The following is a 110049-nucleotide window of genomic DNA, read 5'->3' as shown; positions in this document are numbered from 1 at the left end:
ATGGACGCGTTGTAGAGCGTGAAGGGCGCGGGCTGCTCGGCTACCGGCACGCCGAAGGCCGACGGATCCACCTTTTGTCGCGTCACCGACAGGTTGCCGTCGACCTGGGGCAGCATGCGGCCGCCGGTTTCGGCGTTCAGGTCTTCACCGGCCTGACGCAAGCGCGCGCGCGCCTGCTCCAGAGTGGGGCTGGCTTGCAGCGCCTGCCGCACCAGCTGATCCAGCGCCTCGGAACGGAACAGCCGCCACCATTGCGCGGGGATGTCGGCGCCGGCCTGCAGGCGTTGCGCGTCCGCGGAAGGGGCGGACGCGCGCGGCGCGGCGTAGGCGTCGACCTGCGGCGGCGCAGGCCGCTCGAAGTCCGGTCCGACCGCGCAGCCCGCGAGCAGCGCGCACAGGACCGGCGCGGCCAGCCTGTGCGTGGCGGCGGACGGAAGGGGCAGGGGCGTGGGGCGGGACATGGCGGTTCAATCCAGGGTGCGGCGGTAAAACTTCACGGCGGCGGTCATCACGACCAAGGTAAACAGCAGCAGCGGCCAGATGCTGGGCCACAGGTCCCACCAGCCATTGCCCTTGAGCAGGATGCCGCGGATCAGCCGGTTGAAATGGGTCAGGGGCAGCAGGTTGCCCAGGTATTGCGCCCACAGCGGCATGCCCTGGAACGGGAACATGAAGCCGGACAGCAGCATATTGGGCAGGAAATAAAACATGGTCAGCTGCATGGCCTGCAACTGGTTCTGCGCCAGCGACGACAGCGTGATGCCCACCGTCAGGTTGGCGGCGACGAACACCAGCGCCGACAGGTACACGGCCAGCAGCGACCCCAGGAATGGCACGTGGAACACGAAGTGCGCGGCCAGCAGGATGATGCTGGACTGGATCAGGCCGATCGCGATGTAAGGCACGATCTTGCCCGTCATCACTTCGAGCGGCCGCACCGGCATGGCCAGCAGGTTTTCCATGGTGCCGCGTTCGCGCTCGCGCGTCATGGCCAGGCCGGTCATCATCACCAGCGTCATGGTCAGGATCACGCCCATCAGGCCGGGCACGGTGTTGTACTGCGAGATCTGCTCTTCGTTGTAGAGCTGGTGCACCAATACGTCGAAGGGCGGCTGGCCGCCCGCCAGGCTGGCCAGCGGGCCGGTCAGGTCCTTGGTCGCCACCGCCTGCGACAGCTGCGTGGCCGCGCCCAGGGCCAATCCGGTCGCCATGGGGTCGGTGGCGTCGGCCTCGATCAGCAGCGCCGGACGCTCGCCGCGCAGCAGCTTGCGGCTGAAGTCCGGCGGTATGGTCAGCACGAACAGCACGCGGCCCTGGGCCAGCGCCGTGCGTCCGGCCTCTTCGGTGTCCAGTTCCTCGATGATGTGGAAGTAGTCCGACGATTTCATCGCCGCGACGAAGCTGCGCGTGAAGGGGCTGTGGTCGGCGGTGATGACCGCCGTCGGCATCTGCTTGGGATTGGTGTTGATGGCGTAGCCGAACAGCGCCAGCTGCATGATGGGCAGGCCCACGATCATGCCGAAGGTGATGCGGTCGCGGCGCAGCTGCAGGAACTCCTTGAGCACCATGCTCCACCAGCGCGACCAGGAAAAGCCTTGCAGATGGCGCATCATGGCGGGCTCGCGAAATTGTCGGTGGAACGCTTCATCAGGTAGATGAAGACGTCCTCCAGGCTGGTGTCGATGCGTTCCAGGCTCAGGTCCTGGCCGGCAATGGCATCCCGCAGCGTGCGTTCCAGCAGCGCCGCGTCGCGGCCGCTGATGTGCAGGGCGGAGCCGAAGGCCACGGTCTGGTCCACGCCCGGCGCGCCGCGCAGCCGCTGCGCCAGCGGCACCAGGTTGTGGCCGTGGATGGCCCATGTGGTCAGGCCCTGTTCGGCGATGACGTCTTCGGCCGTGCCCTGCGTCAGCAGCTTGCCGTAAGAGATATAGGCCAGCTTGTGGCAGCGCTCGGCTTCGTCCATGTAGTGCGTGCTGACCAGCACCGATATGCCGCGCGCCGCCAGCTCATGCAACTGCTCCCAGAAGTCGCGGCGGGCGGTCGGGTCCACGCCGGCGGTGGGTTCGTCCAGCAGCAGCAGTTTCGGCCGATGCAGCAGGCAGGCCGCCAGCGCCAGGCGCTGCTTCCAGCCGCCGGACAAGGATCCGGTCAGCTGTTTGGCGCGGCTTTGCAGGCCCAGGTCTTCCAGCGCGCGGTCCACGGTGGCTTTGCGGTCCGGCATGCCATACATGCGCGCCACGAAATCCAGGTTCTCGCGTATGGTCAGATCGTCCCAATAGGAGAACTTCTGCGTCATGTAGCCGACGTGCCGCTTGATCTGCTCGCTGTCGCGCAGGATGTCGTAGCCCAGGCAAGTGCCGCTGCCCGAGTCCGGCGTCAGCAGGCCGCACATCAGGCGGATGCAGGTGGTCTTGCCGCTGCCGTTGGGACCCAGGAAGCCGAAGATCTCGCCCTCGCGCACCTGCAGCGACACGTCGTTGACGACGTGCTTGTCGCCGAAGCGCTTGTTCAGCCCGTGCACGTCGATGACGTATTGCCCGTTGGACGCTTGCGTGGCGGCCGGCGCGTTCATTGCTGCGTCACCTCCACTGGCTGACCTGGGTGCAGCCGCGCGGCGGCCTCGGGCGCGGGCCGGGCCTGCACCATGTACACCAGCTTGCTGCGGCTTTCGCGGCTGTAGATCACGGGCGGCGTGTACTCGGCCTGAGTCGAGATGTAGTCGATGCGCACGGGAATGGGATCGCCGCAGGCGTCGCAGCGCACGGTGGCCTGCTGGCCCATCTTGAGCGCGCCGAGAGCTTCCTCCGGCACGAAGAAGCGCACCTTGATATTGCCCGGCGGCAACAGGCTGACCACCGGACTGCCTGCGGGCACCCATTCGCCCACGCGATAGAGCGTGTCGAACACCAGTCCCGCGGCCGGCGCGGCCAGGCGCTTCTGCGCCAGCGTCCATTCGGCCTGGGCCAGGGCGGCCTTGGCCGCATCGACCTCGGCGGCCTGGGCGCGGCGCTGTTCGTCGCGGCCGGGCAGGCTGGCCACTTCCAGCTGGGCCTGCAGTTCGCGTACCCGCGCCGCGTCCGACTGCGCCTGCTCGCGGCTGTCGTCCAGCTGCGCGCGGGCGATGCCGCCGATGCGGAACTGGTCGGTGTCGCGCCGCAGTTGCGCCGCGGAGCGGCGGCTGGCGGCCTCGGCCTGCGCCAGCTGGGCGCGGCTGACGTCGACTTCCGCCGGGCGTTTGCCGGTGGCAATGTCTTCCTGCTGCGCCACGGCGGCGGCCAGTTGCGCGCTGGCCTGGTCGCGCGCCGCGGTTTCGCGCGTGGCCTCCAGCGCGAACAGCGGCGCGTCGGCCGCCACTTGCTGGCCGCGCCGCACCGGCAGTTCGGCCAGCCTGCCGGCCTCGGAGGATGCCACGTAGACGTATTCGCCTTCGGCGTAGCCCTGGAAGAAGGCGTGGTCTTCCTTGCCGCAGCCGCCCAGGGCAAGCAAGGCCAGCGCGCTGGCGGGCAGGGGGCGGCGCAAGACGGGATGGATGCGCATGGTCAGCGTCCTGGAGGAGCGGAAATCGAAACGGACGGCGAGAACAGGCCGCCCGTCAGCATGGCGATCGCGTGCGCCGCGATCGCGCGGGTGTCGATGGATTGCGCCTGCGCGTCGTCCTGCAGCACGCGCCGCCACAGGCTGGAGGTGGCAAGCGGCAGCAGGGTCAGGCCCAGGATGGAAAGAAACACCAGGCGCGGCTCCACGCCCGGCGTGATGGCGCCCTTGCGTTGGCTTTCGGCGATCAGGCCGATCAGAGTCTGCAGGCGTTCGGCAGGCAGATGGCGCAGCACGCGGTCACGCAATTGGCCGCCTTCATTGACGACCTCATGCAGCCACAAGGCGGGCAGCCAGGGGCGCTCGGCGGCGCTTTGCACCAGGCGGCCGACAACCTCGGTGATGAAGGCCCGCACGGCGGCCGCAGGGTCGGCAGCCGGGTCCTGCGCCTGCGGCACGGGCGACCAGACGAAGCCGATGACCGGCAGGATCCGCTCCTCCACCACCGCGTCTATCAGTTGGTCGCGGCTCTTGAAGTAGTAGTGCACCATTGCCGAGGTGACGCCGGCGCGCTGCGCGATATGCGTCAGCGTGGTGGCCGCGACGCCCTGGGCGGCGAACAGGCCGGTGGCGACGTCCAGCAGATTGGCGCGCGCGGCGGCGTTGTCGGGGCGCGGCGGACGGCCCGGCCGGCGAGCGGGCGCGGAGGAATCGGAGCGGGGTTCAGGACACATGCGGTGCATGTTAATTAAATTATTAATTAATTAAAAGAGGGGCAGCGGCCAGGGTTACATGTCGGCCGCGCGAGCATCGATGGTGTAATGGCCCGGTACCCATCCCGCCACCCGGGCTGTTCCCGCAAGGCCCGGGCGGCTTCCTTGCAGGAGGCTGGACCGTCATGCCGCAATCGTCTTCCATCAACCGTCGCATCGTGCTCGCCGCGCGCCCGCAGGGCGAGCCGGCCGACAGCGATTTCCGCCTGGAAACCGGCGAAGTTCCGCAACCGGGGCCAGGCCAGGTGCTGCTGCGCACCGTGTACCTGTCACTCGATCCCTATATGCGCGGCCGCATGAGCGACGCGCCGTCCTATGCCGAACCGGTGCAGGTCGGCGCGGTCATGGTCGGCGGCACCGTCACGCGGGTCGAGGCCTCCAACCACCCCGACTACCGCCCGGGCGAGTGGGTGCTGGCGCAATCCGGCTGGCAGGACTACGCCCTGTCCGACGGCGCCGGCCTGCTGCGCCTGGGGCCCGATCCCGAGCACCCGTCCTATTCGCTGGGCGTGCTGGGCATGCCGGGCTTCACCGGCTACATGGGCCTGCTGGACATCGGCCAGCCCAAGGCGGGCGAGACCGTGGTGGTGGCCGCGGCCAGCGGGGCGGTCGGCGCGGTGGTCGGCCAGATCGCCAAGATCCACGGCTGCAAAGTGGTCGGCATCGCCGGCGGCCCGGACAAGTGCCGCTACGTAGTCCAGGAACTGGGTTTTGACGACTGCCTGGACCACAAGGCGCCCGATCTGCCGGGCCGCCTGGCGCGCGCCGTGCCGCAGGGCATCGACGTGTATTTCGAAAACGTGGGCGGCGCGGTCTTCGACGCGGTGCTGCCGCTTTTGAATCCGCGCGCGCGGATACCGGTCTGCGGCCTGATCTCGGCCTACAACGCCACCAGCCAGCCGCAGGGGCCGGACCGCCTGGGCCTGCTGATGCGCACCATCCTCACCAAGCGCCTCAAGATGCAGGGCTTCATCATCTTCAACGAGTACGCGCACCGCTACGGCGAATTCCGCGAGGCGATGGAAGGCTTGATCAAGCAAGGCCGCATCAAATACCGCGAGGACGTGGTCGATGGGCTGGAAAACGCGCCGCGCGGCCTGATCGGGCTGCTCAAGGGTGAAAACGCCGGCAAGCGCATCGTGCGCGTCGGCCCGGATGAAAGGAGCGCCACATGAACATCCTGATCGTGCTGACTTCCCACGACACGCTGGGCAACACCGGCCGCAAGACCGGATTCTGGCTGGAGGAATTCGCCGCGCCGTATTACGCGTTCGTCGACGCGGGCGCCAAGGTCACGCTGGCGTCGCCCGCGGGCGGACAACCGCCGCTGGATCCCAAGAGCGACGATCCCGACGTCCAGACCGACGATACGCGGCGCTTTCGCCAGGACCAGGACGCGCAGCGCCAACTGGCCGCCACGCTGCGGCTTGCGCAGGTGCAGGCGGCCGATTACGACGCCGTGTTCTATCCCGGCGGCCACGGCCCTTTATGGGATCTGGCGGAAGATCCGAATTCGGTCGCGCTGATCGAAACCATGCTGGCGGCGGGCAAGCCGGTGGCGGCCGTGTGCCATGCGCCCGGCGTGCTGCGCCATGCCAAGACGGCCGACGCCAAGCCGCTGGTGCAGGGCAGGCAGGTCACCGGGTTTTCCAATGCGGAAGAGGCCGCAGTGCAGCTGAGCGACGTGGTCCCGTTCCTGATGGAGGATGAACTCAAGCAGTTGGGCGGGCTGTACACCAGCGGTCCCGATTGGCAGCCGCATGTGGTCGGCGATGGCCTGCTGGTCACGGGCCAGAATCCAGCGTCTTCCGTGGGCGTGGCGAAGGCGCTGCTGGACAGGTTGAAGGGCTGAGGCTGGGCGCAGCCGGGTCCGCTGCGCGGCAAGCCTGCGGACGGCCCGGCTCTGCTTTGCCCTGGGGCGCGGCATCTGATCGGCAAGGATTGCTGCGCAATGTGTCAGAATCGCGACCTTTTGATACGGCGCAACGCGGCACGATCCGCTTGCGCGCGATGACCGATGCCTCCAGACGTACCCGAATATCCTGCTGGTTCCTGCGTGGCGGCCTTGTTCGCCGCCATGCGGGCGCGCGACCCGGCCACAGGCCGCCATTCTGAAAGAGTTGTTGCGCTGAGCGTGGCGCTGGCCGGGGCCTGCGGCCTGCCCGAAGCGGAGCAGGAGGCGATCGCGGTTGCCGCCCGCCTGCACGACATCGGCAAGATCGGCACGCCGGACCGCGTGCTGTATTCCCCCAAGCGGCTGGACCCGGACGATTGGGAAATCATGAAGGCGCACGCCGCGGCGGGCGCCGACATCATCATGCACAGCGATATTCCGCAGCGCGAGTTGATCGCGCTGGCAGTGCGCCACCACCACGAGCATTTCGACGGTTCGGGCTATCCGGCCGGCCTGTCCGGCGAGGACATCCCGCTGCATTCGCGCATCATTTCGCTGGCCGATTCCTACGACGCCCTGGGTGACGCGCGGCCCTATCACCCCGCGCGCACGCACGCGGAAATCATGCGCATCCTGAACCAGGAGGCCGGCTCCAAGTGCGACCCGGCGCTGCTGCGCACGTTCGAGGCGATGATCCAGAAGAGCCGGCTAAGAGTCCCGTAGGCGATGGGTGCGGCGCGTGAGAGCGAGCGCAAGAAAGCCGCTCGCAAGCATGCGCGACCCATGGCCCACCGCGCTATTTGAGACGGTAATTCGCCGCGACCACTTCAAGGTCCTGCAAGGTGCGCTGCTGCCAGGCGGCATCGTGTCCCAGCTCTTCCGCCAGGATGCGCGCCACTTCCGGCGCGGCCAGCATCGCAGCCTCGGCGTCCAGGAACAGGGCGCGGTTGCGTCGCGCCAGCACGTCCTCGGCGCTGCGCGCCAGTTCGTAGCGCGCGGCGAAACGCACGTGCGCCTCCGACAGGCCGCTGCTCTTGACCAGCATGCGTTCGGCGCCAGGCAGCGCCTTCAAGGCGGGCAGGTCGCTGCCGTAGTAGCTGTCCGGCGTACCGGCATGTTCCTGCGAGGGCGCCAGGCCCGTCGCGCCGTGCAGCGGCAGCGATTCCGTGCGGCAGGTAGCCTGCGTCAGCAGCTGGTGCTGGATGGCCGTGTCCACCACGTCCTGCGCCATGCGGCGGTAGGTGGTCCATTTGCCGCCGGTGACGGTCACCAGCCCGGCCTTGGACACCAGGATGGTGTGCTCGCGCGACAGCGACTTTGTGGAGGCTTCGCCGGTGGCCTTGACCAACGGACGCAGCCCGGCCCAGACGCTGGTGACGTCATCGCGCGTGGGCTTGCGGCTGAGATAGCGCGCCGCCGTGCTCAGGATGAAATCCACGTCCTGGGCGCCGGCCTGCGGATCCAGCGGCAGGTCGTCGCGCGGCGTATCGGTGGTGCCGACGATGGTGTGGCCGTTCCATGGCACCACGAACAGCACGCGGCCGTCGTCGGTCTTGGGGATCAGGATGGCGCGCTTGCCCGGCAGGAAGTCCTGCGGCAAGGTCAGGTGCACGCCCTGGCTGGGCGCGACCATGGTCTGCGCATTCTTGTCTTCCATGCGGCGTACCGCGTCTACCCAGACGCCGGTGGCGTTGACCACGCAGCGCGCGCGCAGCGTGAAGCTGGCGCCGCCGATCGCGTCCTGCACCGTCACGCCGTCGACCTTGCCGCCCGTCATGGTCAGGCCGGTGGCGCGCATGTAGTTCACCGCCGTGCCGCCCAGGTCGAACAGCGTGCGCATCAGGCTCATCGCCAGGCGCGCGTCGTCGAACTGGCCGTCGTAATACAGCACGCCGCCCTTGAGGTTCTTGCCCTGCACGTTCTCGGCCAGGGTCGGCGCGTTGGCCAGCGTGTCGCGGCGCGACAGCCAGCGGCTGGGCGCCAGGTTCAGCTTGCCGGCCAGCATGTCGTACATCTTCAGGCCGACGCCGTAGAAGGGCTGGTCGAACAGGTTGTAGGCCGGCACCACGAAGCCCAGCGGCCACACCAGGTGCGGCGCATTGCGGTTGAGCAGGCCGCGTTCATGCAGCGCTTCGCGCACCAGGCTGACGTTGCCCTGCGCCAGATAGCGCACGCCGCCATGCACCAGCTTGGTGGCCTTGCTGGAAGTGCCCTTGGCGAAGTCCGCGCCTTCGATCAGCAGGGTGCGATAGCCGCGCGAAGCGGCGTCGACGGCCGTGCCCAGGCCGGTGGCTCCGCCGCCGATGACAATCACGTCCCAGGAGTGCGTGTTGTCCAGCGTGTTCAGGAGGCGGTTGCGGTCGGGCGGGGCGACGGAGGCTAGCGGTTGGTTCATGGGATTCAAGGTGTTTGCTTCAAGGTATTCGGGGCGGCCGCGACGTCGCAGCGCACGCCAGCGTCCAGCAGGACCTGGGCCAGCGGCTCTTGCGGATGCGCATCGGTGAAGAAGCGGTCGATTTGCGAGATGTGCGCCAGTTCCACCATGGCCTGGCGCTTGAATTTGCTGCTGTCGGCGGCCAGCCAGACTTCGCGCGATTGTTCGATGATGGTCCGCGCGACCCGCACTTCGCGGAAGTCGTAGTCGCGCAGGGTGCCGTCGGCCTCGATGCCGGAAATGCCGATCAGGCCGATGTCGACCTTGAACTGGCGGATGAAGTCCATGGTGGCTTCGCCGACGATGCCGCGGTCGCGCGAACGCACCACGCCGCCGGCCACGATGACTTCGCAGTCCGGGTTGTCCGAGAGGATGTCGGCGACGTGCAGGTTGTTGGTAATGACGCGCAGGCCGCGGTGGCGCAGCAGGGCGCGCGCGATGGCTTCGGTGGTGGTGCCGATGTTCAGGATCAGCGAACAGCCGTCGGGCACGGCGCGCGCCACGGCTTCGGCGATGCGCTGCTTGCCGGCGGCGTGCAGGCCCTGGCGCTTGCGGTAGGCGATGTTCTCGATGGTGGACGCTTCGATGCGCACACCGCCATGGAAGCGCGACAGCAAGCCCGCTTCGGAAAGAATGTTGACGTCGCGCCGCACCGTCTGCAGCGTGACGTCAAAGCGTTTGGCGAGTTCCTCGATCGAAGCCGAGCCTTGGGCCCGCACCATTTCGATCAGGGCGCTCTGTCTGGGGTTCAGTGTCATGTTCGTATAGTAAAACAACAAAAGCGAAAAATAATGACGCGCCGCAAGATTGTTTTTTGTTCGCTTCTTGAGTAAAACGCACAATAAACGAAAGCTATCTGAAAGAGTATGCTCATCCTGTTGTTCGATTGAATGCAGGCCGAGCCGCTGTACCGAATACCGAAGTCCACCGTAAAAAACAGGGACGTATTAGTAGGTAGAGGAGACCAGATGCAGCTGAACTTGGACAGGATAGGTTTGCGGGCCGGCTCGCAGACGCACCTGTATCCCATGAGCCTGGCCCCCGTCGCGGGCGCCATGACGGTATTGCTGGGGGCCACCCTGGCGGGCAAGACCTCGCTGATGCGCATCATGGCCGGACTGGACCGGCCCACCGAAGGCCGCGTGCTGGCCGATGGCGCCGACGTGACCGGCGTGCCGGTGCGGCAGCGCAACGTCGCCATGGTCTACCAGCAGTTCATCAATTACCCGTCCATGTCGGTCTACGACAACATCGCCTCGCCGCTCAAGCTGCGCGGGGCGGGCGACATTGCCGAAAAGGTCCGCGCCATGGCGGCGCGGCTGCATATCGACCATCTGCTGGAACGCTATCCCTCGGAACTGTCCGGCGGACAGCAGCAACGGGTGGCGCTGGCGCGCGCCCTGGCCAAGGACGCGCCGCTGATCCTGCTGGACGAGCCCCTGGTCAATCTGGACTACAAGCTGCGCGAGGAATTGCGCGACGAACTTTCCGAATTGTTCGCCGAAGGGCGTTCCACGGTGGTCTACGCCACCACCGAACCGGGCGAGGCCCTGTTACTGGGCGGCCACACCGCGGTGCTCGACGCCGGCGAATTGCTGCAATACGGCCCCACGGCCGAAGTCTTCCACCGGCCCAACTCCATACGCGTGGCGCGCGCCTTCAGCGATCCGCCCATGAACCTGTTCTCCGCCAAGCGCACGGCTACCGGCTTCGTCCTGCAAGGAGACGTGGCGGTCGAACGGGCGCTGCCGTCAGGCGCCGATGCGGACATCACCGCCGGCCTGCGCGCCGGCGCGCTGGACGTGGAAGCGCGGCCGGGCCACATCGTGCTGCCAGGCGTGGTGAAACTGGCCGAGATTTCCGGGTCGGACACCTTCGTGCACGCGCAGACGCCGGCGGGCGACGTGGTGGCGCAACTGCCCGGCGTACACCGCTATACCTTGGACCATCGCGTGCAGCTGTACTTCGACCCGGCGCAGACCTATGCCTTCGGCGCGGGCGGCGCGCTGCTGGCCGCGCCCCGGCAGCCGGTGGGCGCGGGGGAGACGGCCTGATGGCGCAGATCGAGCTGGACCTGTCCCATTCCTACGTGGCCGATCCCAAGACCGACGAGGACTACGCCCTGCTGCCGCTGGCCTTCACCTTCAGGGATGGTGGCGCCTATGCCTTGCTGGGGCCGTCGGGCTGCGGCAAGACCACCTTGCTCAATTGCGTGTCTGGCCTGCTGCGGCCGTCGCACGGGCGCATCCTGTTCGACGGCCAGGACGTCACCGACAAGACGCCGCAGGCGCGCAACATCGCCCAGGTGTTCCAGTTCCCGGTGGTGTACGACACCATGACGGTGGCCGAGAACCTGGCATTTCCGCTGCGCAACCGCGGCATGGCGCCCAAGCTCATCCGCGAGCGCGTCGGGCGCATCGCCGAGATGCTGGAAATGTCCAATGTGCTGGACCGGCGCGCCAGCGGCCTCACCGCCGACGCCAAGCAGAAGATCTCGCTGGGGCGCGGACTGGTGCGCAGCGACGTGTCGGCGATCCTGTTCGACGAGCCGCTGACCGTCATCGATCCGCAGCTCAAATGGGAGCTGCGCCGCAAGCTCAAGGAAATCCACCACGAGTTCAAGCTGACGCTGATCTACGTGACGCACGATCAGACCGAGGCCCTGACCTTCGCCGACGAGGTCATGGTGATGGCGCGCGGCCGCGCGGTGCAGGTCGGTTCGGCGGATGACCTGTTCCAGCGGCCGGCGCACACCTTCGTGGGCCATTTCATCGGTTCGCCGGGCATGAACTTCCTGCCGGCGCAATGGCGCGACGGCGGGCTGGAAGTGGGCAAGAGCCGCGTCGCCGGGGTCCCGGCGGAGATGGCGGCCAAGCTGGACGGCGCGGGTCCCGTGAAACTGGGCGTGCGTCCGGAGTACCTGCGCATCACCGAGCCGGGCGCGCCTGGCGCCGTGGCCATGCGCGTGGAGCGGGTACAGGACGTAGGCACGTACACGCTGCTGGTGGCGGATTTCGAGGGCACGCCGGTGCGGGCCAGGCTGGGCAGCAACATCGTTCCGGCCGCCGCCGGCGGCACGGTCTGGCTGTCGGTCGTGAATCCGCACACCTGCTTCTACCGCAACGAGGAGCTGATCCGATGAAACCCATAGATCACCGGGCCTGGTTCCTGGTCCTGCCCGTGGTGCTGTGCGTGGCGTTCTCGGCCATCCTGCCGCTGATGACCATCGTCAACTACTCGGTACAGGACATCATCTCGCCCGAACGCCGCGTCTTCGTCGGCACCGAGTGGTATGCCGCCGTGCTGCAGGACGAAGAGCTGCATGGCGCGCTGTTCCGCCAGATCGGCTTTTCGCTGGCGGTGCTGGCCATCGAGATTCCGCTGGGCATCCTGCTGGCCTTGTCCATGCCGGCCAGCGGCTGGCGCGCGTCAGCGGTGCTGGTGATCATCGCGCTGTCGCTGCTGATCCCGTGGAACGTGGTCGGCACCATCTGGCAGGTGTTCGGGCGCACCGACATCGGTCTGCTGGGCGCCACGCTGTCCTGGCTGGGGGTGGACTACAACTACACCGGCAACGATTTCGATGCCTGGATCACGGTGCTGATCATGGACGTCTGGCACTGGACGCCGCTGGTGGCGTTGCTTTGCTACGCCGGCCTGCGCGCCATCCCGGACGCCTATTACCAGGCCGCCCGCATCGACGGCGCCTCGCGCCTGGCGGTGTTCCGCTACATCCAGCTGCCCAAGATGCGCGGCGTGCTCATGATCGCGGTGCTGCTGCGCTTCATGGACAGCTTCATGATCTACACCGAGCCCTTCGTGCTGACGGGCGGCGGGCCGGGCAACGCCACCACTTTCCTGTCGCAGTACCTGACGCAGAAGGCGGTGGGCCAGTTCGACCTGGGGCCGGCGGCTGCGTTTTCGATCGTCTATTTCCTGATCATCCTGCTCTTGTGCTTCATCCTCTACAACTGGATGCAGCGCGCCGGCACCACCGGCGGCTTTGACGAGGAGCGCGCAAATGCGTGAGAAAAATTCCCGCTGGCGCAGCGTCTTCCTGACCCTGTATCTGGTGTTCGCCATCCTGCCGCTGTACTGGATGCTGAACATGTCGTTCAAGACCAATACCGAAATCGTCAGCTCCCTGACGCTGTGGCCGCGCGACTTCACCTTCGAGCACTACCGCACCATCTTCACCGACCCAGCCTGGTACTCCGGCTACATCAACTCGCTGATCTACGTGGTCATCAACACGGTGATTTCATTGGCCGTGGCGCTGCCGGCGGCCTACGCGTTCTCGCGCTACCGCTTCATCGGCGACAAGCATGTGTTCTTCTGGCTGCTGACCAACCGCATGACGCCGCCCGCGGTGTTCCTGCTGCCGTTCTTCCAGCTGTACAGCTCGTTCGGCCTGATGGATACGCACCTGGCGGTGGCGCTGGCGCACCTGGTGTTCAACGTGCCGCTGGCGGTGTGGATCCTGGAGGGCTTCATGTCCGGCGTGCCACGCGAAATCGACGAGACCGCCTATGTCGACGGCTATTCCTTCCCGCGCTTTTTCCTGACCATTTTCCTGCCGTTGATCAAGTCGGGCGTGGGCGTGGCCGCGTTCTTCTGCTTCATGTTCAGTTGGGTGGAACTGCTGCTGGCGCGCACGCTGACCTCGGTCAACGCCAAGCCCATCGTCGCCACCATGACCCGCACCGTGTCGGCTTCCGGCATGGACTGGGGCGTGCTGGCGGCGGCCGGCGTGCTGACCATCGTGCCGGGCGGCATCGTGATCTGGTTCGTGCGGCATTACATCGCGAAGGGTTTCGCGATGGGCCGGGTGTAGGCGCAAGGGATACCGGGAGAACTCGATCATGTTCAGCTGGATGGTATGGACCACGCCCGTCGCCGTGTTCTTTTCCTGCATCGTTTTGATGCTGGTCGGCATGACGGTCTGGGAATTGAAATCGCCCACGACGGAGCGCAAGGGTTTCCTGCCCCTGCGCACCACCCGCGGCGACCGCCTGTTCATCGGCCTGATGGCCGCGGCCTGGCTCAACCTGGCATTCCTGGGGCTCGGCCAGAAGGCGGCGGAATGGTTTTCACTGGACGAGCCGCCATCGGTGTGGATCAGCTTCATCGCGTCCATGCTGCTGCTGGCCTTCGTCATGCGGAAAGGCTGAAGAGGGGCGCCAGACCCCTTGCATATTAAAGAGGTAGTGGAAGGACTATCGGCCAGCATCTTCCCCGGCCAGCGGTCCGCAGCAAACGATGGGGAAGATTTATCGAGGAGACAGGTCATGAAATTGCGCATGCACGCCATGGCGGCCGCTATCGCCCTGATCGGAACTTCGGCGGCCTGGGCCGGCGAACCGGAAGCGAAGAAGTGGGTCGATTCGGAGTTCCAGCCTTCATCGCTGTCCAAGGACCAGCAGATGGCCGAGATGAAATGGTTCATCGACGCCGCCGCCAAGCTCAAGGCTAAAGGGGTGAACGAAATCAGCGTGGTGTCCGAAACCATCACCACGCACGAGTACGAGTCCAAGACTTTGGCGAAGGCCTTCGCCGAGATCACCGGCATCAAGGTCAACCACGACCTGATCCAGGAAGGCGACGTGGTCGAGAAGCTGCAGACTTCCATGCAGTCCGGCAAGTCGATCTACGACGGCTGGATTTCCGATTCGGACCTGATCGGCACGCACTACCGCTACGGCGCCATCCTGCCGCTGTCGGACTACATGGCGGGCGCGGGCAAGGAGTGGACCAATCCTAACCTGGACCTCAAGGATTTCATCGGCACCAAGTTCACCACCGCGCCCGACGGCAAGCTCTATCAGCTGCCCGACCAGCAGTTCGCCAACGTCTACTGGTTCCGCGCCGACTGGTTCGCGCGCCAGGACCTGAAGGGCAAGTTCAAGGCCAAGTACGGCTACGAACTCGGCGTGCCCACCAACTGGTCCGCCTACGAGGACATCGCCGACTTCTTCTCCAACGACGTCAAGGAACTGGACGGCAAGAAGGTCTATGGCCACATGGACTACGGCAAGAAGGACCCGTCGCTGGGCTGGCGCTTCACCGATGCCTGGCTGTCCATGGCCGGCGCTGCCGACAAGGGCCTGCCCAACGGCATGCCGGTGGACGAGTGGGGCATCCGCGTGGCGGACGACAAGTGCACCCCGGTGGGGGCGTCGGTTGCGCGCGGCGGCGCCACCAACAGCCCGGCCGCCGTCTACGCCCTGACCAAGTACGTGGACTGGATGAAGAAGTACGCGCCGCAGCAGGCCATGGGCATGACCTTCTCGGAATCCGGCCCGGTGCCCGCCCAGGGCCAGATCGCCCAGCAGATCTTCTGGTACACGGCCTTCACCGCCGACATGACCAAGAAGGGCCTGCCGGTGGTCAACGACGACGGCACGCCGAAGTGGCGCATGGCGCCGTCGCCGTATGGACCGTACTGGAAGGACGGCATGCAGAACGGCTACCAGGACGTGGGCTCATGGACCTTCTTCAAGTCCACCAACCCCGACAAGATGGCGGCGGCCTGGCTGTACGCGCAGTTCGTCACGTCCAAGTCGGTGTCGCTGAAGAAGTCGATTACCGGCCTGACCTTCATCCGCGACAGCGACATCAACAGCGAGTTCTTCACCAAGAACGCGGCGAACTACGGCGGCCTGATCGAGTTCTACCGCAGCCCGGCGCGCGTGGCGTGGACGCCCACTGGCAACAACGTGCCTGACTATCCCAAGCTGGCGCAGCTATGGTGGAAGAACGTCGCCACCGCGGTCACCGGCGAAAAGACCCCGCAGGCCGCCATGGACAACCTGGCCAATGAAATGGACCAAGTCATGGCGCGGCTGGAACGGGCCGGCATGGCGCAGTGCGCGCCCAAGCTCAACGCCAAGAGCGATCCCAGCAAGTGGCTGTCCGACCAGCACGCGCCGTGGAAGAAGCTGGCCAACGAGAAGCCCAAGGGCGAGACGATTGCTTATGAGAAGCTGCTGGATGCTTGGAAGCAGGGCAAGGTGAGGTAAGACGCTGACACTCCCTGAATAAAGCGTCGCTGGAAGGCGGCGCTTTTTTTTGGCCTGGAATGTTGCGGCCATCGTGCGCACAGCAGACTCTCGAGGCGGCTTGTGGCGAAGGATCTAATTTGATAGATTGATTTACTATTAGTTACTTCAACCTTCAGGCATAGATGGACCCGGCCGTACCTTTGCACAGTTCTCCGGCGATAGCTGCTGTCCTTGCCACTCCATTGGCCTTGATGGGTGGATTCCTGGCGACGGGTGGCGGCGTTTTCTTGATCTGGAGCGTGAAGCTTTTGCTGAGTGCGCTTTTTTCGATCCCGGATCAGTGCATGTACGTGTTCAAGCATCGCCGCGCCATCCTGTTTTCCGCCGGTAGCCGATTCCGCAATTTTGCGTATCGGCGCACGGGGCAGGAAATGGAGGCCGCAAGTATCCGCCTATTGAGTGAGATGTCCTGCGGCCAATCTTTCCAAAGTCATGAGCGACTTCGGACAGCCCTCATTATTCCCGGCACTTGGAGCGGGCCCAGGTACGACTGGGCGCGGTGGGCTCAATGCCGAAAGGGCCTTGAGTCCGCTGGCTTGACGGTGTACGGCCTGTGCTGGGAGTCTGGAAACAAGCAGTTATCGCGAAGCGTCGCTGCGGAGAACGTCAGAAAGTGGCTTGATGAGGCCAAGTTTCCACTGAATACCGTGGTGCTGATCGGTCATTCGTATGGCGGCCAAGTGGCGGCAATGGCGGCCGACCATCCCGCGGTTGAAAGGGCGGTCACGATTGCTGCGCCATTTGTCTCGTTGAGGAAGTTGACGATTGAAGAAATCGCCTCTGGAGGGATGGCGGTATTCAGTCGCTTCGTGCTGTTGATAATTGTGTTCTTTGGCTTGTTGGCCAGCGCGCCGTATACGGGTTTGGACGCGCTGTGGCCAACCATTTCCTGGAGTACATGGGAATCATTGACGATCGCTGTCGGTGTTGCGGTTCTTGATTTCGTCCGCACGGTTGTCGGCATTGTGGGGGCTTGGTCACGGTGGCGGCCCATAGCGGACGAGCTGCCTGCGGCGTGCAGGGTGATAGCTCTGCGGGTGGACGAGGATGAAATCCTGGACGAAATGCTGGACGCATCCGTTAGCGCAGGTGTCGAACCTGGAAGCAGCCCGGCTTTTGTGGAGCAAAAGTCGCTGCGCAGGGAGCAGTTCAGGAAGTGGTCTCTGCCTCTGTATGTTTGGTGTGTTGTTTTGGAACTAATTTGGCTAGTCGCCACAACCAAAGGAAAGGCCCTTTCGATGGAATCGGTCTTGCTCTATGGACTGACCGCGTTTTTGCGCGGGTTTTTCTACGTCATCGCTTTCATCATCCTGCTCGCATGCGCAAAGAGCATCAGCAAGATGGCTCGGGATATTCATGCCTTGATGCGCGATCTGCTCGGTTTGGTGGATTACGCTGCGCTGCTCCGATTCAATCGCCGAAAAGTGGTGGCGCGGATCGCAGGCCTCACCAGCCATGAACTGCTGGTTCACGGCGCGAGCATCGAAGCTAGCCACGGGCCCGGTTGCGAACAGCGCAGAGTCCACATGCCCAATGGGCGTTGGACTCTGCGAGATGGCAGGCGATCCTTGATGAACGGTCGGCATTCGAAAGCGATCGAAGACGCCACGATGGCAAAGGCGGTAGTGGACGCGCTCGGTCTGGCATCGACGCCCGGATCCGGCGAGTCCTGATCTGGGAGCCGCCGCTCAAACATCCTGCCGCTCGCCGACCCTGGCCGCCAGCAGGTCATAGAACAGCTTGGCGACCGGGTTGATCGCCTTGCCCCGGCTATGGATCAATCCTATGGTCCGCGTGATGGCCGGCTCGCGCAGCGGCACGCTGACCAGATCGGCATGTTCCCCGGCTGGCATGGCCAACCGTGGCACGACGCCTACCCCCAGGCCGGCCTCGACCATGCTCACTAGCGCCGGCACGTGTTGGACTTCGCAGAAATGGCGAGGCCGCACGCCGCTGTGCGCCAGCGCCTGATCTATCAGGAAGCGGTTGCCGCTACCCTGGGCCAGGCTGATGTAGGGATGGGTGTCCAGGTCGGCCCAGGTGACCGATTCTCTTTGCGCGAAAGGATGCTGGCGGCTGACCGCGGCCACGAAGGGCTCTTCCAGCAAAGGTTTGAATTCGATGTCGGCGTCGTTCGCGCCTATGTAGGTCAGGCCGAAATCGGCATCGCCGCGCGCGACGGCGGTCAGGATCTGCGACGAGGACTCATCGATGATCCGGATGCGTATGCGCGGGTATTGCTCGTGGTAGCTGCGGATCACGCCGGGCAGGAAGTAGGCGACCGCGGAAGGCACGCAAGCGATGGTGACCAGGCCCGACAGGCGTTCGGCCACGTCCTGTATGCCGACCAGGGCGCTTTCAAGCTCGTTGAGCACGTTGCGCGCGCGCGGCACGAAGCCGCGGCCTATGGTCGTCAGTTCGACCTTGCGGGTGGTGCGCGTCAGCAACTGCACGCCTAGCGCGGCCTCCAGCTTGTCGGCGCGCCGCGACAGGGCGGATTGAGAAAGATGCAGGGCTTCGGAGGCGGCGCGGAAGCTGCCCAGGTCGGCGACCGCCAGGAAGGCGCGCAAATCGGCCAAATCGAATTTCATGCGTTTTCGTCAAGAATTGATCTAATTTTTGCACTTTACTCTATTGTGAGTGCTGCGCATCATGTCTTCCAAGCTGCCCCGAGCGCGGCACATACCAGGAGACAAGCTCATGATTCGCGTCCGCCGCCTACGCCGGCAATTCGCCCTTGCACTGGCCTGCGTGCCATTGATGGCGCTTTTGGCGCCAGCCTCGCGCGCCGAGAGCGGGGACTGGCCGCAACGTCCGATCCGCCTGCTGGTGCCCTACGGTCCCGGCGGCAGTTCGGACGTGGTGGCGCGCGCCGTGGCGGTGGAGATGTCGCGCGATCTGGGCAAGCAGGTCATCGTGGAAAACAAGGGCGGCGGGCAGGGGATGATCGCCACCGTGGAAGCGGCGCGCGCCGCTCCCGATGGCTACACACTCATCCTGGGCCATGTGGGCACGCTGGCCGTGAACCCGTCCATGGTGGCCAAGCTGCCGTATGACCCGCGCCGCGACTTCGCGCCCATCGTGCTGCTGGCGAAGCTGCCCATGGTGTTCGCGGTGGGCGGCAAGGTCCAGGCGTCGACGCTGCCGGAGTTCGTGGCATTGGCGCGCGCCCGGCCGGGAGCCTTGAACTACGGGTCCGCCGGCAACGGCAGCGCGGGCCATCTGGCGTTCGAGATGCTCAAGACGGCGACCGGCATCGACGTGGTGCATGTGCCTTACAAGGGGACCGGCGCGCAGGTGACCGATCTGCTGGCGGGCAACATCGACGCTGCGGCGGCCGGCACGCCCGGACTGCTGCCGCATGCCCAGGCGGGCAAGATCCGCATCGTGGCGGTGGGATCGGAACGGCGCCTGCCCGTGCTCCCTGATGTACCCACCGTGGCAGAGCAGGGCTATCCGGGCTTTGAAAGTTCGCAGTGGTTCGGCCTGTTGGCGCCTGCGGGCACGCCGGCCCCCGTCATCGAGCGCCTGCACCAGGCCGCGCTCAAGGCGCTGCAGACCGATTCCGTGCGCGAACGCCTGGCGCACGACGCCAGCGAGGCGTCCGGCGCGGGACCGGCCGAATTTGCCGCCTTCATCGACGCCGAAGAGAAGCGCTGGGGGCAGGTGGTGCGCAGCGCCCGCCTGTCCGCCGAATGATCCATCTTTCACGAATCCCCATTCTTTTTCGAGAAGCATTGCCATGAGTAGCCAAAAGCAAGACCCGATTCTTATCGCCGAAGAGGAGCTGACCCAGCTCGGCCTACGCGCGTTCGAAAGCCTGGGGCTGCCTGCCCAGGATGCCGCCGATGTTGTCCAGGTGTTGGTGTTGGCGGACCTGTTCGGCCTGTCCACCCATGGCCTGAGCCGCATTGAATCGTACGGCGAGCGCCTGCAGGTGGGCGGCATCAATCCCCGCGCCCGGATTCAAGTCGAGCGCCCCGCGCCCGGCCTGTGCCTGGTCGATGGCGACAACGGCGTCGGGCCGCTGGTCGGCATGCACGCGCTGCGCGCCGCCATGCAGGCCGCCAGCGAGTGCGGGGTAGGCATGGCGTTCGCTCGCCAGAGCAATCATTTCGGTCCCATTTCTCCCTATGGCCTGATCGCGGCGCAAGCGGGTTATGCCAGCATCATCGGCAGCAACGCCACCACTACCATCGCGCCCTGGGGCGGCACCGACGCCCGGGTCGGCAACAGTCCGATCGGCTTCGCCGTGCCCAATCCGGAGGGCGCGCACTTTCTGCTGGACATGGCAATGAGCGTGGTGGCGCGCGCCAAGATCCGCAACGCCCTGAAAGCCGGGCAGGAGATTCCCGACAGCTGGGCCACCGACGCGGCCGGACAGCCGACGACCAGTCCCAAGGATGCGCTTGACGGCTTTCTGCTTCCGATCGGCGGGCACAAGGGCTACGGCCTGGCGCTGATGGTCGACCTGTTCGCCGGGCTGCTGTCGAACGCGGCTTATCTGACGCATGTGAAGTCATGGGTGGATGCGCCCGATCAGCCACAGAACCTTGGCCACTTTTTCCTGCTGATAGACACCCGCAGGCTGGGTTCGACGCAATGGCTCGCCCAACGCATGGCCGACTTCGCGCAGATCCTGCACGGCAGCGCGCCGGCCGATCCCGCGCGGCCGGTGATTCAGCCCGGCGAGATCGAACTGGCCAAGATGGCGCGCCAGAAGGAGCAGGGGATTGCACTGGACGCGGATGTCCTGGCGTTGTTGCGCCGCCATGCGGATTCCCTGCCGGCCTGACCTGCGCTGGCGGCAGCATTTCGGAGACAGACATGAAATACACAGCCATGGCTACGGCAATGATGGCGGGCGCGTTGGGCATGATGGCGGCCGGCGCGGCGCTGGCGTCGGACTATCCCAGCAAACCGGTGCGCCTGATCGTGCCCTATGTCGCGGGCGGCGCAGCGGACATCACCGCCCGTGTGATCGCGCAAAAGCTGTCGGTCAGCATGGGCGCAACCTTCGTCGTGGAAAACAAGCCGGGCGCCAACGGCATGATAGGCACTGATTTTGTTGCGAAGGCCGCGCCTGACGGTTACACGCTGCTGCTGGATGCGAGCGGGCCGCTGGTGGTGAATCCCTCGCTGTACAAGAAGACGCCATATGATCCGGTGGCCGACCTGGCGCCGATCAGCCAGATCACCAGCTACCAGTACGTGCTGGTCGTGCCGCAGCAGTCGCCGATACGCAGCGTGGATGACCTGATCGCGGCGGCGCGGGCCAAGCCGGGCCAGATAAGCTACGGCTCCGCGGGCGTGGGGGCGGGCGGGCATCTGGCGGGCGAACTGTTGGCGGTCATGACGCAGACGCAGCTCACGCATATTCCCTACAAGGGCAATGCCCAGGCCCTGACCGACGTGCTGGGCGGGCAGCTCAGCTTCACGTTCGACACGGTGGTGACGGCCACGCCACATCTGCGTTCCGGCAAGCTGCGCGGGTATGCGGTGTCGGGGCCGAACCGCGCGCAAGGCCTGCCCGATATCCCGACGATGGAGGAACTGGGCTTCAAGGATTTCGTGGTCACGCAATTCCAGGGTTTGCTGGCGCCGGCTGGCACCGATCCCAAGATCCTGTCGCGCCTGCATGAAGAGGTGGTCAAGGCCGCACGCGAGCCCGACGTGATCCAGAAGCTCCAGACCGAAGGCGGCAACGAGATCGTCGCGGGCTCCCCGCAGGAATTCGCGCGCCTGATCCAGGAAGACCTGCAACGCTACCGCAAGCTGATCGCGGATGCGCATGTGCAAGCGGAGTAGGCCATGTATGACATCGAGGTATTGATACAAGGCTATCCAGGGCGTTCGCTGTGCCATGGCGGACTGGGCTGGAGCACCACCACGCTTTTGCGGGGCGGCGGGCGCAACATACTGGTGGACGTGGGCGCGTTCGGTGTGCGCCATCTGCTGGGCCAGCACCTGAGCCGCTGCGGCGTGGCCGCGGCCGACATCACCGACGTGGTGCTGACGCACGCCCACTATGATCACGCCGTCAACTTCACGCTGTTTCCCAACGCCACCGTCTGGATCGGCGAGCTGGAGCTGGCCTGGGCGGCCGCCCAGCCGCCCGGGTTCAATCCGCTGCCGGAGCTCTACGTGCGCGAACTGGCGTCGTCGGAGCGTGTCCGGCGCATACGCGATGGCGACGAATTCCTGCCGTACCTGCGCGCGATTGCGTCGCCGGGGCACACGCCGGGCCACTTGCTGTTCTACGTCGACGATGGCCTGCAAACGGTTCTGTTCACCGGCGATGCCGCGAAGAACCGGGCCGAACTGCTGTCGGGAACGGTCAATGACACCGCCGATATGGACGCCAGCCGCGCTACGCTGGCCCGCATCTGGGAGCTGTGGCGCAAGACGCCCGGAACGCTGCTGGTGCCGGGCCATGACCTGGGCATGAAGCTCGGCACGGACGGGCAGCCGGTGTATGTCGGCGAACGGCGCGCGGCGTTGAACGCCTGGTTCGGCGACACGCTGGAGCCGACGCGCATCGACCTCTGCTGCGGCGGCGTCTTCAGCCGCCATGGTTCATGATCTTTCCACCCTGCACAAACCTATGAAGCTGAACACGAACATCATTTCCGCCTTCGCGCCAACCGGCCGGCTGCGGGCATCCATCAACCTGGGCAATCCCATCCTGGCGGGGCGCGATGCTGCCGGCGCGCCGGCCGGCGTGTCCGTGGACCTGGCGCGCGCCTTCGCCGAAAGGCTGGGCGTGCCGCTGGACCTGGTCGTGCTGGATAGCGCGGGCGCTTCCGTGGAGACCGTCACGCGGGAGGACGCCGACATCGGCTTCTTCGCCATCGATCCGCTGCGCGCGGCCGGCATTGCCTTTACCGACGCCTATGTCCTGATCCAGGGCGCCTACCTCGTGCGCGAAGATTCTGCGCTACGCGCATTGGACGAGGTCGACCGCGAGGGACATCGCGTCACCGTCGGACAAGGCAGCGCGTACGACCTGTACCTGAGCCGTGAACTGAAGCGGGCGACCATTACGCGTGCGCCTACCTCGCCGGCCGTGGTCGACACTTTTTTGGCAGAGGGCACGGACGTGGCGGCGGGTGTGCTGCAGCAGCTGGAGGCGGACGCCAGGCGGTTGCAGGGCTTGCGCTTGCTGCCCGGCAGCTTCATGACCATACGCCAGGCCATGGGCGCGCCCAAGAGCCGTGGCGCCGAAGCCATGGAAGTCCTGTCGGGGTTTGTCGAAGAGATGAAGGCCAGCGGCTTCGTCGCAAACGCGCTGCGCCGCCACGGCATAGAAGGCGCCGCGGTAGCGCCCGCGGCAGCCTGAACAAGGCGCCTTTCTCGCGCTAGTGAATGACGCGCGCCGTCTTGCGCGCCCGCTTGACCTCATACATGCGGGCGTCGGCCAAACGCACGGCGGCTTCCGCGTCCAGGCCGCGCGGGTCCAGCGCCACCACGCCTACGCTGGCGCCCTCGTACGGCACGGCATCTTCGCCGAGCTGGTAGCGCCCCACGGTGGCGGCGGTGGCGCGTTCTTCCAGCGACCGGGCGGCTTCTTCGGCCTCGCCGCGTGGCGCGTGCACGCCATGCGGCCCGTCGCCGGCTGCCAGGGCCGGGCCCGGCCCGATCAGCACGAACTCGTCGCCGCCCAGCCGCCCCAGCATGTCCGAGCCGCGCAGGGCAGCGGCGATGCGGCGCGACACCTCCTGCAGGAATACATCGCCTTGCTGGTGGCCGTAGACGTCGTTGATGCCCTTGAAGCCGTCCAGGTCGACCACGCCGACCAGCACGCTGCCGCCTTCGCGGACGGCGCGCGCCTGCAGGCGGTCCAGCGCCTCGTAGAGGGCGCGCCGGTTGGGCAGGCCGGTCAGCGTGTCGGTCAACGCATAGGACATGAGCTGGACGTTGGCGGCGTGCAGCTGCTCCATCAGCATTTCGCGTTCCAGGAAGCGGGCGATTACGCTGGAGAAGAGCTTCAGTACCAATTCCGCCCGAGGCTCGATCTGGCGTTGCGTGGCGCTGGCGGCGCACAGGGTGCCGAACAGCACGCCGTCATCCCTGCGCACCGGCGCGCTCAGATAGGTCTGTATGCCCAGTTGCCGGGCGGCGTCGGAGTCCGGCCAGCAGCTGGAGACATCGCTGGTGCACAGGCGTCCTTCGTCCAGCGCGCGCTTGCACAGCGTGTCGTCCCAGGGTACGGACAGCCCTTCGGGGATCTGCAGTGCTCCGGCGTTGCGCGCGTAGCGGATGTGTTGGAGATCCGCCTTCAGGTCGATGGACGTGAGATAGGTGGACTCAAGCCCGGTCACCGCGCCCAGCATGTCCAGCAGCGGGCGCGTCAGCTGTTCGACGGACTTGGCCTCGGGCAGGGTGGTCGACAGTTCTGCAAGTATCGGATCCAGCACGGCGTCTCCAGGAAGCGAGGGCATACGGGTGGGCATATGGACCTGCGGCCCGTCGCTCCATCAGGAGCGCGGGCCGGCATAGCCGTCATTATGCACGTTGCGCAATGGGTTGCATGGAACCTGTGCGCGGTACTACCCTGGACTTTCTACACGCGGCGGCCGGCCACGATGGGTAGCGGCCGCCAGGGAGGCAGGCATGCAACACCCGAGTGAACTGCGCGGCCGGGTGGCCGTGGTGACAGGGGCGTCCTCCGGCATAGGCCGCGCCACCGCGATCGGGCTGGCCGCGGCCGGCGCGCGGGTGGTGGTGAATCATCGCGCGGGCGGCGATTCCCAGGGGCGCGCGGCGGCAGTCGCCGAAGCAATCCAGCGCCAGGGAGGGTCGGCCGTCACGGCGGCCGGCGACATCAGCAAGGAGGCCGAGGTGGAGCACTTGTTTGCGCAGGTGCTGCAGCATTACGGACGGCTGGACATCCTGGTCAATAATGCGGGCATAGAGCATTCGGCCCCAGTCGCCGACATGACGCTGGCCGATTGGCAACGCGTCATCGATGTGAACCTGACGGGGCATTTCCTGTGCGCGCGCGCCGCGGCCAGGCTGTTCCAGTCGCAGCCGGCCGACCCGGCGCGGCAGGGGCTGGCGACGGGCAACATCCTCTTCATCAGTTCGGTGCACGAGGTCATACCCTGGGCCTTCCAGGTGAATTACGCGGCCTCCAAGGGCGGCGTGTCCATGCTGATGAAATCGCTGGCGCAGGAACTGGCTCCGGCCCGGATACGGGTCAATTCCATCGCGCCGGGCGCCATACGCACCGCCATCAACCAGCCGGCTTGGGACACCCCGGAAAGCCTGGCCAAACTGCTGAAGCTGATTCCCTACGGCCGTATCGGCGAACCCGAAGACGTGGCGCGCGCGGCAGTATGGCTGGCCAGCGACGCCTCGGACTACGTCACTGGCACGACTTTGTTCGTCGACGGCGGCATGACGCTGTATCCCGAGTTCCGGGGCGCGGGCTAGACCATGTCCAAGCCCCTGGAAGACTACGGATTGATCGGCAACATGCTGTCGGCCGCGCTGGTGGCGCGCGACGGCTCCATCGATTGGCTGTGCCTGCCGCACTTCGATTCACCGGCGTGCTTCGCGGCGCTGCTGGGGGACGAACGGCACGGACACTGGCGCATCGCGCCGCATGCGCAGAAATACACGGTCTCGCGCCGCTACGTGCCGGATACCGCGGTGCTGGAAACGCGCTACGAGACCAGCTCGGGCGCGGCGCTGCTGTACGACTTCATGCCCCTGAGTGACGACGATGAGCGCGCCGACGTGGTGCGCATCGTGCGCGGCGAATCCGGGCACGTGCAGATGGACATGGAGATGGCGCTGCGCTTCAACTATGGGCAGGCCGTCCCCTGGGTACGCCGGCGCGACTACGGCCTGAGCGCCATCGCCGGCCCCGACGCGGTCGAGCTGCATACGCCGGTGGACCTGGCGGGGCACGAGCTCACGACCACGGCGCGCTTCTCGGTGCATCCGGGCCGGGTGGTGCCGTTCACGCTGTCCTATCACCGCTCGCACCGCACGCCGCATTTCGTGCCGGACCGCGTGGAAAGCATGGACCGCACCATCTCCTGGTGGCAGGAGTGGGCCAAGCGCTGCCGCTGGGAAGGCAGCGAGGAAGGGCGCGATGCCGTGGTCCGCTCGCTGATCACGCTCAAGCTGCTGACCTTCCAGCCCACTGGCGGCATCATCGCCGCGCCCACCACCTCGTTGCCGGAAGCCCTGGGCGGCAGCCGCAATTGGGACTACCGGCATTGCTGGCTGCGCGACTCGGCGCTGACCTTGTACGCCTTGCTCAATGCCGGCTACCGCGAAGAGGCCGAGGCCTGGCGCCAATGGCTGCTGCGCGCCGTGGCCGGGCATCCCGACCAGTTGCAGATCATGTACGGCATCGCCGGCGAGCGCTGGCTGCCCGAGCTGGAAATCCCCTGGCTGCCGGGCTATGAGGGCAGCCTGCCGGTGCGGCGCGGCAACGGCGCCGCCGGGCAGAGCCAGCTGGACGTCTACGGCGAGCTCATCGAGACTCTGTATGCCGCGCGCGCCGCGGACCTGGCGCCGCTGGCCGAGGCCTGGCGCCTGCAGAACGTGCTGCTGGAGCCGCTGAAACACCGTTGGCAGGACCTGGACCATGGCATCTGGGAGGTGCGGGGCGAGCGCCGCGCCTTCACGCATTCGCGGCTGATGTGCTGGGTCGCGTTCGACCGCGCGGTGCAGTCCTGCGACCGCTTCGGCCTGCGCGGGCCGCGCGATGAATGGCAGCGCCTTGCCGACCGCATCCGCGCGGATATCTGCAAGCACGGCTACAACCCGGCGCGCGGCTGCTTCGTGCAGAGCTACGGATCGGAGGAACTGGATGCCAGCCTGCTGCTGATTCCCCAAGTGGGCTTCCTGCCCGCGGACGATCCGCGCGTGGCGGGCACGGTGCGTGCTATCGAACGCGAACTGCTGCGCGACGGCCTGCTGTTGCGTTATTCCACCCAGCACGCCAGCGACGGCCTGCCGGGCGAGGAGGGCGTGTTCCTGGCCTGCAGCTTCTGGCTGGCCGATGCCTATGTCATGCAGGGGCGCATCGCCGACGCCGAACGCCTGTTCGAACACTTGCTGGCGTTACGCAATGATCTGGGCCTGCTGGCGGAAGAATACGATGTCGGCCGGCGCCGCCTGGTGGGCAATTTTCCGCAAGGGTTCTCGCACATCGGACTGGTGAACACCGCCTACAACCTGAGCCGCGCCAGCGGTCCGGCGCGTCAGCGCGCCGAGCAGGACGCGCCGCGGGAATAGGCGCGTCCGGCGCGCGCACCGGCCCGGTGTATTCTGGCGATCTGACGGCCGTCCCAAGCGGACGCCGAAACGCAGAACAGAGCAGGCCGCGCGCCGGCCGCCACCGCATCCAGGAGAGACAGACATGCTTTTGACGGAAGAACAGCTCAGCGTCCAGGAAATGGCGCGCCGCTTCGCGCAGGAGCGCCTGGCGCCCAACTCGGAGGCCTGGGACCGTGACCACGCCTATCCCGCCGACGCCATCGCCGAAATGGCGCAGCTGGGCTTTTTCGGCATGCTGGTGCCCGAAGCCTGGGACGGCAATGACAGCGGCTATATCGCGTATGCGGTCGCGCTGGAGGAAATCGCGGCCGGCAATGGCGCCTGCTCCACCATCATGAGCGTGCACAATTCGGTCGCCTGCATGCCCATCCTGAAGTTCGGTACCGACGCGCAGAAAGAGCAGTTCCTGCGTCCGCTGGCGAGCGGTGAACATATTGGTGGATTCGCGCTGACCGAGCCGCAGGCCGGGTCGGACGCCAGCAGCCTGCACACCCGGGCGCGGCGCGATGGCGACGACTACATCCTGAATGGCGCCAAGCAGTTCATCACGTCGGGGCGCAGCGGCCAGGTCGTGATCGTGTTCGCGGTGACCGACCCCGAGGCCGGCAAGCGCGGCATTTCCGCCTTCATCGTGCCCACCGACACCCCGGGCTACAAGGTGCTGCGGGTGGAGGACAAGCTGGGCCAGCATGCCTCGGACACCTGCCAGATCGCGTTCGAGGACATGCGTATCCCGGCGGCCTACCGCCTCGGCGCGGAAGGCGAGGGCTACAAGATTGCGCTGTCCAACCTGGAAGGCGGGCGCATTGGCATTGCATCCCAATCCGTGGGCATGGCGCGGGCCGCGTTCGAGTGCGCGCGCGACTACGCGCGCGACCGGCAGGCCTTCGGCAAGCCCATCATGGAGCATCAGGCAGTGGCTTTCCGCCTGGCCGACATGGCGACGCAGATCCACGCGGCGCGGCAAATGGTGCTGCACGCCGCGGCGCTGCGCGAAGCCGGCAGGCCGGCGCTGACGGAAGCCTCCATGGCCAAGCTGTTCGCCTCCGAGATGGCCGAAAAAGTGTGTTCGGCCGCCATCCAGACCCTGGGCGGCTATGGCTATCTGAAGGATTTCCCGGTCGAACGGATCTATCGCGATGTGCGCGTGTGCCAGATCTACGAAGGCACCAGCGACATCCAGCGCCTGGTCATCGCGCGAGGCTTGTAAACGGTGCGGTTTAGGCGGCCGGCTGGCGCCGGCCGCGCCGCGCCCACAGCGTGTAGACCACGATGTTGCCCACGATCAGCAAGGCCGCCAGCACGATCTGCGTCGCACGGGTGATGCCTTCGGGGTAGATCAGCGCCAGCACGTAGTGTTCGATGAAGCCGCCGCCATAGCCTTGCTGGCCGGCCTGCTGCCGCAGCGAAATCTCCAGCGGCGTCAGCGGGCAGATCCAGCCCATGCCTATGACCAAAGCGCCCCAGGCCAGGGCCGGCAGGTGCAGGTAGGCGATCCAGCGCTTCCATAACGCCAGCAGTCCGCCGAACACCACGAAGGCGACGAAGAGGCCGTGCACGATGAGCACGAGGTCGGCAAGCAGGCGGTAGCTCATTGCCGTACCGAGGTCAGGGCTTGAGGTCCCGCAGCAGCTTGGCCAGTTCGGGCGCCATCATCAGCGACACCCCCTGCGACTTGGCATATTGCAGCGCATTGTCCGAAACCTCGCCCAGTGCGATATAGATGGCTTCGCGCGCGCCGCGTTTCTCGCGCGCCGCCTGCAGCTCGCGCAAGGGCTCGACGCCGACGCGGGCGGCTTTCCAGCGCTTGGCGCTGACCAGGGCGACGTGGCCGTCCTTGGTGAGCGCGAAATCGGCGCCGGGCAATTGCAGCCGCTGCACTTCACAGCCGTCGCGGCGAAAGCCCGCTTCGACGGTCTTGGAGAAGTCGGCCCAGGACATGCCGGCGGCGGCCTCGGCCACGGCCTGCACCCGCGCGCCCGAGGGCGAGCGCAGCTGCTTGTAGGCCGCCATGATGGCGATGACCGCGAACGGCACCGCGGCGAACACGCCCATCGCGGCGTACTCCAGCGGCAGCGCGGCAAAGCCGGCGGCCGACAGCAGCACGGCCACGCCGGCGCTCATCCACCAGGGCGAGCGCAGCAGCACGGCAAAGATGGAGTTCTGGGACATCTTGAATTTCATGGCGGCTCGCGGTGATGCTTTGGGATGTAGGGCTTCAGGCGTCCTGGCCGCCGGCGTCGGCGGCGCGCACGACGATGCGCACGTCGCCGCAGGTGACGATCTGGCCGGCGCGGATCTTCGCCGTCTTGCGGCTTTCGACCACGCCGCCCACGCTGACGTGGCCTTCGGCCACGAGCATCTTGCCCGCGCCGCCGCTGTCGCAGACGCCGGTGGCCTTGAGCAGCTGGTTCACTTCAATATAGGGGCTGCCTTGGGCCAGCGTGAATTCGATGATGGGCATAGCGTGAGTTTCGTAGAGGTGAGGGCGGGGCGCTCAGGCCTGGCCGCCGCCGTTGGCGCCGTCCTGCGCGGGGGCGGGAGGCTCCTGCGCGGCCGGACGGTTGTTGTTGGTTTCGGCGCGCGCCATCCAGGCGATCAGGGACGAACGCATGGCTTCCTCGACCGACATCTGGATGGGCTGGACCCATTCCTGCGGCACGAACACGGTATAGCCGCCGATCATGTAGCCCATCGGCAGGTACACGGCCACGCGCTCGCCTTGGGTGAAGCCTTCGGGCAGGCCTTCCATGTTGCGGCGGGTGACCAGGCCGACCAGTTCCAGCTGCTGGCCCGGCACGCGCAGGATCACGACCTGCTGGGCGGTGTTCTTGGAGCTGGGCGAAAAATAATCCGCGAAGCTCTTCAGGGACGAGTAGATGCTCTTGACGACCGGCAGGTTGGTGAACGGCATTTCCAGCAGCACCAGCACCCGCTGCACGCGTTCCTTGGACACCAGGTAGCCGATGGCCAGGATGCCGAGGATGCCCAGCGCCAGGCCCATGCCCGGCACGTAGAACCCGCCGATGAAGGGACGCAGGAAGGTCAGCGCCACGGCTTCGGTCCAGGCCAGGAAGATATACAGCAGGTAGATCGTCAGGGCCAGCGGCAGGACCGTGATCAGGCCGCGGAAGAAGTACTTGTAGAGACGGGTCATAGACATAGGCAAATAAATTAGGGTCGGATTACGCGGCATAGGCACGCGCCGAAGGGCCGCCAGCATAGCAGCCAGCGCGGACCCGACCGGTAACAATCGGCGTGCAATCCGCGCAGGCGGCGCGCCTAGCGGTCCACAGGCAGGTACAGGGTCTCCTTGATCTCCTCCATGACCACGTAGCTGCGCGATTCGGCGGACGCGGGCAGGCGTTTGAGGATTTCGCCGAGGAGACGGCGGTATTCGTTCATTTCAGTCAGGCGGGCCTTGACCAAATAGTCGAAGTCGCCGGACACCAGGTGGCATTCCATGACTTCCGGCACATATAGCAACTCTTTCTTGACCTTGTCGAACACGTCGCCGGATTTGGCCGACAACTTGATCTCCAGGAAGACGAGCAGGTTCTTGCCCAGCGCCGCCGGATTGACGCGCGCATGGTAACCCGTGATGACGCCTTCGCGCTCCATGCGCTTGACGCGGTCGGAGCAGGGGGTGGCGGACAGGCTGATCCGGTCGGCCAGTTCAGTGACGGAAATACGGCCTTCCCGCTGCAGGATATCCAGGATTTTCAGGTCGATACGGTCTAGCTCGCGCATTTCACTTTTGGCGATCAAAAAACAGGAGGGGGCCGGGAAAAAGCACTGCCAAAGAAAAATCTTCAGTGCTTTTCACTACTGAGAGGCCCATAGACTACCGAAATTCCTGAACAAAACCAATCATCGGAAAGAATCATGCACGTCATCGTCCTCGGCAGCGGCGTCATCGGCACCACCACCGCTTATTACCTGGCCCGTCAGGGAGCCAAAGTCACGGTGCTGGACCGCCAGCCCGCGGCGGCGCAGGAGACCAGCTACGCCAATGCCGGACAGGTGTCGCCGGGCTATTCCACGCCTTGGGCGGCGCCCGGCATTCCGCTGAAGGCCATCAAGTGGCTGTTCCAGAAGCACGCCCCGCTGGCCATCCGCCTGGACGGCAGCCTGTTTCAGCTGAAATGGATGGCGGCCATGCTGGCCAACTGTTCCGCCGAACGCTACTCGGTCAACAAGGAACGCATGCTGCGCCTGTCCGAGTACAGCCGCGATTGCCTGCGCGAATTGCGTACCTCCACTGGCATCCACTACGAAGAGCGCACCCGCGGCACCCTGCAGCTGTTCCGCACCGAGGCCCAGCTGGAAGCCGCCCGCCGCGACATCGCCGTGCTGGAAGAAGTGGGCGTGCCCTACGAACTGCTGGACCGCAACCGCCTGGTGACAGCCGAGCCGGCCCTGGCGCGTTCGCTGCACAAGCTGTCGGGCGGCCTGCGCCTGCCCAATGACGAAACCGGCGACTGCCAGCTGTTCACCACGCGCCTGGCCGAATTGGCCAAGGGCCTGGGCGTGGAGTTCCGCTTCGGCCAGTCGGTGTCGGGCCTGAACACGGCCGGTGGCCAAATCACCGGTGTGCGCGTGGGCAACGAAGTGCTGACCGCCGACCGCTACGTCGCCGCCTTCGGCAGCTACACGCGCGATTTCCTCGCGCCGTTGGGCCTGGACCTGCCGGTGTATCCGCTGAAGGGCTATTCGCTCACCATCCCCATGGCCGACGAATCGGCCGCGCCGGTGTCGACCATCCTGGACGAAACCTACAAGATCGCCGTCACGCGCTTCGACCAGCGCATCCGCGTGGGCGGCATGGCCGAGATCGCGGGCTTCGACTTGCGTCTGAAAGAGGCCCGTCGCAAGACGCTGGAACTGGTCGTCAACGACCTGTTCCCGGGCAGCGGCCACGTGGCCCAGGCCGAGTTCTGGACCGGCTTGCGTCCCATGACCCCGGACGGCACGCCCGTGGTCGGCGCGACGCGCTACGGCAACCTGTACCTGAACACCGGCCACGGCACGCTGGGCTGGACCATGGCCTGCGGCTCCGGCAAGCTGGTGGCCGATCAGGTCATGGGCCAGCGTCCCGCCATCCGCACGGACGGCCTGGACCTGTCGCGCTACGACCGCAAGGCGGCGTCCAACCAGTCGCTGGTGCTGGACGGCAAGAGCGCCTGACTCCTGTTTTTCTCTGGCCCGGGCCGCAAGCCCGGCCCCGCGGAGGCCCCGCCAGCACAGAACGCTGGCGGGGCCTCTGTCTTCATGGCTGTTGCGGTTGCGCCAATTGCTCCAGCATGGCCAGCACGGCGGGCTGCGTTTCGTCGTGGCGCCAGATGCCGCGCAGGTCCGACGGGGTCGACGCATGCGTCAGGGGACGGCAGGCCAGGTTCGGCAGTTGCACCTTGCCCAAGGAGGCCGGGACCAGGGACACGCCGAACTCATGCGAGACCAAGGTCGCGATCGTCAACATGTTCCGCACCTTGTGCCGGATATGCGGCGTGAAGCCGGCCTGCAGGCATAGCGCCAATATCTTGTCGTAGTAGCCCGGCGAAAAGTCCCGCGGAAACAGCACGAAGTCATCGTGCTGCAACTGCTGCGCGTCTATCGTTTCGAGCGCTGCCAGCGGATGCGTGGCCGGGAGCAGGCAGACGAAGTCTTCGCGGTGCAGCACGCGCGACGAGACGCCGGATGGCATGACCCGCGGATGCACGATCCCGATATCGATCTGGCCGCGTTGCAGCGCGTCGATCTGTTCGTAGCTGCTGAGCTCATAGAGGACCACCTCGACCTCTGGGCGCGCCACGGCGTAGGCCCGCACATCCGAGGCCAGCCGGGTCAGGAACGACGAACCCACGAATCCGATATGCACGGCGCCAGCTTCGCCATTAGCCGCGCGTCGCGCCTGCTCCTCGGCATCGCGCGCCAGCGCCAGCAGTTTCAACGCTTCCCGATAGATCACCTTGCCCGCTTCGGTCAGCGCCACTTCGCGGGTGGTGCGCCGTAGCAGTTCCATGCCCAGCGAGGCTTCCAGCTGGCGGATGTTGAAGCTGAGGGGCGGCTGGCTGATGGCCAGGCGCTTGGCGGCCCTGCCGAAATGCAGCTCCTCGGCGACGGCCACGAAGTAGCGGAGTTGGCGCAGATCCATGGGAAGGCTCGCGGGTGGGAAGGACGCCGGATCGCTCGGGCAGCTTGGAAAAGATTGATCCAATATCGGTATGAATAGCACAAAAAAATATATTGGACGAGAAAAATCACGCTGCCAATAATGGGTTTCACCGCAGAGACATGCGGCAATGAATCCGGGCACAGACCCGCGATCCCCCAAGGAGACTCTCGTGCGTATTTCCATCCTCACCGCGTTGGCCGCCAGCGCATTGCTAGCCGCCAGCGCCGCAAAAGCCCAGGACTATCCCCGCATGCCGATCCGCCTGATCGTGCCGTACTCGGCGGGCGGCATGACCGACGTGGTGGCCCGCGTCATCGGCCAGAAATTGGGAGAACGGCTGGGCCAGCCCGTGATCGTGGAAAACCGCGCGGGCGCGGCCACCATCATCGGCGCGGAAATGGTCGCCAATGCCAAGCCGGACGGCTACACCTTGCTGGCGGCGACCAACACCACGCTGACCATCAATCCCTGGCTGTACCCGAAGCTGCCTTATGACGCGGTCAAGAGCTTTGCGCCGATCGCCTTGATCGCGAGCACGCCCAGCGTCATCGTCGTCAACCCCAAGGTTCCGGCGCAGACGCTGGAACAGTTCGTGACCCTGGCCCAGGCTAAGCCGGGCGAATTCAGCTACGCGTCCTATGGCGCCGGTTCGACCGCGCATCTGGCCGGCGAAATGCTGCGGTCCAGGGCCAAGATCAATCTGCTGCATGTGCCGTACAAGGGCAGCGCGCCCGCCAAGGCGGCGGTGATGGGCGGCGAAGTCTCCGTCACGTTCGAGCCCGCGTTCACCGGCCTGCCGCAGATCCAGGCGGGCAAGCTGACCGCGCTGGCCGTCATGAGCGACAAGCGCTCCGCGGTGCTGCCGCAACTGTCGACCACGGCGGAGCTGGGCTATCCCGACATGAAGATGTCCGCGTGGGTCGGCATCCTGGCGCCCGCAGGCACGCCGCCCGCCATCGTCAAGTCCTTGAGCGGCACGATCGAGCAGGTCATGGCCCAGGCCGATGTGCGCGAAGCCCTGCTGCGTTCGGGGGGCGAGCCGGTGGGCTACTTCGGCGAGGCCTTCAGCGCCTACATGCGCGAGGAAAGCGCGCGCTACGGGCAGGTCATCAAAGACGCCAACATCCGCATCGATTGACTGCGCCGCAACGGCATCGAGACCCAAGACACATGACCATCAAACCGCTATCCCATATCCGCGTGCTGGACCTGACCCGCGTGCTGGCAGGTCCCTGGTGCACCCAGAACCTTGCCGACCTGGGCGCCGACGTGACCAAGATCGAACGCCCGGGCGCGGGCGACGATACCCGCGGCTGGGGGCCGCCCTGGATGCCGGATGTCGACGGCGGGCCGCGCGAGGATTCCGGCTACTACGCGTCGACCAATCGCGGCAAGAAATCCGTGACCGTGGATATCTCCACCGCCGAAGGCCAGGACATCATCCGCCGCCTGGCCGCGGATTCGGACGTGCTGGTGGAGAACTACAAGGTCGGCACGCTGGCGCGCTATGGCTTGGGCTACGAAGACCTGTGCGCGGATAACCCTGCGCTGGTTTATTGCTCGATCACCGGTTTCGGGCAGACCGGGCCGTACCGCCACCGGCCGGGCTACGACTTCATTTTCCAGGGCATGGGCGGCTTGATGAGCGTCACCGGCGAGGCCGATGGCCTGCCGGGCGCGGGCCCCCAGAAGGTCGGGGTCGCGGTGGCGGACATCACCACCGGCATGTACGCGAGCCTGGCGATTGCGGCCGCGTTGGCGTGGCGCGAACGCAGCGGGCAGGGGCAGCACATCGACATGGCCTTGCTGGACTGCGTGCTGGCGTTCGGCAGCAACCCCGCGGTCAACTACCTGGTGTCCGGCAAGACGCCCCGGCGTTATGGCAATGCGCATGCCAACGCGGTGCCTTACCAGGTCTTCGACACGCAGGATGGGCGCCTGATCGTGGCGGTGGGCAATGACAGCCAGTTCGCGGCCTATTGCCAGGAGATCCAGCGGCCGGACCTGGCGCAGGATCCGCGCTACGCCAAGGTCAGCGGACGCCTGACCCATCGCGACACGCTGCTGCCCTTGCTGGCTGAAATCATGGCGACGGATACCAGCGCGGCATGGCAGAGCCGGCTGGAAGGCGCGGGGGTTCCTTGCGGACCTATCAACAGCTTTGCCGAAACGTTCACCGATCCGCAGGTCATGCATCGGGGCTTGCGGGTCGATCTGCCGCTATCCACGGGCGGGACCTGCCCAAGTATCGCCAGTCCCATGCGCTTTTCGGCGACTCCGCTGGACCATCGCGCGGGTCCGCCGGTGCTGGGCGAGCATACCCGCGAGGTGCTGGCGCAGCGTCTCGGGCTGTCGGAATCCACCCTGACCGAATTGCGCGCGGCCGGCGTCATCTGACTTTTCATTCGCGAATCATGCGTCCGCGCCGATTGGGGGCGCGGCGTCGAACCACGACCTTCAGGAGCTGCTTGTGCCATTTCTCGCCAGATACGACGAATACGTCCGCCCGCGTCCCGAGCGGTCTTCGCAGAGTTCGCATTTCCTCGCGCCCGATTGCGCAGGCCAGGATTTCTACGCGCTGGACCGGGGTTTGCAGGATCTGTTGAGGCTTTACGTGCCCGAGGCCGCGCATGCCAGGCTGCTGCCGCAATTCCAGCGCATGGGGCAACTGGCGGGAGGGCGCCTGAATGCGCTGGCCACCGTGGCGGACAAGTTCCCGCCCGTGCTGCATCCGCGCACGCGCTGGGGCGAGGACGAAGACTGGATCGAGTACCACCCGGCCTACCAGGAAATGGAGCACATCGCCTTCGCCGACTTCCAGTTCCATGCCATGAGCCATCGCGCCGGCGTACTGGGTTGCGACGCGCCGCTGCCACCCGTGGCCAAGTACGCCTTGCAGTACCTGTTCGTCCAGGCCGAATTCGGCCAGATGTGTCCCATCAGCGTATCGGACACGTCGATCCATCTGATCCGGAAATTCGGCAGTCCAGCCCTGCAGGAAAAGCTGCTGCCCCGCATGCTGTCCAGCGACCCGGACACGCTCTGGAAGGGCACGCAGTTCATGACGGAGAAAGCTGGAGGATCGGACGTGGGCGCGTTGGAGACCGTTGCGCGCCAGGTCGACGGCACCTGGCGTCTGCACGGCGAAAAGTGGTTCTGCTCGCACACGGACGCGGATGTGGCCTTGTTGCTGGCCCGCCCGGAAGGCGCGCCAGCAGGCACGCGCGGGCTGGCGCTGTTTGCGATGCCGCGCCGCCTCGAAGACGGCAGCCGCAACGCCTATCGCATCGTCCGTCTGAAGGACAAGCTGGGCACGCGGTCGATGGCCAGCGGCGAAATCCGGCTGGAAGGCGCGCAGGCATACCTGGTGGGGCAGGTGGATCAGGGGCTCAAGCACATGATGGAGCAGGTCAACCTGTCGCGCCTGTCGCATGGCGTGCGCGCGGCGGCGATGATGCGCCGCTGCCTCAACGAGGCCATGCTGGCGGCGCGGCATCGGCATGCGTTCGGACGCGATGTCATGGCCTATCCGCTGCTGCGCCGCCAATTGCTGAAACTGCTGACGCCGACGGAAGCGGCCTTGTCCATGGTGATGGCCACGGCCGACATCATGCGCCGCGCGCAGGAAGGCGATGCGGCAGCCGCGCCGGTGCTGCGCCTGCTGACGCCGCTGTTGAAGCTGCGCACTTGCCGCGACAACGTCAGCGTCGCGACCGGCGCGATGGAGATACGCGGCGGCAACGGCTACATCGAGGACTTCATCAATGCCCGGCTGGTGCGCGACGCGCATATCGGCGTGCTGTGGGAGGGCACCAGCAACATCAATGCGCTCGACGCCATCCAGCGCGCCGTGCGCAAGGAGCGGGCGCACGAGGCGCTGTCCGCGTTGCTGGAAAGCCGGATAGAGCAAGCGACCGCCTTGCCTGCCGCCTGGCGCGCCACCTTGCGGGATTGCCTGCGCCGGGCGGTCGGTCTGGCCGAGGCTGTGGGAGCGGACGAAAAGCACGAGGCGCAGGTGCGGCGCGCGGCGTCGGCGCTCTATTACGTGTCGGCCGCGGCATTCATGGCCTGGGAGAGCTGCCAGCCTGGCGTGGATGCGAGGCGCCTGCTGCTTGCCGACGCCGTGTTGCGCCATTACCTGCTGCCGGCCGATCCCTTGCGTGACGCGGCCCAGGACGGCGAGACGCAGGGCGACAGGCTGATGCTGCAAGAAACGCCTTTGACGTTGGCGCAGGTCTTGCCGTTGCTGGCTTCGCCTTCCTGAAGGGGAACTCCGCCGCAAGCCGGGTCTTGCTCTTACAATTCCGCGCATGACCCATTTCCTGCATACCGCCGATTGGCAGATCGGCCGGCAATACGGCCAATTTGAAACCGACGACGCCGCCATGCTGGCCGAGGCCCGCTTCGATGTCGTCGCCCGCATCGCGGCGCTGGCCGCCGAGCGCGGCGTGGACGCCGTGCTGGTGGCGGGCGACGTGTTCGATACGCAAGGCGTGTCGGACCGCACGATACGCCGGCTGTTCGCCGCCATGGCGGCTTACGCCGGACCCTGGGTCATGATCGCCGGCAACCACGACGCGGCGCTGGCCGACAGCGTCTGGAGCCGGGCGATGCAGCTGGACTGCATACCTTCCAACGTGCACGTGCCGCTGCGCACCGGCGTGGTCGATCTGGCGGCGATCAATCTTGCCGTGCTGGCTGCGCCCTTGACGCAACGCCATACCTATGACGACGTGACGCAGGCCTTCGACGCGCTGGAAACCGAAGCCGGCCGTATCCGCGTGGGCCTGGCGCACGGCAGCGTGGCGGGCCGCCTGCCGGACACCATAGACGCGACCAATCCCATCGCCCCGGATCGCGCGGCGCGGGCGCGCCTGGACTACTTGGCGCTGGGCGATTGGCATGGCTGTCTGTCCATCGACGAGCGCACCTGGTATGCCGGCACGCCGGAGCAGGACCGCTTCCGCGGCAACGAGCCCGGCTACGCGCTGCATGTGCGTATAGCCGCGCCTGGCGCCGTGCCCGTCGTGGAACGCGTGGCCACGGGCAAGTACCGCTGGTCGGCCTGGTCGGAAACGCTGAGCTTGCCCACCGATGCGCAGGCGCTGGCCGGGCGCATGGCGGATCTGCGCGCCGAGGACGTATTGCGGCTGGAAGTGCAAGGGCACGTCAACATGGAAACCTGGGAAGCGCTGCAACGCGCCGTGGACCAGGCGGCGGCGCAGGTGCGCGCGCTGCTGCCGGACCTGTCCGGCCTGCTGCTGGAACCAGACGAAGCCGACTTGGCCGAACTGCGCGCCAGCGGCTATGTGGGCGAAGTGGCGGCGCAATTGCAGGCATTGCAGTCGGACCCGGACCAAGCCGCGGTCGCCGGCGAGGCCTTGCGGCTATTGCTGCGGTTCCAGCGCGAAAGCGCCGTGCCGGGAGCCGCCAAATGAAGCTCTCGCGCATCGCCCTGGAAGAATTCCGCAAGTTCCGCCAGCCCATGGCGCTGGAGGGGCTGCAAGACGGCCTGAACCTGTTCGTGGGTCCGAATGAAGCGGGCAAGAGCACCGTGGCCGCCGCCATCCGTTCCGCCTTCCTCGAACGCTACAGCACCAGCAAGGTCGCCGACCTGGCGCCGCACGGCGAGTCCGGCGCGCGGCCCAGCGTGGAACTGGAATTCACGCATGCCGGGCACAGCTATGTGCTGAAGAAGCAATTCCTGTCGCGCGCGCGCTGCGAACTGCTGATCGATGGCGGCGCGCAGCGCCTGGACGGCGAAGAGGCCGAGAACGCGCTGGCTGCGCTGCTGGGCTTTGAATTGCCCGGACGCGGCCAGAGCAAGCCAGACCTGGCGGGCATCCCCGGCCTGCTGTGGATCCAGCAGGGCGACGGCCACAACCTGCAGGAAGCGGCCGGTTATGCCGGCGCGCATCTGCGCGAGGCCTTGACGCAGCTGTCGGGCGAACTGGCTTCCGGCGATGGAGACCGCCTGTACGAACGCGTGGCGGCCGAGCGCGGCGCGCTGCTGGACGCGCGCAACGGCCGTCCCAAGGGCGCCTACAAAGAAGCCGAGGACGCGCTCGCGCGCGCCGCGGCCGAACGCGACGAGTGCGCGCAAGCCATGGCGCAGCTGAACGCCGACGTGGATCGCCTGGCCGAATTGCGTCGTGACCATGAACGCGCCCAGGCTGGCGAACCCTGGAAGGACTTCGAGGCCAAGGCGGCCGAGGCGCGCTCGCGCCTGGCGGCCCTGGCCAAGGAGCGGGAAGCTTTTGAAGGCCTGCGCCGTGAACAGGCGCAAGCCGCGCAGACGCTGGCGCTGTTGCAGGACCAGGTCCGGCGCGACCAGCAGGACGAGGCCGAACTCCAGTCCCTGGTCAACGAGGCCCGCGCCGCGCGCGCCCGGGTCGAAGCCGCGCGCGAGCCGCTGGCGCGCGCGCAGCAACAGCGCCAGACCCATGCCGCCGCAGTGGACGCGGCGCGCCTGCGCGTCACGTCGGTGCAGGCCGTGGCCGACCGGCGCGACCTGGAGCATCAACTGGTCCAGCTGGGCGCGGAGATCGAACGCCTGGACGGCGCCTTGAAGGAAGTGACCGCATTGATCGAGCAGGGCTCCGCGCTCAAGGCCGAGACCATGCGGATCGAAATCGCCGACGCCGATATCGAGACGCTGCGCAAGCGCGAGCGCGAGCTGGCCAATCTGCAGTTGCAGCAGCAGGCCAGCGCCACGCGCCTGTCGTACCAGCTGGATGCGGGCGCACAAGCGCGGCTGGACGGCCGCATCCTGAGCGGCGCCGACGAGGTCCTGCTGACGGCCGCGGCCGAACTGGATCTGCCGGGCGTGGGGCGCTTGCGCATCGAACCGGGCGGCCAGGACCTGCCCGCCCTCAAGCGCGAAGTCGACGCGGCCCAGGCGGCCTGCGCAGCCCTGTTCAAGCGCCTGGACGTCGAGACCTTGGCGCAAGCCGAACAGCGCTACGCCCGCTACGGCGCCTTGCTGCGCGAATTGGACGGCATGCGCAAGACGCTGGGCATCCATGCGCCCAAGGGCGTGGACGTGCTGCGCGGCCAGCGTGACGACGCGCTGGCGCGCCGTGCGCAGTTGCAGGAACGGCTGGACAAGCTGCCTGCCGTGCAGGACACGGAGGGCGGCGATCTGCCCGCGGCGCTCCAGGCCCTGCGGGAAGCGGAGACGGTTGCGGCGCAAGCCGAGACCGCGCTGGCCGCCGCGCAGCGCGCCCTGGACGCGGACGGCGCGCGTGCCCAATTGCTGGAAAACCAGGCCGCCGCCCGCGGCGCCGAACTCCAATCGTCCGAGCGCGGCGCGCAACGCCAGGCCCGCGCCGGCAGGCTCGCCGAGGCGCGCAGCAGCCACGACGAGCTGGAGCGGCGCGTGCGCGAAGCGCAGACCGCATTGGCCGGCCATCGCCCCGAACTGGTCGAGCAGGATGTCCAGCGCTACGAGAAGTCCGCCGCCATCGAGCGCGATGCGCAGCACAAGCGCCACGGCGAAATCCTGCAGCTGCAAGGCAAGCTGGACCAGGCGGGCGCGCAAGGGCTGGGCGAACGCCTGTCCGAAGCCCAGGCCGCTTGCGAACGCCTGGAACGGCGGCGCGGCGACTTCGCTCGGCGCGCGGGTGCCCTGGAGCTTTTGCAGAAGCTGCTGGCGGACAAGCGCGCCGCCGCCACCCAGCGCCTGCAGGCGCCGCTGGCCCGCAGGCTGAACCACTACCTGGCCTTGCTGTTCCCCGAGGCCGACCTGCGGCTGGACGAAGCCTTGCTGCCCATGGCGCTGCGCCGTGCCAGCGGCGAGGACCTGCTGTCCGTGCTCAGCTTCGGCACGCGCGAGCAACTGGGCATCCTGGCCCGCTTCGCCTACGCGGACCTGCTGCGCGAAGCAGGGCGCCCGACGCTGCTGCTGCTGGACGACGCACTGGTCCATACGGACGACGCGCGCCGCGACTTCATGAAGCGCGCGCTGTTCGACGCGGCCACGCGGCACCAGATCCTGATGTTCACTTGCCATGGCGAAGCGTGGCGCGACATGGGCGTGGAGCAGCGGCGCATCGCTTGACCGCGTTGCGCGCAAACGGTAGGCTACGCCCCATGCCTGATCACACGCTCCTCGCCGACTTCGCATCCGCTGCCTCCGCAGCCGATCGGCGTGCGCGCGTGTCGTCGCGGCACTCCGCAGTTTCCCCCGGTTTTTCTCCTGTCGTGTCCACGGTGGTATCGCCGCCGGTCGCGCCGCCTTGCGGCGTGGTCTCGGGCGCTTACCCGCCTTGCGCGGTCGTCGTCGGCTGACGCCGTCCGCAACGCGACTCCAGTCTCTTTCCCAGCAGATTTGCCAGACGTCTTGATGCGTATTGCATCCGTCTAGCGCACGCTTGCGTGCGCCTGCACGGACGGGACCGGAGCCTGTTAATACCCCGACAGGTAGAAACCTCATGTCTTTCGATAGAAACGCGTGGACCTCCTATGGCTCCACTTCCTTGTTCGTGCTGCTGTGGAGCGGCGGCGCGATTTTCGCCAAATGGGGGCTGTCCCATGCCTCCGCCTTCGGCTTCCTGCTGCTGCGCTTCATCCTGGCCCTGGCCGTATTGCTGCTGATCTGCGTATGGCGGCGGCGCTGGCTGCCCGAGCGCGGCACGCGCGCGACGGTGGCGGCGACGGGCCTGCTGCTGATCGGCGGGTATTCCATCTGCTATCTGCTGGCGTTGGACCACGGCATCACGCCGGGAGTGCTGGCCACGCTGCTGGGCGCACAGCCCATCCTGACGCTGGCGCTGATGGAGCGGCGTTATTCACTGCCGCGCTTGGCCGGCCTGTTCCTGGCGCTATGCGGGCTGGTGATGGTGGTCTACCAGAGCATAGGCATGGCGCGTTTTTCCGCGGCCGGCATGGTCTTCGCGCTGGCCGCGTTGGTCTGCATGACGACGGGCGCCATCCTGCAGAAGCGCGTGCGTCAGGCGCCCATGGACGTCATGCCGCTGCAGTACCTTGTCAGCCTGGCGCTGTGCCTGCTGTTCGTGCCGTTTCAGCCTATGCATGTGGAGTGGGTGACGGGCTTCGTCCTGCCGTTGATCTGGATGGGGCTGGTGATATCCGTCGGCGCGACCCTGCTGTTCTACCGCATGATCCAGGCCGGCAATCTCGTCAACGTCACCAGCCTGTTCTATCTGGTCCCGGCCGGCACCGCTGCCCTGGATTACCTGATCCTGGGCAACCGCCTGTCGGCGCTGAGCCTGGGCGGAATGGGCGCGATCCTGCTGGGACTGATGCTGGTGTTGCGCAACCCGGCGCCGCAGGCGAAAGCCGCATAGCTGCGGCCGTCAGCGGTTGATGGAACACCCCACGGGCGAACTCGCGTTCGCCTGTGGGGCCTCATTCGCATACGCCGGGTTTTCCCCAGGTATCGAAAAAAAATACCAAGTAGTATGTTCTCGTTCAACTCACTAAATACTGATTAGTATGTTGCTGGAGACAAGCATGTCCGTGATCTGGAATCCCTCACTCAACCCGGAAGCGTGCGCCTGGCGGGACAAGGCCGCCGACCTGACGTTGCGGGCGTTCGCGCCCGCCGCCGCCGCCATCGACCGGGACCAGCGTTACCCCGTCGAACACCTGGCGCCCTTGCGGGAAAGCGGGATTTCGGGGCTTTTCATTCCGGCCGAATACGGTGGCGCAGGCGCATCGCTGACCTCGTTGGTGGCAGTGGTGGAGACCGTGGCCCAGGGCTGCGCCTCCACGGCCGCGATCCTGGCGGCGCTGTCGCTGGGCGCGTTTCCGATCATCCTGGGAGGCTCTGCCGAACAGAAGATGGTGCTGCTGGGCGGCCTGGCGCGCGACGGCCATGCGGTCAATTTCGCCCTGAGCGAGCGCGGCGCGGGTTCGGATGCGGCGGCCCTGTCGACCACGGCGGTGCCGGAAGGCGATGGATGGCGCATCCGGGGTGAAAAGTGCTGGTTGGGTAACGGCGGGCATTCGCGTTACTTCATCGTGTTCGCGCGCACGGGGGAACCCTGCGCGCGCAACAACATCAGCGCATTCGTGGTGGACCGCGATGCGCCGGGCGTGGTGGTGGACCACTACGAAGACAAGATGGGCATACGCGGCACCACCACCACCAACTTGAAAGTGGACACCTGGGTCGGCGCGGAAAGCGTGGTCGGGGCGCTGGGCGAAGGGCTCAAGCTCGCGCTGGCGACGCTGAGCATCGGCCGCGTGGTGGTGGCCGCCCAGGCCAACGGCATTGCCCTGTGCAGCTATGCCGAAGCGCGGGACTTCGCCGTGCAGCGCCAGACCTTCGGGCGCAGCATCATCGACCACCAGGGCGTGGGCTTCAAGCTGGCCGATGCGGCCACCGCGTTGTCGTCGTCGCGGATGATGACCTACGAGGCCGCGCGCGCCTACGACGCCGGGCAGGACATCGGCACGCTGGGCGCGATGGCCAAGCTGCTGGCCAGCGAAACCTCGCACAGCGTGGTGGATGACGCGATGCAGATCCTGGCCGGGCGCGGCTACGTGAAGCCCAGCGCGGTGGAGCGCTGCTACCGCGACCAGCGCATCACCGAAATCTACGAAGGCACCTCTGAAATCCAGCGCGTGGTCCTGGCCCGCGCCATCAAGAAAAGCGCCGGTGCAGCCGCGCAACGCTAGGAACATCATGAAAGCCAAGACTGTTATTCCCTACGACGAGATGCCGCTGCGGCAGGTGGAGCTGCTGGACGCCGCCGCGCAAGCCTTTACTGAAATGGGGTTCGCCGCCACGACCATCGATTCGGTCGCCGACCTGATCGGCGTCACCAAAGGCAGCGTCTATTACTACTACCGCAGCAAGACCGACCTGTTCTTCGCCGTGCACCGGCGCGCCATGCAACTGAACCTGGACAGGGTGACGCCGCTGGCCGAGGACGCAGGCGCGTCGCCGCCCCAGCGGCTGTGGAACATGGCCCATGCCCACACGCACCTGATGATGGCGCATCTGCCATACCAGCGCGTCACGGTGCAGGGCGTCGAGCTGCATCTGGCCGGACGCACCACCGCGGGCCAGCGCGCCGAGCTGGAAGAACTGGTGCGGCAACGCGACCGCTACGAGTCGCTGTTTCGCAGCGTGATCGAGGCGGGCATGGCGGCGGGCGATTTCCGGCGCGGTCCCCCAGCCTTGCAGGTCAAGCCGCTGCTGGGCGCATTGAACTGGACCACCATGTGGTATCGCCCGAGAGAGGGCGAATCAGAGGTGGATCGCGAGGCCATCGCGCGCGACATCGCGGATTTCGCCGTCGCGTCGATGCAATCCCTGCTGCCCGGTTCCGTGGTGGCTCCCACCGGAGTGAATGGCCATGCATGACATGCAATCCGAGGAACGCGGCTGGCGCGCCGTTTCCGAGTGGTACCACGCCTATTTCACGGGCATCGTCCTGTCCGCCGTGACTCGCCGCGGCACCGCGCGCGCCGCGGAACTGGTCTACGAGATCTTCTGCCGCCAGCGCAACGAGCGCTTCCTGCCGGGCCTGAAGAAGCTGGGCATCGCGCATCTGCCGCCCGCCGTCGCGGCAGCGCAATATCACTACCTGTCCAACCATATCGGCGGCGTGGCGGTGCAGTACATGCACGAGTCCGACCGCAAGGCCTGGATACGCTATTCCGCGCCGCGCTGGATCTGGTCGGGCACCGCGCTGTGCGCGATCCCGTCGGAGGTGTCGCGCGCCATGCTGGCGGGCTGGCACGCGCAGAACGGCGTGTCGCTCAACAATCCGCGGCTGGGCTTCGTGTGCACCAAGCAGGCCGTGGACGGCCAATCCGGCCTTGAGGGCTATTACTACGAGTACGACCGCGACCTGCAGCCGCATGAACGCCTGCGCTTTTGCCGCAATGAGGACGCGCCCGATTTCGATGCCGCAGCCGCGCCCACGCTGCCCACGGCGGATTGGCCCGCGACGCGCCTGGCCAAGGCCAGCCGCAACTACGCCATGGAGTACGTGCGCAGCGCCTTGCCCGTGGCCGTGAACCTGTGGGGTCCCGAGGAAGCGGCCGGCTTGCTGCACCTGACCGGACGGATGATAGGCATGCAGTTCTATCACCAGACGGCGCAGGCGCTGGGCGTGGCGCAGGATGCCTCCGCCCTGCAGTTCGGGCGCTTCATGGTGGCGCTGGCGCAAGCGCAGGGTGACCTGTGCGAGTTGAGCGAGACGCCGGAAGGCGTGCGCGTGACCCAAACGGGCTGGAACCTGATGGACGGCGTGGCCGATGCGCATCCTTGCGTGGCGCAAGCCTGGAATGGCCTGCTGGAAGGCGCGCTGGATGCGCACAACCACCGGCTCGCGCTGCGCATGAGCACCCAGGCGGGCGCGCAGGGCAGGGAATTCAGCTGGCTGATCGCCCGCGCCTCGGCCTGAGTCCTGAATCGGAAAGGAGACAGACATGCATAACAGCGATGCGGGCGGCGCACTCGCCGGCCTGCGCGTGATCGACGCCTCGCGCGTCCTGGCGGGCCCGTTCTGCGGCCAGATGCTGGGCGACCACGGCGCCGACGTGATCAAGATCGAGTCGCCGGACGGCGATGAATGCCGCGGCTTCGGCCCGCCGTTCGTGGATGGCAGTTCGGCGTACTTTCGCGCCGTGAACCGCAACAAGCGCAGCATGGTGCTGGACTTGAACAGCGAGTCCGGACGCGAGACCTTCTGGCAATTGCTCGAAACCGCCGACGTGCTGATCGAAAACTTCAAGGCCAGCACGCTGCGCGGCTGGGGCGTGGCCGAACCGTCCGCCATCACCGAGCGCTTTCCGCGGCTGGTCCATTGCCGCATCACGGGTTTCGGCGACGATGGTCCGCTCGGCGAACTGCCGGGCTACGACGCCGCTGTGCAATCCATGGCCGGCCTGCTTAGCATCAACGGCGAGGCGGGCGGCGAACCCTTGAGGCTGGGGGTGCCGGTGGTCGATCTGACCACGGGCATGAATGCCGCGATTGCCGTGTTGCTGGCGCTGCAGGCCCGCCATCGCACCGGACGCGGGCAGATGGCCGACGTGTGCCTCTACGATTCCGCCGTGTCGGTAGCGCATCCGTTCCTGGCCAACTACCTGGCATCGGGCAATACGCCGCGGCCCAGCGGCAACGGGCATCCGAACATCGTGCCTTACAACGTGTACCAGACCCGGACCTGCCCCTTGTTCATCGCGGTCGCCAACGATCGTCTGTTCGGCAAGTTGTGCGCGCAGCTGGGTATTGCGGAAATGGCGCAGGACGAACGCTACAAGTCCAACGGGCAGAGAGTGGTCAACCGCGAGGCGGTGGATGCCGCGCTGGCCCAGGCCTTCGCGCGAGTGGATGGCGAGACGTTCGGCAAGCAGCTGCTGGCGCAGAACGTGCCCGCCGCGCCGATTCTGGACATGGCGTCGGTGGCCGCGGCCGCGCATACCGAGCATCGCCAGATGGTGGTCCGCCGTGACGATTACCACGGGCCAGGCATACCGATAAAGCTGTCCGACACGCCTGCGGCCATACGCCGGGGCCCGCCGCGCTTGGGCGAAATGAATGCCGCAACGCCGCCGTCAGAGCGGTAAGGCAAACCAGGCAGTACCCATAAAACCAGGAGACAACACCATGAAAACGATTCGATTCGCGCTGTTGGCGTGCGCCGTGCTGGGCCTGTCCGCGCAGGGCGCGGCGCAGGCCGATAGCTATCCGGGCGACAAGCCCATCAAGATCGTGGCGGCCTTTTCGCCAGGAAGCGCCACCGACACCAGCGCTCGCATCATCGCGGAAGAACTGCGCAAGGATCTGAACGCCAATGTGATCGTCGAGAACAAGCCCGGCGCCCAAGGCCTGATAGGCACCGAGTACGCGGTGCGTTCACCGGGCGACGGCTACACGCTGACGATCTCCAGCAGCTCGCTGAACTCCATCAACCCGGGGCTGTTCAAGAAGCTTCCCTACGATGCGCAGAAGGACTTCAGCCACGTGTCGCGCTTGACCACCATGCCCATGCTGCTGCTGGTGCGCGCCGATGGTCCGTACAAGGACCTGGCCTCCTTCGTGAAGAAGGCGGCCTCGGGCTCCTTGAACTACGGCTACGGTTCTCCCGGCGGGCAGGTCGGCGCCGCGGCTTTCAATCGCATTGCCGGCGTGCGCGCGGAAGGCGTGCCATATAAGAGCCAGCCCCCGGCGCTGACGGACTTGGCAGGCGGGCAAGTCGATTACGTGATGGCGGACCTGTCCGTCGCGACGCCGCTGCTGCGCGGCGGCAAGCTGCGGGCGCTGGCTATCAGTACCGAGCGCCGGTTGCCGGATTTGCCGGATGTGCCCACGTTCGCCGAGACCGGCTACCAGGATTTCGATCTGGTGGTCTGGGTCGGCCTGGCCGGTCCCGCCGGCATTCCTCAACCGATCCTGGAGCGCTTGAACAAGGCGGTGAACGACGCGCTGGCGCGGCCCGAGGTGCAGCAGAAGTTTGCCGCCCTGGGCATGACGGCGGCGCCGAACACGCAGGCGCAGCAGCAGGCTTTCGTGCAGGCGCAACTGGGCACCTGGGGCCGGCGCATGCAGGAAGCGAACATCAAGCCAGAGTAGGCGGCGTTGCGCCAGGGCAGCCGCTATGCGTACGCGGCGCTGTCCTGGCCGTCCCAGTGTCCGCTGACCAGTTGCTCGGGCCGGCTCTGCGCCACGACGCGCGCGCAGGCGGCCCAGGCGTCCAGGCGCACGCTCAGGCCGGCGTAGATGCCGTGGCCCGCGCCCGCTTCGATGACGCCTTCGGCCTGTACGCCTTCACCCGCGCGGATCGCCCCGTCGGCGCGGATGTCCTCGCCGGCGATCAGGCCCCAGCCCGAAGCGAGGTGTTCGCCGCACTGGATGGAGCCGCCGGCCTGGATGCCGCAGGCGGCGTCTATTTCCTTTTCGGCGCGCACGTCGCCGCCGGCCTTGATGCCTTGGCCGCATTTGATCGCGCCTTGCGTCTGCACGTCCTGTCCGGCATGCAGGTGGCCGGTCACGGCCAAGTCCTGGCCGGCGCAGATGTCCCATTTGGCGCGGACGTTGCCGCCGCAATCCAGGCGGGTGGCGGTCTCGATGCCCCAGTCGGCCATGATGTCGCCGCCCGCGCGGATGTTGCCGCCGCTGGCGATGGTGGCGCCGGCGGTGATGTTCTCGCCCGCCTGGATGGTTTCGCCGGCGCGGATGCCGCCGCCGGTGACGATGCTGCGTCCGGCGCGCACCACGCTATCCACATTGATGCCCATACGCACCTCCAAGGTGCCGGCAAAGACGATGGCGTTGGCGTCGACCGAATCCAGCCGCAACACGGCGTCGGTGGGGCCGAACTGGTCCAGCAGCCAGCAGGCGTCGCTGACGCGTCCGTCAGCGACCAGGGCGTCAAGCACGGCCTGATAGTCTCCTTGCCCGTTGTGGTCGCGGATGAACCATTTGTAGCCGCCCGCGCAGGGATTCTTGGCTTTGACGAAATTCTTGGTGAGTTGCATGGCGCTTGGAATAGGTCGGTGCGTGGCCTGGCCGCAAACCTCCGGCGGCTTGCGGATAAAGAGACGAGGCTTGGGGCCCGGCCACGCGGCAGGGCTTGCGCCGGCCGGCTGCAGGGCTGCGGAAAAGCGCGGGTGTGCGCAGGCAGCCGGCGGCGGGCCGGGATAGGGCTCAGGAAGGGGAAAAGCGGGCGATTAGCCGGGCTTGGAGCGGGCGTAGGCGGAGCGCGCGGCGACTTCCTGCGAGCTCAACAGGGTCGAGCGCAGGGCGCAAAGCGCGCAGGCGGCGCAGGGGAGGGGAGAAAAATGGGATCGCACGGTCGCACATGCTACCACCGGGGCGATTGCAGTCAAGGCCGGACCACGGGAACGTACGCCTGCCGGAAAAGCGTGGACACAGTAGAAGAGCCGGTCTGGGTAGACCGGCTCTCGGGTATGGCCGGCCCCGAAAATCGGGCCGGCGCGTCGCGGCGGACGATTAGTTGGTCGACTGGATGTTGCGTTCCTTGGCGATGCGTTGACGCAGTTCCAGCTCACGCTTGATCTGGGCGGCGTATTCGGCGGGCGTGTTGCCGTCCACCAGCGAGCCGCCGTCGGCCAGGCGCTGCACGATCTTGGGATCCTTGAGCGCCTTGACGGCGGCGTCATGGATGCGGTCGATCACGGCCTGCGGCGTGCCGGCAGGCGCGACCAGGCCGTACCAGGCCATGTTGTCCATTTCCGGCAGGCCGCCTTCGGAGAAGGTCGGCACGTCCGGCAGCGCCGGCAGGCGCTTGGGTGCGGCCACGGCCAGGGCGCGCAGCTTGCCGGCCTGGATATGGGGCATGGACGAGGGCAGGTTGTCGAACTGGGCGTTGACCTGTCCGGCGATCACGTCGTTCAGCGCCGGGCCCGAGCCGCGGTAGGGCACGTGCACCATGTCGGTCTTGGTCAGCGACTTGAACAGCTCGCCGTCCAGGTGGCCGATGCCGCCCGCGCCCGACGAGGCGTAAGCGTACTTGCCGGGGTTGGCCTTGAGCAGGGCGATGAACTCGGCCAGGTTCTTGGCCGGCACGGCCGGATTCACGGTCAGCACGTTGGGCACGTTCACCATATTGGTGATGGGGGCGAAGTCCTTCAGCGGGTTGTACGGGTTCTTGGGGTTGGTGGCCGGATTGGTGGCCATGGTGCTGACGGTGGCGACGCCCAGGGTGTAACCGTCGGGCGTGGAGCGGGCCACGGCGTCGGCGCCGATGGAGCCGCCGCCGCCGCCGCGGTTCTCGACCACCACCGCCTGGCCGAGTTCACGGGTCAAGCCCTCGGCGACGATGCGCGCCACGATGTCGGTAGTGCCGCCGGCGGCGAAGGGAACGATCAGGCGGATGGGCTTGTTGGGGTAGGGGTCGGCGGCCTGCGCGGCGGTGCTAAGGCAGAGGCCGGCGATGGCGGCGGCCAGGACGGCCTTGGCTTGGGACAGCATGGTCAAGAGTCTTCTCCAGATTATTTGAATTTCCGACCCGGCCGGCTTCTTGGGCCGGCGTCGGTGAAGCTTGCCGCGCCGGGATGCTGGCGCGGCGGATGCCTCGTGGGCGCCATTCCACACAGTAAATTTGCGCCGGTCAACCCGGATAGACCCTGGCTTGCCCAGGGTTATTTTTTTACCGCGTTGTTGCCCGAAGAAGGACGGAATAGATGAAAAAAACCAATGCTGACAAAGACATGAATAGCTTCAGGAATATTTCAATTGCGCAAGGATTGCGCATCGAACATGCCGTCATCCGCTCGGTACGCACATAAATCTCTGCATAACTTACAAGAATCTGATATTTTTCGTATGAGATTCTTGGCCGGTCTTGCAAGAAAGCTATTGCGTTTGTTTCTGTCTGCGCCGTTCAATGGCGTTGGTTGATGTCCCCCGCGGGGCAACGTGTAGTGCAGCGACGCACCGGGCCAGGGTTCCGTCCGTTTTTCAATCCCCGGTCTGTTCGTCTTTCGCTGCCTTGCGCTGGCGGGAGGGGGCCCGGACACTCTCGGAACGCCATGTCGCTGATCCTGATCCTCGCTCTGCCGTTTGCCGGCAGCCTGTGCGCCGCGCTCCTGCCATCCAACGCCCGCAATGCAGAGGCCTGGCTGGCGGGGCTCATCGCCCTGGCCTGTGTGGTGCTGGTCATCAGCCTGTATCCCGAAGTCACCAACGGCGGCGTGGTCCGCTTCGACATGCCCTGGGCGCCCGCCCTGGGCCTGCAGTTCACCCTGCGCATGGACGGCTATGCCTGGCTGTTCGCGCTGATCGTGTCCGGCATGGGCGCGCTGGTGGTGCTGTACGCACGCTACTACATGTCGCCGGAAGACCCGGTGCCGCGCTTTTTCTCGTTCTTCCAGGCCTTCATGGCCGCCATGCTGGGCGTGGTGCTGTCCGGCAACCTGATCCAGCTGGTCATGTTCTGGGAAATGACCAGCCTGGCGTCCTTCATGCTGATCGCTTACTGGCATCACCGCCTGGACGCGCGCCGCGGCGCCCGCATGGCGCTGACGGTCACGGGCGGAGGCGGGCTGTGCTTGTTGGCCGGCGTGCTGATCCTGGGCCACATCGTCGGCAGCTACGACCTGGACCGGGTGCTGGCCGCCGGCGACCTGGTGCGCGCCGATCCCTGGTATCCGGCCGTCCTGATCCTGGTGGCGCTGGGCGCGCTCACCAAGAGCGCCCAGTTTCCGTTCCATTTCTGGCTGCCCAACGCCATGGCGGCGCCCACGCCCGTATCCGCCTATCTGCATTCGGCCACCATGGTGAAGGCGGGCGTGTTCCTGCTGGCGCGGTTCTGGCCGGTGCTATCCGGCACCGACGAATGGTTCTGGATCATCGGCGGGGCGGGGCTGATCACGCTGGTGCTGGGGGCCTATGCCGCCATCTTCCAGCAGGACATGAAGGGGGTGCTGGCGTATTCCACCATCAGCCACCTGGGGCTGATCACGCTGCTGCTGGGCCTGAACAGCACGCTGGCGCTGGTCGCGGCCATCTTCCACATGATCAACCACGCCACCTTCAAGGCCTCGCTCTTCATGGCGGCCGGCGTGGTGGACCATGAAACCGGCACGCGCGACCTGAGCCGGCTGTCGGGCCTGTACAAGGCTATGCCCATCACCGCCACGCTGGCGATGGTGGCGGCGGCCTCCATGGCGGGGGTGCCGCTGCTCAACGGCTTCCTGTCCAAGGAAATGTTCTTCGCCGAGACCACTTTCGTCAGCGGCGACCGCATCACCGAGATAGGCCTGCCGCTGGTGGCCACCATCGCGGGCGCGTTCAGCGTGGCCTATTCGCTGCGCTTCATCCTGCAAGTGTTCTTTGGTCCCCCGGCCACCGACCTGCCGCGTGCGCCGCACGAGCCGCCGCGCTGGATGCTGTTCCCCAGCGCGCTGCTGGTGGCCATCTGCCTGCTGGTGGGCGTGGTGCCCGGCCTGACGGTCGGCCCGTTCCTGGCGACCGCGGCGCAAAGCATCCTGGGGCAGGACATGCCCGAGTACAGCCTGGCGGTCTGGCACGGTTTGAACCTGCCGCTGGTCATGAGCCTGGTTGCGACCACTGCCGGCATCCTGCTCTACCTGGCCTTGCGCGCCCATCAGCGCGCCAACCCCGGCAGGGTGCCGTTCATCTACCGCCTGGACGGCCGCCGCACTTTCGAGGCGCTGCTGGACGGCTCCAGCGTGGCCGCGGCCTGGCTGCTGCGCTGGCTGGCGTCCTCGCGCCTGCAGGTGCAGATGCTGCTGATCGTGCTGGGCACCCTGTTCGTGGCCTGGCTGCCGCTGCGCGGGGGCGGCTGGCTGGACGGTGCCGGCCGCATGACGCCGATCGATCCGGCCTTCGCGCTGCTGTGGCTGGTGGGCGCGGGCTGCGCGCTGGCTGCGGCCTTCCAGGCCAAGTACCACCGCCTGGCGTCGCTGGCGCTGGCCGGGGGCGCCGGCCTGATCACCTGCCTGACCTTCGTCTGGTTCTCGGCGCCCGACCTGGCACTGACCCAGTTGTCGGTCGAGGTGGTGACCCTGGTGCTGTTGCTGCTGGGCCTGCGCTGGCTGCCGCGGCGCATCGCGCAGGACGAGGACGAAGGCCTTAAGGCCACGTTGCGCGCACGCGGACGCCGGCTGCGCGACCTGCTGATGGCGGGCGCCGCGGGCACCGGCATGGCCGCACTGGCCTATGCGGTGCTGGTGCGTCCGCAAGGCGACACCATCTCCTCGTATTTCGTCGATCGCGCACTGCCCGACGGCGGCGGCACCAATGTGGTGAACGTCATCCTGGTGGACTTCCGCGGCTTCGATACCTTTGGCGAGATCACGGTGCTGGGTATCGTGGCGCTGACGGTCTACGCGCTGCTGCGCCGCTTCCGTCCGGCCGCTGAAAGCGCGGACCTGCCGCGTCAGCAGCTCGACCAGGACGGCGGCGTGCCCGAGGCGCCGGACATCAAGTCGCTGGTGCCCACGGGCTCGATGATGGTGCCGACCGTGCTGGTGCGCCTACTGTTGCCCACCGCCGCGCTGATTTCCGTGTACTTCCTGCTGCGCGGCCATAACCAGCCGGGCGGCGGTTTCGTGGGCGGACTGATCTTCGCCACCGCCGTGATCCTGCAGTACATGGTGGGCGGCGTGTACTGGGTGGAGTCGCGCAGCCGCCTCAATCCGCAGAACTGGATCGGCATCGGCCTGCTGTTCGCCGGCACGGCGGCGGTCACCGCCTGGCTGGCCTACAAGCCTTTCCTGGCGGCGCTGTCCTGGGACGTCGCGCTGCCGCTGATCGGCCACGTACACCTGTCCAGCGTGCTGCTGTTCGATCTGGGCGTCTACATGCTGGTCGTGGGATCCACCGTGCTGGTGCTGGTGGCGCTGGCCCACCAATCGCTGCGCGCGCAACGCAAGGCAGCCGTCGAAATCCAGGCGGCCGCCGCACAAACAGGGGAAGCCTGATGGAATTGATATACGCCATCGCTATCGGTGTCTTGGCGGGCTCGGGCGTCTGGCTGCTGCTGCGGCCGCGGACCTTCCAGTTCATCATGGGCCTGTCGCTGGTTTCCTATGCGGTGAACCTGTTCATCTTCGGCATGGGCCGGCTGACCTCGGGCCGTCCGCCCGTGGTCGATCCGGCAGTGGCCCATGATCCTTCCTGGTATGCGGATCCGCTGCCGCAGGCGCTGGTGCTGACGGCCATCGTGATCGGCTTCGCCACCACCGCGCTGTTCCTGGTTGTGCTGCTGGCCTCGCGTGGCCTCACGGGTACCGACCACGTTGATGGACGGGAGTCCCAATCTTGAATTTTTGGCTGCAACACCTGCCCGTATTGCCCATCGTCACGCCGCTCGCGGCCGGCGCGGCAATGCTCCTGTTGGCTGACACCCGCCGCTACACCCGTGGCGCCATCGCGCTCGTCTCCACCCTGGGCCAACTGGCCGCCGCCATCGCGCTGCTGGTGGTGGCGGGCGGCGGCGTGCCCGGCGTCTGGCCGGACGGGGTAGGGGTCTATCTGGTGGGCGACTGGCCCGCGCCCTTCGGCATCGTGCTGGTGGTCGACCGTCTGGCCGCCGTCATGCTGACCCTGACCGCGGTGCTGGGATTGGCCACGCTGGTCTATGCGCTGGCCCGCTGGGATCGCGCCGGCGTGCACTTCCATTCGCTGTTCCAGTTCCTGCTGATGGGGCTGAACGGGGCATTCCTCACGGGCGATCTGTTCAACCTGTTCGTGTTCTTCGAAGTGCTGCTGGCCGCGTCCTATGGCCTGTTGCTGCACGGCTCGGGCGTGGCGCGCGTTAGCGCCGGCCTGCAGTACATCGCGGTCAATCTGGTGGCTTCGTTCCTGCTGCTGATCAGCATCGCGCTGATCTACGGCGTCACCGGCACGCTGAACATGGCGGACCTGGCGGTGCGCGCGGGCAACCTGGCGGGCGCGGACCGCATGCTGTTCGAGGCCGGCGCGGCCATCCTGGGCGTAGCCTTCCTGGTGAAGGCGGGCGCCTGGCCGCTGAACTTCTGGCTGGTCAAGGGCTACGGCTCGGCCGGCGCGCCGGTCGCGGCCATGTTCTCCATCATGACCAAGGTCGGCATCTACGCCTTGCTGCGCATCGGCTCCTTGCTGCTGCCGACAGGCGCGCCAGCGGCCTTCAGCCTGGATTGGATGTTCGCGGCGGGGCTGGCCACGCTGCTGTTCGGCGGCCTGGGCTTGCTGGCGACGCAGCAGCTGGAAAAAATGGTGGGCTACTGCGTGATCGTGTCGGCGGGCACGCTGCTGACCGCGCTGGGCATGCCGGGCGTGACGTTGACCGGTCCGGCGCTGTTCTACCTGCTCAGTTCCGTGCTGACCACGGGCGCATTCTTCCTGTTGGCCGAGCTGATCGAACGCACCCGCAGTTTCGGCGCCAACGTGCTCGCCGTGACCCTGGATGCCTTCGACCTGGACGATCCCGCCTCGGTCAACCGTTCCGACGACGTGGTGGGCGTGGCCATTCCCGCGGCCATGGCCTTCCTGGGCCTGGCCTTTATTTCCTGCGCCTTGCTGGTGACTGGCCTGCCGCCCCTGTCGGGTTTTGTCGCCAAGCTGTCGCTGCTGTCGGCGGCGGTGTCGGCCGCCAACGAATCGGCCGTGCCCATGGACGCATGGATACTGGTGGCCGCCGTGCTGCTGTCCGGTTTGGCCGGCCTGATCGGCCTGGGCCGCACCGGCATCCGGGTGTTCTGGGCCAGCGATGACCGCAGCACGCCGCGCCTGCGGCTGATCGAAGCCGGGCCGGTGGCCGTGCTGTTGCTGCTGTGCGTGGGCCTGGCGGCCGGCGCGGGCCCCGTGTCGGCCTATCTGGACGACGCGGCGCGCTCGCTGGACCAGCCCAAGTCCTATATCGACGCCGTCATGTCCGCGCAGACCGTGCGCGGCCTCAAGGGAGGAAGCTGATGCGCCGCCTCTACTTCCTGTTCCTGCCGGTCTACCTGTTCGTCCTGTGGCTGGTGCTCAATGAGAGCGCGTCCGCCGGCCAGATCGCGCTGGGCATCGCGCTGGCGCTGTGGTTCACCTGGGCGGCGTCCCGCCTGCGGCCGCTGCGGGCGCGGCCGCGCCGCCTGTGGAAGGTAGTGCCGCTGTTCCTGCACGTGACCGCGGACATCATCAAATCCAATATCGCCGTGGCGCGGCTGATCCTGAATCCGCGCCGCAATAACTTTTCGCCCGGGTTCATCATGATCCCGCTGACCATGCGCGACCCGCATGGCCTGGCGATGCTGGCCTGCATCGTCACCTACACGCCGGGCACCGTCTGGGTGGACCTGACCGACGACCATCGCCTCAAGCTGCACGTGCTGGACCTGCAGAACGAGGGCGACTGGATCAAGCTGGTCCAGGAACGCTACGAGCGCCCGCTGATGGAGATTTTCGAATGAACAACATACTTTACTGGGCCGCGTCCTTCGCCTTGCTCTGCTTCGCGCTGGGCATGGTCTTCGCCGCCATCCGGCTGCTGCGCGGTCCCACCGCGCAGGACCGCGTGCTGGCCCTGGACACGCTGTACATCAACGGCATGCTGACCATGCTGGTGTTCGGCATCCGCTCCGGCACGTCCGTGTACTTCGACATCGCGCTGCTGATCGCGCTGTTCGGCTTCGTCGGTTCCACCGCGATGGCGCGCTTCCTGCTGCGCGGCGAGGTGATTGAGCCATGATCGACGCCCAGATCCCGCTGTGGGCTGCCATACCCGCCAGCATCCTGCTGGTGCTCGGCGGCTTGCTGGCGCTGACCGGGTCGGCCGGCCTGCTGCGCTTCCGTACCTTCTATGCCCGCATCCATGCGCCCACCCTGGGCAACACCATGGGTTGCGGCTGCGTGTTGGCCGCTTCCATCCTGGTGTTTTCGGCGCTGTCTGCCCGGCCTGTGTTTCATGAAGTCATCATCACCTTGCTGCTGATCGTGTCTTCGCCCGTGACCGCCATGCTGCTGATGCGCGCGGCGACCTACCGTAACCGCCTGAGCAAAGCCGACGCCGAGCGCGATGCCAGCTAAGCCGGCAGGGCGGGTTTGTTGCGCCGCGTCAATTGAAACGTAGTCTTACGAATTCAAGTCGCTGGACATGTAGCCGAAGCGTCATCGTGGGATAGTGGGTAACGGATCAACCAATCTCAAGGAGCTGACCATGACTACACGTCCCATGCATACCAAACGCCTCGCGGCGACGCTTTGCGCTGCAGGCCTGATGTTGGCCGCGGGAGCGGTCCACGCGGCAGATGCGAGCGGCCGCGGCTCAGCCCAGTCCCAGTACCAGCAGGATGTGGCGGCTTGCAAGAGCGGCGCCACCGGCCAGGACCAGGCCGCCTGCATGCGCGAAGCCGGCGCGGCGCGGCAAGAGAGCGGCCGCAACAATCTCAAGGACGGCGGCACCGACCAGCTGCAGCAGAACATGCTGGACCGCTGCAACCGCCTGCCGGCCGCGTCGCGCCAAGATTGCGTCACGCAGATGACTTCGCCCACCAATGTGCGCGGCAGCGTGCAGGGCGGGGGCGTGCTGCGTGAAACCGTCATCCAGGTGCCCGCCGACACGGTGCCGCCCGCGGCCGGCGCGCCGGGCATGGCGCCCGCGCCCGCCGCGGCGCCCATGACCGCGCCGGTCCGCCAGTAAGCGGACGGGTCGGGCACAGGGCCTGCATCCGGGCCCACAGGGGCGCAGCCGCCGCCACATTCAGGCAAAATGGCGGCTGTCGCCCCTTTTTCACGCATATACATGTCCGACGTCATCGCCCTGATATTCGACTTCGACGACACGCTGGCCTCGGACAGCACGTCCGGCTTCCTGGAAAGCATGGGCGTGGACACGGCATCCTTCTGGAAGGATGAGGTCGATCCCTTGCTGTCGCAGCAGGATTGGGACCCCGTGCCCGCCTACCTGTACCAGATGATCCAGCTGTCGCAATCGGGCAAGCATGGCCTCATCACGCAGCAACGCCTGAAGGACTGGGGCGCGCGGCTGGAACTACACGATGGCGTGCCCACGCTGTTCCAGCGCCTGCGCGCCGCGGTGCGGGCCGAACAGCCGCAAGTGCAGCTGGAGTTCTACCTGATCTCCAGCGGCATTGGCGACGTGGTCCGCTCCACGCCCATCGCGCATGAATTCACCGAGATCTGGGCGTCCGAATTCGTCTACGGCGCCGATGGCGGCATCGCCTTTCCGCGCCGCATCGTCAGCTTTACCGACAAGACCCGCTACCTGTTCCATATCCAGAAAGGCATCATCGGCCGCGACTTCCGCAACAAGCCCTTCGAGGTCAACCGCAAGGTGCCCGAGGACCGCTTGCGCGTGCCGTTCGACCAGATGGTGTTCGTCGGCGACGGCTACACCGACATCCCGTGCTTTTCGCTGATCCGCCGCGCCGGCGGCTTCGCCTTCGGCGTCTGGGATCCCAAGCATCGCGACAAGCGCAGCCGGGCCTGGGGCTTCATCGAAGAGGGCCGGGTGTCGAACCTGAACCAGGCCCGCTACGACGAGCATGCCGAACTCTATCAATGGCTGGAAGAAGCCGTGACCAGCCTGGCCGGCCGCATCGCACTGAAGTCCCGGGTGTACCGTGGTTGAAGCAGTCCCTTTGGCGGCGGTTCAACCCTGGACCGCGCAGGACGCCAGCTTCATGGAACTGGCGCTGCAAGAGGCCCAGGCCGCCTACGACATCGGCGAGGTGCCGGTGGGCGCGCTGGTGGTGTCGGCCCAGGGCGACATTCTGGGGCGGGGCTACAACCGCACCATCATCGACCACGACCCCACCGCCCACGCCGAGATCGTCGCCTTGCGCGGCGCCGCGCGAGCGCTGGAAAACTACCGCCTGCCGGGCATCACCGTGTATGTGACGCTGGAACCCTGCGTCATGTGCATCGGCGCCATGCTGCACGCGCGACTCGCCCGCGTGGTGTTCGGCGCCTACGACCCCAAGACCGGCGCCTGCGGCAGCGTGCTGGACGTAGGCTCGGTCCCCAAACTCAATCATCACACCTCAGTCACCGGCGGCGTGCTGGCCGAACCTTGCGGCGAATTGCTGCGCCGGTTCTTCCGCGAACGCCGCAGCAAGGAATCCGCAGCATGAGCAAATCCCAAGGCGCCAAGGCGCGCGGCGCGAAAGCAGCCGCCGCCCACGAGCATGACCACAACCACAACCACGATCATGGCCACGCAGGCCACGAATGTGATGAAGACTGCGGGCATGACCACAGCCACGCCCACGTGCTGCCGGACGCCCGCGGCATCTACCTGATCTCGCCGTCCTCCGCGGTGCGCGACCCGGCCACGGTTGAACTGGCCCGCGAGCGCCTGCAGCAGCAGGGCTTCAAGACCGCCCTGGACCGCACTGCCTTGGCTGAGCACCAGCGCTTCGCCGGCACCGACGCGCAGCGCCTGGCCAGCCTGACGCGCGCCGCCAAGCAGAAGCTGCCCATCGTCATGGTGACGCGCGGCGGCTATGGCATGGGCCGGCTGCTGCCTGCGATCGACTGGAAGGCCATGGCCGACAGCGGCAAGCGCTTCGTCGGCATGAGCGACTTCACCGCCTTCAACCTGGGCCTGCTGGCGCAGACCGGCGCGGTCAGCTATACCGGCGCCTCGGCCATCTATGACTTCGGCGGCAAGAAGGTCGACGACCTGACCGAAGCCCTGTTCGGCGAGATCATGCGCGGCGAACTGGAAATCCTCAGCTTCGAAACCCAGGATGCCGATGCGGTGGACTGCCGCGGCATCCTGTGGGGCGGCAACCTCGCCATGCTGACGTCCTTGCTGGGCACGCCCTACATGCCCAAGGTGCGCGGCGGCATCCTGTTCCTGGAAGACGTGGCCGAGCATCCCTATCGCATCGAACGCATGCTGATCCAGCTGGCGCAGGCCGGCATCCTGGGCAAGCAGAAGGCCATCGTGCTGGGCCGCTTCTCGGACTACAAGCTGGCCGCGCACGACAATGGCTACGACCTGCACGAAGTGGTGGCCTGGCTGCGGAAAACGGTCAAGGTGCCGGTGGTGACGGGCCTGCCGTACGGCCACGTCGCGACCAAGGCGACCCTGCCTATCGGGCAGAAGGTGGGCCTGGCCACCGAGAAGGGCATGGCGCACCTGGTGCTGGACGAGCACACGCACTGAGCCTCGGGCCGTTGCGCGGCCTCAGCCGCTCCGGGGCGCCGCGCGCGGCCGGCGCGGTTTGTCGGCGGGCGCACCGGCCACAACCTGCCGCGCAAGATCCGGCAAGGCCTTGAACAGCTGCCGGGTGGCCGCGGTGGCGGGCCGCTGGCGGCTAAGGTCCATCAGTACCGTCTGCCGGACAGCGGGATCTGCCAGACCGATCGCAACCAGGCTGCCGTCCGCCAGTTCCGTTGATACCGCGTGGCTGGGCAGGATGCTGTGCAGGCCGCCACGCAGGATCGCGTCCTTGATGACGACGCCGGAGTCGGCTTCCAGCACCACATTCAGTTCGATGCCGGCGCGCAAAGTCAGGCTGTCCAGCACCGCACGCAAGGAGTTCGGACGCACGGGCAGGGCTAGCGGCACCGTGGCCAGATCGGCCAGGCGTAGTTCGCGCCGCGCGGCCAGCGCCGACTTGGCGCTGGTCACCAATTTCATTTCGGTTTCGAACAGGACCTCCTGCGGGCGGGTGGACGCGGCGCGGTACCGGTTGTAGATGCCGATGTCGATCTTGCCGTTGGCCAGCCAGGCTTCGATCTCCCCGCTGTAACCCTCGAATACCCGCAGCCGGATGCCCGGATAGCGTGCCTGCGTGTAGGTCAGCAGCATGCCGATGAGCGGCTGCGACAGCGATGGAATCACCCCCAGGTTGACGATGCCCGCAGGCTTGCGCTGGGCGGCCTGCGCTTCCTCCAGCAACTGGTCGGCCTCCAGCAGCAAAGCCTGGGCGCGCGGCATCAGGCTTTCGCCCAGTTCGGTCAAGAGCACCCCGCGCCCCGTGCGAAAGAACAGCCTGCCGCCGAACTCCCGTTCCAGTTCGGACAGTTGGCGGCTCAACGCGGACTGCGCGATGCCCAGGGCTGCGGCCGCCCGGGTCAGGCTGCCGGCTTCTGCGATGCGGGTGTATACCCTCAGGTTCTTCAGGTCCATGGCTGCGCCCCATCTCGATTGGAGATAACTGCTTTATCAAGAATGCCCATTCCGGATGGGCTGATTTCAGCACAGAATTCCCCCAACTTGATGCGTACGCATGGCGGTGCCCGCCGGACAGGTCCGGCTGGAAACAGGGGAATCAGCAGATGAGTTTCGAGGAAAATGCGGGGCCGCTGAAAGGCGTGCGTATCCTGGACCTGTCCACCGTGGTGGCTGGCCCCTGGGCCGCGACGCTGCTGGCGGACCTGGGCGCCGAGGTGCTGAAGGTGGAGATTCCGGGGCCGGGCGACCCCTTGCGCGCACTGGCGCCGCACAAGGATGGTGTGCCGCTGTGGTGGAAGGTCGCGAACCGCAACAAGAAGGGCATTTCGGTGGATCTGCGCACCGCCGAAGGCCGCGACATCGTGGCGCGGCTGCTGCCGGATTTCGATGTGCTGGTGGAAAACTTCCGTCCCGGAACGCTGGACGGCTGGGGCATGCCGGGCGAGTGGCTGCGCCAGCAGAACCCGGCGTTGACCATCCTGCGCGTGACCGGCTTCGGCCAGACCGGACCCTACCGCAACAAGCCGGGGTTCGCCCGCGTGTTCGAAGCCATGAGCGGACTGACCAATATCTGCGGCGAACCGGATGGCCGGCCCCTGCACATGGGCTTTCCCATTGCGGATGCGGTGGCTGGCCTGTTCGGGGCACTGGGTATCGTCGCCGCCTTGTACCGCGAAAAAACCGCGCCGCTGGGGCAGGGCCAGGAGATCGATTGTTCGCTGATGGAGTCGATGTTCCGGGTCATGGATTTCCTGCCCATCGAGTACGACCAGTTGGGCATCGTTCGCGGCCGGCTGGGCAACAGCAGCCAGTACGCCGCGCCAGGCAACGTCTATCGGACCCGTGACGGCCATTGGGCCTCGATCGCGGCATCGACGCAGCGCATTTTCGAACGCTTGTGCGTGGCGCTGGAATTGGACGGCGTGGCGCAGGACCCGCGCTACCTGACAAATCCAGACCGGGTGCGCAACCGCGAGGCGCTGGATGCCCTGGTGGCCGCGGCGATCGCGCGCCATACGCTGGCCGAACTGGGGGCCTTGCTTGATGCGCACTCGGTCGGCTTCAGCCCGATCTATGACATCGCCGACATCTTCCGCGATCCGCATATCGCAGCCCGCCAGGGCATTGTCTCGGTGCAGGATGAAGAACTGGGGCCGGTACGGATGCAAAGCGTGGTGCCCAGGTTCTCGGCGACGCCGGGCGCGGTGCATCACGCCGGCCCCAGCCTGGGGCAGCACAACGCAGAGGTGTTGGGCGCGTTGGGCATCAGCGGCGAGCAGCAGGCAGCCCTGCGGGAGCGGGGCGTTATCTAGTACGGATTCCATCGCCACGGAGCCGCCTTGAGACAGGCTCCGGGCGCCACCAGGAGGAGACGACGATGCGCGCATGGACAGCAGGATGGATCTTGGCAGCGGGCCTGATCACGGCGACGCCAGCACAGGCCGGACCCGAGTGGCCCGCCAAGCCGGTCAAGCTGCTGGTGGGCTTCCCGCCCGGTCAGGCGACGGACGCGGTGGCGCGGCTGCTGGCCGAGAGGCTGTCGGCCAGATTGAACCAGCCCGTGATCGTGGAGAACCGGCCCGGGCAGGGCGGCAGCATTGCTTTGGCGGCGCTGGCGAAAGCCGCGCCCGACGGCTACACCATGATGCTGTCGGCGACCGCGTCGCTGGTCAGCAATCCGCACCTCTACAAATCGACCGGCTACGACACTTTGCGGGACTTTGAACCCGTCGGCCTGGTGGCCGACCTGCCCATGGTGCTGGTGGCCAATGCCGCTCAGCCGTTCAGCGACGTGGCGAGCTTGCGGGAGTACGCGCAGCGTCATCCCGGCGCGTTGAATTTTTCCTCGTCGGGCAACGGCACCCTGTCGCACCTGGGCATGGTGATGCTGGAGCGCGAGGCCAAGCTGCAGCTGACGCATATCCCGTATCAGGGCAGCGCCAAAGCCATGACCGACATGATCGCCGGCAACGTCGCCATCGGCCTGGACACGGTGGCGGTGACCCTGCCGCATATCCAGTCCGGTCGCCTGAAGGCGCTGGCGGTGGGTGCGAGCCAGCGCCTGCCCATGCTGCCGGATACGCCGACTTTCGCCGAAGCGGGCTACCCCGGCTTCCAGGCCAACCCCTGGCTGGGGATGCTGTTTCCGAAAGGGACGCCCCAGCCGGTCGTGCGGCGCATGAACCAGGAAATCCGCGATGCGGTCGCCACGCCGGCGCTGGCCCAGTCGCTCAAGGCCATCGGCGCGTTCGCGCGCGTCGATACGCCGGAGGAATTTTCGCAGCTGTTGCGCCAGGAATACCGCAGCTGGGGCGAACTCGTGCAGCTCTCGGGCAGCCGGGTGGACTGACACCCAACCAACTACAAAGGAACGCAGCATGAAGCATGACCACCCATTCAAGGCCCTGGTGCTGACGCAGGAGGACGGCAAGACGCAGTGCCATTTGCAGGAGTTGAGCATCGCCCAACTGCCGGCCGGGGACGTGACGGTCAAGGTCGATTACTCCAGCCTGAACTACAAGGATGCAATGGCCGTAACCGGCACCGGCAGGATCGTGCGCGACTTTCCCATGGTGCCTGGGATCGATCTGGCCGGTACCGTGATTGACTCTGACGCGCCGGACTATCCTGTTGGAACGCCGGTGGTGCTGACCGGCTGGAGCGTCGGCGAGCGCTATTGGGGCGGCTATGCCCAAGTGCAGCGCGTCAAGTCGGAATGGCTGGTGCCGCTGGCGCCGGGCCTTGACAGCTTCAAGGCCATGGCTATCGGCACGGCAGGTTTGACCGCCATGCTATGCGTCATGGAATTGGAAGCCGCGGGTATCGGTCCAGGAAGCGGCACGGTGCTGGTGACTGGCGCGTCCGGCGGGGTCGGCAGCGTGGCGGTGGCGCTCCTGGCACGCCTGGGGTACCGGGTCGCGGCGCTGGTGCAGCCCGGGCGCGAGGCCGTGCATCCCTATCTGATTTCGTTGGGCGCGACCGAAGTGCTTGCGGGCGCGGAGTGGGCGCAGGCTTCCAAACCCCTGGAGAACCAGCGCTGGGCCGGCGCGGTGGACACGGTGGGATCGGCCGTGCTGGCACGGGTGCTGGCCTCGACGGAGTACGGTGGCGCGGTCGCGGCTTGCGGCCTGGCTGGCGGAGTCGACCTGCCTGCCACGGTCATGCCCTTCATCCTGCGCGGCGTCCGCCTGTTGGGGGTGGACTCGGTGATGTGTCCGGTTGCGCGGCGCCGCGAGGCCTGGGAGCGGCTGGGGCGGGTGTACGCCGATACGCCGTTCGCCGATATTGTGATGACGGCTGGCTTGGGACAGGTGCCGGCGCTTGCCGCAAGAATGATGGCGGGCGGCAATCGCGGCAGGTACGTCATCGACGTCAACCGGTAGCGGCGGGTAGGCGCGTGGGCGGCGGGAAGACCGCTCCCGGTCCGGCTTCCGAGGCGGATTGCGGGGGCGCCAAGCGTGGGGCAGGGCGGGCGTCAAGCGGGCTTGGTACAATGTCAGGTTTCCCGCACGCGTCCCAGACGCCTTTAGCCTCTAAAACACACCGTGATATCCACCGCCAATCTCACCATCCAGTTCGGCCCCAAACCCCTTTTCGAGAACGTCAGCGTCAAGTTCGGGGAAGGCAACCGCTACGGGCTGATCGGGGCCAACGGTTCCGGCAAGTCGACCTTCATGAAGATCATCGGCGGCGACCTGGAAGCATCGGCGGGCAACGTGTCGCTGGAGCCGGGCGTGCGCCTGGGCAAGCTGCGCCAGGACCAGTTCGCGTTTGAAGACCTGCGCGTGCTGGACGTGGTCATGATGGGCCACACCGAGATGTGGGCCGCCATGTCCGAGCGTGACGCCATCTACGCCAACCCGGAAGCGACCGAAGACGACTACATGCGCGCGGCCGACCTGGAGGCCAAGTTCGCCGAGTACGACGGCTATACCGCCGAAGCCCGCGCCGGCGAACTGCTGCTGGGCCTGGAAATCGCCGTCGACCAGCACAACCTGCCCATGCGCGAAGTGGCGCCGGGCTGGAAGCTGCGCGTGCTGCTGGCACAGGCCCTGTTCTCGAATCCCGACGTGCTGCTGCTGGACGAGCCGACCAACAACCTGGACATCAACACCATCCGCTGGTTGGAAAACGTGCTCAACGGCTACCAGAGCACGATGATCATCATCAGCCACGACCGCCACTTCCTGAACCAGGTGTGCACGCACATGGCCGACGTGGACTATGGTGAGATCCGCATCTACGCCGGCAACTACGATGACTACATGCTGGCGTCCACCCAGGCGCGCGAACGCCTGGTGTCCAACAACGCCAAGGCCAAGGAACGCGTCGCCGAACTGCAGGACTTCGTGCGCCGCTTCGCCGCCAACAAGTCCAAGTCGCGTCAAGCCACTTCGCGCCTGAAGCAGATCGACCGCATCAAGGCCGACCAGGTCGTGGTCAAGCCCTCGTCGCGCCAGAACCCGTACATCCGCTTCGAACAGAACAAGGTCATGCACCGCCTGGCGGTCACCGTCGAGAACCTGACCAAGGCCTACGACGCGCCCGTCATCCGCAAGTTCTCGGCCATGGTCGACGCGGGCGAGAAGATCGCCATCATCGGCGCCAACGGCGTCGGCAAGACCACGCTGCTGCGCCTCCTGGCCACCGACCTGCAACCCGATTCGGGCGACGTGAAGTGGTCCGAAAACGCCGACCTGGGCTACATGGCGCAGGACGTGTCCGACCAGTTCCTGCAGACCGACATCAATCTGCTGGACTGGATGGGCGACCACCGCCAGCCGGGCGACGATGACCAGTCCATCCGTTCGGTGCTGGGCCGCCTGCTGTTCTCGGCGGACGACCTGCCCAAGGCGCCCAAGGTGCTGTCCGGTGGCGAAAAGAACCGCATGACCTTCGGCCGCCTGATGCTGGGCCGGCACAACGTCATGCTGCTCGACGAACCCACCAACCACCTGGACATGGAATCGATCGAGTCGCTGCAGTTCGCGCTGGAAAAGTACGAAGGCACGCTGGTGTTCGTGTCGCATGACCGCGAGTTCGTTTCCGGCCTGGCCACGCGCGTGATCGAAATCCTGCCCACGGGCGAGATCGTCGACTACCGCGGCGGCTACGACGACTACCTGACCTCGCGCGGCATCGACGCCTGAGGACGCCGCGGGCCGCCAGGCGCGGCGGCCCCGGACCAGGCTTACATGCCGATGGTCATTCCGCCATTGGCATAAAGATGCTGCCCCGTCATGTACGAGGCGGCATCCGATAGCAGGAAGCACACCGGCCAGGCCACCTCCTCAGGCTGGCCGAAGCGACCCAGCGGGATTTGCGACAGATAGGTGTCGCGGAACTTGTCCCCGCGTATGGTTTCCGTCATGGGCGTTTCCACCACGCCAAAGCCGATGGTGTTGACCCGTATCCCGTATTTGCCCCATTCGCGCGCCGCGCTCATGGTCAGCCCCAGCACGCCCGACTTGGCCGCGGCGTAGTTGATCTGGCCGATGGTGCCGCGGCGTCCGGCGTCCGAGGTGATGTTGACTACCGATCCGCCGGGCTTGCCGGTCTCGCGCGCTGTCGCCAGCATATGGCGGCCGACGGCCTGCAGGAACTGGAAGGAACCGGTCAGGTGTACGTCGATCACCTTCTGCCAGGCTTCCTGGGTCATCTTTTCTATCATGGCGGTGCGCGTGATGCCGGCGTTGTTCACCAGACCGTCGACCGTGCCGAAACGTTCGGCCGTCTGCGCCACCGCCGCTTCGGCGAAGGCCGGGTCCGACACGTCGCCGGCCAGGGTCAGCAACTGGCCTTGCGGCGCCTCGCGCTCAAACGCGGCGAGCGCATCGGCGTTCATGTCCACGGCCGTGACGCGCGCGCCCAATTGCATGGCCAGTTCGCTGATGGCGCGGCCTATGCCTTGGGCAGCGCCCGTCACGATGATGCTGCGTTGGTCGAGCAGATAAGCAGTGTGATTCATGGTTTTCCTTGTGGGGTTCAGAGCGTTTCGGCCGCGCCCAGGATCAACGTGGCCTGGCTGGAGAGTTCGCCGCCGTTGCCGTGCGCCAGCGCCAGGCTGGCGCCAGGTACCTGGCGCGCGCCGCCCAGGGCGGCCAGCTGGACGTAGGCTTCGACCATGGTGAACAGGCCGTACATGCCGGGATGCACGCAGGACAGGCCGCCGCCGTTGGTGTTGACCGGCAGTTCGCCGCCCGGCGCGATGCGGCCGTTTTCAACGAAGGCCGCGCCTTCGCCCTTGGCGCAGAATCCCAGGTCTTCGAGGAACAGGATGGGGTTGATGGTGAAAGCGTCGTACAGCTCCAGCACGTCGATGTCCTGCGGACGCACGCCGGCCTGGGCGTAGGCGCGCGCACCGCTGCGCACGGCGGCGGTCACCGTCAGGTCGGGCATGTTGGTGATCTCGCGATGGTCGGTGGCGGCGGCTGCGCCCAGCAGGTAGGCGGGCCGGGCGCAGTGGTCGCGGGCGCGGTCGGCGCGGGTCATCACCACGGCGGCCGCGCCGTCGGTCACCAGGCAGCAGTCGCGCACGCTCAGGGGCTCGGCCACCATGCGGGCCGACAGATATTGCGCCATGTCCAGTGGCTCGCGCATGGCGGCCTCGGGATTGAGCATGGCCCATTGGCGCGCGGCGATGGCGACCGCGCCCAGCTGTTCGCGCTTCAATCCGTACTGGTGGGCGTAGCGTGAAGCCGCCAGCGCATAGGCGCCCACCGGGCGTGCCAGCCGGTAAGGCGCCTCGTTGGGAGACGGACGCATGGAACTGACCAGCTTGCCCGCGCCGCTGCGCTGGTTGCTGCCGTAGGCGATCAGCGCCACGTCGCATTGGCCCGCCTCCAGCGCCAGCGCGGCCCACATGGCATGGGTCAGGAAGGAGGATCCGCCGGTGCGGTTGTTGTCGGTCAGGCGCGGCGAGATGCCCAGGTATTCGGCAAAGCCCAGGCCGGACATGAAGTCGTCGGGCAGGCCGATGAACAGGCCGTCGACCTGGTCGGGGCGCAGTCCCGCCTGGTCCAGGGCCGCCAGGCTGGCCCCAACCGCGAGGTCCATGGAACTCATGCCGGGCATCTGGCCTATGCCGTAGGTGGCGCCGGCCACGATGGCGGCCTTGCCGCGCGGGAAACGGTCTTGGGTCATGCCTGCTCCGCCGTGGGTTCGAATACCAGCACGCCGCGTCCGGCCTCCTGGATGACGCGGGCGCGCACCCGGGCGCCGATACGCACCTCCTGCGCGGGAATGCCGTCCACCCGCGACATCAGCCGTGGCCCTTCGTCCAGGTCGATCAGCACGACGCTGTAGGGCGTTTCGGGCGGGCGCGGATGGATCACGGTGGCGGCATGGACCCGGCCGAGCCCGCTGGGGGCGGCCCATTCCAGGTCGCGTGAGCCGCTGCGCGGCGCGGCCACGCGCGGATAGAAGAAAAACTCGCCGCTGGCGCGGTCGCGCTGCAGCATGAAACGGCCTTCGTCCAGATAGGCCTCGTAGCGGGCCTGGGGTCCGGGTTCGGCAGCTTGGGTTTCTGTCGGCATGTCGTTCAATCCCTTGTCATTCAATCCCATTTGTAGGCAGGAGGCAGTTTTTCCACGAAACGCCGGGCGGCGTCGCGATGGAACGCGCTGTCGCGGCAGATGGCCTGGGCCATGGCCTCTTGCGCATAGATGTCCTCGCGGCTGGACTCGAAAGTCCGGTTCATGATCGTCTTGGCCAGGCCCAGCGCCTGCGTCGGCGCCGCATGGAAGCGTTCGGCCATGGCCAGCGCCTGTTCCAGCGGGTCGCCGTCGCACAAGGCCTGCACCAGGCCCAGCTGCAGCGCCTCCTCGGCCTCGCAGACCCGCGCCGTGAACACCAGTTCCTTGGCGCGCGCCAGGCCGACCGCCCGTGGCAGCAGATACATGCCCAGCATGTCGGGCACATAGCCGATGCGGGCGAACACGGCGCAGAAGGTGGCGCCGCGCCGCGCGATGGCGTAGTCCGCGCAAAGCGCCAGCGACAGGCCGGCGCCGAAGGCAACGCCTTCGACAGCGCTGATGACCGGTTTTTCCAGATCCACCAGCGCGTCGTACCAGCGGTGGATCTTGCGGATGCGTTCCCGTCCTTCGAAGGCGTCCAGGCCCGCCGCATGCGCCTGGGCGATGGACTTGATGTCGCCGCCGGCGCAGAAATGCCCGCCTGAACCCGTCAGCACGACGGCCTTGATGCCGTCGTCCTCGCGCAGTTCCGGCAGGGCATGCGCGAACGCATCGCGCATCTCAAGGCTGAGCGCGTTGCGCTGATCGGGCCGGTCCATGGCCAGCACGGCGGTGGCGCCGTGGCGGGTGATCTTCAGTGTCATGCCTGCTCCTTTTGGGCTGGGTGATACGCGATCTGCGTGAGCCAGCGCGCGACCAGCGCCGGCCGTTCCTCGCCATCGATGTCGATGCGCACATCCCAGGCCAGACGCGCCTGGCCGTCGGGCAGCTCGTCCACGCCAGCCAGCGCGAACGCACCGCGGATGCGTGCGCCCGCCTTGACCGCCTGCGTGAAGCGCACGCGGTCAAAGCCGTAGTTCACCGCCAGCCTGCGGTTGGGAAAGCGGATGGCGGATGCGTACAGGCTGGGCAGCAGGGAGAGCGTCAGCAGGCCGTGCGCAATGGCCGCGCCGTAGGGGGATTCGGCCTGCGCGCGCTGCGGATCCATGTGGATCCACTGCGTATCGCCGGTGGCCAGGCCGAAGCGGTTGATGGTGTCCTGGTCTACCGCCTGCCAGGGCGTGAGGGCGGCAGGTTGTCCGGAAAAGGCGCGCAACGCCGCGATGGAGTCCAAGGTGATCATGGCGGACTCCCTTACTGGGCCTTCAGGCCCAGGTCGCGGGCGACCGGTAGCCAGCGGTCGCGCTCTGCCTGCACGAAGGCGGCGAACACCTGGGCGTCGCCCGGCATGGACACCGCGCCGATCTGCGTGAGCTTGCGTTGCAATTCCGGCTGCTGCAGCGCCTGGTTCACGCCGCGGTTCATGCTCTGGACGACGGCGGGCTGCGTGTCGGCGGGTGCCACCAGTCCGAACCAGGCGCTGGCGTCTATGCCGGCATAGCCCAGCTCGGCGGCGGTGGGCACGTCGGGCAGGCCGGCGAAGCGCTTGTCGTCGAGCACGGCGAAGGGGCGGATCTTGCCGGCCTGCGCCTGGGCCATGCTGGATGGCAGCGCGTCGAACATCATGTCGGTGCTGCTGCCCATCAGGCCAACGATGGCGGGCGCGCTGCCCTGGTAGGGCACATGCGTGACCTGGAAGCCCAGCTTGCTGACGGCGTACTCGCCGGCAAGATAGGTGATGTTGCCGGTGCCGGCCGAACCCATCGTCAGCTTGCCGGGGGACTGCTTGCCCAGGGCGATCAGCGCCTTCACGTCGCGTGCCGGCAGGTCGTGCCGCACCACCAGCAGGAGCGGCGACTTGGCCAGCCCCGAGACCGGCACGAAGTCCTTGGCCGGGTTGTAGGTCATCTTCGCGTATAGCGCCTGGTTTATGACCAGCGGCGCGTTGGAGCCGACGAAGAAGGTCTTGCCGTCAGGCTTGGCGCGGGCGACGTAGTCCGCGGCGATCATGCCGGCAGCGCCCGGCTTGTTCTCGACGATGATGGTCTCGCCGCCGCCCTTGCTCATTTCCTGCGCCACCAGGCGCGTGATCTGGTCGGCGGCGCCGCCAGGCGGATAGGGCACGATGAAGCGGACCGGGCCGTCCTGGGCCAACGCGGGCGCGGCCGCGACGGCCGCCAGTGTCAGGGCGCCGCAGACCGCGGCGGTAATGATGCGCATGGTGGTGTCTCCTGGGTTGTTGTCATGGCCGCCTGTCCGGCGGCTGGGGTCAGATGATTCCGCGTGTTTTAAGTTCGGCGATGCGGCTGTCGTCCAGGCCCAGCCGTTCGCGCAGCACGCTGTCGGTGTGCTGGCCCAGCGTGGGCGCGGCCCGGTCGTAGCGCATGGGGGTGTCGCGCATGCGGATGGGATTGGCCACGGCCGGCGTGTCCACGCCCGATGCGTGGGGCAGCGATAGCTGCATGCCGCGATGGCGCACGTGTGGGTCCTGGAAGACTTGCTCGATGTTGTAGATGGGGCCGCAGGGCACGTTCACCGCCTGCAGTATTTCCACCCATTCCAGCATGGTGCGCGCGCACATGGCCTCGGCGATCGGCGGGATCAGCGTGTCGCGGTTGCGGTTGCGCTGCCCGGCCGTGGCGTAGCGTTCATCGGCGGCCAGGTCGGCGCGACCGATGGCGCCGCAGAATGCGCGGTACTGGCCGTCATTGCCGACAGCGACGATGACCGAGCCTTCCTTGCAGGCGAACACCTGGTAGGGAACCATGTTGGAATGGGCATTGCCCATGCGCTGCGGCACCCGTCCGGACAGGAAGTAATTGATGGCCTGGTAAGACGAGATCGTGATCACGCAGTCCAGCAACGACATGTCGATGTATTGCCCCACGCCGCTGACGCGGCGGTGCTCGACCGCGGCCAGTATGGCTGTGCTGGCATAGACGCCCGTCAGCAGGTCGGTGATCGCAATGCCGGATTTCATCGGCTCGCCGGCCGGATCGCCGGTGATGCTCATCAGTCCGCCCATGCCCTGGAACACGAAGTCGTAGCCCGGCAGCGGCGCGTAGGGGCCGTCCTGGCCGAAACCGGTGATCGAGCAATAGATCAGGCGCGGATTGATGGCGCGCAGGTTTTCATAGTCCAGCCCGTAGCGCGCCAGCGTGCCGACCTTGTAGTTCTCGACCAGCACGTCGGAATCTTTGGCCAGTTCCGCAATGAGCGCCTGGCCCTCGGCCGTGGCGAGGTCCACGGTAATCGACCGCTTGCCGCGGTTGGCGCTGAGGAAGTAGGACGAATCCCGGGTTTCGGCGCCGTCGGCGCCGGTCAGGAAGGGAGGCCCCCAGCCGCGCGTGTCGTCACCGTGTTCGGGCCGCTCGACCTTGATGACGTCCGCGCCCATGTCGGCCAGCGTCTGCGTCGCCCATGGGCCGGCCAGCACGCGGGTCAGGTCCAGGATCTTCAAATGGGATAGCGCGCCGCGCGGTTGCGCGGCGGCGGTGTTGTCTCGCTCCATGTTGCTCCGATCGGGGTGGACCCCGTTATGTCTGGGTTCACCTTAATGACGGAGGGGGCAGGGGTCCAATATCGTTTTGCGCGTTATCGATTCGATTTGGCTATTGCGGGTCCCTCTACACTCCGCGCTCCCGACGGGGTTGGACTCGATCCTTATTACGAAAAGAAGTTAAGACATTCAATATTGATAGTTTGGATTCATATAACGAATTGTTAGATTGGAGGCTCATTTTTTGGCCCGCGACGATACGTTCCATGAATCTGACCTTCGACCATGTCCACAAGCACTTCGGCGAACTGCCCGTGGTGGACGGCTTTACCAGTGAAATCAAGGCCGGCGAACTGGTCGCCCTGGTAGGCCCGTCGGGTTGCGGCAAGTCCACCTTGCTGCATCTGGCGGCCGGTCTGGAAAAGCCCACCGAAGGCAGCGTGCTGGCCGACGGCAAGGCGGTCGCAGGCCCCCATCCCAGCCGTACCCTGGTGTTCCAGGAACATGCGCTGTACCCCTGGCTGACGCTGGAAGACAACGTGGCGCTGGCGCTGGAATTCCAGAACACGCCCAAGGCCCGCGCCCGCGAAGCCGCCCGCCAATGGTTGGCGCGCGTCAGCCTGGCCGGCTTCGAACACTATTACCCGCATCAGGTTTCCGGCGGCATGCGCCAGCGCGCCGCGCTGGCGCGGGCCTTCATCGCCCAGCCCCAGACCATGCTGATGGACGAGCCTTTCGGTGCGCTGGACGCGCTGACCAGGCTCAGCCTGCAAGACGTGCTGCGCCAGCTGATCGCCCAGGAAAAGCCCACCGTGCTGCTCGTCACCCACGACGTGGACGAGGCCCTGTTCCTGGCCGACCGCATCATCGTCTTCAGCCCGCGCCCGGCTCGCGTGCTGCGCGAATTCAACCTGGCGCACCGCGAAAAGACCCATGACCTGTCCGGTCTGGCTACCGAGAAGCGCGAGATCCTGCGCCTGCTCGGCATCGCGGTGGACGGCTCCAGCGAGCACGCCGACCTGGCCCTGGCCGCCTGACACGCCTGACCTGAATCCTTGCTGCCGGCGCCCGCGCGCCGGCCAGCCCTGCATACCCTGGAGCACTTCCCATGAAATTGAAGCAATGGCTGTCCCTGCCGCTGGCCGCGGCGCTGCTGGCGGCGGCCCCCGCCATGGCCGCCGAGAAATTCCGCGTGGGCTATCTGCGCGTGATGGACGATGCGCAAGCCATCGTTGCGCAAGAGGGCGGCTACTACAAGAAGGCCGGGCTGGATTCCGAGCTGATCGAGTTCAAGTCGGGTACCGACCTGATCAAGGCCATCGTCGGCGGCCAGCTGGACATCGGCGTGCTGGGATTCACCAACGCCGTGGCCTGGGCTTCCAAGGGCGCGGACCTGAAGGTCGTGGGCGGCGCGCAGCAGGGCTACCACTCGCTGATCGTGCGCGACGATTCCGGCATCAAGGACATCGCGGGGTTGAAGGGCAAGACCCTGGCGTCCCAAGCCGAAGGCAGCACCGCGGACGTGGTCCTCAAGGGCGTGGTGCTCAAGCAGGGCAACCTGTCCGCCGATGACGTCAACGTCATGGGCGTGAGCCCGGCGGTGGCGGTCCAGTCGCTGGTGGGCAAGCGCGTGGACGCGGCTTTCCTGTTCGAACCCTACGACCGCATCGCGCAGCTGATCGCGCCGGTCAAGCAGATCTATGAAGTGGGCCAGGCCTGGCCGTTCCCTTGCATGGTGGTGATCACCTCTGGCGAAACGCTGGCTAAGCGCAAGGACGACGTCTGGAAGGCGCTGGACGCGCAGAACCAGGCCATCCAGCTGCTGCAGAAGGAACCCGCGCAGGCCTCCAAGCTGATCGCCTCGTATTTCATCGCCGAGCCCACGCTCAAGACCCTGACCCGTGGCGAACTGCCGCGCGAGACCGTCATCGCCGAAGCCATCGGCACGCAGGTCTTCACGCCCAAGCTGACCGACAAGGACACCCGCCGCATGCAGGAAATCGCCGATATCCTGCAAGCCCAGGGTTCGCTGAAGACGCGCGACGGCAAGCCGTATGACGTCTCCAGCATCGTCGACCTGTCCTGGCAAGAGGCTCGCAAGCTTTGAGCGCATCTACCCGAGTCACCGGCGCCCGCAAGCATTTCGCGGGCGTTCTGGGCGTGTTGTTCATCCTGGCCCTGTGGCAACTGGCGGCGTTCGCGCTGCCGGACTTCCTGATGCCGGGCGTGCCTGCGGTCGTCGAGCGCCTGTTCGAGGACCTGGGCAAGCAATCCTTCCACCAGAGCCTGCTGGGTACGCTGGGCCGGCTGGGCGCGGGCTACGGCCTGGCGCTGGCCGCCGGCATCGGCTTCGGTCTGGTGGCGGCGGTGCTGTTCTTCTTCCGCGAAGTCTTGCGCAGCGCCATCGTCATCCTGCAGTCGATTCCGTCGATTGCCTGGGTGCCGCTGTTCCTGATCGTGATGGGCTTTGGCAACACGCCCATCATCGTGGTGGTGGCGCTGTCGGCGTTCTTCCCGGCCGCGCTCAGCGTGATGAACGCCACCGAATCCGTGCAGCGCGTGCACGTGTCGGCGGCGCGCGTCATGGGCGCCACGCGCTGGGGCCTGGTCAAGCGGGTCTACCTGCCGGCCGTCATGCCGGAACTGATCACCGGCGCCCAACTGGCGTTCGGCAATGCCTGGCGCGCGCTGATCTCGGCGGAAATGCTGATCGGCTTCGGCAAGGGCCTGGGCCGTTCGCTGGCCTATTCGGGCGAGATCGCCGACATGACCGGCGTCATGACCAACATCCTGGTCATCGCCGTGTTGGCCGCGCTGATCGACCAGTTCGTGCTTGAAAACCTCAAGCATCGCTTGCTGCGCTATCAGTACGTCTGAGGGCGACAGGAGGAGTCCCGCATGATCGGCCGCATCCGTCTCTTCGTCCTTGGCGCCTGCCTGGCTGCGTCCGGCCTCGCGCAGGCGCAGCCGGAAGCCTTCGCGGCGGCGCGGGCGCGCGGCGAACTGGTGGTGGGAGTGCCTTTCCTGGCGCCGCCGCCCGCGGCCGGCGCCAAGATCCGCACGCCGGACGGCCTGGACGCCGCAATGACCGACAGAGTGGGGCAAAGCTTGGGACTGCCGGTGCGCCTCGTGCAATTGCCGCAGGAGCAGGCCGCTGCTGCGCTGGCGGCAGGGCAGGTTGATCTAGTCCTGACCGACGGCGCGTCGGCCCAGCCCGACGCCGTCGCGATGCAAGCCACGGGCTATGCCGCTCGTCCCAAGGCCGTAATCCGCAGCGATACCAGCCTGCGCCGGCCCGCCGACGTGCGCGGCCGTAGCGTCTGCATGGCCGAGGCCGCAACCGCTTCCCGCGCCCTGGCCGAGAGCTGGGGCGCCGTGGTGCGCACCTACCGCGTGCCGTCCGATGCGCTGGTCGCCGTGCGCGAAGGCAGCTGCGACATCGGGCTGGTGGACGATGCGGTCTGGGAACCGCTGGTGCGCTTCCCGGAATGGAAGAAATTCTCCTCGACGCTGGCGGCCGATGGCGCCAGGCGCGAACGCGTGTGGCTGCTACCGGCGTCCGACTCCGCCAGCCGCAACTGGCTGAGTCAGGAAATGCGTGCCTGGGACCGTGCCGGCGCCTGGAAGGCAATGACGGTGAAATGGGCGCGCGACGTGGCCTTCGACGTGTACCTGGACCAGGAAGTACCTGACTGCCACGGCTAGGCCGGCCTCCTGATTGGCTGCGTCCTGGCGCTGCAAGACGTTCGCTGCGAACCTTCGGCATGGCGCGGGACGGCAGTGCCAGCACATACAATGCCGGTCATGACGCACACGCTGACCGCTCCTTGCACTTACCAGGAAGACATCAAGAAAAGCCGCTTCGTCGCGTATGCGGCGCCCGTGTCCGGGGTGGACGAAGCCATGCGCTTCTTTGCCCAGCACAGCGATCCGGAAGCGACCCATAACTGCTGGGCCTACCGCATCGGCCAGGAATATCGCTTCAATGACGACGGCGAGCCCGGCGGCACGGCAGGACGTCCCATCCTGCAAGCCATCGAAGGCCAGGACATGGATCGCGTAGCGGTGCTGGTGGTGCGCTGGTACGGGGGCATCAAGCTGGGTGCAGGCGGACTGGTGCGCGCCTACGGTGGCTGCGCCGCCAATTGCCTGCGGCTGGGAGCGCGCACGGAGATCGTGGATCTGGCGACTGTCGCCTGCGCTTGTGGCTTCGGCGAACTGGCGCTGCTGAAGTCGCGCCTGGCTCAGGCGGGCGCGACGATCCTGCAAGAAGATTTCAATGAGGAAGGCGTTGCGCTGCGGTTCACGCTGCCGCGCGCGGCGGTGGCGGATCTGGAGGTGACGGTCGCCAACATCACCCGCGGCCGCGCCGCCTGGGAAGTGGAATCGTAGTACGGATGCCGCGCGTGAAAGCCCAGGCAAGAAGCCAGGCATTCAGCGCGCATGACCCGTCATCATCCGTGCCCGCTCAAGCGTCCTGCCCATTCTGGGCCGCGGCGATTTCCTGGTGGACCTTTTCCATGTCCACTTCCTTGATCTTGGCCAGCAGCTCGTTGAGCTGGCCGCCGGACAGGGCGCCCGGTTGCGAGAACAGCAGAACCTTTTCGCGGAAAACCATCAGGGTCGGGATCGAGCGGATGCCCAGCGCGCCGGCCAGTTCCTGCTCCACGTCCGTGTTGACCTTGGCAAACGTGACGTCGGGGTGCTCGGTGGCGGCCTGCTCGAAAACCGGCGCGAAACCGCGGCACGGGCCGCACCAAGGCGCCCAGAAATCGACGATCAGGGTGCCGTCGGGGGTGATGGCTTCCTGGAAGCTGTCTTTGGTGAGTTCAACAATACTCATTTTGAATCCTTGCCGCGTGAGCGGCGCAAAAGGCGGTGTCGGAGGCCTGGGGTGTGCCGGTCCCGGACCCGATAAGGCGATGCGTTTTCCGTGCTCTTTGAGTCATAGTAGAGCGTGTGGCTGCCGCATCGCAATGGTTGGCGCCCGGGGGGCGCAATCTGCCGCGTTCAGGCCGCGGTGCTTGCCGCGGCGCCGTTTTTCAATGAAGCGACAATCTCGAACGAGCGCAGGCGGTCTGCGATGTCGTAGAAATCCGAGACGATCATGACTTCGTCGGCCTCGGTCTCGGCGACCAGGGCTTCCAGTTCGCGCCGGACGGTATCCGGGCCGCCCACGATGGCGGCGCCCAGTCTTTGTTGGACAGCCTCGCGCTCCCATTCGTTCCACAGGCCGTCCATGCTGTCCACGGGCGGCTGCAGCTGCAGTCGGTTGCCGCGTACCAGCGACAGGAACTTCAGCTGCTGGGTGGTGGCCTGGCGCCTGGCGGCCTCATCGGTTTCGGCGGCCACGACGGGCACGCCTATCATGGCGTAGGGGCGGGCCAGCGTTGCCGATGGCTTGAACAGGTGGCGGTAGAGGCGCATGGCCGCCATGCCTTCGGGCGAGAAATGTCCCGCAAAGGAGAAGGGCAGGCCCAGCTCCGCGGCAAGCCGGGCGCTGAAGTCGCTGGAACCCAGCAGCCAGATCGGAATGTCCAGGCCTTCGCCGGGAATCGCGCGCACCGGTTGCCCGGGGCGCGAGGGCGCCAGGAAGCCGCGCAATTCTTCCACCAGCGCCGGAAACTCCAGTCCGCTGCGAGGACCACGGCGCAGCGCGTGCTGCGTGGCGCCGTCGCTGCCGGGCGCGCGGCCCAGGCCCAGATCGATGCGGCCGGGGTAGAGCGTTTCCAGGGTGCCGAACTGCTCGGCGATGATCAGCGGCGCGTGGTTGGGCAGCATGACGCCGCCCGAACCCACGCGCAGCGTATTGGTGTGCGAAGCCACGTGACCGATCAGCACGGCCGTGGCGCTGCTGGCCACGCCGTTGATGTTGTGGTGTTCCGCCAGCCAGAAACGTTTGTAGCCCAGGCGTTCCACGTGCTGCGCGACCGCGACGGTGTTGCGGAAAGCGTCGGCCGCGTCGCGGCCCTGCACAATCGGGGCCAGGTCCAGTACGGAAAAAGGGATGCGTGCCAGGCTGCTCATGCGGACACCTCCGTGCTCGAGGCGGAACAGGACAACAGGGCGGGAACAAAGCGGGTAAGGCGCAAGGCGGACTCCATATGCCGTTATACATGGGGAGTGTATCGGTGAAATCAAGCGGACCCGCCAGCAACCTTATGGTGCGGCGGGTTGATTGAATTGCGCTATCCCTGCGATTGAGCCGCTCTGTCCGATGGTCTTACGTCCGCGCCTAGCCTGGGAAGAAGGCGTAGCGGATCACGAACAGCGCTGCGACCAACCAGGTGGCGGGATGCACGTCGCGGATCTTGCCGGTGGCGGTCTTCAGCACCACGTAGCTGATGAAACCGAAGGCGATGCCGTTGGCGATCGAGTACGTGAACGGCATGACCAGCGCGGTCAGCGCGGCCGGCGTGGCTTCGCAGACGTCGTTCCAATCGATGTCGATCAGCTCGCGCATCATCAGGCCGGCCACGTAGAGCAGGGCGGGCGCGGTGGCGTAGGCAGGCACGGCGCCGGCCAAGGGCGAAATGAACAAGGCAGCCAGGAACAGCAGCGCCACGACCAGCGCGGTCAGGCCGGTGCGGCCGCCAGCCTGCACGCCGGAGGCGCTTTCCACATAGGCGGTGGTGCTGCTGGTGCCCAGCATCGAGCCCGCGACAATGGCAGTGCTGTCGGCAAACAAGGCGCGGCCCAGGCGATTGGGGCGGTTCTCGGGCACCAGGCCGGCGCGTTTGGCCACGCCCACCAGCGTGCCGGTGGCGTCAAACACTTCAACCAGCACGAACACCAGGATCACATGCACGAAGCCGCTGTGCAGCGCGCCCAGGATGTCCAGCTTCATGAGCGTGGGCGCCAGGCTGGGCGGTGCGGCGAAGATGCCCTTGAACTCGTTGTAGCCCAGTACCATCGACAGCAGCGTGACCACGATGATGCCGATCAGGATGGCGCCGCGCACGCGCAGGGCGTCCAGCGCGGCGATGATGAAAAAGCCCAGGATGGCGAACAGCGGTCCGGGCTGGGTCAGGTCGCCCAGCGTGACCTTGGTGGCCGGGTGCGCGACCACGATGTTGGCGCTGGATAGCGCGATAATGGCAAGGAACAGCCCGATGCCCGCGGCGATGGCGCTGCGCAGCGAATGCGGTATGCCCTTGACCAGCCAGACCCGGATGCCCGAGAACGTCAGGAACAGGAAGATCACGCCCGAGATGAACACGGCGCCCAGCGCCTGTTCCCAGGTGTAGCCCATGGTCTTGACCACGGTGAATGCGAAGAAGGCATTCAGGCCCATGCCCGGCGCCATGCCGATCGGCCAGTTGGCGATCAGCGCCATCACCAGCGAGCCCAGCGCGGCGGCCAGGCAGGTGGCGACGAACACGGCATCGCGGTCCATGCCGGTTGACGACAGGATGTCCGGATTGACGAAGATGATGTACGACATCGTCAGGAAAGTCGTCAGGCCGGCGACCAGTTCCGTGCGCGCTGTCGTGCCGTGTTCACGCAGCTTGAATAGCTTCTCGAGCATTCGAGTCCCCAATGTGTTTGCAGGATTGCGGGTTGTTGTAGGCGGGCCGGGTTGCCCGCCGGTTTTTCATAAACGGGCGTATTTTCGCATCAGTTGTAAACTCTGCCGCCATGATTATTCTCGGCTTTGAAAGCTCCTGCGACGAAACCGGTGTCGCAGCCGTCTGTACCGAACGCGGTCTGCTGGCGCACGCGCTGCACACCCAGATCGCCATGCACCAGGAATACGGGGGCGTGGTGCCGGAACTCGCCTCGCGCGACCATATCCGCCGGGTCGTGCCGCTGACGCGGCAGGTCCTGGAAGAAGCCGGCCTGCAGATGTCCGATATCGGCGCGGTCGCCTATACGGCAGGGCCGGGCCTGGCGGGCGCCTTGCTGGTGGGCGCCAGCGTTGCGCAGTCATTCGCCTGGTCGCGCCATCTGCCCGCCATCGGCATCCATCACCTCGAAGGCCACCTGCTGTCGCCGATGCTGGCGGATCCGCGGCCGGAATTCCCCTTCGTGGCGCTGCTGGTTTCCGGCGGGCATACGCAGCTGATGCGGGTGGACGGCGTGGGCCGCTACGAATTGCTGGGCGAAACGCTGGACGACGCGGCGGGCGAGGCCTTCGACAAGTCGGCCAAGCTGATGGGGCTGGGCTATCCGGGCGGGCCGGCGCTGTCCAGGCTGGCCGCCAGCGGGGACGCCGCGCGTTTCGACCTGCCGCGGCCCATGCTGCACAGCGGCGACCTGGACTTCAGCTTCAGTGGCCTGAAAACGGCCGTGCTGACCCGGGTCAAGGCTGCCGAGGCGGCCGGCGGGCTGGACGAACAGGCGCGCGCCGACCTGGCCGCGGCCACGCAGGCCGCCATCGTGGAAGTGCTGGCGGCCAAGGCCATCAAAGCCCTGAAACAGACCGGCCTGAAGCGTCTGGTGGTGGCCGGCGGCGTGGGCGCCAATCAATTGCTGCGCGCCAAGCTGGACGCCGCGCTCAAGCCGCTCAAGGCGCGCGCCTATTTCCCGCCGCTGGAACTGTGCACCGACAACGGCGCCATGATCGCCTTTGCGGCCGCCGAGCGGGTCAAGGCGGGCCTGGCGACCCTGGACCCGGATGCGCACAGCTTCACCGTCAAGCCGCGCTGGGACCTCGCCGACATCGCCTGAAATGAAAAGGGCGGCCCTGGGGCCGCCCTGTCACATGCGCGTCTTGCTTATTTCTTCTTGCCGCCGCCAATGCGGCTTTCCGTGCCTTGCACCAGGCGCGTGATGTTGGCGCGGTGGCGGTAGAACAACAGCACGCCGATGATCGCCAGCGCGACGCCCATGGGCGGCTGCGCATACCAGGCCAGGCCCGAGCCGAACACGTAGTACACGGGGGCGAAAAAGGCCGCCACCAGGGATGCCAGCGACGAATAGCGGAAGAACACCGCGACGATGAGCCAGGTGGCGGCAGTGGCGACCGCTAGCCAGGGCTGGATCGCCACCAGCACGCCCAGGGCGGTGGCCACGCCCTTGCCACCCTTGAAGCGCAGGAATATCGGGTACAGATGGCCCAGGAAGGCGGCCAGCGCCACCAGCGCCAGCGCGATCGGGGAGATCCCGGGCGCCAGTTTTTCGGCCAGCCAGATCGCGAACCATCCCTTGGCGGCGTCGCCCAGCAGCGTCAGCGCGGCGGCGGTCTTGTTCCCGGTGCGCAGCACGTTGGTGGCGCCCGGGTTCTTGGAGCCGTAGCTGCGGGGGTCCTGCAGGCCCATGAGCTTGCTGACGACCACGGCGAACGGCACGGAGCCGATCAAGTAGGCCAGCAGGATGAGCGCAGCGCTGAAGACCAGAGAGGGGTCGTTTATCGCCATGAAAGGGGTCCGTTGTTGTTGTGTTGTTACCGTAATGGCTGCGGATTCTACCGCGCCCGGGGCCGGGCCCGGCTACGGGTTATCGAGCGGGATGCCGGCGCCCGTCTGCCAGCAGATCGCACGGATGGCGGCCGCGGACGGTACAATCCGACGCGTTCACCCGCGTTTTATTTTCTTTCGGATGCACAATGCGAATTCTGGTTTCGAACGATGATGGTTACTCCGCCCCCGGGCTCGAGGCGCTGGTTGACGCGCTGCAGGGCCTGGGCGATCTCACCGTCGTCGCGCCCGAGACCAACCATAGCGGCGCGTCCAATTCGCTGACGCTGAACCGGCCGCTGTCGGTGCGCACCGCCTCCAACGGCTACATCGCCGTCAACGGCACCCCCTCCGACTGCGTGCACGTGGCCCTCACCGGTCTTATGGATACCCGGCCCGACCTGGTCGTGTCCGGCATCAACAACGGCGCCAACATGGGCGACGACACCCTCTATTCGGGCACCGTGGCCGCCGCCAGCGAAGGCTATCTGTTCGGCATTCCCGCCATCGCGTTCTCGCTGGCCGAGAAGGGCTGGGCGCACATCGATTCCGCCGCGCGCGCCGCGCGCCTGGTGGTCGAGCGCCACCTTGCCCAACCGCTGGCCGCGCCGGTGCTGCTGAACGTCAACATTCCCAGCCGCCGCTTCGAAGACATGCACGGCTTCGCGGTCACGCGCCTGGGCAAGCGCCATCCCTCGCAGCCGGTGGTGCGCACGACCACGCCGTATGGCGATACCGTCTACTGGATCGGGCCCGTGGGCATGGCGGCCGACGCCACGCCGGGCACGGACTTCCATGCCGTCGAGCAGGGCACCGTGTCAGTCACGCCGCTGCGCCTGGACCTGACCCAGCACAGCCAGCTCGACGAGATCCGGACCTGGGCGGAGCCGCTATGCGCAAACGCGTAAGCCAACCGGATGTGAGCCAGCCCGTGTCCGGGCGCACCGGCCCGGTGCGCTACGACTCGGGCCGGCTCAGTCCTGGCGTCACGCCCGCCAACAGCAATACGCGCATTTCCGCGGCCACGCTGCAACGCCAGACGCAGGCGCCGACGCCGGCGTCCGGCAGCAACCTGGGCCTGAACTCCGACCGCCTGCGCCAGGCCATGGTGGAACGCCTGCGGGCGCAGGGCATTACCGACGAACGCGTGCTCAACGCCATGGGCGCCGTGCCGCGCCATCTGTTCGTCGACGAGGCGCTGGCCAGCCGCGCCTACGAAGACGCGGCGCTGCCCATCGGCCATTCGCAAACCATTTCGCAACCCTGGGTGGTGGCGCGCATGATCGCCGCTGCCTGCGACGACCGTACGCCCACCCGTGTGCTGGAAGTCGGCGCGGGTTGCGGCTACCAGGCAGCGGTGCTCGCGCAGTTCGTGCGCGAGGTCCACACCATCGAACGCATCCGCGGACTGTATGAGCTGGCGCGCGAGCACCTGCGCGCCTTGCGGCTCACCACGAGGATCCGTTTGATCTACGGCGACGGCATGCTGGGCCTGCCCGGCGTGGCGCCGTTCGATGCTATCGTTGTGGCTGCCGCTGGCCTTGCCATCCCGCAGGCGCTGCTGTCTCAGCTCGCGCCGGGTGGCCGCCTGATCGCTCCTGAAGGGGGCGCCAACCAGCGCCTGGTTCTCATCGAACGCACAGGCGCGGCCAGCTGGAAACGCACCGAATTAGAGGCCGTGCGCTTTGTGCCGCTACGGGCCGGAATACAATCTTGAGCAAACAGGAGAAACGTATGCTCAACGGGCAGTTGCAACTGACCGATATCACCCTGGGCGCGTCCATGACGCGCCTGCGCCGCCCGCTCTTCATCGCGGGGGCTCTCAGCCTGTCCATTCTGGCGGGCTGCGCTTCGAAAGGTACTCGCGCCCCGGTGGTCGACATGACCGGCGGGCAACCCGCGCCGGCGACCCAACCCGGTGGCAGCTATGTAGTGAAGCCGGGCGACACGCTGTACAAGATCGCCCGCGCCAACAATGTGGACATCGAGAACGTCAAGCGCTGGAATAACCTCAGCGACCCCAACCAGATCTCGGTCGGCCAGGTCCTGAAGATGTCCGGCGGCGCCAGCGGCGGGGCGCAGACCGCGCCGATCGCAGGCACCAAGCCGCAGCCGCGTCCGCTGGACCAGCCGGAAACCCTGCCGCCGCCCACTACCGAGACCACCACCCCGCCGCCCACGGCGCCGGTCGAAACCAAGCCCGCCACGCGCGCGGCCGATGCGGCCGTCATCAATTGGGCCTGGCCCGCCAGCGGGCAGATCGTGCAGGGCTTCAACAACAGCAGCAAGGGCATCGACATCGCCGGCGCCTTGGGCGATCCCATCACCGCCGCGGCGGACGGCCTGGTCAAGTACAGCGGCAACGGCGTGCGCGGCCTGGGCAACCTGATCATCGTCGAACACCAGAACGGCTTCATCACCGCTTACGCGCATAACCGCGCGGTGCTGGTGAAGACAGGCCAGACGGTCAAGCGCGGCGCCAAGATCGCCGAACTCGGCCAGAGCGACACCACCTCGCCGCGCCTGCATTTCGAGATCCGCCGCCAAGGCCAGCCGGTGGACCCCATGCAGTACCTGCCTGCCAAATGACGCCCACCCTGGTATTCGACCTGGAAACCATCCCCGATGCCGATGGGCTGCGCAAGCTCAATGGCTGGGGACCCGAGGTGGCTGACCAGGAAGTGGTCGAGCGCGCGCTGACCGCGCGGCGCGAGGCCGTGGGCCATGATTTCCTGCCGTTGCATCTGCACAAGGTGGCGGTGGTGGGCTGCGTGTTCCGCGACGACCAGGGCTTTCGCGTCAAGACCCTGGGCCAGCCCGACGATCCCGAAGCCGCCTTGCTGGCGGGCTTCTTCAAGACCATCGAACGCTACACGCCCAAGCTGGTGAGCTGGAACGGTTCCGGCTTCGACCTGCCTGTGCTGCATTACCGCAGCCTGATCCAGGGCGTGCCCGCGCCGCGCTACTGGGACATGGGCGAGGAAGACCGCGATTTCAAGTTCAACAACTACATCTCGCGCTACCACTCCCGCCACCTGGACCTGATGGACCTGCTGGCCAAGTACAACGGCCGCGCCAATGCGCCGCTGGACGAGCTGGCCAAGCTTTGCGGCTTTCCCGGCAAGCTCGGCATGGACGGCAGCAAGGTGTGGGAGGCCTGGAGCCAAGGCCGCGCCGACGAGGTGCGGGCCTATTGCGAAACGGACGTGGTCAACACCTGGCTGGTGTATTGCCGGTTCCGCTTCCTGCGCGGCGAACTCGACCGCACTTCCTACGAAGCGGAAATCGCGCTGGTGCGCGACACCCTTAGCGCCAGCGACGCGCCGCACTGGAAGGAATACATGGCGGCCTGGGACGCCAACTGAACGCCTGGGCGGCCTCAAGATCCGTCTGTCGGGAAGCAAGGAAGAAACGGGGCCCGCGCGGCCCCGTTCTTGCGCCTGGCGCCGGCGCAATCGACTGAAACATTGCTTGCTTGGACGAAACCTGGATGAAACCGGGGCAACCGCACAATGGCCTCGCTTTCTTCACTTTCAGGAGACCTACATGTCCCGATTCGCTATCCGCTCCAATTTGGCCGCTCTTGCATTTGTCGCCGCGACGGGCGGCATGGTGGCCGGCTCCGCCATGGCTGCGCCTCCTCCTCCCGCTGACGGCGGTCCCGCCGCCATGCACGATGGCCAGCGCGGCGGCTTCCACAAAGGCATGCGCGACGGCCTCTTCGTTCCCGGCCTGGGTCCCGTGACCAAGGCGCAGGTCGCCGAGTTGAAGCTGGACGACAAGCAGCAGGCCTTGTTCAAGACCGCCCAGGACGGCCAACGCAGCCTGCACGAAGCCATGCGCGCCTCCGGCGGCAAGCGCCACGACCTGTTGAAGGCGCAACTGGACAGCGGCAAGCTGGATCCCCGCGCACTGGTCGAACAGTCCGAAAAATCGCGTGAAGCCTTCGGTCCCCAGGCCAAGCAGGTGCGCGACCAGTGGCTGGCCGTCTGGGACAGCCTGAACGAGACCCAGCGCGGTCAGGTGACCAAGTTCGTCAAGGAGCGCCAGGACCGCATGCAGGAGCGCCACGCCCGCATGGAAGGACGCCATGGCAAGGGCAGGGCTGAAGCGCCCGCGGCCGCCGCGCCGGCCAAGCCCGCCGCCAACTAAGCAAGCCCCATGGCCGGCCTTCCTGGCTGGCCCGGGCGCATCACCCCGGACACGCAGTCGCGTGCCGGGGTTTTTCATTTGCGGGCGCTGCTTGCGGCATGGCCACCAGCAGCGCGGAACCATGAAGACGCGGACTCCCCGTTTTGACGCATGAATGCGTGCGCGCGGGCCTGCCTCTGCACTGTCCTGGTGCGCGGCAGGCGGCGCCGCGGCGCATGCGTGTCGCAATCAGCTTGCGCCGGACCTGGCACGGACATTGCTTGGTGTAGTGGGAACCGGTACGAAATGTTGCACAGCCGGCCCTGTGGATGCGCGACAGCCATCTCCCACTCGATAAAACCGATCAGGACTCCGCATCATGAAGAAGACGTTGCTAGCCGCGCCCTTGGCGCTCGCCGCTTGTTTCGCCGCGACGGCGCAGGCCGAACCCACCGATCTGGGCGGCGGATTCTCGCTCAGCGGCAACGCCGCCATCGTCAGCGACTACCGCTTCCGCGGCTACTCGCAGACCGACTTCCGGCCCGCCGTCCAACTGGGCTTCGACCTGACCCACAGCTCCGGTTTCTATCTGGGCAACTGGAACTCCAACGTCTCGGACTTCGTCTTCACCGATGGCAACCTGGAGATGGATTTCTATGGCGGCTGGAAGGGCGACGTAGGTGGCGGCTTCACGCTGGACGCAGGCGTGCTGCACTACTACTATCCGGGCTCCAGTTCGCCGAAGGGCGGCAACTACAACAACACCGACCTCTACCTGGGCGCGTCCTACGGCAACTACAGCCTCAAGTACTCCTACACGCCCAGCGACTTCTTCAGCACGCCCGACAGCAAGGGCACCTGGTACCTGGACGGCACGGCCAACTTCGACCTGGGCGACGGCTGGGGCCTGGTCGGCCACCTGGGCTACCAGAAGCTCAAGAACCAGACCAATATGGACGGCGACTCCATCGGCCATTACGTCGACTACAAGGTCGGCGTGACCAAGGACCTGAAGGGCTGGATCCTGGGCCTGGCCGCCGTGGGTGCGACCAAGGACAACTGGCTGCCCACCAAATACGGCCATCCTTCGGGCCGCCTGGGCGCGGTGTTCTCGGTGGCGCGTTCCTTCTGACCTTTATCCGTGGCGGCGCCTGACAGCGCCGGCGTTGGGCTTGCCGTGGACAGCTGTTGGCGCGCTGTCTACGGCAAGCCTTTTTTTTGCCGGACAAGATAAAAAATATACTGTGGGAATCGAATCAGAACCTCAGGCGTTCCAATGATAGAAACACGCCTATTGCGGCAATTCATCGCGGTGGCCGAAACCCTGCACTTCAACCGCGCCGCACAGCGACTGCACATGGCGCAGCCGCCGCTGAGCCAGGCCATCCGGCGGCTGGAGGCCGAGATAGGCGCAACGCTGTTCGAGCGCACCAACCGCAGCGTCGCGCTGACGCCCGCAGGCGCGGCGTTCCTCGAGACGGCCCGGCGCATCCTGGACGGGCTGGATGAAGGCGTGGCGCGCACCCGGCGGGTGGCGCAGGGCATGGACGGGCATTTGACGATGACCTTCATCAACATCGCGCCCTATGCCTCGTTGCTGCGGGCCTTGCGCGATTTCCGGCTGACGTGCCCCGCAGTGGCGTTCACCCTGCGCGAAGGCACGACGCGAGAGCAGGTCGAGGCCCTGGAGAACGGGACTGCGGATATCGGATTCCTGCGCACGCCGGGCGGCAGCACGCCGGATCTGCGCTTTCAAGCCCTGCTGCGCGAACCCCTCTGCGTGGCCCTCCCGGCAGGTCATCCCCTGGCCTACCAGCCTTCGATCGAACTCGCCAAACTCAAGGATGAAGCGTTTGTCGCGTCACCCAGAAGCTTGGGGCAGGGCCTGCACGACCAGCTGATCCAGCTATGCCAGACCGCGGGCTTCCGGCCCATGGTGGCGCAGGAGGCGCGTCAACTGCAGACACTGATTGCACTGGTGGCCGCGGGTTTCGGTATCGCTCTGCTGCCAGGATCGCTGGCCGCGCAACGGCGCGACGACGTCGTCTTTCGCGCCATCGAGAGCGACGCGCCCATGGCGCTGACGCATCTGGACCTGTTGATGGCCTGGAATCCGGAGCGGGCGTCGCCCGCCCGCGACCGTCTGGTCTGCACCATGCAGCAGGCCTTTTCAGACGTTGAAAGTCTTATTTTTTAATAAATAAGATATTTTACGAACCCGCGACAGATCCCTAAGCTCAGTCCCAGGATCCGGCCGAGCGCCTCACAGCGCCTCGCGGTTTACGCCGGACCTTTCCATTTGAGTCCGGGATCGCCATGCCTGTCGCCGTCTACGTCTTTTCCATATGCACTTTTGCATTCGGCCTTTCCGAATTTGTCGCGGCCGGCCTGATATCGGCCATGGCCGCAAGCCTTGGCGCCAGCATCGAGGCGGCGGGCGCCTCAATCGCGGTCTACGCCTTGGGGGCAGCCATAGGCGCACCGCTGGTGACCGCGCTGCTCGCGCCCTGGACGGACCGCCGCATCCTGGCGCTAGCCATGGCCGTGCTGGCCGCGGGCAGCGTGCTGATGAGCCTGTCGCCCACTTTGCCGGTCTTGCTGGGCGTGCGTTTTCTGGTGGGACTGGCGCACGGGGTGTTCATGGCGGTGGCTTCGGATGCGGCCGCCAGGCTGGTGCCGGCCCCGCGGGCCGGGCGGGCGCTGTCGGTGGTGTGGATCGGCCTGACGTTGGCCTTGGCGCTGGGGGTGCCGTTAGGCACATTCCTGGGCAGCATCTGGTCGTGGCGTGCCATTTTCGCCGGTGTGGGCGCGTTGGCGCTGGCCGGCGTCATCGGCCTGCTGCGCTTCATGCCGGTGCGCGGGCCGGGCAAGCCGCAGGCGGGCGTGCGGGCTGGCTTGAAGGCGCTGGCGCATCCGCGCATGCTGGCGACGGCCGGAGTGGGCGCCTTGGTCAGTGTGGCGACGTTCAGTTTCTTCACCTTCATCTCTCCCTATCTGCTACAGGTCACGCGGGCGGATGTGCGGTGGCTCAGCGCGGCTATGCTGCTGTTCGGCCTGTGCTCGATTGCTGGCAATCTGTTGGGCGGCTATCTGGCTGACGCGATGGACGGGGGTCGCGCCGCGCTGTATGCGCTCGCGGGGTTGGCCGTCAACCTGCTGGGACTATATCTGTTGCGGGGTTCCGGGCTGGCGGTGGTGGCGCTGGCCGGCGCGCTGGGCATGGTGTTCTTCTGCATCGTCACCTTGCTAACGCTCCGGCTGCTGAAGCTGGCGCAGCGCCATGTGCCCGAGTCCACGGCGGTAGCGGCCGGCCTGAACATCGCTTCCTTCAATCTTGGAACCGCGGCGGGCGGCGGGCTGGGCAGCCTGACCATCGTCCATGCCGGCCTGGCGTGGCTGCCGCTTGTGGGAGCCGTTGCCGCCGTGGCGGCCATGGTCGCGCTGCGTTTGCAGCGGCCGCGCACGCAGGCCCGGGGCATCGCTCGACAGCCAAGGGGCTAGGGCCCGCAGCGGTGCGTTCTGGCCCCGCTACTCCCATTTCCAGGATTGGCCGCAGTCCTTCTACAATAGCGGGTTGCGTGTAATTCTTCTGGACTGCGTGAGATGTCTGACGTTTTGAGTATTGAATCCCTGGACCTGGAAGCCAGGGGTATCGCCCGCCGCGACGGGAAGGTGGTCTTCGTGGAAGGCGCCTTGCCGGGCGAACGGGTTACCACGGTCACGTTGCGCCGCAAGCCGTCCTATGAGATTGCGCGCGTGGACGAGGTGCTGCGGCCTTCGTCGCAGCGGGTGGCGCCGCGCTGCCCGCATTTCGGCGTCTGTGGCGGCTGTGCCATGCAGCACCTGGAGCCCAGCACGCAGGTGGCCATCAAGCAGCGTTCGCTGGAAGACACCTTCTGGCACGTCGGCAAGCTGCGCCCGGCGCGCATCCTGGCGCCGCTGCAAGGCCCGACCTGGGGCTACCGCTACCGCGCCCGCCTGTCGGTGCGCGTGGTGCCGAAGAAGGGCGGCGTGCTGGTCGGCTTCCATGAACGCAAGAGCAGCTACGTGGCTGACATGCGTGAATGCCATGTGCTGCCGCGCCACGTCAGCGACTTGCTGATCCCCTTGCGCGAAATGATCGGCTCCATGTCGGCGCCGGACCGCATGCCGCAGATCGAAGTGTCGCTGGGCGAGGGCGTGACCGCCCTGGTCCTGCGCCATCTGTTGCCGCTGACCGACGGCGACATCGCCATCCTGCGCGCCTTCGCCGCCAAGCACAACGTGCAGTGGTGGCTGCAGTCCAAGGGTCCGGAAACCGTGCATCCGCTGGAGCGCGAGCATGGCGACACGCTGGCCTACACCATGCCGGAGTTCGGCCTGCGCATGCCGTACCGGCCCACCGATTTCACGCAGGTCAACCACGCCATCAACCGCGCCATGGTGTCGCGCGCCCTGAAGCTGCTGGAAGTGCAGACCACCGACCGCGTGGCCGATCTGTTCTGCGGTCTGGGCAACTTCACGCTGCCGCTGGCGACGCAGGGCAGGGAAGCCGTGGGCGTGGAAGGCAGCAAGGCGCTGACCGACCGCGCGTTCGACGCGGCTTCGCGCCACGGCCTGGGCGATCGCACCAGCTTCGCCACCCTGAACCTGTTCGAGGTGGACGTGGACTGGCTGCGCGGCCTGGGCTTCTTCGACCGCATGCTGATCGATCCGCCGCGCGAAGGCGCGCACGCGGTGGCGCAGGCCCTGTCGCTGCTGGAGGCGCACGAGCGTCCCGTGCGCATCGTCTACGTGTCCTGTAACCCGGCCACGCTGGCACGAGATGCGGCCATCATGGTGCATGAAGGCGGTTATGTACTGAAGAGCGCGGGCGTGATCAACATGTTCCCGCACACCGGCCATGTGGAGTCCATCGCGGTGTTCGAATCGCTGGACGCCGAAGGCATCCAGGTCGTACGGGAACGCGCCCGCCAGCGCGCCATCCAGGCTGCGGCGGAAGCTGCCGCCGCGGAAGAGGCCAAGGCCGCGGCCGCCGCCGAGAAAGCGGCCGCCAAGCAGGCCGCCACCGACGCCTATCACGCCAAGGTTGCGGCCGAAGCGCAGGATTGACGCTGCAGGAAAGGCCTGGGCCGCTTCAGTGCTTGCAGCCCAGGCCTTCCAGTATCGGGCAGTCCGGCCTGTCGTTGCCCTGGCAGTGCTCGGCCAGATGCTTCAAAGTGGCCGCCATGTCGCGCAGCGCCTCGGCCTTGCGCTCGAGTTCCTGCACGTGCTCCAGCGCGATGCGTTTCACGTCGGCGCTGGCGCGGCTGCGGTCCTTCCACAGCGCCAGCAGTTCATTCATCTGTTCCACCGAGAAGCCCAGGTCGCGCGCGCGGCGCACGAAGTGCAGCGTGTGCAGGTCGTGGTCGCTGTATACGCGGTAGCCGGAATCCGTGCGTCCGGCGGGGCTGATGAGGCCGATGCTTTCGTAGTAGCGGATCATCTTGGCGGAAATGCCGGAACTTTTGGATGCTTCGCCGATATTCATTGCTGTGCTCCTGTGTAGCCTGACTCCGATTCTACGCTTGACCTTGCCATCATAGGAAGGTTTAAGCTGTTTTCCATGGTGGACGAAATGATGTCCATCACCCTTGAATCCTATGGAGATAACTATGAGCATCGAGTTCCAAGTGGCTGACATGACCTGCGGCCATTGCGCCAAGACCATCACGGCCGCGGTGGCCCAGGCGGCGCCGGGCGCGACTGTCGCGATCGACCTGCCCACGCACCGCGTGACCGTGACCGGAGCCGATGACGCCGACAAGATCGAAGACGCGATCCGTGACGCCGGCTACGCGCCCGTGGCGGTGTAATCTCCCCAGATGCGAGGCCGGGCTATGATAGGTCCGGCCTCGCATCGGTTATTTCTTCATTGCCAAAATCTATCGATCTATTGAATTTATTAAATTTGAATAATTGATAGTAAGGATTTATCATTCTTTCCATGGTGGTTAATCAAACAACCCCGCTACCCCAAGGAGAGATTTGAATGCTGCAAAACCGCGAAGGCCAACGTGTTCCGAACGTAACGTTCCCGGTCCGTGAGGACAACACCTGGAAGAAGGTCACGTCCGACGACCTGTTCAAGAACAAGACCGTCGTGGTCTTTTCGCTGCCCGGCGCCTTCACGCCGACCTGCTCGTCGACCCACCTGCCGCGCTACAACGAACTGGCTCCCGCGTTCTTCGCCGCCGGCGTGGACAGCATCGTCTGCGTGTCGGTCAATGACACCTTCGTCATGAACGAATGGGCCAAGGACCAGGAATCGGCCAACATCACGCTGCTGCCCGACGGCAACGGCGCCTTCACCGAAGGCATGGGCATGCTGGTCGACAAGAGCGACCTGGGCTTCGGCAAGCGCAGCTGGCGCTATTCCATGCTGGTCAAGGACGGCGTGGTCCAGAAGATGTTCATCGAGCCGGAAAAGGAAGGCGACCCGTTTGAAGTGTCGGACGCCGACACCATGCTGGCTCACTTCGCCCCGTCGGCCAAGAAGCCCGACCAGGTGGTCGTGTTCTCCAAGCCGGGCTGCCCGTTCTGCGTGGAAGCCAAGGCGCTGCTGGATGCCAAGGGCTACGCTCCGATCGAGATCCCGCTGGAAAACAAGGTCCGCGGCCGTGTGATCGGCGCCGTGTCCGGCAAGGGCACCGCCCCGCAGGTGTTCATCAACGGTTCGCTGATCGGCGGCCTGGAAGAGCTCAAGGCGCACTTCGCCTAAGCGTCTGCAAACCTGCCGGCTCCTGGGTTCGTCCTGGGGCCGCGCAGGGCGGAAGGGCGGTTCGCTGCCCGCCGCCACCTTCACGAGTTTCCCTTTTTACGCACCTTTGCGCGCGGCCCCTCGCGGGCGCTGCGGGACGGCCTACGTCCTAAGGGTGCGCAACAAGGCGGAACCCGCCTTCCTGAATTCCTGCTCCACGCCACATCGGGGGACACCCAGTCATGAAAACTCTGCATACCGATATCGCCGTCATCGGCGCCGGCACGGCCGGCCTGGCCGCCTACCGCGCCGCCCGCGCCGCGGGCCAGCGCGCGCTGCTGATTGAAGGCGGTCCCTACGGCACCACCTGCGCCCGCGTCGGCTGCATGCCGTCCAAGCTGCTGATCGCCGCTGCCGAAGCGGCTCACAACGCCGCGCACACCGAGCCCTTCGGCGTGCACGTGGGGGGCGAGATCACGGTGGACGGGGTAGAGGTGATGGACCGCGTCAAGCGCGAGCGCGACCGTTTCGTGGGCTTTGTGCTGGAAGGCGTGGAAAGCATACCCGCCGAGGACAAGCTGCGCGGCTACGCGCGCTTCGTGTCGGACACGGTGCTGCAGGTGGACGAGCACACGGAAGTGCGCGCGTCCCGCGTGGTGATCGCGACCGGCTCGCGCCCCGCGGTGCCGCCGCCGTTCCGCGCGCTGGGCGACCGGCTGGTGCTGAACGACGACGTGTTCGCCTGGGACGATCTGCCGGGACGCGTGGCCGTGTTCGGTCCGGGCGTGATCGGGCTGGAACTGGGCCAGGCGCTGGCGCGTCTGGGCGTGGAGGTGCGCGTTTTCGGCGTCAGCGGCAGCCTGGCCGGCATCAGCGATCCGCAAGTGCGCAACACCGCCCGCAAGATCTTCCAGCGCGAGTTCTATCTGGATCCGGACGCCCGCGTGCTCGAGACGACCCGCGTTGGCGATGAAGTGGAAGTCCGCTATGTGGCGCTGGACAATACCGAACGCACCGAACGCTTCGACTACGCACTGGTGGCCACCGGCCGCCGCGCCAACGTGGACGGGCTGGGGCTGGAAAACACCTCGCTGCAACTGGACAAACACGGCGTGCCGCTGTTCGACCGCGCAACCATGCAGGCGGGCGACGCGCCCATCTTCATTGCCGGCGACGCCAATGCCGACGCGCCGCTGTTGCACGAAGCGGCCGACGAAGGCCGCATCGCCGGCGAAAACGCCGCCCGCTATCCGGAAGTGCGCAAAGGCTTGCGTCGCGCGCCGCTGGCCGTCGTGTTCTCGGACCCGCAGATCGCCATGGCGGGCCAGGGCCACGCACGGCTGGTACCGGGCACCTTCGTGACCGGCGAAGTGGACTTCAGCGATCAGGGCCGCTCGCGCGTCATGCTGAAGAATCGCGGCATGTTGCACGTCTACGCGGACATCGAGACGGGCCGTTTCCTGGGCGCCGAAATGGTCGGCCCCAGCGCCGAACACATCGGCCACCTGCTGGCCTGGGCCGTGCAGCAGGAACTGACCGTGGCGCGCATGCTGGAGATGCCGTTCTATCACCCCGTGATCGAGGAAGGCCTGCGCACCGCGCTGCGCGATGCGGCGGCCAAGCTGGCCCAGGCGCAAGAAGCGCTGCGCCGTGAAGAGCCCGAAAGCGAAACAGCCTGAGTGCCGCAATAGCGATTGCACGACCTGGCAAGAAAAAAGGCCACGAGTGATCGTGGCCTTTTTTTTTGCGTTCTGCGCGGAATCAGTCGTCCGACTGCTTCTTCGGCACCGGGAACGGATTCTCGCGGAATTGCAGCGTGAAGCCGGCCCGCTCATCCTGGCCCAGCGTGCGCGCCAGATAAGGCATGGCCTGCTTCAGGGCGTCATGCAGGGTCCAGGGCGGGTTGATCAGGAACATGCCGCTGCCGTGCAGGCCGTAGCCATCGATGGTGGCCTTCTTGACGGTCAGGGTGGCGTGCAGCCAGCTCTTGACCTTCAGGTTTTCCAGGTGGCGCGCCATTTCGCTGGCCTCGCGGCGCTGCACCAGCGGGTACCAAACGGCATAGGTGCCGGTGGCGAAGCGCTTGATGCATTCCTTGATGGTGACGAACGTGCGGCGGTAGTCGTTCTTGTCTTCGTACGACGGGTCGATCAGCACCATGCCGCGGCGCGTGGGCGGCGGCAGCAGGGCCTTGACGCCTTCGAACCCGTCGTCGCCGTAGATGGTGGTCTGGCGCTGCGCGGCGCGGCCCTGGTGCTCCAGGTTGGCGACCAGCGTGTCGATTTCGGTCGGGTGCATCTCGAAGAGGCGCAGCCGGTCCGACGGGCGCAGCGCGTCCAGCGCCAGCCACGGCGAGCCAGGATAGCGCCGCAGGCGGCCGTTGGTGTTGTAGGCGCGGATCCGGGCGACATAGTCGGCCAGAATAGGTGGCAGGTCTTCGGCTTCCCACAGGCGGCCGATGCCGTCGGCGAACTCCGAAGTCTTGGCCGCCCAGTCGCTGTCCAGGCTGTACAGCCCGGCGCCGGCGTGGGTGTCCACGACCCAGTAGGGCGCGTCCTTTTTATTGAAGTAATCCAGCGTGTGGATCAGGATGGCGTGCTTGAGCACGTCGGCGTGGTTGCCGGCGTGGAAGGCGTGGCGGTAACTGAACACGGGCGTTCTGCCTCAGGCGGCGGGCCGGATCGCGGCCAGCTCGTCGGTGAAAATGCCGTCTATGCCCCAGTCGAGCAGCAGGCGCGCGCGCTCGGGGTCGTTGACGGTCCAGGCCGCGATGCGGTAGCCGGCAGCGTGCACGGCGTCGATCAGCTCGCGGGTAGCGTCTTTCTGGTTGATGTTCAGGGCCACGCAGTCGTACTTGACCAGGCGCTCGCGCCAGTCGGCGGGGACCTTTTCCACCAGCAAGGCGCGCGGCAGTTCGGGGGCGGCTTCCCTTGCGGCCTGCAGCGCTTCTTCGGCGAACGAGGACAACAGCGGCGGTTCAGCAGCGCCTTGCCACAGCTGGCGTGCGGCCAGCGCCACGGCGCGGCCGGTTTCGGCTTCGCGGCCCGGGCAGGGCTTGATCTCGACGTTGCTGGCGATGCCGTTGGCCACCGTATAGCGGGCGACGGCGGCGAAGGTCGGCAGCGGCTCGCCGGCGTAGGCGGCCGAATGCCAGCTGCCGAAGTCCAGCTGGGCCAACTCCGCATAGGTCTTGGCGGCGGCCGGACCCTGGCCGTTGGAGGTCCGGTCCACGTTGTCGTCGTGCATCAGCACCAGCACGTTGTCGCTGCTCAGCTTGACGTCGTATTCGAACATCTTGAAGCCGTGCTCGGCGCCCACGCGCATGGCGGCCAGGGTGTTCTCCGGGGCCAGACGGCCGCCGCCGCGGTGCGCGATGTAACGGGAGTAGGGCCAGGAGGGGAGTTTTGCGCTCATTTAGGTGTTGCTTCGGGTTCTTTTGTACAGGGTTGCAAGGATACTCCTTCTGCACGCCGGATCCCGGCCTGCCGCGGCGCGCGCGGACGCCGCGGCCTGCCCATGGGCCTACTTCATGGGCGCCTTGTCCTGCGACACGTCCATGATCATCCGCGCCGCCAGGTACAGGCGCGGCACGATGCTGTTGATCTGGATGTACTCGGCGTCATTGGAGTGCGCGCCGAAACCGCTCAGGCCCATGCCTTCGATCACCGGGCCGCGCGCCTTCAGGGCGGCGAAGGCCGCATCGGTGCCACCGCCGCTGGCGCGATCCACGACTTTCATCGGCAGGTCCAGTTCCTTGTAGATTTGCACGCCGTGCTGGGCCAGGGCGCGCGAGGCCGGGGTGGCTTCCAGCGGTGGGCGGCGCACCTCGAATTTCACGCTGACCTTGGATTCGGGCAGCAGTTTCTTCTGTACGCGCTCTTCCAGCGTGCGCGACAGCGCGTCGAAGTCAGAGACGCGCAATGCGCGGGCGTCGGCCTGGGCGGTGGCCTGGCCCGGGATGACGTTGCGGTTGGTGCCCGCCTGGGCCACGGTCCAGTTCAGCTTCAGTCCTTCCTCGGGCTTGGACAGCTTGTCCAGTTGCAGCAGCTGGTGCGCCAGTTCATAGAGCGCATTGACGCCGCCTTCCGGGCGCGCGCCGGCATGCGAGGTCTTGCCCTGCACGGTCAGGTAGGCCGCGCCGATGCCGCTGGTGGCTAGCGTCAGGCGCGCCTCGGCGCCGCCGCCCTCAAATGAGAACACGGCGTCCTGGTCGGCGCCCAGGCGGGTGATGGTGCTGCGCGCGCCGGGCGAGCTGATTTCCTCGTCGCCGTTGATCAGCACGGTAATGGTGCCGTAGTCATCGAAACCCAGCTTCTGCAGCAGGGTCAGGGTATGGATGATGGCGGCGACACCATGTTTGTCGTCGGCAATGCCCAGGCCGTAGGCCTTGTCGCCGTCGACGCGGAAGGGCTGGTCCTTGAGCATGCCGTTGCGGTAGACGGTGTCCATGTGGGCGATCAGCATGATTTTCTTCTGGCCTCGGCCCTTGAACTCGGCATGGACCATGGGGCCGACCTTCTCCGGCGTGTCGTCCAGGCGGAAGACGTCGGTGGGCTGGATGATCTCCACCGTTCCGCCCAGCGCCCTGAGCCGGTCCCGGATCAGTACGGCAATGCGTTCCACGCCTTCGACGTCCTTGCTGCCCGACTCTATCCCGACCAGGTCGCGCATGGTGTCCAGCATGGCTTGCTGCTGGGCTTGCGCGGCCTGGTGGACGGCGGCGACGGGCGCGGCCAGCGCGGCGGGGGCGCCGCTTACGAAGGCCAGGGCGATGCAGGTGCGCAGGAGTGGCAGGCGGGGAGATGGGAACGGCATCAGTGTGTACCTCTGAGCGTGCGTGGAGGGGGCCGCGTCCTCGGAGGCGCGGCGTCGGGGTAATGGGGACTTACCCTGACAGGCCACGATACGGGGGCCGCAAGGGCCTGGAAATGGTGGTTCCCCGGGTTGACTCGGTCCCCGGTTCCGTGCACCCGGAGCCATGGCGCAGCCCCGGACGCCATTCGGAAGAATCCAGGCCTGCGCGGCGAATGAGAAATGCTAAAATCCGCCCGCTGATCCGGTATTGACCGGTATGGGAATAGGGCGAATCGACTTCGCCTTTTTTTATGCGTTTTCTTGCGGCTTCGGGCACCTGCCTGGAGTGCGGCAACAGGGATTCCATGTTCGAATTTATTCGCAGCCATCGGCGCTGGATGCAGTTCATCCTGCTGCTTCTGATTGTGCCGTCCTTCTTCCTGGTCGGTATTCAAGGCTATGACAGCTTCATGCGCGCCGAGCCTGAACTGGCCACGGTCAATGGTCAGCCCGTTACGCGGGCCGAATTCGACCAGGCGCACCGCAACCAGCTGGAGCAGTTCCGCCAGCGCCTCGGCGCCCAGTTCGACCCGGCCGTGATCGACACGCCGGCGTTGCGCGAAGGCCTGCTCAACCAGCTGATCAATCAGCGCCTGCTGGCCAACGTCGCCGTCGACAACCGTTTCTCGGTGTCCGACGAAACGCTGCGCAACACCATCGCCGCGATTCCGGAAGTCCAGGACAATGGCCGTTTCTCGCCCGAGCGCTACCGCCAGGTGCTGGCCGCGCAAGGCATGTCGCCGACCTCGTTCGAAGCCGGCCTGCGCCGCGACCTGGCGGTCGCGCGCGTGCTGGAGCCCGTCGGCCAGTCGGCCCGCGCGCCTGGCGAGGTCGTGGCTGCGCTGGAAACGGCATTGACGCAGCAGCGCACGGTGCAGTTGCGCCGCTTCGCCGCCGCCGATTTCCGCTCGCAGGTCAGCGCCACCCCGGCCGACATCCAGGCCTGGTACGACGCCAACAAGCAGCAGTTGCAGATTCCCGAACAGGTCCAGGTCCAGTACCTGGTGCTGGACGAGGCCGCCGCCACGCAAGGCGTGCAGGTCAAGGACGAGGACCTGGCCTCCTACTACGAGCAGAACAAGAACCGCTTCGGCCAGCCCGAACGCCGCCGCGCCAGCCACATCATGATCAACCTGGCCCCTGGCGCCTCGGAAGACGCCCGCAAGGCCGCCCGCGCCAAGGCCGAGGATCTGGCCAAGCAGGCCGCCGCCGATCCGGCGCAGTTCGCCGAACTGGCGCGCAAGAACTCGCAGGACGCAGGTTCGGCCGCCAATGGTGGCGATCTGGGCTGGCTGGCTCCGGGCATGCTGACCGGCCCGCTGGAAAAGGCCATTTTCGGCCAGGCCAAGGACCAGGTGTCCGGCGTGATCGAAACCCCGTCCGGCCTGCACGTCGTCAAGGTCACCGAGATCCAGCCCGCCGCCATCAAGCCGCTGGCCGAGGTCAAGGACCAGATCACCGCTGAAGTCCGCAAGCAGCTCGCCGCCGTGCGCTTCTCGGAAATGGCCAGCCAGCTGAACAAGCAGGTCTACGACCAGCGCGACAGCCTGCAGCCCGCCGCCGACACCGTCGGCCTGAAGCTGCGCACCGCGTCCGGCGTGACCCGCGAAGGCCTGCTGCCTGCCGACAAGGCCGGTCCGGGTTCGGCTGCTGCCAGCCCCGACGCCGCGCTGCTGGACAACCCGCGCGTGCGCCAGGTGCTGTTCTCGCCCGACGTGCTGCGTGAAAAGCAGAACTCCGGCGTGATCGAGCTGTCGCCCGATACCATGCTGGCCCTGCGCGTTGCCGCGGTCGAGCCGGCCCACGTGCCGCCGCTGGACAAGGTGTCGGAGATCATCCGCGCCAAGCTGCTCGACGAGCGTTCGGCCGAAGCCGCCAAGAAGGCCGGCGAGGCCGCGCTGGCCGCCGACCAGGCCAACCCCGCCGCCGTGCCGGAAGGCTTTGGCGCCCCGGTAATCGTGTCGCGCCAGGATCCCAAGGATCTGCCGCGCCCGGTGCTGGACGCCGTCATGCGTCTGCCCGCCACCACGCTGCCGGCCTACGCCGGCGTGCAATCGGGTGCGGACTACACGCTGGCGCGCCTGGAGAAGGTCGAGGCCGGCACGGTCGATCCGGCCGACAAGGAGCGCCTGGCGCAGCAGTTGTCGGGCGCCTGGGGCCAGGCCGAAAACGAAGCCTTGGTGCGCATGCTGCGCGAAGAGTACAAGGTGCAGGTGCTGCCCGCCGCCGCCGCGGTCATCCGCGGCGAGCAGCCGGCAGCCGGCTGATCAGCGCGGAATCAGTTCAACAGTGGCCGCAGCGTCGGCCACACGTTGTCCAGCAAAAGAGGCTGGGCATCCTCGTTCGGATGGATGCCGTCGGCCTGGAACATCGCCCGGTTCGTTGCGATACCTTCCATCAGGAAGGGCACGAGCCGGGCGTTTTCGTCTTTGGCGACCGTGGGGAACACCTGGGCGAATCGCTGGGTGTAGTCCCGGCCGTAATTAGGCGGGATCTGCATGCCGACGATCAGGACTTCGGCGTCGGCCTTGCGGGCGGTCTGGGCCATGGTGCGCAGGTTCTGCTCGGTCATGTTCAGCGGCAGGCCGCGCAAGGCGTCGTTCGAGCCTAGCTCCAGCACCACCACGGCCGGCGCATGCTGGCGCAGCAGGGCCGGCAGGCGGGCCACGCCGCCGCTGGTCGTATCGCCGCTGATGCTGGCGTTGACGACCTGGTACTTGGGGTATTGTTCCGCTACGCGGGCGGAGAGCAGCGGCACCCAGCCGGTGCCGCGCTTGATGCCGTATTCGGCGGACAGGCTGTCGCCCAGGACCAATACGGTTCGTGGCGCGGAACCCTGGGCGGCCGAGGCGGTCTGAGCGTGGGCGGGCGCCATGATGGCGGTCGCCACGGCGGTCATGAGTAGCAGACGGGAAAATAGGCGCATGGATAACAAGAATTCGATCGAGGTGAAAGGGCTGGGCAAGCAGGTGGCCGATGCCGGCGGCACGCTCTCCATCCTGGAAAGTATTGATTTTACGGTCGAGGCGGGTAGCGCCGTGGCCATCACCGGCAGTTCGGGTTCGGGCAAGTCGACTCTACTGGGACTGCTGGCGGGCCTGGATGTTCCCAGCGTGGGCAGCGTGCGCCTGGCGGGACAGGATTTGTTCTCGCTGGACGAGGACGGCCGCGCGCGCTTGCGCGCCAATCATGTGGGATTCGTGTTCCAGTCGTTCCAACTGCTGCCCAACCTGACGGCGCTGGAGAACGTGATGCTGCCGCTGGAGCTGGCCGGGCAGCCGGCGCGTGACGCGGCGCAAGCCATGCTGGAACGGGTGGGGCTGGGCAAGCGCCTGCATCATTATCCGCGCACGCTGTCGGGCGGCGAACAGCAGCGCGTTTCGCTGGCGCGCGCCTTCGTGGTGCAGCCGGATTTGCTGTTCGCCGATGAACCCACTGGCAGCCTGGACGCCGCCACGGGCGTGACGGTCATCGACTTGATGTTCGATCTGCACCGGGAGCACGGCACCACGCTGGTGCTGGTGACCCATGATCCGCAGCTGGCGGCCCGTTGCGGGCGCCAGTTGGTGCTGGCTGCGGGGCGCATGGTCAACGGCGACTGAGGCGCCGGGTCCACCGCCGGGCCGCCCCGAAGTGGGCCGGCCCCCTCGGGGGGGCAGTTAGCCCCCAAGGGGTGCGGCTTGGGGCCTGCCTATTTGGATTTGGCGACCGCCTGGTTCCAGGCCGCTACCACCGCCTCATACTCCTTTGCCGCCGCATCCTGGCTGACCGGGAAGATCTTGATGGTCTTCAGTTCAGGCAAGGTGGTCAGGCTGGCCACGGCCACGTCCGTACGGGTCGGGCGGCGGAAGTTCTTCACCAGCTGGGCTTCCTGCGATTCCTTGCTCAAGAGGCCGTCGTACAGCGCCTTCGCGGCGTCCATGTTCTTCGCGCCCTTGATGATGAACATGCCTTCGGGCGCCAGGTAGCTGCCCTCGGTCGGGTAGACCAGCTTGATCTCCTTCTGGCCGCCGGCCACGTATTCCTGCGCGGCGTATTCCAGCGTCATGCCGACGGCATACTCGCCCGCGGCCACGCCCTTGTAGGTGGTGCCCGACGACGCCGTGACCACCGCGTTGGCGGCGATCTTGTCCAGGCCTTCCTGGCCGAACTGCTTGAAGAGGCCGTACACCAGCATGTAGGCCGTGCCGCTCTTGGACGGATCGGTGATGGCGAACTTGTTCTTCCACTGCGGCTGCATCAGGTCGGACCAGGTGGCCGGGGCCGGCAGGCCCTTGAGCTGGCGTTCGTTGACCATCATCACCATGACGTGCACGTTGGTGCCGACCCACAGGTCGTCCGGACCGCGGAACTCGGTGGGGATCTTGTCCAGGTCGGCCGGGCGGTAGGGCTGCAGGTGCTGGCGGTAGGCGCCCAGCGTGCCGAAGCCGCCGCTCCAGAACAGGTCGCCGCGCGGGTTCTGCGCTTCCGCCTCGATGCGTTTCATCATCGTGCCGGTGCCGCCGGTGACGGGCTGCACGTTCAATTTCGGCGACTTCTGCTTCACCGCGTCCAGGGCGGTTTCGATCGTCTCCGTGTTGTTGGACGAATAGAGCACGACGTTCTGGGCCTGCGCGGCGCCGGTTGCCAGGGCGGCGGCGAGGACGCTGTACTGAAGTAGGTGCTTGAGTTGCATGGTTAGCCTCTGTGCGAGTGGGTTATTTACCGGAGAACAGCTTGATGCGGAACGCCTTGACCGACACGATGATGGGCAGCACGATGACCGTGACCAGCGCCGCGCCGTAGGCCGACGCCATGCCCAGCCTGCCGCCGTCGACCTGGCGGAAGATGGCGATGGGCATGGTCTCCAGGCCGCCGCTGTAGGCGACGATGGAGGCCGACAGCTCGGAGATGGTGGTGAGCCACATCAGGATGGCTGCCGAGATGATGGATGCCTTCATCGCGGGCAGGACTACCTTGAAAAACGTCATGAGCGGAGACACGCCCAGGCTGATCGAGGCCTCCTCGATAGATTCGGGAATGTTGAACAGCACCGACGAAGCGTTGCGCACCGCGAAGGGCAGGCGCCGCACCGTGTAGCACAGCACCATGATTCCCGAAGTGCCCGCCAACACCAGCCAGCCGGTGTTGAAGGTCTGCACCAGCGCGATGCCCAGCACCGTGCCGGAAATGGTCAGCGGCAGTACCACGATGTAGTCCAGCACCTGGGTGGATGCGCTGCGTTTCTTGATCGTCAGGTAGCTCACCAGCACCGCGAAGGCCACGCCCAACACCGTGGCCAGGGACGCGAACTTGAGCGAGTTCAGGATGGGCTCCGGCGCGCCATGCAGCGCGCGCTGCATGCTGGCCAAGGACCACTGGCCCCATTGCATCACCGGCCCGCTGGTCTTGGTGAAGGCGGCGATGAACACCACGATGAGCGGCAGCAGCGAAATGAAGATGATCAGCCCGACGCCGCTGGTGTAGAGCAGGGCGGTCCACGACCGCACGCGGGTGGCGGCCGGCGCGCGCCCCTGCGTCATGGTGTAGACCTTGCGTTCGACCACGCGTTTCTGGAAGAACAGCACGATGGCGACGATGGCGATGGACACCACCGACATGGCGCTCTGCAGTGTCGGGCTGCCGCCCATTTCGCTGACGAAGGTGTTGTACGTCATGACCGAGAGCAGCGGCACGCGGCTGCCCAGCAGCATGGCCAGGGCGAAATTGCCCACCACCAGCGTGAACACCACCAGCGCGTTGACCAGCACCGCCGGCAGCAGCACCGGCACCAGCACGCGCAGCTTGGTCAGCAGCGGCGGCGTGCCCAGGCTCAGGCCGGCTTCTTCCAACTGGCCGTCGAAGCCGCGCAACGCGGCCAGCACGCCCAGGTAGATGTAGGTGTAGTAGACCAGCGTCATGGAGAACACCATGCCGGTCCAGCCGTAGAACGAAGGCAGCGAGATGCCGGCGTCGCCCAGCAGATTGGTCAGGATGCCGTTGTTGCCCAGGATCAGCAGCCAGGACTGGCCGACGATGATCTCGGGGATCACGATCGTCAGCACCGGCAGGATCGCCACCAGGTTCTTCAGCGGAAAGTCGAAGCGCGCCACCATGTAGGCGAAAGGCACGCCCACCAGCACCGTGCAGGTCGTGACCGCCAGGCCCAGGATCAGCGTATTGCCGAAGGCCTCCACATACTGCGAATCGGCCAGCAGGGCCTTGAAGCCCTCCAGCGTGAAGCCGCCGTCCTGCCCGGTGACGCTGTTGCTGAACAGCACGCCCAGCGGATAGAGCACGAAGAACAGCAGCAAGGCCAGGCTGATCGCGGTCAGGATGCCCCAGGGCCACCATTTGATTTTCATGGTCGGCGCGTCCTCAGGCGTTGACGACGCGGCTGTCGGCGGGGATCAGCACCTGCACGGCTTCGCCGGGCTGGAACTGCGCCACCATGTTGCCGGCATGCAGTTCGACGCGGATCTCGGAGCCATTGTCCAGCGCGATGCGATAGGCCGTCTTGAAACCCAGGTACTGGCGCCGCAACACCTTGCCGGGCAAGGTATTGGGCACGTAAGGGGCGGGCGCCATCAGGGCCAGTTCCTCCGGGCGGGCGATCAGCACGCCCTTGCCGTCCAGCTGGTCGCTGCCTTGCACGCCGTCAAAGCCCAGGCCGCAGATCTCGTAGCGCACATGGCCGGCGGGAGCGCCTGCCTGGCCGTTGCGGGCCGGCACCGGGATCACGTTGGCCGAGCCGATGAAGTCCGCCACATAGGCGTTGACGGGCGTGCCGTAGAGTTCTTCCGGCGTGCCCAACTGGGCGATGTCGCCTCGGTCCATGATGGCGATGCGGTCGGACATCGCCAGGGCTTCTTCCTGGTCATGCGTCACGAACACCGTGGTAATGCCGGCCTCGCGCACCAGGTCCAGGATCACGTCGCGCATCTGCAGACGCATCTTGGCGTCCAGGTTGGACAGGGGTTCGTCCATCAGCAGCACGCGCGGGCGGATCACCAGCGCGCGCGCCAGGGCCACGCGTTGGCGCTGCCCGCCGCTCATCTGCGCGGGATAGCGTTCCGCCAGGGCCAGCAGCCCGACCTTGTCCAGCGCCTCGTTGACGCGCCGCGTGATTTCGGCGCGCGCCACGCCGCGGGCGCGCAGGCCGTAGGCGACGTTGTCGAAGGCTGTCTTGTCGGGGAACAGCGCATAGTCCTGGAACACCATGCCGATGTCGCGGCGGTGCGCGGACACATGGGTCACGTCGTCCTGGTCGAACAGCAGGCGTCCGCCGTCGGGCGCATAGAAGCCGGCAATGCAGCGCAGCAACGTAGTCTTGCCGCAACCGCTGGGTCCCAGCAGCGTGTAGAACGCGCCGTCGGGGATGTGCAGCGACAGATTGCGCAGCACTTGCTGCCCGCCGAAAGTCTTGACGATGCCGTCTACGGTGATTGATGCCATGTTTCGCTTCCTGCTTGAGGTTGTCGGCATCATAGGAACGCGCTGCGCGCCCGACCAGCGGTGTTTTTTAAGGGTAGTCGTTAGTTTTTCTAAGAGGTCGGCGCGCGGGCTATCACCTAGAATGCGGCTGGATGGCAGAGGCGCGCGCAAGCCGCGCCCATAGAAAAATAGACGACAAGGGAAAACGTGGGAAAGAGCAGCACAGCGCGGCGCCGGGCCGGCGCGCGGGCGGGCCGCAACTGAGATGGCGGGGCAGAGCCTGCCGCCGCTCAAGGCCTTGCGCGTGTTCGAAGCCGCGGCGCGTCTGCGCAGTTTCACCGCGGCCGCGGACGAACTGAGCATCACGCACAGCGCGGTCAGCCAGCAGATCCGCATACTCGAAGAGTACGTGGGGCAACCCCTGTTCGCGCGCGAGGCGCGCGGCGTGGCGCTGCTGCCTTGCGCCCAGGCCTATTTTCCCGAGATCCAGGCCAGCCTGGAACGCATCGCGGCCGCGACCGCCAAGCTGAAATCGCCCGCCTATGGCGGAGTGCTGCGCGTCTGCGCCACGCCGTCCCTGACCATGAAATGGCTGATTCCGCGCCTGTCGGCGTTCCAGGCCCGGCATCCGGGGGTGGACGTGCAGCTCACCACGCAGGGGCGCTCTTTCCTGGACCGTGGCGGCGATACAGGCAGCGACGTGCTGATCCGCCATGGCTACATGGCGCACTCGGACCTGGCTTGTGTGCACTGCCTGGACGACTTTCACGTGCCAGTGGCGTCGCCGCGCTTCATCGAGCGCAACCGCCTGGCCGCGCCTGCGGATTGCCTGGGGCATCCGCTGCTGAAGATTGCGGGCGGCATGGACCACTGGCCGCGCTGGTTCGCGTTGGCCAAGGTGGACGTGCCCGCGCAGTTGCCCGGGCCGGTGTTCGACCACCAGTTCTTGTGCATGCAGGCTGCCATGAACGACCTCGGCATCGCGCTGGCGCCCTGGTGCCTGCTGGAAGACGATATCCGCGCTGACCGGCTGCGCCCGCTGTTCGACGGCCCGCAACTGCCCAACGCCGGCATCCACGCCCTGTACCGGCAGGACGGTCCCGCCGCTGCATCCGCGCAATTGTTCATCGAGTGGCTGCGCGAGCAAGGGCGCGACCCCTCACATTCCGCATAGACAAGGACGACTCATGCATTCCGCCTCGACGATACCCGGCCTGCACTGGCGCGGCATTGCGCCTCCGCTTGCGCTGACGGACTACAAGCTCATCGCCTTCGACATGGACTCCACGCTGATCTCGATCGAGACGCTGGACGAGATGGCGGACTTGATGGGCAAGAAGGCCGAGGTGGCGGCGCTGACCGAAGCCGCGATGCGCGGCGAGATCAAGGACTACAAGCAGAGCCTGCGCGAGCGCGTGGCGTTGCTGGCGGGTATGCCGGAAGCGGCGCTGGACGAGGTCTACGAGCAGCGCGTGCGCATCAATCCTGGTGCCGAGACGCTGATCGCGGCCTGCAAGGCCGCGGGCCTGACCTGCCTGCTGGTGACCGGCGGCTTTACCTGCTTCACCGACCGCCTGCGGGTGCGCCTGGGCCTGGATGACGTGCGCGCCAATGTGCTGGAAATCGTAGACGGCCGCTTGACGGGCCGGCTGCTGCCGCAAGTTTGGGGAGATATCTGCGACGGCGAGGAAAAGCGCCGCAAGCTGCTCGAGGTGTGCGCGTCCCTGGGCGTCGGGCCGGAGCGCGCCATCGCCGTTGGCGACGGCGCCAACGATCTGCCGATGATGCGCGCCGCCGGCTTGTCGGTGGGTTACCGCGCCAAGCCGGCCGTGCGCGAGGAGGTCAATGTGGCGATCGACGAAGGCGGCCTGGACCGCCTGCTGGAGCTGATGGCGCGTTAGCGCCGCGGCTTACGCCAGGCCGCGGATTTCCACGGCCGGATCGGTATCGGCTTCATAGTCGACGCCGTCGATCTCGAAGCCGAACAGGCGCAGGAAGTCCTGCTTGTAGCCCGCGAAATCCGTCAGCTGGTAGATGTTGTCGTTGGTGACCTGGCTCCACAGCGCCTGCACGCGGGCTTGTATTTCGGGATCCAGTTCCTTGTAGTCGGCGCGCAGGCGGCCGTCCTGGTCCAGGATGGGCGCCTGGCCGCAGAGGCTGTCGCGGTACAGGCCATAGACCTGTTCGATGCAGCCTTCATGCGTGCCGGCTTCCTTCATGGTCTTGAACAGCAGCGACAGGTACAGCGGCATCATGGGGATCGCCGAGCTGGCCTGCGTCACCACCGCCTTGAGCACCGACACGCGGGCGTCGCCGCCGCGCGCGGCCAGCTTGGCGCGGATTTCCAGCACCTTCTGGTCCAGGTCCTTCTTGGCGGCGCCGATGGAGCCGTTCCAGTAGATATCGTGGGTGATCTTCTCGCCCAGGTAGGTGAAGGCCGTGGTGGTGGCGCCTTCGGCCAGCACGCCCGCTTCCAGCAGGGCATCGATCCACATCTGCCAGTCTTCGCCGCCCATGACGGCCACGGTGGCGTCGATCTCGGCCTGGGTGGCCGGTTCCAGCACGGATTCCTTGACCACTTCGCGGTCGGTGTCCAGGCCGCGCAGGTTGACCGCCTGGCCGATGGGCTTGAGCGTGGAATTGAAGACTTCCCCGGTTTTCGGGTGCGTGCGACGCGGCGCGGCCAGGCTGTAGATCACCTGGTCGACCTGGCCGAGGTCCTGCTTGATGAGGTCTATGGTCTTGCGCTTGATCTCGTCGGAGAAGGCGTCGCCATTGATGCTCTTGGCGTAAAGCCCGGCGGCATGGGCCTGCTCGTGGAACTCCGCCGTGTTGTACCAGCCCGGCGTACCGGCCTTGGCCGCGTCGCCGGGCCGCTCGAAGAACACGCCCAGCGTCTGCGCGCCGCAGCCGAAGGCCGCGCTGATCCGCGCCGCCAGGCCATAGCCGGTGGATGCGCCCAGCACCAGCACGCGTTTCGGCCCGCCAGCTATCGGCCCCTGGGCCTGGACGTAGTCGATCTGATTGCGGACGTTGGCGGCGCAGCCGGCCGGATGGGTGGTGACGCAGATGAAGCCGCGCACACGGGGCTTGATGATCATGGGAGCCTCGATTCGGGGATTGCCTGGATCGCCCATGCGCGAAAGCGCAAAAAGCGACCCGCATTGTACGGGAGGAGGCGCCCGCGCGCTGCTGGCTCAGCGCACGCCGGCCCGGGCCAGCGGCGCGGCCTGGGCGCGGCTGCGGCGCCATTCGATCAGGCCGATGCCGATACCGCTGGCGCAGATGATGGCGATGCCCAGCCAGGTCAGCGGATCCGGGAAATGGCCCCAGACCAGCCAGCCGACCGAGGTGGCGCTGATGATCTGCAGGTAGACAAAGGGCGCCAGGGTGGATGCGGGCGCACGGCGGTAGGCGGCGATCTGGAACAGATGCCCCAGGCCACCGGTGATGCCGGTGGAGATCAGCACGACCCAGTCCAGCGGCGCCAGCGCCTTGAGGATGGGCAGGGCGGGCGGCAGGATGAAGGGCAGGGCCAGCGTCAGGCAGATCGTGCCGACGGCGCCGCTCCAGATCAGCGAGGTGAACGGGTCGTCGCCCGCGACGCGGCGCGTCGCAATGAACTGCACCGCGAAGCAACAGGCCGTGAGCAGGCCGAACACCGTGCCGACGGGATCCAGGCCGCCGCCGGGACGGATCACGATGATCACGCCGATGAAAGCAATGCCCGCGGCGACGAAACGCGACAGGCGGGCAGGTTCCTTGAGCACCCAGGGCGCGGCCGACAGCACCAGCAGCGGCGCCAGGAAATTGATGGCGGTGGCTTCGGCCTGGGGGATGTAACTCAGGGTGGTGAAGAACATCAGCGTGGCCAGGAACATCGAGCCACCCCGCAGGATCTGTTCGCGCGGCTTCTTGCTGCGAAAAACGCCCAGGCCGCGCGCAGGCAGCACCAGGGCCAGCACCAGCGCCAAGTGCACGGCATAGCGGAACCACGACAGCACCAGTAACGGCACGCCCGCGTTCATCACCCACTTGCCGCTGGCGTCCAGGCACGACAACGTCCACATCGACAGCACCAGCAACAGCACCCCCATCATCGGGCCGCCGGAGGCGGGCGCGGCTGAGCGCGTGCGACCGTTATCGGCCGGGGTCATCGACAAACTCCTTATCTGGCTGGGACGCCGGCTTGCGGGTACCGGGCGGCTGACATGATACGCTCATCGCGCCGGGGGAACAGGCTGATGATCGAACTACGCAATATCGAAACTTTTTTCTGGGTAGCCACGCTGGGCAGCTTTCGCGCCGCGTCGGACAAGCTCAACACCACGCAGCCTGCGGTATCGCAGCGCATTGCCTCGCTCGAGGCCGACCTGGGCGTGCGCCTGTTCGAGCGCGAGGCGCGCGGCGTGAAGCTGACCGCCAAGGGGCACGAGCTGCTGTCGCACGCCGAACGCATGCTGCAGGTGCGGCGCGACATGTTCGAGGCCGCGCGCGAGCAGAACGTCATGAGCGGCACGGTGCGCATCGGCGTGGCCGAGACCATCGTGCAGACCTGGCTGCCCACGCTGATCGAACTGATCCATTCGAATTATCCGGCGCTGGTGCTGGAGATCGAGGTCGACACGACCCATGTGTTGCGTTCGCACCTGATGTCGCGCCAGATCGATCTGGCCTTCCTGATGGGACCTGTGCTGGAGGCGCGGGTCGAAAATCTGCCGCTCTGCACCTATCCGCTGGCCTGGGTCGCGAGCCCGGTGCTGGACCTTGGACCCGAACCGTTGACATTGGAGCAGATCGGCAAGCTGCCCATCATCACCTATCCCTCCAACAGCGCGCCGTACCGCGTGGTGCGCGACATGCTGACGCGTGCGGGGGTGACCGCGCCGCGCATGTACGGTAGCGCGTCGATGTCGATGATGGTGCGCATGACCCAGGATGCAATCGGCACCAGCGTGATCGCGCCTGTTTTCCTTGGCAAGGAATTGGCCCGCGGCGAACTGCGCATCCTGTGCGTGCAGGCCGATCCCTTGCCGGAACTGAATTTCACGGCGACCTGGGTCCAGGGGCCGGATAGCCACGCGGTGCGCGTCATCGCTCAGATGGCCCAGAAGGTGGCCGAGCAGGCAGCGGACGGGGTGCCTATCTAGGTGTTTACCCCAGCAAGCGTCGCGAGGGCGGCGCAATCAGCCATTTGGCAGGGCTGCGGCCCGGCGTGGCTAGCTGCCCGCTGAGCCGCGCCACTGCGTCGTCTGCGCGAAACGCAACGCGCCTGCCGGGCGAGACCAAAGAAAAATTTATACCCCCGTATCGCAACATACGATTGGACGCTCCGCGCCCCTGACGCTGCAATGGCGGCACATCAATAACGATCGCCTGGATGCATAGAGCGGGGGAAGCATGAACCAGCGTATGTCCCATTCCCAGACCCGGGCGGCAAGCCAAGCCGCGCAGGCGCGATGCCTGTCGTTGCGCGGCTGATCTCCAGACTCTCCGATTGCCACCGCGCGCCGCCAGGATAACGGGATCCGGCGCGCGGCATACCATCCCGCCAGCTAGGAGTTTTGTCCATGAAGAAGTCGCTAGTTTTCGCCGCTGTCGCCGCCGGCTTGCTGGCCGGCGCCGTCCAGGCGCAGGACCTGCCCAAGACGCAGTTGAAGGTCGTGGGCGGCCTGAGCAACCTGACCGCCTACAACGATTACGAAAAGC

At 66.6% G+C, this 110049-nt stretch carries 107 protein-coding genes (2 of these 107 running past the window's edge); 68 read left to right on the top strand and 39 right to left on the bottom strand.

Annotation, left to right across the window (positions count from 1 at the left end):
• The 5 genes in view from AC3WOB_RS13520 to AC3WOB_RS13500 are tightly spaced (at most 6 nt apart) and all read right to left on the bottom strand, a layout consistent with a single transcriptional unit that may run on beyond the window.
• Positions 1–461, bottom strand: the 5' end (the start) of a protein-coding gene (locus tag AC3WOB_RS13520; RefSeq protein WP_492275303.1) for an efflux transporter outer membrane subunit. 1021 nt of this gene lie to the left of the window's left edge; the window shows 461 of its 1482 coding nt (coding positions 1–461); the start codon lies at positions 459–461; the stop codon falls past the left edge of the window.
• 6 nt (positions 462–467) lie between these two features.
• A complete protein-coding gene (locus AC3WOB_RS13515; protein WP_013394128.1) occupies positions 468–1613 on the bottom strand; it encodes an ABC transporter permease in 1146 nt (381 codons plus the stop codon).
• Positions 1610–2572, bottom strand: coding sequence for an ABC transporter ATP-binding protein (locus tag AC3WOB_RS13510; protein WP_492275302.1), 963 nt, complete (start codon positions 2570–2572; stop codon positions 1610–1612). The genes AC3WOB_RS13515 and AC3WOB_RS13510 overlap by 4 nt, the downstream gene beginning before the upstream one ends.
• A complete protein-coding gene (locus tag AC3WOB_RS13505; protein WP_492275301.1) occupies positions 2569–3537 on the bottom strand; it encodes an HlyD family secretion protein in 969 nt (322 codons plus the stop codon). Before AC3WOB_RS13505 ends, AC3WOB_RS13510 begins: the two co-directional genes overlap by 4 nt.
• A gap of 2 nt (positions 3538–3539) precedes the next feature.
• Positions 3540–4268: a TetR/AcrR family transcriptional regulator gene (locus AC3WOB_RS13500; RefSeq protein ID WP_492275300.1), complete on the bottom strand. Its 729-nt coding sequence runs from the start codon at positions 4266–4268 to the stop codon at positions 3540–3542.
• Positions 4269–4432: 164 nt separating this feature from the next.
• Here AC3WOB_RS13500 and curA point away from each other — a divergent pair, with 164 nt between their 5' ends.
• The 3 genes from curA (at position 4433) to AC3WOB_RS13485 (ending at position 6924) form a co-directional block, all read left to right on the top strand.
• A complete protein-coding gene (curA, locus tag AC3WOB_RS13495) occupies positions 4433–5482 on the top strand; it encodes an NADPH-dependent curcumin/dihydrocurcumin reductase (RefSeq protein WP_492275299.1) in 1050 nt (349 codons plus the stop codon).
• Positions 5479–6159 (top strand): type 1 glutamine amidotransferase domain-containing protein, encoded by a 681-nt coding sequence (locus AC3WOB_RS13490; RefSeq protein ID WP_492275298.1) that lies wholly within the window; start codon positions 5479–5481, stop codon positions 6157–6159. The genes curA and AC3WOB_RS13490 overlap by 4 nt, the downstream gene beginning before the upstream one ends.
• A gap of 165 nt (positions 6160–6324) precedes the next feature.
• Entirely contained in the window at positions 6325–6924 is a 600-nt protein-coding gene (locus tag AC3WOB_RS13485) for an HD-GYP domain-containing protein (RefSeq protein WP_492275297.1), read from the top strand.
• Between the two features lie 73 nt (positions 6925–6997).
• On the opposite strand, the gene AC3WOB_RS13480 is transcribed toward AC3WOB_RS13485, so the two are convergent.
• Together AC3WOB_RS13480 and AC3WOB_RS13475 are read right to left on the bottom strand one after the other, a co-directional pair.
• The gene (locus tag AC3WOB_RS13480; RefSeq protein WP_492275296.1) at positions 6998–8596 is read right to left on the bottom strand and encodes a glycerol-3-phosphate dehydrogenase/oxidase; all 1599 of its coding nucleotides are present in this window, start codon (positions 8594–8596) and stop codon (positions 6998–7000) included.
• Between the two features lie 5 nt (positions 8597–8601).
• Positions 8602–9393 carry a DeoR/GlpR family DNA-binding transcription regulator gene (locus tag AC3WOB_RS13475; RefSeq protein WP_013394120.1) on the bottom strand — a complete coding sequence of 264 codons (792 nt, stop codon included), beginning with the start codon at positions 9391–9393 and terminating at the stop codon, positions 8602–8604.
• Positions 9394–9603: 210 nt separating this feature from the next.
• Here AC3WOB_RS13475 and AC3WOB_RS13470 point away from each other — a divergent pair, with 210 nt between their 5' ends.
• The 7 genes from AC3WOB_RS13470 to AC3WOB_RS13440 all read left to right on the top strand — a co-directional run bounded on the left by AC3WOB_RS13470 (position 9604) and on the right by AC3WOB_RS13440 (position 17369).
• A complete protein-coding gene (locus tag AC3WOB_RS13470) occupies positions 9604–10689 on the top strand; it encodes an ABC transporter ATP-binding protein (protein ID WP_207465290.1) in 1086 nt (361 codons plus the stop codon).
• Complete coding sequence (locus AC3WOB_RS13465) at positions 10689–11777, top strand: ABC transporter ATP-binding protein (RefSeq protein ID WP_492275295.1); 1089 nt, start codon at positions 10689–10691, stop codon at positions 11775–11777. Before AC3WOB_RS13470 ends, AC3WOB_RS13465 begins: the two co-directional genes overlap by 1 nt.
• Entirely contained in the window at positions 11774–12664 is an 891-nt protein-coding gene (locus tag AC3WOB_RS13460; protein WP_013394117.1) for a carbohydrate ABC transporter permease, read from the top strand. Before AC3WOB_RS13465 ends, AC3WOB_RS13460 begins: the two co-directional genes overlap by 4 nt.
• The gene (locus tag AC3WOB_RS13455; RefSeq protein WP_492275294.1) at positions 12657–13469 is read left to right on the top strand and encodes a carbohydrate ABC transporter permease; all 813 of its coding nucleotides are present in this window, start codon (positions 12657–12659) and stop codon (positions 13467–13469) included. Before AC3WOB_RS13460 ends, AC3WOB_RS13455 begins: the two co-directional genes overlap by 8 nt.
• Before the next feature lie 28 nt (positions 13470–13497).
• A complete protein-coding gene (locus AC3WOB_RS13450; RefSeq protein WP_207465288.1) occupies positions 13498–13806 on the top strand; it encodes a DUF2160 domain-containing protein in 309 nt (102 codons plus the stop codon).
• Positions 13807–13923: 117 nt separating this feature from the next.
• Entirely contained in the window at positions 13924–15654 is a 1731-nt protein-coding gene (locus AC3WOB_RS13445; RefSeq protein WP_492275293.1) for an ABC transporter substrate-binding protein, read from the top strand.
• Between the two features lie 281 nt (positions 15655–15935).
• Positions 15936–17369 (top strand): alpha/beta fold hydrolase, encoded by a 1434-nt coding sequence (locus tag AC3WOB_RS13440; protein WP_492275292.1) that lies wholly within the window; start codon positions 15936–15938, stop codon positions 17367–17369.
• A 15-nt stretch (positions 17370–17384) separates the two neighbouring features.
• Here AC3WOB_RS13440 and AC3WOB_RS13435 read toward each other — a convergent pair whose 3' ends face one another.
• A complete protein-coding gene (locus AC3WOB_RS13435) occupies positions 17385–18287 on the bottom strand; it encodes a LysR family transcriptional regulator (RefSeq protein ID WP_013394112.1) in 903 nt (300 codons plus the stop codon).
• A gap of 109 nt (positions 18288–18396) precedes the next feature.
• Between AC3WOB_RS13435 and AC3WOB_RS13430 the strand changes: the two genes are divergently transcribed.
• The 5 genes from AC3WOB_RS13430 to AC3WOB_RS13410 are packed head-to-tail and all read left to right on the top strand — an operon-like array spanning position 18397 to position 23035.
• Entirely contained in the window at positions 18397–19395 is a 999-nt protein-coding gene (locus AC3WOB_RS13430) for a Bug family tripartite tricarboxylate transporter substrate binding protein (RefSeq protein ID WP_332013852.1), read from the top strand.
• A 43-nt stretch (positions 19396–19438) separates the two neighbouring features.
• Positions 19439–20491 (top strand): Ldh family oxidoreductase, encoded by a 1053-nt coding sequence (locus AC3WOB_RS13425; RefSeq protein ID WP_492275291.1) that lies wholly within the window; start codon positions 19439–19441, stop codon positions 20489–20491.
• Between the two features lie 32 nt (positions 20492–20523).
• Positions 20524–21504: a Bug family tripartite tricarboxylate transporter substrate binding protein gene (locus tag AC3WOB_RS13420; RefSeq protein ID WP_492275290.1), complete on the top strand. Its 981-nt coding sequence runs from the start codon at positions 20524–20526 to the stop codon at positions 21502–21504.
• A gap of 3 nt (positions 21505–21507) precedes the next feature.
• Positions 21508–22278, top strand: a complete 771-nt coding sequence (locus AC3WOB_RS13415) for an MBL fold metallo-hydrolase (protein ID WP_492275289.1) — start codon at positions 21508–21510, stop codon at positions 22276–22278.
• Between the two features lie 22 nt (positions 22279–22300).
• Positions 22301–23035 (top strand): ABC transporter substrate-binding protein, encoded by a 735-nt coding sequence (locus tag AC3WOB_RS13410; RefSeq protein ID WP_492275288.1) that lies wholly within the window; start codon positions 22301–22303, stop codon positions 23033–23035.
• 19 nt (positions 23036–23054) lie between these two features.
• Here AC3WOB_RS13410 and AC3WOB_RS13405 read toward each other — a convergent pair whose 3' ends face one another.
• Positions 23055–24149 (bottom strand): sensor domain-containing diguanylate cyclase, encoded by a 1095-nt coding sequence (locus AC3WOB_RS13405; RefSeq protein ID WP_013394106.1) that lies wholly within the window; start codon positions 24147–24149, stop codon positions 23055–23057.
• A gap of 160 nt (positions 24150–24309) precedes the next feature.
• On the opposite strand from AC3WOB_RS13405, the gene AC3WOB_RS13400 reads away from it, so the two are divergent.
• From AC3WOB_RS13400 to AC3WOB_RS13390, 3 genes are all read left to right on the top strand, one after another.
• On the top strand, positions 24310–25131 hold the full coding sequence (locus AC3WOB_RS13400) for a glucose 1-dehydrogenase (RefSeq protein WP_492275287.1): 822 nt from the start codon (positions 24310–24312) through the stop codon (positions 25129–25131).
• A 3-nt stretch (positions 25132–25134) separates the two neighbouring features.
• Positions 25135–26952 (top strand): glycoside hydrolase family 15 protein, encoded by a 1818-nt coding sequence (locus AC3WOB_RS13395; protein WP_013394104.1) that lies wholly within the window; start codon positions 25135–25137, stop codon positions 26950–26952.
• A 124-nt stretch (positions 26953–27076) separates the two neighbouring features.
• On the top strand, positions 27077–28204 hold the full coding sequence (locus AC3WOB_RS13390; protein WP_492275286.1) for an acyl-CoA dehydrogenase family protein: 1128 nt from the start codon (positions 27077–27079) through the stop codon (positions 28202–28204).
• A gap of 10 nt (positions 28205–28214) precedes the next feature.
• Here AC3WOB_RS13390 and AC3WOB_RS13385 read toward each other — a convergent pair whose 3' ends face one another.
• From AC3WOB_RS13385 to AC3WOB_RS13365, 5 genes are all read right to left on the bottom strand, one after another.
• The gene (locus AC3WOB_RS13385) at positions 28215–28589 is read right to left on the bottom strand and encodes a DUF2784 domain-containing protein (protein WP_492275285.1); all 375 of its coding nucleotides are present in this window, start codon (positions 28587–28589) and stop codon (positions 28215–28217) included.
• 13 nt (positions 28590–28602) lie between these two features.
• Positions 28603–29178: a restriction endonuclease gene (locus AC3WOB_RS13380; RefSeq protein ID WP_013394101.1), complete on the bottom strand. Its 576-nt coding sequence runs from the start codon at positions 29176–29178 to the stop codon at positions 28603–28605.
• A 34-nt stretch (positions 29179–29212) separates the two neighbouring features.
• Entirely contained in the window at positions 29213–29458 is a 246-nt protein-coding gene (locus tag AC3WOB_RS13375; protein ID WP_013394100.1) for an RNA-binding S4 domain-containing protein, read from the bottom strand.
• A 33-nt stretch (positions 29459–29491) separates the two neighbouring features.
• The gene (locus AC3WOB_RS13370; RefSeq protein WP_054453903.1) at positions 29492–30151 is read right to left on the bottom strand and encodes a DUF502 domain-containing protein; all 660 of its coding nucleotides are present in this window, start codon (positions 30149–30151) and stop codon (positions 29492–29494) included.
• Positions 30152–30276: 125 nt separating this feature from the next.
• Positions 30277–30744, bottom strand: coding sequence for an Lrp/AsnC ligand binding domain-containing protein (locus AC3WOB_RS13365; protein WP_013394098.1), 468 nt, complete (start codon positions 30742–30744; stop codon positions 30277–30279).
• A 135-nt stretch (positions 30745–30879) separates the two neighbouring features.
• Between AC3WOB_RS13365 and AC3WOB_RS13360 the strand changes: the two genes are divergently transcribed.
• The gene (locus tag AC3WOB_RS13360) at positions 30880–32181 is read left to right on the top strand and encodes a D-amino acid dehydrogenase (RefSeq protein WP_492275284.1); all 1302 of its coding nucleotides are present in this window, start codon (positions 30880–30882) and stop codon (positions 32179–32181) included.
• Positions 32182–32263: 82 nt separating this feature from the next.
• Here the strand turns inward: AC3WOB_RS13360 and AC3WOB_RS13355 are convergent, their stop codons facing one another.
• Positions 32264–33148, bottom strand: a complete 885-nt coding sequence (locus AC3WOB_RS13355; protein ID WP_013394096.1) for a LysR family transcriptional regulator — start codon at positions 33146–33148, stop codon at positions 32264–32266.
• Positions 33149–33338: 190 nt separating this feature from the next.
• On the opposite strand from AC3WOB_RS13355, the gene AC3WOB_RS13350 reads away from it, so the two are divergent.
• The 11 genes from AC3WOB_RS13350 to AC3WOB_RS13300 all read left to right on the top strand — a co-directional run bounded on the left by AC3WOB_RS13350 (position 33339) and on the right by AC3WOB_RS13300 (position 47726).
• Positions 33339–34307 carry a Bug family tripartite tricarboxylate transporter substrate binding protein gene (locus AC3WOB_RS13350; RefSeq protein WP_492275283.1) on the top strand — a complete coding sequence of 323 codons (969 nt, stop codon included), beginning with the start codon at positions 33339–33341 and terminating at the stop codon, positions 34305–34307.
• Positions 34308–34339: 32 nt separating this feature from the next.
• A complete protein-coding gene (locus tag AC3WOB_RS13345) occupies positions 34340–35566 on the top strand; it encodes a CaiB/BaiF CoA transferase family protein (protein ID WP_492275282.1) in 1227 nt (408 codons plus the stop codon).
• 73 nt (positions 35567–35639) lie between these two features.
• Entirely contained in the window at positions 35640–37433 is a 1794-nt protein-coding gene (locus tag AC3WOB_RS13340) for an acyl-CoA dehydrogenase family protein (protein WP_492275281.1), read from the top strand.
• A 46-nt stretch (positions 37434–37479) separates the two neighbouring features.
• Entirely contained in the window at positions 37480–38607 is a 1128-nt protein-coding gene (locus AC3WOB_RS13335; RefSeq protein ID WP_492275280.1) for a metallophosphoesterase family protein, read from the top strand.
• Positions 38604–41228: an AAA family ATPase gene (locus tag AC3WOB_RS13330; RefSeq protein WP_492275279.1), complete on the top strand. Its 2625-nt coding sequence runs from the start codon at positions 38604–38606 to the stop codon at positions 41226–41228. The genes AC3WOB_RS13335 and AC3WOB_RS13330 overlap by 4 nt, the downstream gene beginning before the upstream one ends.
• Before the next feature lie 373 nt (positions 41229–41601).
• The gene (locus tag AC3WOB_RS13325; protein ID WP_207465246.1) at positions 41602–42477 is read left to right on the top strand and encodes a DMT family transporter; all 876 of its coding nucleotides are present in this window, start codon (positions 41602–41604) and stop codon (positions 42475–42477) included.
• Between the two features lie 166 nt (positions 42478–42643).
• The gene (locus AC3WOB_RS13320; protein WP_492275278.1) at positions 42644–43813 is read left to right on the top strand and encodes an acyl-CoA dehydrogenase family protein; all 1170 of its coding nucleotides are present in this window, start codon (positions 42644–42646) and stop codon (positions 43811–43813) included.
• 7 nt (positions 43814–43820) lie between these two features.
• Complete coding sequence (locus tag AC3WOB_RS13315) at positions 43821–44504, top strand: TetR/AcrR family transcriptional regulator (RefSeq protein WP_013394088.1); 684 nt, start codon at positions 43821–43823, stop codon at positions 44502–44504.
• Positions 44497–45552 carry a hypothetical protein gene (locus AC3WOB_RS13310; RefSeq protein WP_492275277.1) on the top strand — a complete coding sequence of 352 codons (1056 nt, stop codon included), beginning with the start codon at positions 44497–44499 and terminating at the stop codon, positions 45550–45552. The genes AC3WOB_RS13315 and AC3WOB_RS13310 overlap by 8 nt, the downstream gene beginning before the upstream one ends.
• 25 nt (positions 45553–45577) lie before the next feature.
• Complete coding sequence (locus AC3WOB_RS13305; RefSeq protein ID WP_492275276.1) at positions 45578–46720, top strand: CaiB/BaiF CoA transferase family protein; 1143 nt, start codon at positions 45578–45580, stop codon at positions 46718–46720.
• A gap of 40 nt (positions 46721–46760) precedes the next feature.
• Positions 46761–47726, top strand: coding sequence for a Bug family tripartite tricarboxylate transporter substrate binding protein (locus AC3WOB_RS13300; RefSeq protein WP_492275275.1), 966 nt, complete (start codon positions 46761–46763; stop codon positions 47724–47726).
• A gap of 23 nt (positions 47727–47749) precedes the next feature.
• Here AC3WOB_RS13300 and AC3WOB_RS13295 read toward each other — a convergent pair whose 3' ends face one another.
• Positions 47750–48631, bottom strand: coding sequence for a hypothetical protein (locus AC3WOB_RS13295; protein WP_013394084.1), 882 nt, complete (start codon positions 48629–48631; stop codon positions 47750–47752).
• 475 nt (positions 48632–49106) lie between these two features.
• Positions 49107–50087, bottom strand: a complete 981-nt coding sequence (locus AC3WOB_RS13290; protein WP_207465356.1) for a Bug family tripartite tricarboxylate transporter substrate binding protein — start codon at positions 50085–50087, stop codon at positions 49107–49109.
• Positions 50088–50647: 560 nt separating this feature from the next.
• Between AC3WOB_RS13290 and AC3WOB_RS13285 the strand changes: the two genes are divergently transcribed.
• From AC3WOB_RS13285 to AC3WOB_RS13240, 10 genes are all read left to right on the top strand, one after another.
• Positions 50648–53563 (top strand): monovalent cation/H+ antiporter subunit A, encoded by a 2916-nt coding sequence (locus AC3WOB_RS13285; protein WP_492275274.1) that lies wholly within the window; start codon positions 50648–50650, stop codon positions 53561–53563.
• Positions 53563–53907, top strand: a complete 345-nt coding sequence (locus tag AC3WOB_RS13280; protein ID WP_013394081.1) for a Na+/H+ antiporter subunit C — start codon at positions 53563–53565, stop codon at positions 53905–53907. The genes AC3WOB_RS13285 and AC3WOB_RS13280 overlap by 1 nt, the downstream gene beginning before the upstream one ends.
• A complete protein-coding gene (locus AC3WOB_RS13275) occupies positions 53904–55535 on the top strand; it encodes a monovalent cation/H+ antiporter subunit D (protein ID WP_013394080.1) in 1632 nt (543 codons plus the stop codon). The genes AC3WOB_RS13280 and AC3WOB_RS13275 overlap by 4 nt, the downstream gene beginning before the upstream one ends.
• Positions 55535–56017 (top strand): Na+/H+ antiporter subunit E, encoded by a 483-nt coding sequence (locus tag AC3WOB_RS13270; RefSeq protein ID WP_492275273.1) that lies wholly within the window; start codon positions 55535–55537, stop codon positions 56015–56017. The genes AC3WOB_RS13275 and AC3WOB_RS13270 overlap by 1 nt, the downstream gene beginning before the upstream one ends.
• Positions 56014–56295 carry a K+/H+ antiporter subunit F gene (locus AC3WOB_RS13265; protein WP_013394078.1) on the top strand — a complete coding sequence of 94 codons (282 nt, stop codon included), beginning with the start codon at positions 56014–56016 and terminating at the stop codon, positions 56293–56295. The genes AC3WOB_RS13270 and AC3WOB_RS13265 overlap by 4 nt, the downstream gene beginning before the upstream one ends.
• A complete protein-coding gene (gene mnhG / locus AC3WOB_RS13260; RefSeq protein WP_207465225.1) occupies positions 56292–56633 on the top strand; it encodes a monovalent cation/H(+) antiporter subunit G in 342 nt (113 codons plus the stop codon). Before AC3WOB_RS13265 ends, mnhG begins: the two co-directional genes overlap by 4 nt.
• A 130-nt stretch (positions 56634–56763) precedes the next feature.
• A complete protein-coding gene (locus tag AC3WOB_RS13255; protein ID WP_013394076.1) occupies positions 56764–57246 on the top strand; it encodes a hypothetical protein in 483 nt (160 codons plus the stop codon).
• 102 nt (positions 57247–57348) lie between these two features.
• Entirely contained in the window at positions 57349–58197 is an 849-nt protein-coding gene (locus tag AC3WOB_RS13250) for an HAD family hydrolase (RefSeq protein WP_013394075.1), read from the top strand.
• Positions 58198–58207: 10 nt separating this feature from the next.
• The gene (gene tadA, locus AC3WOB_RS13245) at positions 58208–58699 is read left to right on the top strand and encodes a tRNA adenosine(34) deaminase TadA (RefSeq protein WP_013394074.1); all 492 of its coding nucleotides are present in this window, start codon (positions 58208–58210) and stop codon (positions 58697–58699) included.
• The gene (locus AC3WOB_RS13240) at positions 58696–59739 is read left to right on the top strand and encodes an LD-carboxypeptidase (protein ID WP_492275272.1); all 1044 of its coding nucleotides are present in this window, start codon (positions 58696–58698) and stop codon (positions 59737–59739) included. Before tadA ends, AC3WOB_RS13240 begins: the two co-directional genes overlap by 4 nt.
• A gap of 21 nt (positions 59740–59760) precedes the next feature.
• Here the strand turns inward: AC3WOB_RS13240 and AC3WOB_RS13235 are convergent, their stop codons facing one another.
• Positions 59761–60708 (bottom strand): LysR family transcriptional regulator, encoded by a 948-nt coding sequence (locus tag AC3WOB_RS13235; RefSeq protein ID WP_492275271.1) that lies wholly within the window; start codon positions 60706–60708, stop codon positions 59761–59763.
• A 149-nt stretch (positions 60709–60857) separates the two neighbouring features.
• Between AC3WOB_RS13235 and AC3WOB_RS13230 the strand changes: the two genes are divergently transcribed.
• The 4 genes from AC3WOB_RS13230 to AC3WOB_RS13215 all read left to right on the top strand — a co-directional run bounded on the left by AC3WOB_RS13230 (position 60858) and on the right by AC3WOB_RS13215 (position 65903).
• Complete coding sequence (locus tag AC3WOB_RS13230) at positions 60858–62066, top strand: CaiB/BaiF CoA transferase family protein (protein ID WP_492275270.1); 1209 nt, start codon at positions 60858–60860, stop codon at positions 62064–62066.
• A 65-nt stretch (positions 62067–62131) separates the two neighbouring features.
• On the top strand, positions 62132–63103 hold the full coding sequence (locus AC3WOB_RS13225; protein ID WP_492275269.1) for a Bug family tripartite tricarboxylate transporter substrate binding protein: 972 nt from the start codon (positions 62132–62134) through the stop codon (positions 63101–63103).
• A 28-nt stretch (positions 63104–63131) separates the two neighbouring features.
• Entirely contained in the window at positions 63132–64136 is a 1005-nt protein-coding gene (locus tag AC3WOB_RS13220; protein WP_492275268.1) for an MDR family oxidoreductase, read from the top strand.
• Between the two features lie 162 nt (positions 64137–64298).
• Complete coding sequence (locus AC3WOB_RS13215) at positions 64299–65903, top strand: ABC-F family ATPase (protein ID WP_013394068.1); 1605 nt, start codon at positions 64299–64301, stop codon at positions 65901–65903.
• 41 nt (positions 65904–65944) lie between these two features.
• Here the strand turns inward: AC3WOB_RS13215 and AC3WOB_RS13210 are convergent, their stop codons facing one another.
• The 7 genes from AC3WOB_RS13210 to AC3WOB_RS13180 are packed head-to-tail and all read right to left on the bottom strand — an operon-like array spanning position 65945 to position 71838.
• On the bottom strand, positions 65945–66721 hold the full coding sequence (locus AC3WOB_RS13210; RefSeq protein WP_013394067.1) for an SDR family NAD(P)-dependent oxidoreductase: 777 nt from the start codon (positions 66719–66721) through the stop codon (positions 65945–65947).
• A gap of 17 nt (positions 66722–66738) precedes the next feature.
• Positions 66739–67896, bottom strand: a complete 1158-nt coding sequence (locus tag AC3WOB_RS13205) for a thiolase family protein (protein WP_492275267.1) — start codon at positions 67894–67896, stop codon at positions 66739–66741.
• Complete coding sequence (locus AC3WOB_RS13200) at positions 67893–68288, bottom strand: Zn-ribbon domain-containing OB-fold protein (RefSeq protein ID WP_492275266.1); 396 nt, start codon at positions 68286–68288, stop codon at positions 67893–67895. Before AC3WOB_RS13200 ends, AC3WOB_RS13205 begins: the two co-directional genes overlap by 4 nt.
• 20 nt (positions 68289–68308) lie before the next feature.
• The gene (locus tag AC3WOB_RS13195; RefSeq protein WP_492275265.1) at positions 68309–69091 is read right to left on the bottom strand and encodes an enoyl-CoA hydratase/isomerase family protein; all 783 of its coding nucleotides are present in this window, start codon (positions 69089–69091) and stop codon (positions 68309–68311) included.
• Positions 69088–69570 (bottom strand): MaoC family dehydratase, encoded by a 483-nt coding sequence (locus AC3WOB_RS13190; RefSeq protein WP_013394063.1) that lies wholly within the window; start codon positions 69568–69570, stop codon positions 69088–69090. The genes AC3WOB_RS13195 and AC3WOB_RS13190 overlap by 4 nt, the downstream gene beginning before the upstream one ends.
• Before the next feature lie 11 nt (positions 69571–69581).
• Positions 69582–70547, bottom strand: a complete 966-nt coding sequence (locus AC3WOB_RS13185; protein ID WP_492275264.1) for a Bug family tripartite tricarboxylate transporter substrate binding protein — start codon at positions 70545–70547, stop codon at positions 69582–69584.
• 49 nt (positions 70548–70596) lie between these two features.
• A complete protein-coding gene (locus AC3WOB_RS13180) occupies positions 70597–71838 on the bottom strand; it encodes a CaiB/BaiF CoA transferase family protein (protein ID WP_492275263.1) in 1242 nt (413 codons plus the stop codon).
• Between the two features lie 254 nt (positions 71839–72092).
• On the opposite strand from AC3WOB_RS13180, the gene AC3WOB_RS13175 reads away from it, so the two are divergent.
• The 5 genes from AC3WOB_RS13175 (at position 72093) to AC3WOB_RS13155 (ending at position 76218) form a co-directional block, all read left to right on the top strand.
• Positions 72093–72863 (top strand): ABC transporter ATP-binding protein, encoded by a 771-nt coding sequence (locus AC3WOB_RS13175; RefSeq protein WP_013394060.1) that lies wholly within the window; start codon positions 72093–72095, stop codon positions 72861–72863.
• Positions 72864–72934: 71 nt separating this feature from the next.
• The gene (locus AC3WOB_RS13170) at positions 72935–73933 is read left to right on the top strand and encodes an ABC transporter substrate-binding protein (RefSeq protein ID WP_013394059.1); all 999 of its coding nucleotides are present in this window, start codon (positions 72935–72937) and stop codon (positions 73931–73933) included.
• Entirely contained in the window at positions 73930–74703 is a 774-nt protein-coding gene (locus AC3WOB_RS13165) for an ABC transporter permease (protein ID WP_013394058.1), read from the top strand. Before AC3WOB_RS13170 ends, AC3WOB_RS13165 begins: the two co-directional genes overlap by 4 nt.
• 21 nt (positions 74704–74724) lie before the next feature.
• Entirely contained in the window at positions 74725–75531 is an 807-nt protein-coding gene (locus AC3WOB_RS13160) for a transporter substrate-binding domain-containing protein (protein WP_492275262.1), read from the top strand.
• Positions 75532–75630: 99 nt separating this feature from the next.
• The gene (locus AC3WOB_RS13155) at positions 75631–76218 is read left to right on the top strand and encodes an IMPACT family protein (RefSeq protein WP_492275261.1); all 588 of its coding nucleotides are present in this window, start codon (positions 75631–75633) and stop codon (positions 76216–76218) included.
• Positions 76219–76294: 76 nt separating this feature from the next.
• On the opposite strand, the gene AC3WOB_RS13150 is transcribed toward AC3WOB_RS13155, so the two are convergent.
• The 3 genes from AC3WOB_RS13150 to AC3WOB_RS13140 all read right to left on the bottom strand — a co-directional run bounded on the left by AC3WOB_RS13150 (position 76295) and on the right by AC3WOB_RS13140 (position 79354).
• On the bottom strand, positions 76295–76669 hold the full coding sequence (locus tag AC3WOB_RS13150) for a thioredoxin family protein (RefSeq protein ID WP_013394055.1): 375 nt from the start codon (positions 76667–76669) through the stop codon (positions 76295–76297).
• 167 nt (positions 76670–76836) lie between these two features.
• A complete protein-coding gene (locus AC3WOB_RS13145; protein ID WP_013394054.1) occupies positions 76837–77853 on the bottom strand; it encodes an LLM class flavin-dependent oxidoreductase in 1017 nt (338 codons plus the stop codon).
• Positions 77854–78061: 208 nt separating this feature from the next.
• A complete protein-coding gene (locus AC3WOB_RS13140) occupies positions 78062–79354 on the bottom strand; it encodes an NCS2 family permease (RefSeq protein WP_207465190.1) in 1293 nt (430 codons plus the stop codon).
• A 110-nt stretch (positions 79355–79464) separates the two neighbouring features.
• Between AC3WOB_RS13140 and tsaD the strand changes: the two genes are divergently transcribed.
• Positions 79465–80496, top strand: coding sequence for a tRNA (adenosine(37)-N6)-threonylcarbamoyltransferase complex transferase subunit TsaD (tsaD, locus tag AC3WOB_RS13135; RefSeq protein ID WP_492275260.1), 1032 nt, complete (start codon positions 79465–79467; stop codon positions 80494–80496).
• 47 nt (positions 80497–80543) lie between these two features.
• Here the strand turns inward: tsaD and plsY are convergent, their stop codons facing one another.
• Positions 80544–81185: a glycerol-3-phosphate 1-O-acyltransferase PlsY gene (gene plsY / locus AC3WOB_RS13130; RefSeq protein WP_013394051.1), complete on the bottom strand. Its 642-nt coding sequence runs from the start codon at positions 81183–81185 to the stop codon at positions 80544–80546.
• 188 nt (positions 81186–81373) lie between these two features.
• Here plsY and surE point away from each other — a divergent pair, with 188 nt between their 5' ends.
• The 9 genes from surE to rlmD all read left to right on the top strand — a co-directional run bounded on the left by surE (position 81374) and on the right by rlmD (position 90446).
• Complete coding sequence (gene surE / locus AC3WOB_RS13125) at positions 81374–82132, top strand: 5'/3'-nucleotidase SurE (protein ID WP_013394050.1); 759 nt, start codon at positions 81374–81376, stop codon at positions 82130–82132.
• On the top strand, positions 82117–82941 hold the full coding sequence (locus AC3WOB_RS13120) for a protein-L-isoaspartate(D-aspartate) O-methyltransferase (protein WP_013394049.1): 825 nt from the start codon (positions 82117–82119) through the stop codon (positions 82939–82941). The genes surE and AC3WOB_RS13120 overlap by 16 nt, the downstream gene beginning before the upstream one ends.
• A 17-nt stretch (positions 82942–82958) precedes the next feature.
• On the top strand, positions 82959–83813 hold the full coding sequence (locus AC3WOB_RS13115; protein ID WP_492275259.1) for a peptidoglycan DD-metalloendopeptidase family protein: 855 nt from the start codon (positions 82959–82961) through the stop codon (positions 83811–83813).
• The gene (locus AC3WOB_RS13110; protein ID WP_492275258.1) at positions 83810–84589 is read left to right on the top strand and encodes a 3'-5' exonuclease; all 780 of its coding nucleotides are present in this window, start codon (positions 83810–83812) and stop codon (positions 84587–84589) included. Before AC3WOB_RS13115 ends, AC3WOB_RS13110 begins: the two co-directional genes overlap by 4 nt.
• A gap of 181 nt (positions 84590–84770) precedes the next feature.
• The gene (locus AC3WOB_RS13105; protein WP_013394046.1) at positions 84771–85376 is read left to right on the top strand and encodes a hypothetical protein; all 606 of its coding nucleotides are present in this window, start codon (positions 84771–84773) and stop codon (positions 85374–85376) included.
• 358 nt (positions 85377–85734) lie between these two features.
• Complete coding sequence (locus AC3WOB_RS13100; protein ID WP_492275257.1) at positions 85735–86487, top strand: TorF family putative porin; 753 nt, start codon at positions 85735–85737, stop codon at positions 86485–86487.
• Positions 86488–86631: 144 nt separating this feature from the next.
• Positions 86632–87552, top strand: a complete 921-nt coding sequence (locus AC3WOB_RS13095; protein ID WP_207465180.1) for a LysR substrate-binding domain-containing protein — start codon at positions 86632–86634, stop codon at positions 87550–87552.
• 119 nt (positions 87553–87671) lie between these two features.
• Complete coding sequence (locus AC3WOB_RS13090) at positions 87672–88856, top strand: MFS transporter (protein ID WP_492275256.1); 1185 nt, start codon at positions 87672–87674, stop codon at positions 88854–88856.
• Between the two features lie 102 nt (positions 88857–88958).
• A complete protein-coding gene (gene rlmD / locus AC3WOB_RS13085) occupies positions 88959–90446 on the top strand; it encodes a 23S rRNA (uracil(1939)-C(5))-methyltransferase RlmD (protein ID WP_088158628.1) in 1488 nt (495 codons plus the stop codon).
• Between the two features lie 25 nt (positions 90447–90471).
• Here the strand turns inward: rlmD and cueR are convergent, their stop codons facing one another.
• Positions 90472–90864, bottom strand: coding sequence for a Cu(I)-responsive transcriptional regulator (gene cueR / locus AC3WOB_RS13080; RefSeq protein WP_088140731.1), 393 nt, complete (start codon positions 90862–90864; stop codon positions 90472–90474).
• Between the two features lie 124 nt (positions 90865–90988).
• Between cueR and AC3WOB_RS13075 the strand changes: the two genes are divergently transcribed.
• The 3 genes from AC3WOB_RS13075 (at position 90989) to AC3WOB_RS13065 (ending at position 93752) form a co-directional block, all read left to right on the top strand.
• Positions 90989–91189 (top strand): heavy-metal-associated domain-containing protein, encoded by a 201-nt coding sequence (locus AC3WOB_RS13075; protein WP_013394040.1) that lies wholly within the window; start codon positions 90989–90991, stop codon positions 91187–91189.
• 176 nt (positions 91190–91365) lie between these two features.
• On the top strand, positions 91366–92094 hold the full coding sequence (locus AC3WOB_RS13070) for a glutathione peroxidase (protein WP_013394039.1): 729 nt from the start codon (positions 91366–91368) through the stop codon (positions 92092–92094).
• 221 nt (positions 92095–92315) lie between these two features.
• Positions 92316–93752, top strand: a complete 1437-nt coding sequence (locus tag AC3WOB_RS13065; RefSeq protein ID WP_492275255.1) for a dihydrolipoyl dehydrogenase — start codon at positions 92316–92318, stop codon at positions 93750–93752.
• An 82-nt stretch (positions 93753–93834) separates the two neighbouring features.
• On the opposite strand, the gene AC3WOB_RS13060 is transcribed toward AC3WOB_RS13065, so the two are convergent.
• The 3 genes from AC3WOB_RS13060 to AC3WOB_RS13050 form a co-directional block, all read right to left on the bottom strand.
• Complete coding sequence (locus AC3WOB_RS13060) at positions 93835–94725, bottom strand: 23S rRNA (adenine(2030)-N(6))-methyltransferase RlmJ (protein WP_013394037.1); 891 nt, start codon at positions 94723–94725, stop codon at positions 93835–93837.
• Between the two features lie 12 nt (positions 94726–94737).
• Positions 94738–95487 carry a glycerophosphodiester phosphodiesterase gene (gene ugpQ, locus AC3WOB_RS13055; protein WP_492275254.1) on the bottom strand — a complete coding sequence of 250 codons (750 nt, stop codon included), beginning with the start codon at positions 95485–95487 and terminating at the stop codon, positions 94738–94740.
• A gap of 108 nt (positions 95488–95595) precedes the next feature.
• On the bottom strand, positions 95596–96888 hold the full coding sequence (locus AC3WOB_RS13050; RefSeq protein WP_492275253.1) for a M20/M25/M40 family metallo-hydrolase: 1293 nt from the start codon (positions 96886–96888) through the stop codon (positions 95596–95598).
• 344 nt (positions 96889–97232) lie between these two features.
• Here AC3WOB_RS13050 and AC3WOB_RS13045 point away from each other — a divergent pair, with 344 nt between their 5' ends.
• Positions 97233–99194, top strand: a complete 1962-nt coding sequence (locus tag AC3WOB_RS13045) for a SurA N-terminal domain-containing protein (RefSeq protein ID WP_492275252.1) — start codon at positions 97233–97235, stop codon at positions 99192–99194.
• 11 nt (positions 99195–99205) lie between these two features.
• Here the strand turns inward: AC3WOB_RS13045 and AC3WOB_RS13040 are convergent, their stop codons facing one another.
• Entirely contained in the window at positions 99206–99853 is a 648-nt protein-coding gene (locus AC3WOB_RS13040) for an arylesterase (RefSeq protein ID WP_207465161.1), read from the bottom strand.
• On the opposite strand from AC3WOB_RS13040, the gene AC3WOB_RS13035 reads away from it, so the two are divergent.
• Entirely contained in the window at positions 99852–100529 is a 678-nt protein-coding gene (locus tag AC3WOB_RS13035) for an ABC transporter ATP-binding protein (RefSeq protein ID WP_013394032.1), read from the top strand. The two genes, AC3WOB_RS13040 and AC3WOB_RS13035, sit on opposite strands and share 2 nt — an antisense overlap.
• A gap of 89 nt (positions 100530–100618) precedes the next feature.
• Here the strand turns inward: AC3WOB_RS13035 and AC3WOB_RS13030 are convergent, their stop codons facing one another.
• Genes AC3WOB_RS13030 through AC3WOB_RS13020 form a run of 3 tightly spaced genes read right to left on the bottom strand, consistent with a single transcriptional unit; the run spans position 100619 to position 104361 of the window.
• Positions 100619–101602, bottom strand: a complete 984-nt coding sequence (locus tag AC3WOB_RS13030; RefSeq protein ID WP_207465159.1) for an ABC transporter substrate-binding protein — start codon at positions 101600–101602, stop codon at positions 100619–100621.
• 22 nt (positions 101603–101624) lie between these two features.
• Positions 101625–103271, bottom strand: a complete 1647-nt coding sequence (locus AC3WOB_RS13025) for an ABC transporter permease (protein WP_013394030.1) — start codon at positions 103269–103271, stop codon at positions 101625–101627.
• Between the two features lie 13 nt (positions 103272–103284).
• The gene (locus tag AC3WOB_RS13020) at positions 103285–104361 is read right to left on the bottom strand and encodes an ABC transporter ATP-binding protein (RefSeq protein WP_013394029.1); all 1077 of its coding nucleotides are present in this window, start codon (positions 104359–104361) and stop codon (positions 103285–103287) included.
• Positions 104362–104605: 244 nt separating this feature from the next.
• Between AC3WOB_RS13020 and AC3WOB_RS13015 the strand changes: the two genes are divergently transcribed.
• Both AC3WOB_RS13015 and serB read left to right on the top strand, forming a co-directional pair.
• Positions 104606–105514 (top strand): LysR substrate-binding domain-containing protein, encoded by a 909-nt coding sequence (locus AC3WOB_RS13015; protein WP_013394028.1) that lies wholly within the window; start codon positions 104606–104608, stop codon positions 105512–105514.
• A gap of 13 nt (positions 105515–105527) precedes the next feature.
• Positions 105528–106241, top strand: a complete 714-nt coding sequence (gene serB, locus AC3WOB_RS13010) for a phosphoserine phosphatase SerB (protein ID WP_492275251.1) — start codon at positions 105528–105530, stop codon at positions 106239–106241.
• Positions 106242–106250: 9 nt separating this feature from the next.
• Here serB and fabV read toward each other — a convergent pair whose 3' ends face one another.
• A complete protein-coding gene (gene fabV, locus AC3WOB_RS13005) occupies positions 106251–107441 on the bottom strand; it encodes an enoyl-ACP reductase FabV (protein WP_492275250.1) in 1191 nt (396 codons plus the stop codon).
• A 96-nt stretch (positions 107442–107537) separates the two neighbouring features.
• Positions 107538–108497 carry a DMT family transporter gene (locus tag AC3WOB_RS13000; RefSeq protein ID WP_492275249.1) on the bottom strand — a complete coding sequence of 320 codons (960 nt, stop codon included), beginning with the start codon at positions 108495–108497 and terminating at the stop codon, positions 107538–107540.
• 87 nt (positions 108498–108584) lie between these two features.
• Here AC3WOB_RS13000 and AC3WOB_RS12995 point away from each other — a divergent pair, with 87 nt between their 5' ends.
• Entirely contained in the window at positions 108585–109490 is a 906-nt protein-coding gene (locus tag AC3WOB_RS12995) for a LysR family transcriptional regulator (protein ID WP_013394024.1), read from the top strand.
• 420 nt (positions 109491–109910) lie between these two features.
• Positions 109911–110049: the 5' end (the start) of a TRAP transporter substrate-binding protein gene (locus AC3WOB_RS12990; protein WP_013394023.1), read on the top strand. The gene runs 908 nt beyond the window's last position; only the first 139 of its 1047 coding nucleotides appear in the window; it begins with the start codon at positions 109911–109913; the stop codon falls past the right edge of the window.

Source organism: Achromobacter sp. FW305-C-30-7 (assembly GCF_058783105.1).
This window is presented reverse-complemented; position numbering and strand designations above follow the sequence as displayed.

What these genes read in the sequence shown, in the direction of transcription:
- AC3WOB_RS13285 (WP_492275274.1), top strand. Translation starts at nt 50,648, where the DNA reads ATGTCGCTGATCCTGATCCTCGCTCTGCCGTTTGCCGGCAGCCTGTGC.
- AC3WOB_RS13355 (WP_013394096.1), bottom strand. Translation starts at nt 33,148, where the DNA reads ATGGATCTGCGCCAACTCCGCTACTTCGTGGCCGTCGCCGAGGAGCTG.
- AC3WOB_RS13035 (WP_013394032.1), top strand. Translation starts at nt 99,852, where the DNA reads ATGGATAACAAGAATTCGATCGAGGTGAAAGGGCTGGGCAAGCAGGTG.
- AC3WOB_RS13420 (WP_492275290.1), top strand. Translation starts at nt 20,524, where the DNA reads ATGAAATACACAGCCATGGCTACGGCAATGATGGCGGGCGCGTTGGGC.
- serB (WP_492275251.1), top strand. Translation starts at nt 105,528, where the DNA reads ATGCATTCCGCCTCGACGATACCCGGCCTGCACTGGCGCGGCATTGCG.
- AC3WOB_RS13045 (WP_492275252.1), top strand. Translation starts at nt 97,233, where the DNA reads ATGTTCGAATTTATTCGCAGCCATCGGCGCTGGATGCAGTTCATCCTG.
- AC3WOB_RS13370 (WP_054453903.1), bottom strand. Translation starts at nt 30,151, where the DNA reads ATGACCCGTCTCTACAAGTACTTCTTCCGCGGCCTGATCACGGTCCTG.
- ugpQ (WP_492275254.1), bottom strand. Translation starts at nt 95,487, where the DNA reads ATGAGCGCAAAACTCCCCTCCTGGCCCTACTCCCGTTACATCGCGCAC.
- curA (WP_492275299.1), top strand. Translation starts at nt 4,433, where the DNA reads ATGCCGCAATCGTCTTCCATCAACCGTCGCATCGTGCTCGCCGCGCGC.
- AC3WOB_RS13310 (WP_492275277.1), top strand. Translation starts at nt 44,497, where the DNA reads ATGCATGACATGCAATCCGAGGAACGCGGCTGGCGCGCCGTTTCCGAG.
- AC3WOB_RS13415 (WP_492275289.1), top strand. Translation starts at nt 21,508, where the DNA reads ATGTATGACATCGAGGTATTGATACAAGGCTATCCAGGGCGTTCGCTG.
- AC3WOB_RS13235 (WP_492275271.1), bottom strand. Translation starts at nt 60,708, where the DNA reads ATGGACCTGAAGAACCTGAGGGTATACACCCGCATCGCAGAAGCCGGC.
- AC3WOB_RS13150 (WP_013394055.1), bottom strand. Translation starts at nt 76,669, where the DNA reads ATGAGTATTGTTGAACTCACCAAAGACAGCTTCCAGGAAGCCATCACC.
- AC3WOB_RS13400 (WP_492275287.1), top strand. Translation starts at nt 24,310, where the DNA reads ATGCAACACCCGAGTGAACTGCGCGGCCGGGTGGCCGTGGTGACAGGG.
- AC3WOB_RS13050 (WP_492275253.1), bottom strand. Translation starts at nt 96,888, where the DNA reads ATGCCGTTCCCATCTCCCCGCCTGCCACTCCTGCGCACCTGCATCGCC.
- AC3WOB_RS13155 (WP_492275261.1), top strand. Translation starts at nt 75,631, where the DNA reads ATGACGCACACGCTGACCGCTCCTTGCACTTACCAGGAAGACATCAAG.
- AC3WOB_RS13480 (WP_492275296.1), bottom strand. Translation starts at nt 8,596, where the DNA reads ATGAACCAACCGCTAGCCTCCGTCGCCCCGCCCGACCGCAACCGCCTC.
- AC3WOB_RS13270 (WP_492275273.1), top strand. Translation starts at nt 55,535, where the DNA reads ATGCGCCGCCTCTACTTCCTGTTCCTGCCGGTCTACCTGTTCGTCCTG.
- cueR (WP_088140731.1), bottom strand. Translation starts at nt 90,864, where the DNA reads ATGAATATCGGCGAAGCATCCAAAAGTTCCGGCATTTCCGCCAAGATG.
- AC3WOB_RS13180 (WP_492275263.1), bottom strand. Translation starts at nt 71,838, where the DNA reads ATGGAGCGAGACAACACCGCCGCCGCGCAACCGCGCGGCGCGCTATCC.
- AC3WOB_RS13475 (WP_013394120.1), bottom strand. Translation starts at nt 9,393, where the DNA reads ATGACACTGAACCCCAGACAGAGCGCCCTGATCGAAATGGTGCGGGCC.
- rlmD (WP_088158628.1), top strand. Translation starts at nt 88,959, where the DNA reads ATGTCTGACGTTTTGAGTATTGAATCCCTGGACCTGGAAGCCAGGGGT.
- AC3WOB_RS13320 (WP_492275278.1), top strand. Translation starts at nt 42,644, where the DNA reads ATGTCCGTGATCTGGAATCCCTCACTCAACCCGGAAGCGTGCGCCTGG.
- AC3WOB_RS13345 (WP_492275282.1), top strand. Translation starts at nt 34,340, where the DNA reads ATGACCATCAAACCGCTATCCCATATCCGCGTGCTGGACCTGACCCGC.
- AC3WOB_RS13040 (WP_207465161.1), bottom strand. Translation starts at nt 99,853, where the DNA reads ATGCGCCTATTTTCCCGTCTGCTACTCATGACCGCCGTGGCGACCGCC.
- AC3WOB_RS13450 (WP_207465288.1), top strand. Translation starts at nt 13,498, where the DNA reads ATGTTCAGCTGGATGGTATGGACCACGCCCGTCGCCGTGTTCTTTTCC.
- AC3WOB_RS13365 (WP_013394098.1), bottom strand. Translation starts at nt 30,744, where the DNA reads ATGCGCGAGCTAGACCGTATCGACCTGAAAATCCTGGATATCCTGCAG.
- AC3WOB_RS13015 (WP_013394028.1), top strand. Translation starts at nt 104,606, where the DNA reads ATGGCGGGGCAGAGCCTGCCGCCGCTCAAGGCCTTGCGCGTGTTCGAA.
- AC3WOB_RS13380 (WP_013394101.1), bottom strand. Translation starts at nt 29,178, where the DNA reads ATGAAATTCAAGATGTCCCAGAACTCCATCTTTGCCGTGCTGCTGCGC.
- AC3WOB_RS13175 (WP_013394060.1), top strand. Translation starts at nt 72,093, where the DNA reads ATGAATCTGACCTTCGACCATGTCCACAAGCACTTCGGCGAACTGCCC.
- AC3WOB_RS13395 (WP_013394104.1), top strand. Translation starts at nt 25,135, where the DNA reads ATGTCCAAGCCCCTGGAAGACTACGGATTGATCGGCAACATGCTGTCG.
- AC3WOB_RS13315 (WP_013394088.1), top strand. Translation starts at nt 43,821, where the DNA reads ATGAAAGCCAAGACTGTTATTCCCTACGACGAGATGCCGCTGCGGCAG.
- AC3WOB_RS13325 (WP_207465246.1), top strand. Translation starts at nt 41,602, where the DNA reads ATGTCTTTCGATAGAAACGCGTGGACCTCCTATGGCTCCACTTCCTTG.
- tsaD (WP_492275260.1), top strand. Translation starts at nt 79,465, where the DNA reads ATGATTATTCTCGGCTTTGAAAGCTCCTGCGACGAAACCGGTGTCGCA.
- AC3WOB_RS13425 (WP_492275291.1), top strand. Translation starts at nt 19,439, where the DNA reads ATGAGTAGCCAAAAGCAAGACCCGATTCTTATCGCCGAAGAGGAGCTG.
- AC3WOB_RS13250 (WP_013394075.1), top strand. Translation starts at nt 57,349, where the DNA reads ATGTCCGACGTCATCGCCCTGATATTCGACTTCGACGACACGCTGGCC.
- AC3WOB_RS13120 (WP_013394049.1), top strand. Translation starts at nt 82,117, where the DNA reads ATGCGCAAACGCGTAAGCCAACCGGATGTGAGCCAGCCCGTGTCCGGG.
- AC3WOB_RS13170 (WP_013394059.1), top strand. Translation starts at nt 72,935, where the DNA reads ATGAAATTGAAGCAATGGCTGTCCCTGCCGCTGGCCGCGGCGCTGCTG.
- AC3WOB_RS13115 (WP_492275259.1), top strand. Translation starts at nt 82,959, where the DNA reads ATGCTCAACGGGCAGTTGCAACTGACCGATATCACCCTGGGCGCGTCC.
- AC3WOB_RS13200 (WP_492275266.1), bottom strand. Translation starts at nt 68,288, where the DNA reads ATGCCGACAGAAACCCAAGCTGCCGAACCCGGACCCCAGGCCCGCTAC.
- AC3WOB_RS12995 (WP_013394024.1), top strand. Translation starts at nt 108,585, where the DNA reads ATGATCGAACTACGCAATATCGAAACTTTTTTCTGGGTAGCCACGCTG.
- AC3WOB_RS13505 (WP_492275301.1), bottom strand. Translation starts at nt 3,537, where the DNA reads ATGCGCATCCATCCCGTCTTGCGCCGCCCCCTGCCCGCCAGCGCGCTG.
- AC3WOB_RS13305 (WP_492275276.1), top strand. Translation starts at nt 45,578, where the DNA reads ATGCATAACAGCGATGCGGGCGGCGCACTCGCCGGCCTGCGCGTGATC.
- mnhG (WP_207465225.1), top strand. Translation starts at nt 56,292, where the DNA reads ATGATCGACGCCCAGATCCCGCTGTGGGCTGCCATACCCGCCAGCATC.
- AC3WOB_RS13110 (WP_492275258.1), top strand. Translation starts at nt 83,810, where the DNA reads ATGACGCCCACCCTGGTATTCGACCTGGAAACCATCCCCGATGCCGAT.
- plsY (WP_013394051.1), bottom strand. Translation starts at nt 81,185, where the DNA reads ATGGCGATAAACGACCCCTCTCTGGTCTTCAGCGCTGCGCTCATCCTG.
- AC3WOB_RS13515 (WP_013394128.1), bottom strand. Translation starts at nt 1,613, where the DNA reads ATGATGCGCCATCTGCAAGGCTTTTCCTGGTCGCGCTGGTGGAGCATG.
- AC3WOB_RS13390 (WP_492275286.1), top strand. Translation starts at nt 27,077, where the DNA reads ATGCTTTTGACGGAAGAACAGCTCAGCGTCCAGGAAATGGCGCGCCGC.
- AC3WOB_RS13020 (WP_013394029.1), bottom strand. Translation starts at nt 104,361, where the DNA reads ATGGCATCAATCACCGTAGACGGCATCGTCAAGACTTTCGGCGGGCAG.
- AC3WOB_RS13405 (WP_013394106.1), bottom strand. Translation starts at nt 24,149, where the DNA reads ATGCCCACCCGTATGCCCTCGCTTCCTGGAGACGCCGTGCTGGATCCG.
- AC3WOB_RS13295 (WP_013394084.1), bottom strand. Translation starts at nt 48,631, where the DNA reads ATGCAACTCACCAAGAATTTCGTCAAAGCCAAGAATCCCTGCGCGGGC.
- AC3WOB_RS13230 (WP_492275270.1), top strand. Translation starts at nt 60,858, where the DNA reads ATGAGTTTCGAGGAAAATGCGGGGCCGCTGAAAGGCGTGCGTATCCTG.
- AC3WOB_RS13070 (WP_013394039.1), top strand. Translation starts at nt 91,366, where the DNA reads ATGCTGCAAAACCGCGAAGGCCAACGTGTTCCGAACGTAACGTTCCCG.
- AC3WOB_RS13470 (WP_207465290.1), top strand. Translation starts at nt 9,604, where the DNA reads ATGCAGCTGAACTTGGACAGGATAGGTTTGCGGGCCGGCTCGCAGACG.
- AC3WOB_RS13220 (WP_492275268.1), top strand. Translation starts at nt 63,132, where the DNA reads ATGAAGCATGACCACCCATTCAAGGCCCTGGTGCTGACGCAGGAGGAC.
- AC3WOB_RS13435 (WP_013394112.1), bottom strand. Translation starts at nt 18,287, where the DNA reads ATGAAATTCGATTTGGCCGATTTGCGCGCCTTCCTGGCGGTCGCCGAC.
- AC3WOB_RS13290 (WP_207465356.1), bottom strand. Translation starts at nt 50,087, where the DNA reads ATGCTGTCCCAAGCCAAGGCCGTCCTGGCCGCCGCCATCGCCGGCCTC.
- AC3WOB_RS13160 (WP_492275262.1), top strand. Translation starts at nt 74,725, where the DNA reads ATGATCGGCCGCATCCGTCTCTTCGTCCTTGGCGCCTGCCTGGCTGCG.
- AC3WOB_RS13255 (WP_013394076.1), top strand. Translation starts at nt 56,764, where the DNA reads ATGACTACACGTCCCATGCATACCAAACGCCTCGCGGCGACGCTTTGC.
- AC3WOB_RS13105 (WP_013394046.1), top strand. Translation starts at nt 84,771, where the DNA reads ATGTCCCGATTCGCTATCCGCTCCAATTTGGCCGCTCTTGCATTTGTC.
- AC3WOB_RS13360 (WP_492275284.1), top strand. Translation starts at nt 30,880, where the DNA reads ATGCACGTCATCGTCCTCGGCAGCGGCGTCATCGGCACCACCACCGCT.
- AC3WOB_RS13460 (WP_013394117.1), top strand. Translation starts at nt 11,774, where the DNA reads ATGAAACCCATAGATCACCGGGCCTGGTTCCTGGTCCTGCCCGTGGTG.
- AC3WOB_RS13090 (WP_492275256.1), top strand. Translation starts at nt 87,672, where the DNA reads ATGCCTGTCGCCGTCTACGTCTTTTCCATATGCACTTTTGCATTCGGC.
- AC3WOB_RS13030 (WP_207465159.1), bottom strand. Translation starts at nt 101,602, where the DNA reads ATGCAACTCAAGCACCTACTTCAGTACAGCGTCCTCGCCGCCGCCCTG.
- AC3WOB_RS13410 (WP_492275288.1), top strand. Translation starts at nt 22,301, where the DNA reads ATGAAGCTGAACACGAACATCATTTCCGCCTTCGCGCCAACCGGCCGG.
- AC3WOB_RS13145 (WP_013394054.1), bottom strand. Translation starts at nt 77,853, where the DNA reads ATGAGCAGCCTGGCACGCATCCCTTTTTCCGTACTGGACCTGGCCCCG.
- AC3WOB_RS13190 (WP_013394063.1), bottom strand. Translation starts at nt 69,570, where the DNA reads ATGATCACCTTGGACTCCATCGCGGCGTTGCGCGCCTTTTCCGGACAA.
- AC3WOB_RS13000 (WP_492275249.1), bottom strand. Translation starts at nt 108,497, where the DNA reads ATGACCCCGGCCGATAACGGTCGCACGCGCTCAGCCGCGCCCGCCTCC.
- AC3WOB_RS13490 (WP_492275298.1), top strand. Translation starts at nt 5,479, where the DNA reads ATGAACATCCTGATCGTGCTGACTTCCCACGACACGCTGGGCAACACC.
- AC3WOB_RS13140 (WP_207465190.1), bottom strand. Translation starts at nt 79,354, where the DNA reads ATGCTCGAGAAGCTATTCAAGCTGCGTGAACACGGCACGACAGCGCGC.
- AC3WOB_RS13430 (WP_332013852.1), top strand. Translation starts at nt 18,397, where the DNA reads ATGATTCGCGTCCGCCGCCTACGCCGGCAATTCGCCCTTGCACTGGCC.
- AC3WOB_RS13300 (WP_492275275.1), top strand. Translation starts at nt 46,761, where the DNA reads ATGAAAACGATTCGATTCGCGCTGTTGGCGTGCGCCGTGCTGGGCCTG.
- AC3WOB_RS13225 (WP_492275269.1), top strand. Translation starts at nt 62,132, where the DNA reads ATGCGCGCATGGACAGCAGGATGGATCTTGGCAGCGGGCCTGATCACG.
- AC3WOB_RS13375 (WP_013394100.1), bottom strand. Translation starts at nt 29,458, where the DNA reads ATGCCCATCATCGAATTCACGCTGGCCCAAGGCAGCCCCTATATTGAA.
- AC3WOB_RS13335 (WP_492275280.1), top strand. Translation starts at nt 37,480, where the DNA reads ATGACCCATTTCCTGCATACCGCCGATTGGCAGATCGGCCGGCAATAC.
- AC3WOB_RS13075 (WP_013394040.1), top strand. Translation starts at nt 90,989, where the DNA reads ATGAGCATCGAGTTCCAAGTGGCTGACATGACCTGCGGCCATTGCGCC.
- AC3WOB_RS13095 (WP_207465180.1), top strand. Translation starts at nt 86,632, where the DNA reads ATGATAGAAACACGCCTATTGCGGCAATTCATCGCGGTGGCCGAAACC.
- AC3WOB_RS13210 (WP_013394067.1), bottom strand. Translation starts at nt 66,721, where the DNA reads ATGAATCACACTGCTTATCTGCTCGACCAACGCAGCATCATCGTGACG.
- AC3WOB_RS13465 (WP_492275295.1), top strand. Translation starts at nt 10,689, where the DNA reads ATGGCGCAGATCGAGCTGGACCTGTCCCATTCCTACGTGGCCGATCCC.
- AC3WOB_RS13240 (WP_492275272.1), top strand. Translation starts at nt 58,696, where the DNA reads ATGAGCAAATCCCAAGGCGCCAAGGCGCGCGGCGCGAAAGCAGCCGCC.
- AC3WOB_RS13385 (WP_492275285.1), bottom strand. Translation starts at nt 28,589, where the DNA reads ATGAGCTACCGCCTGCTTGCCGACCTCGTGCTCATCGTGCACGGCCTC.
- surE (WP_013394050.1), top strand. Translation starts at nt 81,374, where the DNA reads ATGCGAATTCTGGTTTCGAACGATGATGGTTACTCCGCCCCCGGGCTC.
- AC3WOB_RS13025 (WP_013394030.1), bottom strand. Translation starts at nt 103,271, where the DNA reads ATGAAAATCAAATGGTGGCCCTGGGGCATCCTGACCGCGATCAGCCTG.
- AC3WOB_RS13510 (WP_492275302.1), bottom strand. Translation starts at nt 2,572, where the DNA reads ATGAACGCGCCGGCCGCCACGCAAGCGTCCAACGGGCAATACGTCATC.
- AC3WOB_RS13065 (WP_492275255.1), top strand. Translation starts at nt 92,316, where the DNA reads ATGAAAACTCTGCATACCGATATCGCCGTCATCGGCGCCGGCACGGCC.
- AC3WOB_RS13455 (WP_492275294.1), top strand. Translation starts at nt 12,657, where the DNA reads ATGCGTGAGAAAAATTCCCGCTGGCGCAGCGTCTTCCTGACCCTGTAT.
- AC3WOB_RS13100 (WP_492275257.1), top strand. Translation starts at nt 85,735, where the DNA reads ATGAAGAAGACGTTGCTAGCCGCGCCCTTGGCGCTCGCCGCTTGTTTC.
- AC3WOB_RS13265 (WP_013394078.1), top strand. Translation starts at nt 56,014, where the DNA reads ATGAACAACATACTTTACTGGGCCGCGTCCTTCGCCTTGCTCTGCTTC.
- AC3WOB_RS13185 (WP_492275264.1), bottom strand. Translation starts at nt 70,547, where the DNA reads ATGCGCATCATTACCGCCGCGGTCTGCGGCGCCCTGACACTGGCGGCC.
- AC3WOB_RS13485 (WP_492275297.1), top strand. Translation starts at nt 6,325, where the DNA reads ATGCCTCCAGACGTACCCGAATATCCTGCTGGTTCCTGCGTGGCGGCC.
- AC3WOB_RS13280 (WP_013394081.1), top strand. Translation starts at nt 53,563, where the DNA reads ATGGAATTGATATACGCCATCGCTATCGGTGTCTTGGCGGGCTCGGGC.
- AC3WOB_RS13445 (WP_492275293.1), top strand. Translation starts at nt 13,924, where the DNA reads ATGAAATTGCGCATGCACGCCATGGCGGCCGCTATCGCCCTGATCGGA.
- AC3WOB_RS13330 (WP_492275279.1), top strand. Translation starts at nt 38,604, where the DNA reads ATGAAGCTCTCGCGCATCGCCCTGGAAGAATTCCGCAAGTTCCGCCAG.
- AC3WOB_RS13195 (WP_492275265.1), bottom strand. Translation starts at nt 69,091, where the DNA reads ATGACACTGAAGATCACCCGCCACGGCGCCACCGCCGTGCTGGCCATG.
- AC3WOB_RS13205 (WP_492275267.1), bottom strand. Translation starts at nt 67,896, where the DNA reads ATGACCCAAGACCGTTTCCCGCGCGGCAAGGCCGCCATCGTGGCCGGC.
- AC3WOB_RS13500 (WP_492275300.1), bottom strand. Translation starts at nt 4,268, where the DNA reads ATGTGTCCTGAACCCCGCTCCGATTCCTCCGCGCCCGCTCGCCGGCCG.
- fabV (WP_492275250.1), bottom strand. Translation starts at nt 107,441, where the DNA reads ATGATCATCAAGCCCCGTGTGCGCGGCTTCATCTGCGTCACCACCCAT.